This window comes from Pandoraea horticolens (genome assembly GCF_902459555.1).
Classification (GTDB): domain Bacteria; phylum Pseudomonadota; class Gammaproteobacteria; order Burkholderiales; family Burkholderiaceae; genus Pandoraea; species Pandoraea horticolens.
Genome location: NZ_CABPSM010000009.1, coordinates 57,672 through 173,014 on the forward strand (window position 1 = coordinate 57,672; position 115,343 = coordinate 173,014).

82 protein-coding genes and 1 pseudogene (2 of these 83 cut by a window edge) are annotated in these 115,343 nt (G+C 62.3%); 52 read left to right on the top strand and 31 right to left on the bottom strand.

Going from position 1 to position 115,343, the window contains the following annotated elements:
* Both PHO31112_RS15665 and PHO31112_RS15670 read right to left on the bottom strand, forming a co-directional pair.
* Positions 1-1,072: the 5' end (the start) of a glycoside hydrolase family 94 protein gene (locus tag PHO31112_RS15665; RefSeq protein WP_246178259.1), read on the bottom strand. It extends 7,580 nt beyond the left edge of the window; only the first 1,072 of its 8,652 coding nucleotides appear in the window; the start codon lies at positions 1,070-1,072; the stop codon falls past the left edge of the window.
* Between the two features lie 27 nt (positions 1,073-1,099).
* On the bottom strand, positions 1,100-1,432 hold the full coding sequence (locus PHO31112_RS15670) for a hypothetical protein (RefSeq protein ID WP_150621339.1): 333 nt from the start codon (positions 1,430-1,432) through the stop codon (positions 1,100-1,102).
* Between the two features lie 211 nt (positions 1,433-1,643).
* Between PHO31112_RS15670 and PHO31112_RS15675 the strand changes: the two genes are divergently transcribed.
* Entirely contained in the window at positions 1,644-2,465 is an 822-nt protein-coding gene (locus PHO31112_RS15675) for a PRC-barrel domain-containing protein (protein ID WP_150621340.1), read from the top strand.
* Positions 2,466-2,612: 147 nt separating this feature from the next.
* Complete coding sequence (locus tag PHO31112_RS15680; RefSeq protein ID WP_425495205.1) at positions 2,613-3,482, top strand: slipin family protein; 870 nt, start codon at positions 2,613-2,615, stop codon at positions 3,480-3,482.
* A gap of 325 nt (positions 3,483-3,807) precedes the next feature.
* Here PHO31112_RS15680 and PHO31112_RS27170 read toward each other — a convergent pair whose 3' ends face one another.
* Positions 3,808-3,978, bottom strand: coding sequence for a hypothetical protein (locus PHO31112_RS27170; RefSeq protein ID WP_174995729.1), 171 nt, complete (start codon positions 3,976-3,978; stop codon positions 3,808-3,810).
* A gap of 309 nt (positions 3,979-4,287) precedes the next feature.
* Here PHO31112_RS27170 and PHO31112_RS15685 point away from each other — a divergent pair, with 309 nt between their 5' ends.
* A complete protein-coding gene (locus PHO31112_RS15685; RefSeq protein ID WP_246178262.1) occupies positions 4,288-4,770 on the top strand; it encodes a Spy/CpxP family protein refolding chaperone in 483 nt (160 codons plus the stop codon).
* A gap of 17 nt (positions 4,771-4,787) precedes the next feature.
* Entirely contained in the window at positions 4,788-5,123 is a 336-nt protein-coding gene (locus tag PHO31112_RS15690) for a hypothetical protein (protein ID WP_150621341.1), read from the top strand.
* A gap of 102 nt (positions 5,124-5,225) precedes the next feature.
* Here the strand turns inward: PHO31112_RS15690 and pgm are convergent, their stop codons facing one another.
* The 3 genes from pgm to gnd form a co-directional block, all read right to left on the bottom strand.
* A complete protein-coding gene (gene pgm / locus PHO31112_RS15695) occupies positions 5,226-6,962 on the bottom strand; it encodes a phosphoglucomutase (alpha-D-glucose-1,6-bisphosphate-dependent) (protein ID WP_150621342.1) in 1,737 nt (578 codons plus the stop codon).
* The gene (gene tkt, locus PHO31112_RS15700; protein ID WP_150621343.1) at positions 6,959-9,067 is read right to left on the bottom strand and encodes a transketolase; all 2,109 of its coding nucleotides are present in this window, start codon (positions 9,065-9,067) and stop codon (positions 6,959-6,961) included. The genes pgm and tkt overlap by 4 nt, the downstream gene beginning before the upstream one ends.
* A 79-nt stretch (positions 9,068-9,146) precedes the next feature.
* The gene (gnd, locus tag PHO31112_RS15705) at positions 9,147-10,199 is read right to left on the bottom strand and encodes a phosphogluconate dehydrogenase (NAD(+)-dependent, decarboxylating) (RefSeq protein ID WP_150621344.1); all 1,053 of its coding nucleotides are present in this window, start codon (positions 10,197-10,199) and stop codon (positions 9,147-9,149) included.
* Positions 10,200-10,485: 286 nt separating this feature from the next.
* On the opposite strand from gnd, the gene PHO31112_RS15710 reads away from it, so the two are divergent.
* Both PHO31112_RS15710 and PHO31112_RS15715 read left to right on the top strand, forming a co-directional pair.
* On the top strand, positions 10,486-10,644 hold the full coding sequence (locus PHO31112_RS15710; RefSeq protein ID WP_150621345.1) for a DUF3309 domain-containing protein: 159 nt from the start codon (positions 10,486-10,488) through the stop codon (positions 10,642-10,644).
* Between the two features lie 126 nt (positions 10,645-10,770).
* Positions 10,771-10,941: a CsbD family protein gene (locus PHO31112_RS15715; RefSeq protein WP_150621346.1), complete on the top strand. Its 171-nt coding sequence runs from the start codon at positions 10,771-10,773 to the stop codon at positions 10,939-10,941.
* A gap of 53 nt (positions 10,942-10,994) precedes the next feature.
* Here PHO31112_RS15715 and tal read toward each other — a convergent pair whose 3' ends face one another.
* Positions 10,995-12,101, bottom strand: a complete 1,107-nt coding sequence (gene tal / locus PHO31112_RS15720) for a transaldolase (RefSeq protein ID WP_150621347.1) — start codon at positions 12,099-12,101, stop codon at positions 10,995-10,997.
* An 879-nt stretch (positions 12,102-12,980) separates the two neighbouring features.
* Here tal and PHO31112_RS15725 point away from each other — a divergent pair.
* Complete coding sequence (locus PHO31112_RS15725; RefSeq protein ID WP_150621348.1) at positions 12,981-13,856, top strand: polyadenylate binding domain-containing protein; 876 nt, start codon at positions 12,981-12,983, stop codon at positions 13,854-13,856.
* A 112-nt stretch (positions 13,857-13,968) separates the two neighbouring features.
* On the opposite strand, the gene PHO31112_RS15730 is transcribed toward PHO31112_RS15725, so the two are convergent.
* The 4 genes and pseudogenes from PHO31112_RS15730 to PHO31112_RS15745 form a co-directional block, all read right to left on the bottom strand.
* A complete protein-coding gene (locus PHO31112_RS15730; RefSeq protein ID WP_150621449.1) occupies positions 13,969-14,688 on the bottom strand; it encodes a Crp/Fnr family transcriptional regulator in 720 nt (239 codons plus the stop codon).
* A 329-nt stretch (positions 14,689-15,017) separates the two neighbouring features.
* Positions 15,018-16,387, bottom strand: a pseudogene (locus PHO31112_RS15735) (APC family permease).
* A 181-nt stretch (positions 16,388-16,568) separates the two neighbouring features.
* Positions 16,569-16,868: a DUF1488 family protein gene (locus tag PHO31112_RS15740; RefSeq protein WP_150621349.1), complete on the bottom strand. Its 300-nt coding sequence runs from the start codon at positions 16,866-16,868 to the stop codon at positions 16,569-16,571.
* A 1-nt stretch (position 16,869) separates the two neighbouring features.
* Complete coding sequence (locus PHO31112_RS15745; RefSeq protein ID WP_150621350.1) at positions 16,870-18,315, bottom strand: MBL fold metallo-hydrolase RNA specificity domain-containing protein; 1,446 nt, start codon at positions 18,313-18,315, stop codon at positions 16,870-16,872.
* A gap of 258 nt (positions 18,316-18,573) precedes the next feature.
* Here PHO31112_RS15745 and PHO31112_RS15750 point away from each other — a divergent pair, with 258 nt between their 5' ends.
* From PHO31112_RS15750 to PHO31112_RS15770, 5 genes are all read left to right on the top strand, one after another.
* On the top strand, positions 18,574-19,080 hold the full coding sequence (locus tag PHO31112_RS15750) for a universal stress protein (RefSeq protein ID WP_150621351.1): 507 nt from the start codon (positions 18,574-18,576) through the stop codon (positions 19,078-19,080).
* Positions 19,081-19,084: 4 nt separating this feature from the next.
* Positions 19,085-19,552 (top strand): universal stress protein, encoded by a 468-nt coding sequence (locus PHO31112_RS15755; protein ID WP_150621352.1) that lies wholly within the window; start codon positions 19,085-19,087, stop codon positions 19,550-19,552.
* A 152-nt stretch (positions 19,553-19,704) separates the two neighbouring features.
* Complete coding sequence (locus PHO31112_RS15760; RefSeq protein WP_150621353.1) at positions 19,705-20,349, top strand: response regulator; 645 nt, start codon at positions 19,705-19,707, stop codon at positions 20,347-20,349.
* A 138-nt stretch (positions 20,350-20,487) separates the two neighbouring features.
* Complete coding sequence (locus PHO31112_RS15765) at positions 20,488-21,276, top strand: cyclic nucleotide-binding domain-containing protein (RefSeq protein ID WP_150621354.1); 789 nt, start codon at positions 20,488-20,490, stop codon at positions 21,274-21,276.
* A gap of 26 nt (positions 21,277-21,302) precedes the next feature.
* Complete coding sequence (locus PHO31112_RS15770; RefSeq protein ID WP_150621355.1) at positions 21,303-22,295, top strand: zinc-dependent alcohol dehydrogenase family protein; 993 nt, start codon at positions 21,303-21,305, stop codon at positions 22,293-22,295.
* A 7-nt stretch (positions 22,296-22,302) separates the two neighbouring features.
* On the opposite strand, the gene PHO31112_RS15775 is transcribed toward PHO31112_RS15770, so the two are convergent.
* A complete protein-coding gene (locus PHO31112_RS15775; RefSeq protein WP_174995736.1) occupies positions 22,303-24,159 on the bottom strand; it encodes a PAS domain-containing sensor histidine kinase in 1,857 nt (618 codons plus the stop codon).
* Positions 24,160-24,506: 347 nt separating this feature from the next.
* On the opposite strand from PHO31112_RS15775, the gene PHO31112_RS15780 reads away from it, so the two are divergent.
* Together PHO31112_RS15780 and PHO31112_RS15785 are read left to right on the top strand one after the other, a co-directional pair.
* Complete coding sequence (locus PHO31112_RS15780) at positions 24,507-25,349, top strand: universal stress protein (protein ID WP_150621357.1); 843 nt, start codon at positions 24,507-24,509, stop codon at positions 25,347-25,349.
* 24 nt (positions 25,350-25,373) lie between these two features.
* Positions 25,374-26,411, top strand: a complete 1,038-nt coding sequence (locus tag PHO31112_RS15785) for a zinc-dependent alcohol dehydrogenase family protein (protein ID WP_150621358.1) — start codon at positions 25,374-25,376, stop codon at positions 26,409-26,411.
* 50 nt (positions 26,412-26,461) lie between these two features.
* Here PHO31112_RS15785 and PHO31112_RS15790 read toward each other — a convergent pair whose 3' ends face one another.
* Both PHO31112_RS15790 and PHO31112_RS15795 read right to left on the bottom strand, forming a co-directional pair.
* A complete protein-coding gene (locus tag PHO31112_RS15790) occupies positions 26,462-27,370 on the bottom strand; it encodes a ribose-phosphate diphosphokinase (protein ID WP_150621359.1) in 909 nt (302 codons plus the stop codon).
* A complete protein-coding gene (locus PHO31112_RS15795; protein WP_217427039.1) occupies positions 27,367-28,893 on the bottom strand; it encodes a thymidine phosphorylase family protein in 1,527 nt (508 codons plus the stop codon). Before PHO31112_RS15795 ends, PHO31112_RS15790 begins: the two co-directional genes overlap by 4 nt.
* Positions 28,894-29,368: 475 nt before the next feature.
* Here PHO31112_RS15795 and PHO31112_RS15800 point away from each other — a divergent pair, with 475 nt between their 5' ends.
* From PHO31112_RS15800 to PHO31112_RS15810, 3 genes are all read left to right on the top strand, one after another.
* Positions 29,369-30,025 (top strand): hypothetical protein, encoded by a 657-nt coding sequence (locus PHO31112_RS15800; protein ID WP_150621361.1) that lies wholly within the window; start codon positions 29,369-29,371, stop codon positions 30,023-30,025.
* A 125-nt stretch (positions 30,026-30,150) separates the two neighbouring features.
* Positions 30,151-31,302 carry an Acg family FMN-binding oxidoreductase gene (locus PHO31112_RS15805; protein ID WP_246178263.1) on the top strand — a complete coding sequence of 384 codons (1,152 nt, stop codon included), beginning with the start codon at positions 30,151-30,153 and terminating at the stop codon, positions 31,300-31,302.
* Between the two features lie 72 nt (positions 31,303-31,374).
* On the top strand, positions 31,375-32,682 hold the full coding sequence (locus PHO31112_RS15810) for an NRAMP family divalent metal transporter (protein ID WP_150621362.1): 1,308 nt from the start codon (positions 31,375-31,377) through the stop codon (positions 32,680-32,682).
* Positions 32,683-32,739: 57 nt separating this feature from the next.
* Here the strand turns inward: PHO31112_RS15810 and PHO31112_RS15815 are convergent, their stop codons facing one another.
* On the bottom strand, positions 32,740-33,540 hold the full coding sequence (locus PHO31112_RS15815; protein ID WP_174995737.1) for a universal stress protein: 801 nt from the start codon (positions 33,538-33,540) through the stop codon (positions 32,740-32,742).
* A gap of 401 nt (positions 33,541-33,941) precedes the next feature.
* Here PHO31112_RS15815 and PHO31112_RS15820 point away from each other — a divergent pair, with 401 nt between their 5' ends.
* The 3 genes from PHO31112_RS15820 to PHO31112_RS27175 are packed head-to-tail and all read left to right on the top strand — an operon-like array spanning position 33,942 to position 35,641.
* A complete protein-coding gene (locus PHO31112_RS15820) occupies positions 33,942-34,595 on the top strand; it encodes a BON domain-containing protein (protein WP_150621364.1) in 654 nt (217 codons plus the stop codon).
* A gap of 60 nt (positions 34,596-34,655) precedes the next feature.
* On the top strand, positions 34,656-35,123 hold the full coding sequence (locus PHO31112_RS15825) for a pyridoxamine 5'-phosphate oxidase family protein (RefSeq protein WP_150621365.1): 468 nt from the start codon (positions 34,656-34,658) through the stop codon (positions 35,121-35,123).
* 56 nt (positions 35,124-35,179) lie between these two features.
* Positions 35,180-35,641: a universal stress protein gene (locus PHO31112_RS27175; RefSeq protein ID WP_174995738.1), complete on the top strand. Its 462-nt coding sequence runs from the start codon at positions 35,180-35,182 to the stop codon at positions 35,639-35,641.
* Positions 35,642-35,667: 26 nt separating this feature from the next.
* Here PHO31112_RS27175 and PHO31112_RS15835 read toward each other — a convergent pair whose 3' ends face one another.
* On the bottom strand, positions 35,668-36,627 hold the full coding sequence (locus PHO31112_RS15835) for a universal stress protein (protein WP_150621367.1): 960 nt from the start codon (positions 36,625-36,627) through the stop codon (positions 35,668-35,670).
* 170 nt (positions 36,628-36,797) lie between these two features.
* Between PHO31112_RS15835 and PHO31112_RS15840 the strand changes: the two genes are divergently transcribed.
* From PHO31112_RS15840 to PHO31112_RS15875, 9 genes are all read left to right on the top strand, one after another.
* Positions 36,798-38,048, top strand: coding sequence for an MgtC/SapB family protein (locus PHO31112_RS15840; protein ID WP_174995739.1), 1,251 nt, complete (start codon positions 36,798-36,800; stop codon positions 38,046-38,048).
* A gap of 158 nt (positions 38,049-38,206) precedes the next feature.
* Positions 38,207-38,635, top strand: coding sequence for an Hsp20/alpha crystallin family protein (locus PHO31112_RS15845; protein ID WP_150621369.1), 429 nt, complete (start codon positions 38,207-38,209; stop codon positions 38,633-38,635).
* A 429-nt stretch (positions 38,636-39,064) separates the two neighbouring features.
* Positions 39,065-39,751: a response regulator gene (locus tag PHO31112_RS15850; protein WP_150621370.1), complete on the top strand. Its 687-nt coding sequence runs from the start codon at positions 39,065-39,067 to the stop codon at positions 39,749-39,751.
* 248 nt (positions 39,752-39,999) lie between these two features.
* Positions 40,000-40,374: an ElaB/YgaM/YqjD family protein gene (locus PHO31112_RS15855; protein WP_150621371.1), complete on the top strand. Its 375-nt coding sequence runs from the start codon at positions 40,000-40,002 to the stop codon at positions 40,372-40,374.
* Positions 40,375-40,388: 14 nt separating this feature from the next.
* Entirely contained in the window at positions 40,389-40,565 is a 177-nt protein-coding gene (locus tag PHO31112_RS27180) for a hypothetical protein (protein ID WP_174995730.1), read from the top strand.
* 38 nt (positions 40,566-40,603) lie between these two features.
* The gene (locus PHO31112_RS15860; protein WP_246178267.1) at positions 40,604-41,371 is read left to right on the top strand and encodes a polysaccharide deacetylase family protein; all 768 of its coding nucleotides are present in this window, start codon (positions 40,604-40,606) and stop codon (positions 41,369-41,371) included.
* A gap of 7 nt (positions 41,372-41,378) precedes the next feature.
* A complete protein-coding gene (locus PHO31112_RS15865; protein ID WP_150621451.1) occupies positions 41,379-42,632 on the top strand; it encodes a putative glycoside hydrolase in 1,254 nt (417 codons plus the stop codon).
* Positions 42,633-42,831: 199 nt separating this feature from the next.
* Positions 42,832-43,335: a BCAM0308 family protein gene (locus tag PHO31112_RS15870; RefSeq protein WP_150621372.1), complete on the top strand. Its 504-nt coding sequence runs from the start codon at positions 42,832-42,834 to the stop codon at positions 43,333-43,335.
* A 51-nt stretch (positions 43,336-43,386) separates the two neighbouring features.
* Positions 43,387-44,040, top strand: coding sequence for a nitroreductase family protein (locus PHO31112_RS15875; RefSeq protein ID WP_150621373.1), 654 nt, complete (start codon positions 43,387-43,389; stop codon positions 44,038-44,040).
* Between the two features lie 75 nt (positions 44,041-44,115).
* Here PHO31112_RS15875 and PHO31112_RS15880 read toward each other — a convergent pair whose 3' ends face one another.
* The 3 genes from PHO31112_RS15880 to PHO31112_RS15890 are packed head-to-tail and all read right to left on the bottom strand — an operon-like array spanning position 44,116 to position 45,330.
* The gene (locus PHO31112_RS15880; protein ID WP_150621374.1) at positions 44,116-44,280 is read right to left on the bottom strand and encodes a universal stress protein; all 165 of its coding nucleotides are present in this window, start codon (positions 44,278-44,280) and stop codon (positions 44,116-44,118) included.
* A gap of 57 nt (positions 44,281-44,337) precedes the next feature.
* Positions 44,338-44,967: a rhomboid family intramembrane serine protease gene (locus PHO31112_RS15885; RefSeq protein ID WP_150621375.1), complete on the bottom strand. Its 630-nt coding sequence runs from the start codon at positions 44,965-44,967 to the stop codon at positions 44,338-44,340.
* Between the two features lie 18 nt (positions 44,968-44,985).
* A complete protein-coding gene (locus tag PHO31112_RS15890) occupies positions 44,986-45,330 on the bottom strand; it encodes a hypothetical protein (RefSeq protein ID WP_150621376.1) in 345 nt (114 codons plus the stop codon).
* 317 nt (positions 45,331-45,647) lie between these two features.
* Here PHO31112_RS15890 and PHO31112_RS15895 point away from each other — a divergent pair, with 317 nt between their 5' ends.
* Together PHO31112_RS15895 and PHO31112_RS15900 are read left to right on the top strand one after the other, a co-directional pair.
* Positions 45,648-45,887: a CBS domain-containing protein gene (locus PHO31112_RS15895; RefSeq protein WP_150621377.1), complete on the top strand. Its 240-nt coding sequence runs from the start codon at positions 45,648-45,650 to the stop codon at positions 45,885-45,887.
* A gap of 148 nt (positions 45,888-46,035) precedes the next feature.
* Positions 46,036-46,665: a phosphoribosyltransferase gene (locus PHO31112_RS15900; protein WP_150621378.1), complete on the top strand. Its 630-nt coding sequence runs from the start codon at positions 46,036-46,038 to the stop codon at positions 46,663-46,665.
* A 12-nt stretch (positions 46,666-46,677) separates the two neighbouring features.
* Here PHO31112_RS15900 and PHO31112_RS27425 read toward each other — a convergent pair whose 3' ends face one another.
* The 3 genes from PHO31112_RS27425 to PHO31112_RS15915 form a co-directional block, all read right to left on the bottom strand.
* Entirely contained in the window at positions 46,678-48,087 is a 1,410-nt protein-coding gene (locus PHO31112_RS27425; protein WP_150621379.1) for an ATP-binding cassette domain-containing protein, read from the bottom strand.
* Between the two features lie 130 nt (positions 48,088-48,217).
* Positions 48,218-48,688, bottom strand: coding sequence for a carboxypeptidase-like regulatory domain-containing protein (locus tag PHO31112_RS15910; RefSeq protein WP_150621380.1), 471 nt, complete (start codon positions 48,686-48,688; stop codon positions 48,218-48,220).
* A 191-nt stretch (positions 48,689-48,879) separates the two neighbouring features.
* A complete protein-coding gene (locus tag PHO31112_RS15915; protein WP_174995740.1) occupies positions 48,880-49,842 on the bottom strand; it encodes a LysR family transcriptional regulator in 963 nt (320 codons plus the stop codon).
* A gap of 246 nt (positions 49,843-50,088) precedes the next feature.
* Here PHO31112_RS15915 and PHO31112_RS15920 point away from each other — a divergent pair, with 246 nt between their 5' ends.
* The 6 genes from PHO31112_RS15920 to PHO31112_RS15945 all read left to right on the top strand — a co-directional run bounded on the left by PHO31112_RS15920 (position 50,089) and on the right by PHO31112_RS15945 (position 59,357).
* Positions 50,089-51,168: a porin gene (locus PHO31112_RS15920; protein WP_150621382.1), complete on the top strand. Its 1,080-nt coding sequence runs from the start codon at positions 50,089-50,091 to the stop codon at positions 51,166-51,168.
* Positions 51,169-51,234: 66 nt separating this feature from the next.
* Entirely contained in the window at positions 51,235-52,458 is a 1,224-nt protein-coding gene (locus tag PHO31112_RS15925; RefSeq protein WP_150621383.1) for a M20 aminoacylase family protein, read from the top strand.
* On the top strand, positions 52,455-53,771 hold the full coding sequence (locus PHO31112_RS15930; protein WP_150621384.1) for an MFS transporter: 1,317 nt from the start codon (positions 52,455-52,457) through the stop codon (positions 53,769-53,771). Before PHO31112_RS15925 ends, PHO31112_RS15930 begins: the two co-directional genes overlap by 4 nt.
* 491 nt (positions 53,772-54,262) lie before the next feature.
* A protein-coding gene (locus PHO31112_RS15935; RefSeq protein ID WP_425495206.1) for an IS3 family transposase occupies positions 54,263-55,419 on the top strand; the annotation gives its coding sequence in 2 pieces (ribosomal slippage) (positions 54,263-54,511 and positions 54,514-55,419; 1,155 coding nt in all).
* Positions 55,420-55,782: 363 nt separating this feature from the next.
* Entirely contained in the window at positions 55,783-56,658 is an 876-nt protein-coding gene (locus PHO31112_RS15940) for a lipid A biosynthesis lauroyl acyltransferase (protein WP_150621386.1), read from the top strand.
* 767 nt (positions 56,659-57,425) lie between these two features.
* Positions 57,426-59,357 carry a TonB-dependent receptor gene (locus PHO31112_RS15945; RefSeq protein WP_246178270.1) on the top strand — a complete coding sequence of 644 codons (1,932 nt, stop codon included), beginning with the start codon at positions 57,426-57,428 and terminating at the stop codon, positions 59,355-59,357.
* 164 nt (positions 59,358-59,521) lie between these two features.
* On the opposite strand, the gene PHO31112_RS15950 is transcribed toward PHO31112_RS15945, so the two are convergent.
* Together PHO31112_RS15950 and PHO31112_RS15955 are read right to left on the bottom strand one after the other, a co-directional pair.
* Complete coding sequence (locus tag PHO31112_RS15950) at positions 59,522-60,613, bottom strand: AI-2E family transporter (protein WP_150621388.1); 1,092 nt, start codon at positions 60,611-60,613, stop codon at positions 59,522-59,524.
* 357 nt (positions 60,614-60,970) lie between these two features.
* Entirely contained in the window at positions 60,971-61,432 is a 462-nt protein-coding gene (locus PHO31112_RS15955; RefSeq protein ID WP_150621389.1) for a BON domain-containing protein, read from the bottom strand.
* Between the two features lie 297 nt (positions 61,433-61,729).
* Between PHO31112_RS15955 and PHO31112_RS15960 the strand changes: the two genes are divergently transcribed.
* A complete protein-coding gene (locus tag PHO31112_RS15960) occupies positions 61,730-62,317 on the top strand; it encodes a BPSL1445 family SYLF domain-containing lipoprotein (RefSeq protein WP_150621390.1) in 588 nt (195 codons plus the stop codon).
* A 313-nt stretch (positions 62,318-62,630) separates the two neighbouring features.
* Here PHO31112_RS15960 and PHO31112_RS15970 read toward each other — a convergent pair whose 3' ends face one another.
* From PHO31112_RS15970 to PHO31112_RS15995, 4 genes are all read right to left on the bottom strand, one after another.
* Positions 62,631-63,065, bottom strand: coding sequence for a PRC-barrel domain-containing protein (locus PHO31112_RS15970; protein WP_150621391.1), 435 nt, complete (start codon positions 63,063-63,065; stop codon positions 62,631-62,633).
* A 373-nt stretch (positions 63,066-63,438) separates the two neighbouring features.
* Positions 63,439-63,870: a carboxypeptidase-like regulatory domain-containing protein gene (locus tag PHO31112_RS15975; RefSeq protein ID WP_246178272.1), complete on the bottom strand. Its 432-nt coding sequence runs from the start codon at positions 63,868-63,870 to the stop codon at positions 63,439-63,441.
* An 861-nt stretch (positions 63,871-64,731) separates the two neighbouring features.
* Positions 64,732-66,012, bottom strand: a complete 1,281-nt coding sequence (locus tag PHO31112_RS15990) for an NRAMP family divalent metal transporter (RefSeq protein WP_150621393.1) — start codon at positions 66,010-66,012, stop codon at positions 64,732-64,734.
* A gap of 182 nt (positions 66,013-66,194) precedes the next feature.
* Complete coding sequence (locus tag PHO31112_RS15995) at positions 66,195-66,419, bottom strand: winged helix-turn-helix transcriptional regulator (protein ID WP_246178275.1); 225 nt, start codon at positions 66,417-66,419, stop codon at positions 66,195-66,197.
* A gap of 369 nt (positions 66,420-66,788) precedes the next feature.
* Between PHO31112_RS15995 and PHO31112_RS16000 the strand changes: the two genes are divergently transcribed.
* The 5 genes from PHO31112_RS16000 (at position 66,789) to PHO31112_RS16020 (ending at position 71,710) form a co-directional block, all read left to right on the top strand.
* Positions 66,789-67,178 carry a hypothetical protein gene (locus tag PHO31112_RS16000; RefSeq protein ID WP_150621394.1) on the top strand — a complete coding sequence of 130 codons (390 nt, stop codon included), beginning with the start codon at positions 66,789-66,791 and terminating at the stop codon, positions 67,176-67,178.
* A 1,119-nt stretch (positions 67,179-68,297) separates the two neighbouring features.
* Positions 68,298-68,576: a hypothetical protein gene (locus PHO31112_RS16005; RefSeq protein WP_150621395.1), complete on the top strand. Its 279-nt coding sequence runs from the start codon at positions 68,298-68,300 to the stop codon at positions 68,574-68,576.
* A gap of 107 nt (positions 68,577-68,683) precedes the next feature.
* Entirely contained in the window at positions 68,684-69,055 is a 372-nt protein-coding gene (locus PHO31112_RS16010) for a hypothetical protein (RefSeq protein WP_150621396.1), read from the top strand.
* Between the two features lie 59 nt (positions 69,056-69,114).
* Positions 69,115-70,011, top strand: a complete 897-nt coding sequence (locus PHO31112_RS16015; RefSeq protein WP_150621397.1) for a retropepsin-like aspartic protease — start codon at positions 69,115-69,117, stop codon at positions 70,009-70,011.
* Positions 70,012-70,972: 961 nt separating this feature from the next.
* A complete protein-coding gene (locus PHO31112_RS16020; protein WP_150621398.1) occupies positions 70,973-71,710 on the top strand; it encodes a hypothetical protein in 738 nt (245 codons plus the stop codon).
* A 291-nt stretch (positions 71,711-72,001) separates the two neighbouring features.
* Here PHO31112_RS16020 and PHO31112_RS16025 read toward each other — a convergent pair whose 3' ends face one another.
* Genes PHO31112_RS16025 through PHO31112_RS16035 form a run of 3 tightly spaced genes read right to left on the bottom strand, consistent with a single transcriptional unit; the run spans position 72,002 to position 76,724 of the window.
* Positions 72,002-73,405: an efflux transporter outer membrane subunit gene (locus PHO31112_RS16025; RefSeq protein WP_281355099.1), complete on the bottom strand. Its 1,404-nt coding sequence runs from the start codon at positions 73,403-73,405 to the stop codon at positions 72,002-72,004.
* Between the two features lie 47 nt (positions 73,406-73,452).
* The gene (locus PHO31112_RS16030) at positions 73,453-75,537 is read right to left on the bottom strand and encodes a MacB family efflux pump subunit (protein WP_150621400.1); all 2,085 of its coding nucleotides are present in this window, start codon (positions 75,535-75,537) and stop codon (positions 73,453-73,455) included.
* Positions 75,531-76,724: an efflux RND transporter periplasmic adaptor subunit gene (locus PHO31112_RS16035; protein WP_150621401.1), complete on the bottom strand. Its 1,194-nt coding sequence runs from the start codon at positions 76,722-76,724 to the stop codon at positions 75,531-75,533. The genes PHO31112_RS16030 and PHO31112_RS16035 overlap by 7 nt, the downstream gene beginning before the upstream one ends.
* A 375-nt stretch (positions 76,725-77,099) precedes the next feature.
* Here PHO31112_RS16035 and PHO31112_RS16040 point away from each other — a divergent pair, with 375 nt between their 5' ends.
* The 9 genes from PHO31112_RS16040 to PHO31112_RS16075 all read left to right on the top strand — a co-directional run.
* On the top strand, positions 77,100-77,339 hold the full coding sequence (locus tag PHO31112_RS16040; protein ID WP_150621402.1) for an MbtH family protein: 240 nt from the start codon (positions 77,100-77,102) through the stop codon (positions 77,337-77,339).
* 39 nt (positions 77,340-77,378) lie between these two features.
* A complete protein-coding gene (locus tag PHO31112_RS16045) occupies positions 77,379-78,140 on the top strand; it encodes a thioesterase II family protein (protein ID WP_150621403.1) in 762 nt (253 codons plus the stop codon).
* 13 nt (positions 78,141-78,153) lie between these two features.
* Positions 78,154-79,614 (top strand): cupin domain-containing protein, encoded by a 1,461-nt coding sequence (locus tag PHO31112_RS16050; RefSeq protein ID WP_150621404.1) that lies wholly within the window; start codon positions 78,154-78,156, stop codon positions 79,612-79,614.
* Positions 79,615-79,829: 215 nt separating this feature from the next.
* Positions 79,830-80,936: a YqcI/YcgG family protein gene (locus tag PHO31112_RS16055; RefSeq protein ID WP_150621405.1), complete on the top strand. Its 1,107-nt coding sequence runs from the start codon at positions 79,830-79,832 to the stop codon at positions 80,934-80,936.
* A gap of 122 nt (positions 80,937-81,058) precedes the next feature.
* Positions 81,059-109,330: a non-ribosomal peptide synthase/polyketide synthase gene (locus PHO31112_RS16060; protein ID WP_174995741.1), complete on the top strand. Its 28,272-nt coding sequence runs from the start codon at positions 81,059-81,061 to the stop codon at positions 109,328-109,330.
* Between the two features lie 31 nt (positions 109,331-109,361).
* Complete coding sequence (locus PHO31112_RS16065; protein ID WP_174995742.1) at positions 109,362-112,583, top strand: non-ribosomal peptide synthetase; 3,222 nt, start codon at positions 109,362-109,364, stop codon at positions 112,581-112,583.
* A gap of 62 nt (positions 112,584-112,645) precedes the next feature.
* A complete protein-coding gene (locus PHO31112_RS27930) occupies positions 112,646-112,771 on the top strand; it encodes a hypothetical protein (RefSeq protein WP_281355100.1) in 126 nt (41 codons plus the stop codon).
* Between the two features lie 107 nt (positions 112,772-112,878).
* A complete protein-coding gene (locus PHO31112_RS16070) occupies positions 112,879-115,047 on the top strand; it encodes a TonB-dependent siderophore receptor (protein ID WP_174995743.1) in 2,169 nt (722 codons plus the stop codon).
* A 95-nt stretch (positions 115,048-115,142) separates the two neighbouring features.
* Positions 115,143-115,343, top strand: the start of a protein-coding gene (locus PHO31112_RS16075; protein ID WP_150621409.1) for a non-ribosomal peptide synthetase. It continues 13,506 nt past the right edge of the window; 201 of the gene's 13,707 nt are visible here — the first part of the coding sequence; the start codon lies at positions 115,143-115,145; its stop codon lies off the right edge, out of view.

Consider the following 115,343-nt stretch of genomic DNA (forward strand, 5'->3'; position numbering starts at 1 on the left):
GGTTCAGCGCCCGCGTGACTTCAAGCTCGGACAACCGGGACCTTGCCGCCAGCTTCTCGATCTCGTGCCGGTAACGGTCGCGCGTGGCAAAGTCCATGTCCGCGTAACCCGTGTTGTGGCGCAGATGGGTGTCGACCAGACTGACTTCCTCGAACAGCGGCTGCCAATCGAACGCCCGCATGTCGCGCAAGCTGGTGATGACATTGCGTACCGTCATGTTCGCTGCGGCCTGACTGGCATGCTCGGCCTGTACGATGTCGTCGGCCGATTGTCCTTGCTGCGCCAGTTGATCGCTGAGCCATTGCAGCGACCTGTCCTGATAGCGTAGACGCTGAATCAACTGCACGGTAAAAGCCGGCTCAAACGGCTCGACGACGCCAGCGCGCGCCTCCGGTACGTCGCCAGTGACGGGCGACGCGGACGCCTTGCGCGAGAGCAGGTCGTCCGCATACCGGTCGGCGGCCTGTCGGTTGACCTGAGATTGGGTAACGTGAGCACACAGGCGACGGAGATTCTCGATCATCACCGCGCGCAGCGTGAGCGGCATCGCCCAGAGTTCCGCCATGGTCAGCGGGTCGACGCGCTGATAGGCGAGCAAAAAGCAACTGAGCAATGCAGGGTCGAAACGGCTGTCGGTGTGGGCCACGAAGGCCCAAAGCACACCATAGATGCGCGGGTGGCCGCGCAACGGGCCGTCAAGCAGACGCGGCAATGACCGGAAAGACCGCGTGTCCAGGCCATGCCGGACCTCTCGGAACTGGTCGGAGACGGTACGGAAGTTATCCAGCAACCACTCGGCGGCCGGCGTGATCGAGCGGCGCTGCAACGTTGCTTGCGCCGTTGCGTCATAGCACTTGCGCAATACGCGCTCGTTGTCTGCGGCGCGTGAAGTCAGTGATCGGGCGCGTGGCGGGTGCACCGCAACTTGCTGCGCACGCGCCAGACTGAGGGCATGCTGCTCCAGCCGGTCGCGGCTGAACAACTCCGCGCGAATCGGAGCTTCGGGAGGGCCGAAGTCGCTCGCCCCTCGGGAAGTTCCGACAAAAAAGGCCATGCCTGGCGGTGTCCACATGCCGATGTCTCCAGCGTTACATTGCGATCAGGAGAACATCGGGTGCTTATCGTCCAGCCCGACGACTTCATCATAGATGTGGCCGCGCGTGCGTCCATCGAAGTGCTGCCAGGTGCGAGCCAGCCAATATTTCATCTTGCGCCGGGAGACGTCGCCCGCACTCACCGGGATAGCCGGGAACTGGATGTTCTCCCCCACCAATTTTCCTTCCAGGTACTCATGGGCGTTGGCCCTGACGTACTCCTTCGCTTTCATCAGTTCCGTGGCGCTGGAGGAAAACGACAAATCCAGACATGTCAGCGTCCAGACGGCGTCCTGATGCTCCCCATAGACATGGAGCAGTATGCGTTCCTTTCTCATGATCGACTCCTTATGGCACATGCGTGGCATATGCATCGGATGATGGTCGCGGCTTTTGCTCGCCAAGTCGGTTCGATACCGAACGGACTCGGCTGCTGCTTTCCAGTACGGTTGTGGCAACTTCGGCATCTGAACCTCTGCGCAGCGCGACGTTGGCGCAGGCGCAGCGGGCAGACGCCGTCAACGACAGGCGATTCGCGGGAGGTTTGCCATGTTACGTACCCTGGACGAACTGGAGGGCTGCACCGTTCGCGCGACGGATGGTGATGTCGGTCTGGTGAAAGATCTGTACTTCGACGACAAAGCGTGGGTCGTCAGGTATCTCGTAGTGGAAACCGGGACGTGGCTCGCGAACCGGCAGGTGTTGATCTCGCCGATTTCGATTGGCCGGAGCGATTGGCTCGACGACATCATCCCGGTCACAATCACCAAGGATCAGGTAAAGCACAGCCCGGATATCGACACGCACAAACCCGTGTCGCGCCAGCACGAAACCGACTACCTGGCGTATTACGGGTACCCCGATTACTGGGGCGGTGCGGATGCCTGGGGAGAAGGTGCATTCCCGAGCAGTCTGGCCACCGGCAGCCGATCCGAGCAAGACGCCTTTCGCGTGGCTCGAGAGTCCGCGCATGCCCACGACGAGATGGCGAACCGGCCGCGTCGTGATCCTCATCTGCGCAGCGCCGACGCGGCCGCCGACTATCACGTCCATGCCAGCAACGGGGACATCGGACATGTCGAAGGCTTACTCGTGGATGTCCACACATGGGCGGTGCGCTACATCATCGTCAACACCAGCAACTGGTGGATGGGCCATCAGGTCGCCATTCCCGTGGGGTTGATCGAGCGGATGAACTGGCTGGACGCCACCGTCTCACTGGCCCTCACGCGCGAAGCGGTGAAAGCGGCCCCGCCGTATGACGCCAAGGCCAGGCTTGATCGCCGGCAGGAAATCTCCATCCACAGACACTATGACCGTCCCGGCTACTGGAACGACGCACCGACGCACGCGCGCGATGGCAGCGAATAGCGTATTTCCTCAGCGCCTGCCCGACGCCGCCAAGGGCGCTTGTAAAGCATAAAATGAATCGTGTAGGACGTGGCCCGTCAGGTCAGGCGGGTCCGGGTTGTCTCACGTGCAAACACTGCGCGTGTTCGGATGCAAGGGAGGCCTGCCGTGAATACCATCACTTCCTTTCTGGTACTGATGCTGCTTCTCGCCGGCGCGGCTGCCGGCATGTATATCAGTCCCTATCTGGTGCCGTGCTTCGCGCTCGCCGCCCTATTGGTGGCTTCAACGTTGAAGATGGCCAACGCATGGCAGAAGTTCGTGATTCTGCGCGCTGGAAAACTGCAAAGCGTGAAGGGCCCCGGTCTTTTCCTGATCCTGCCGGTGATCGACAGCGTCACGGCAGTGATCGACGAGCGCATTCAAACCACCGCCTTCAACGCTGAGCAGGCATTGACAAAGGACACCGTGCCCGTCAATGTCGACGCGATCATTTTCTGGCACGTCAACGATGCCGAGCGGGCCGCCTTGGCAATTACGGACTACCGGCAGGCGATCGACAGAGTGTCGCAGACGTCGTTGCGCGAGATGATAGGCGCATCGATGTTGTCGTCTCTGCTCTCCGACAGGAAAGCATCTGACGAGCAATTACGTGCCGAGATCGGCGCCAAGACCGCAGCATGGGGCATCGCAGTGATGTCGGTGGAGGTTCGCGACGTGGCCATTCCGGTCGCCTTGCAGGATGCCATGTCGAGACAGGCGCAAGCCGAACGCGAAAAGCAGGCCCGCATGATTCTCGGGTCTGCAGAAGCGCTGGTCGCGGCGAAGTTCGTGGAGGCCGCAGCAATTTATGAAGGGCATCCACAGGCTTTGCAACTGCGCGCAATGAATATCATCTACGAGACGACCAAGGAGCGCGGCGCCACCATACTGATGCCCTCTGCAATGGTCGACAGCATGAATCCCGTAGCGTTGTCGTCTGCGGTGGCAAGCACCGATCCCGCCAGTGCACCTCCCGGACTGAACGGCACGGCATGACAGCCGACTTGTCGAACGCGCGGCGTTCGGCGATCTATTCGCCCTCAAGCATGATGCGGGCTGATCCGTGGGGGCAGTCAGGTGACGGGGGCATCGCCCCTTGAGCGTTGCCTCGTGCCATCAAGCACAAAGCAAAATGAAGGTCATCGCGACGAAGAGGAGTACCGCGTAGCTCATTGTCATCACCTCACTTCCATTGGGAAATACTGCGTGATCGGGACACGCCCTGAAGCTTCGCGCGTCTTGCGCAGGCCGTGCGTATCGCGGTCTTCGTCATTCATCCCGCATTCTCCACTCGGTGCACCAGACCTTTCGGCGTGGCGGGCTATTCATCGGACAACTGCACCAGCGCTGCCGTCTCGCCGGCGGTAGCCACATTGACAAGCTTGTTTCTCGCGCCGCAGTCGGGGCAATCGAAGTAAAAGCCGAGATCGTTGACCTCCGGGCTCATCTCCGGAAAGTCGTTCACTTCGCCGCAGGTTCTGCATGTGAACATGAGCTACTCCTTATTGTTCTGACGACGCTGCGCTATCAGCCATTCCGGACTGACGAATAGGCCAGCTCAGGGCCGCAACCGCCGCTCGTACTCAGCCCGGCCGGCAGCATCGTCCAGAGGTTAGGGGACGGCTCCTGTCACGTCTGTCCGATAGCGAACATTCGTTGATATGGAAACGCGCAGGAGGGTCCGGCAGCGGACAGACGGGCCGGCGTTGCGGCGCCATAACTGAGTAGCCAATCGAACGTGATTGCTTTCATTCACGAGTTGAGCACGCAAATTGTCGCTGTCCCATCTTCGAGACACACCATGAAACTATCCAATACTTCGACGCAACTTCACGTCGTACGCATACTTGAAGTCCTGATCGTTGCCGGCCTCGCCGTCGTGTGTACGCCCTCTGGCGCGGCCCCGACCATGGATAGCCCTGCAGCCGCCCATGCCACGAGGACGGCCGCGCGCGTGCCTATCGAAACCCGCATCACCAGTCTGCACACGCGGTTACAAATCACTTCGACCCAAGAGTCCCTGTGGCAACCCGTCGCGCAAATCATGCGCGAGAACGCGAACACGATGCAGACGTTGCTGCGTGCACGCGAGGATGGCGCCAGCCACATGAGCGCCATTGACGACTTGCACGCTTACGCCCAAATTGCCGAGTCGCATGCCGACGGCATCAGGAAGCTGACGCTCGCGTTCGAGTCTCTGTACAACAGCATGTCCGACGTGCAGAAACGCAATGCCGACCAGATCTTCCGTAATGAAGGGCATCACATGGGCCGTAAGGGCTGAGAACACCGGAGTCAATGATGAAATCGTCAATTACACGAAGACATGGCACGACGCCCCTCGGGGTGACGCTCGGCCTTGCGCTGGTGATCCTTTGCACGCTTGCACCGTCCGTCGTGCGTGCGGAGCCTGGATATCAGGACAACCGGAACACTTACCAGACGGATAGACGTGACTTCCGGCACGATCCGCACCGGGAGGGCCACATGTATCGCCACGATCGGGCGCGTTACTACGACGGGTACCGTGACGGCTACGGGTACCGCGACGGCTACACCTACGGGGCACCGCCCGTGGTGTACGCACCGCAGACATCGCCGGGCATCACCCTTTTCCTGCCGTTCCAGGCGCGATAGCCCGTGCCTGACCTGACGCGCCAAATCCGGCCGCTATGCCTATGCCGCCCCCGACGTTGGTACGCCGGCACCGTGGGGCGCCGAGTGCGGGTTGCCCGTACATCACGAAGCACCTGCGTCAGGCGCGTTTTCAGGGGCACTTACGATGCGCGGAAGCGATTCGGCGTCGCCCAGCGCCGCATCGACGATGGATTGAGCTTCGCCCAGCAGTTGCTGCAGGTGGTGGTCTCCCTGAAAGCTCTCGCCGTATATCTTGTAAATCGGTTCGGTTCCTGACGGACGAGCCGCGAACCAGCCATGGTCGGTAACGACCTTCAAGCCGCCTATCGGCGCGTCGTTACCGGGCGCCTGCGTCAAAATCGCGTTGATCGGCTCTCCGGCGAGCCGCTTCGAGCGCACCTTATCTGCCGTCAATGCGGCGAGCACAGCCTGTTGTGCAGCGGTTGCACTTGCCTCACGACGTGCCTCGACCGGCGAGCCCAGGGCATGCGACAACGTCTGGTACAACGCGCCGGGGTCTCGCCCGGTGCGCGCCATCATCTCGCCTGCCAACAGTGCGGGTATGAGACCGTCTTTGTCGGTTGTCCAGACCGAGCCGTCGCGCCGCGCGAAGCCAGTGCCTGCGCTTTCTTCTCCGGCTACCGCCAATGAGCCGTCGAGTAGTCCGGCGGCAAACCATTTGAATCCGACGGGAACTTCATACACACGTCTCCCGAGTTTTGACGCGAGACGATCGATCAACTGGCTGCCGACGACCGTCTTGCCAATGGCCGCATCGGACCGCCATTCGGGACGGTGTTCGAACAAATACTCGACGACCACGGCGAAATAATGATTAGGTGGAAGCAGGCCAGCCTCTGGCGTGACGATGCCGTGGCGATCATGGTCGGTGTCGCAGGCAAATGCGATGTCGAAGGCATTCTTTTGCGCGATAAGCCCCCGCATGGCGAAAGCCGACGAGGGGTCCATGCGGATGCGACCGTCCCAATCGGCGGTCATGAAACCGAACGTCGGATCCACGGTCGTACGGGTTACCGTCAGATTCAGTCGATACCGCTCGGCAATGGCCGGCCAGTAATGCACACCGGCTCCCCCCAGGGGGTCGACCCCCAAGTGAATGCCCGAGTCGCGCAACAAGTCCATGTCGATGACGTTGTGCAGGTCGTCGACATAGGTATTCAGGAAGTCATAGGGGTGCGTCGTGGCCGCGCGCATCGCCTCCTCGACGCTCATGCGCGGCATCGACCGCAAGCCGCTGCGCAGCAGTTCGTTGGCTTGCGTTTCAATCCAGGTGGTCACTGCGGAGTCTGCGGGTCCACCATGCGGCGGGTTGTACTTGATGCCGCCGTTATCGGGCGGATTATGTGACGGCGTGATGACGATGCCGTCTGCGAACCCCGCCGACCGCCTGCGGTTGTAGGTGACGATGGCGTGAGACACCGCTGGTGTGGGCGTGTATTCGCCGCCCTCGGAAATCATCACGTCGATGCCGTTGCCTGCGAATACCTTCATGACGGTCGCGAAGGCTGGCTCCGACAAGGCGTGAGTATCGATGCCGACGAATGTCGGACCACTGATGCCATGCCGTTGACGGTAACGGCAGATGGCCTGACTGATGGCCAGGACGTGCGCCTCGTTGAATGTCGTGAGGAACGACGAACCGCGATGGCCCGAGGTACCGAACGCAACGCGCTGTGCTGCAACGTCGGGATCAGGGACATTGCAGTAGTACGCTGTGACCAGCCGCGAGACATTGACCCACTTGTCCGGCGATAAGGCTTGTCCGGCGTACGGACTGACCGGCGGGGCCCCCGGTGCGGGCGCTTGGGATTCGGTCATGACGTTTCCCCCCGGTGTTTGCTGCCGTGACGCATGAGTTGCGCCTTGGCTGTCGTGACGATATGCGCCACATCGAAACCGAAATGACGGGCCAGCGTCTCGCGCGGGGCAGACATGCCAAACGTGTGCAATCCGAGAATCGCCCCCTCATGCCCGGCATAGCGCTCCCAGCCGAAGGTCGACGCTTCTTCGACGGCAACGCGTGCGACGACCGAGGGGGGCAGGATATGGTCTCGGTAGGCCAACGACTGGCTCTCGAATATCTCCCATGACGGCAAGCTGACGACGCGCGCCAGAATGCCTTCGCGCTTCAACTCGTCATACGCGGCGGCGCACAGCGCAACTTCGCTGCCGGTGGCGAGCAACAAGACGTCCGGGGTATCGTCTTCGACATTCATTTCCTCGCAGGCATCGATCAGGACGTAGGCGCCCCGCGCAACGCCTGCGGCGTTGCCGTAACGGTTCCGGTCGAGCACGGCTACCGCCTGACGTGTCAGCACGAGGCAGACCGGCCCCCGCTTGAGCGCCATGATGACGCGCCAGGCCTCAACCACCTCACCGGCGTCGGCCGGACGCAGTACCGTCATGCCCGGCATGGCGCGTAGCGAGGCAAGTTGTTCGACGGGCTGATGCGTCGGTCCGTCTTCTCCCAGGCTGATCGAGTCATGCGTCCATATCGTAATCAACGGCAATTCCATCATCGCGCTCAAACGCAGCGCCGCCCGGCAATAGTCGGTGAAGATCAGGAAACTGGCAACGAACGGTCTCAGCGATGACAGACTCATGCCGCTCGCGATTGCACACATGGCATGTTCGCGCACGCCGAAATGTAAATTCCTGCCGCGATAGTCGCCCCCCGACTGCGGGTCGCGGCTCTGAAAGTCGCCCGCGAGATCGAACGTGAGACGAGTGAGCGTCGATGGCGCCAGATCGGCCGCGCCCCCCACCAACCAGGGCACCCGCGCGGCAATGGCATTGAGCACTTGCCCCGATGCAGCCCGGGTGGAAAGACCTGCCGCCGTTGGTGTGAATTCGGGCAGTCCCGTGTCCCATCCGGCGGGTAGCTCGCGCGCTTGCATCTGCTCCAGCGCCTCGGCCAGGTCGGGATACTGGGCCCGATAGTCCGCAAAGCGCTCCAGCCACCGGGTATGGGCATCGCGTCCCCGGCGGCCGAAGCCGTCGCGCCAATGGGCCTTGACGCCTTCGGGCACGTCGAACTGCCGGTCGGGATCGCTGCCGAAAAATTCCTTGGCCAGGCGGACTTCGTTCACGCCAAGCGGCTCGCCGTGCGCCTCTCGTGTATCTTGCCGATGGGGAGCACCGTAACCGATATGGCTTTGCACGATGATGAGGGTGGGGGTGTGTCTGGTATCGAGAAATCCTTGATAGGCCCGGGTCAACTGCGCGAGGTCGTTGGCATCGCTTACCCGTTCGACATGCCAGCCGTAAGAGGCAAAACGCGCACCGACGTCCTCCGTGAATGCCAGGTCGGTGGACCCTTCGATGGTGATGTGGTTGTCGTCATAGATCCAACACAGATTGGCCAGCTTCAGATGACCGGCCAGCGACGCCGCCTCCGCTCCCACCCCCTCCATCAGGTCGCCATCGCTGCAAAGCGCGTAGACGTTGTACTGAAACAGCGGGAATCCCGGTCTGTCGTAGGTTGCGCTCAGCCATTGTCCCGCGACAGCCATGCCGACGCTCGTGGCAAGCCCTTGCCCGAGCGGCCCGGTCGTGGTCTCCACACCGGTCGTCCATCCGTACTCGGGATGCCCGGTGCATCGGCTTCCGGCTTGGCGAAACGACTTCAGATCGTCGATGGTTACGGCTAGCTCGCCGGTAGTGTCATCACTTCTGACGCCGCAAACGTGCAGCAGGCTGTACAGCAACGCACAGGCATGCCCGTTGGACAGAACAAAACGATCCCGTCCGGCCCAGTGTGGGTGCTCGGGGTCGTATCTCAGGAACCGCTGCCACAGACAATAGGCCGTTGGCGCCGCATCCATCGGCGTGCCGGGATGCCCGGATTGCGCCTTTTGCACCGCGTCGATCGACAAGGTGCGCAGGGTGTTGATGCACAACTGATCAAGATCATCTGACTGCATGTTTGATAACTCCATCGATGTGAGCGACAGTTCGCCGCTATGCCGGTTGACGCACGAACACGGCATTACCCTGCGGCGCTCACGCGTCGCGAGGCGTCACCGGCACCGCAAGGTCTACGTGGCCGCCAAACGCATAGCGCATGGCCGACAAAAGCTGATCCGCGAAGACGGATTGTCCTCGGGAGCTGAAACGCGCATAGAGTGCCGCGCTCAGCACTGGCGCAGGTACGGCTTCGTCGATCGCTGCCTCGATCGACCAACGACCTTCTCCGGAATCTGAAACGTGACCGGCGAACTGTGCCAGCGTAGGATCTGTGCGCAATACTTCCGCCACTTTGCCGAGGAGCCACGAATCGATCACGCTTCCATGTCGCCAGACCTCGGCGATATCGGCCAGATTGAACGTGTACTGGTAGTACTCGGGATGATGTAATGGGGTGACTTCGGCGTCGGCTGCGCCTTGCTGTGCGCCGATATTCGCGCATTTGAGAATGTTCAGGCCTTCCGAATAGGCGGCCATCATGCCGTACTCGATGCCGTTGTGGATCATCTTCACGAAATGGCCGGCCCCGGAAAGCCCGCAATAGAGATACCCGGACGCTGCCGTGGGGGCGTCGAGACCCATCGTGCGGCCGATACCGTCGGGTTTTGGCTTTGCTACACCGTCTGTGGTGGAAGCCAATGCGGTAAAGAGCGGTGTGAGGTACACCACGACATCCTCTTCGCCGCCGATCATCAGACAGTAGCCGCGCGCCAGACCGGCGATCCCCCCGCTGGTGCCGACGTCGATGAAATGAACGCCTCTGGCACCCAGTTCGACACTGCGTCGCATATCGTCCCGGTAGTAGGAGTTGCCGCCGTCGATGACGATATCGCCGGGCGCCAGCCGGGGCCCGAGGTCGGCGAGCGCCGCTTCGACTGCGGCTGCGGGCACCATTAGCCACAGGATTCTGGGGCCCTCCAGAAGCGACATCATCTGGTCGAGCGAAGCGGCCCCCGTCGCGCCTTCCTGCTGCAGCGCAGCGATCGCCGACGGATGAACATCGTGGACGACACACTGGTGACCGTGGCGCATCAGGCGGCGCACCAGATCGGCCCCCATGCGTCCTAATCCAATCATGCCGAGTTGCATGGTTTGCTCCCTAGGAGTGTGAGTGAGGGTGATGTGGAACGCGGCACATCGCCCTCTCGACACTAGGGGCGTTCGCCGGGTAGTTCTGTCCACTACCGAACACAAAATGGTCGCTGCGATATGCGATATGCGACACGCGGTTGCGGCGCAAGTCCGGTGCTTCTGACACCGAACGACGTTTGTTCACTGTCCACGTACGGCACCGAACCGACATGTCCTCGTCTACCGGCTAAGTTGCGGGTGAGGGTGGAGAAATCCCCCCTCTCACCGACGTGGGGAGCAAATCATGTCTTTAGGAATTGTGGTGATGATTGTCTTGGCGCTTCTGTTGGTAGGAGCGTTTCCGGCCTGGTCGTATAACTCGGGTTGGGGATATGCGCCGAGTGGCGCGGTGGGGCTGATGCTCGCCGTTCTGATTGTTCTGCTCTTGATGGGGCGACTATGAGGCGCTCGACCCAAGGCATGCTCGACGCCGTCAATCGGCGCGCAGGGCAGGTCGCCACGAAGGTGAGCGACACGCGAGCCCCGGACAAGGGGCTCAATTTTTCATCCACCGAGAACGTCAAACATCATGAACAAAGATCAAGTGAAAGGCCGGGTCAAGGAAGCCGCAGGCAAAATCAAAGAGGTCACCGGTAAAGTGGTAGGCAACAAGCAGATGGAAGTCGACGGCAAGATCGAGAAGCACGCCGGCAAAGTCCAGTCAGTCGTGGGCGACGCGCGCCGCGATCTGAAGAAGTGAAAATTGTGGATAACCTGCCCCCGTCACAGGGGGCTCACTGGCCGTGCCCGTATTCAGGAGGTGCTTCCTTCGGCCGGAGCCAGGTGCCGTTCGGGCATGCGTTTTCCGGCAATGACCTGCATGAGTTCGGCCCAGGCCTGACGAAACGCCTCGACACCCTCGCGCTGCAGGCGTGCGGCCAGCGCGGTTACGTCAATGCCGGCATGAGTAAAATCGGCAAGCACCGGGTCGGCGTTACCGCCATCCTCGCGCATGACACTGATCAACTCGCCTCCCGCGGCAAAGGCCAGCAACGTCGCCTCCGGCACGGTGTCGATGGTATCTGGTGCGGCAAGGGCTTCTACGTAATAGCCGGGCGAGATTTCCCGGCTCTTCGCGCCGGTACTGGCCCACAACAGACGTTGAGGGCTCGCACCGGCGTCGGCCAATTCCCGCCACATCGGATGCGACATGCGATCACGGTAGGCACCGTAGGTTTGTTTTGCGATGGCAACACCGAGGCGATTGCGTAACCCGAATGGCACCTCGCCAGTGACGGCGGTGTCCCAACGGCTGACGAAGAGCGACGCCACAGAGGCGACGCGCAAGTCAAGCCCGGCGTCGCGCCGGCGCGCCAGACCTCGCCAGTAGGCGTTTGCAGCCTCGACGTATTGCTCGCGAGAGAAAAGGAGCGTGACGTTGACCGGCACACCGGCAAAGATCGCTTCCTCGATTGCGATCAAGCCGGCTGCCGTTCCGGGAATCTTGATGAAGAGATTGGGACAACGCGCGCTTGCATGAAGGCTTTTGGCCGCCGCCACTGTCCCGACGGCATCCTCGGTAAGCCATGGCGATACTTCGAGCGAGACCCATCCATCAACGCCTTGGGTGCGCTGATGCACCGGCAGGAACAGTTCGGCAGCCTCCGTCAGATCCTTGATCGCCAGTGAGAAGAATAGTGCTTCGTCCGTCAGAGGCGGATCGGCGGATTTGGCAATATCGATATCGTATGCCGCCGTATCGCGGATCGCCTTGAGATAAATACTTGGATTCGACGTCAAACCTGTGACGTTGTATTCGTCCCGATAGCGGGCCAATGTCCCGTCACCAAGCAAGTCTCGTGTGATGTTGTCGAGCCAGAGACTCTGACCGAGTGCCTGTAATTTCAGAGTGGCTTTCATGAAACCTCGCCGAGTGAGTTTTCGGAGATGGCTATTGATCTCCCAAGGGGCCGATTACGTATTCGGCGCTGTGCTCTGCGACCGATTCGCCATTGCATGTCGACTCGACGTGCTTTCCGCCACCGATCTCACGTTACATGGAGCACCAACGCCGATGCGGTACGTCAGCGTACCAATCCGGTCGGCGCTTTCATGCCTGGATGGCCCGCCGCGTCGCGGCACCGGGACGGTCCTGCCGTGGCCGCGATGCCTGTAATTTCTTTGCCGGCCTGTGCGATACCGGACCGACGCGCCGTCTCGCCGGCGAGCAGAGTGTTGTCGAAGGTTGGGTCGAGCAACGGGCACGCACGCCCACTTGAGTCTATGGAGAGGCTTATGACACCTAGTCAGGTCAGAGATCGAATCAGAGAGTTGGAACAGAAGTTCTCGCGCCTCAAGAACGAGTTCCGTCAAGTCGCGAGTGGACGAAAACGCGCTCCCCGAAAATGGGGGGAGGCAGCGGCGTCAGTCGAAGCAGGCGAAATCAGGGAGGATCTGACCGGGGACCGTTAGGAAAAGTCAGGCGACTGACGATTCACGTTGGCGAATGTACGCAAAGCGTGTATATCGACGGCCCCGGCGCTAACGTCGAATCCGGAGGAGAGAAGTCATGAAAGCTGTTCGAAAATTGATGTTGATGCTTGTGGTCGCCTCGCTAGGCGGCTGCTGGTGGGGGCCTGGCCCCGGTGACGATCACGGAGGGTATGGCCATGACCGTTACGACCATGGGGGTTTCGGCCATGACCGTTACGATCGCGATGGCGGCCCGGGGCCGGGGCGAGATCGGTAAGTGAAGGGCAAATGCCACTCACGTGAGTGATCGTGAGCAAGGAGGCAAACATGCGACATCTACTGATTACAGCGACCGTGCTGCTTTGCCCGGTGATATCGGCTCAGGCACAGGTTCAGGTCGGCGTGAGCATCACATCGCCCGGTGTCAGCATCGGCATCGATTTGCCCGCCTATCCGGCGCTGGTACAAGTGCCCGACTATCCGGTCTATTACGCGCCACAACTGGATTCCAATTACTTCTTCTACGAGGGCCAGTACTGGGTGTATCAAGGCGACAACTGGTACACCAGCGCCTGGTACAACGGGCCATGGCAGATGGTATTGCCTACGGCCGTGCCCGTGTTCATCTTGCGCATTCCAGTACGCTACTACCGACGCCCGCCCGACTATTTCAATGGTTGGGCAGGCGATGCGCCACCCCGCTGGAGACAGCGTTGGGGGCCGCAATGGGAAGCACAGCGCCGCGGGTGGGACCAGTGGAATCGTCGTGATGCGCCGCGCCCGGCGCCGTTGCCGATGTATCAGCAGCAATACTACGGCGCCCGATATCCGCACTCGGTTGCGCAGCAGAATGCGCTGCGTGCCCAAAACTACGGGGATCCGTCGCGCACGGGCCAGAGTCCCGGTCCCGGGGGGGCCCATAACGGCCGCGCCGCGCCTCAGGCACCGCGCGAGCCGAGAGCGAACGGGCAGCCGTCGGAGCATATGCAATGGGACCAACAGGATCCGCAGGGGCATCAACGGATGCCGCAACCCGAACCGCAGCGACAATCCCAGATGGGTTTGCAGGTACCGCGCGGCGCGCCCCCCCAAGGGCAACGCAGCCAATCGGCGCCGGAGCCGCGCGGCCGGGAGGACCGGGGAGGACAGCAAGGGGGAGCAGAGGAGGGACGAGACGTTGGGCGAGGCGATTCGCGACGTTGAATCTGCCGCCTCGGATGGCTGTCATTCCAAGCCGGCCTCGCGCAAATGAAATGTCGTTCGACATATTTGTGCGAGGCCCGTATTACCGTTGCCCCAGGCGGGCACGGAGGCGTCAAATGGCCTGGATATCGGGAAGCAATCGATCGAACTCCCGCTTCACCACCCCATAGCATTCACAAACGCGTTTTTCGAGGCCAGCTCTGTCCAGCACTTCGATATGCCCGTGGCTGTAGCGTATGAGTCCGGCGGTTTGAAGCTTCAACGCCGCTTCCGTAACGCCGGATCTGCGAACGCCCAACATGTTGGCAATGAGTTCCTGAGTCATCCGCAACTCGTTGGACGGCAGGCGATCAATGCTCAGCAGCAGCCATCGGCATAACTGCTGGTCGATCGAGTGGTGACGATTACATACTGCGGTTTGCGCCATTTGCGTGATCAATGCTTGTGTGTAGCGCAAAAGCAATCGCTGCGTCGGACCGGCGCGCTTGAACTCCTCTTTGAGCAGCCGGGCGCTCAGCCGATAGGCGTACCCGGCGCTTTGCACGATCGCTCGACTCGGCGTGGTTTCGCCGCCCATGAACAACGCAATGCCGACGACCCCTTCCTTGCCTACGATCGCAATCTCGGCAGAGGACCCATCTTCCATGACGTACAGCAGAGAGACGATGGCGGTCGTAGGGAAATACACGTGATCCAGACGGTCGCCGGATTCATAAATGACTTTGCCGAGCGGCATCTCGATCAAAACCAACTCCGGTGCGATTCGTCCCCACTCGGCATCCGGCAAGACGGACAGCAGATGGTTGGCGCTTTTGTTCGGTTGCGCAAGCATGTATTTCCCCTTCATGCCCTGAAACTGGACACGTGCGCGTCTGATTCGCTGCGCAATGAATACACTGAGTGAATCGATGGCGCGACCATCATTGAACGAGACTGCCGCGTGGCAGGGCTCCCCGGCGGGTTGCTCCGAGCCGTTGACGTGCATCGGCTTTCGTCTAGATTTTTGGTCGCCACCCTGGAATTGTCAATCATGTGTCGCCCGATGATAATCGGCAATTGGCTCACACGGGGAAGTATCACGAGATTCGTGGCGCTTGGCCGTCAAGACGATCGCCCGCCTTCTTTTTCCCAAACGCGAACTGCCGCTTGATATATGTCGCGCTATCCCGCTCGCATGGACCAGATACGTTTGCGGTTCAGTAGCAGCGGAATGGCGCCGATGACAATGCCGCCCATACCAACGATATTGGTGACCCAATCAAAGGTCGGGACGCTGTATAGCGCGATGAAGAAAAGGAAAATGCCGCTGACCGCCGGCCATATGACATGCGTCACGGCAAGCCACGCCCCCTGCGTCAGTACCTTGCGGTAGTACCAGCCGCAGGCGAGGCCGGTCAGTCCGAGATAGAAGCAGATCTGGAAGCCGATGGCGGTAATCGAATCCTGCAGGATGACGTTGATGGTCGGCAGATAGGACGACATCAGCAACAGCGCGAGTCCGGCGATCCAGATGAAAAGAATGGCGATGTGCGGCGTTCGCCAATGTGGATGCAGGCGCGCATAACGTTCGTGGAGGGCGCCGTCTCGGCTCTTGGCAAAAAGCGTTCTCGTGAACTGCAGCATCTGCGTCTCGACCGTCCCTACCGTGCTCAGCAACACCGCAATGATCGCCACGTACCCCCAGGTCGGCCCTAACAGCTTTTCTGCAATGGCGAAGATGACATTCGTGTTGTAGTGCTGGATCTCGGCATCCGACAGCCCAAGCAGCGTAATGACAATGAAGATGAGGAAAAACGCCATCAGGAACACCATCGACCAGAATGCAGCTCGACCGGGACGCGGTTGGAGTCCCGCGTTTCCTCGCTGAGGTTCAGCGTCACGTCCCAGCCGTAAAAGAAGAAGATCGCCACCAACGCCCCATTGGCGAACAGCTTCGGTGTGAAAGTAAAGGGCCAGAACCAGGCCCACGAGAACGGGTGTTGCGGCGCGCGCGGGAAGACGAAGAAACTCGCGACGACGATCACGAGCAGGATGACGCCTTCAATGATCGTCATCAGTACCTGAGCGTAGCTGGTGAGCTTGATCCCCTTGATGACCACCGCACTGACAACCGTGAGCCACGCCGCCGCGATCAGTGTCACGTAGTGCACGTTATTCATCATGGGACGATTAAAGATGAGCAACGTGGCATTCGCCGCCGGAATCATGGCCGATACCATGAATACACAGCACAGCACCAAAAGTGCCCAGCCGGCAAAGAAGCCGAGCGAGCGCCCGAACACCATGCTCACCCACGAATAAGAGGTGCCGGCACTCGCCAGCGCCCGGTTCATGTTGATGAACGCGTAAGCGATGCCAAACATGATGAGCCCGCACACCAGAATGCTCGCCGGCGACAGCGTCCCGGCCCTCCCGATAATGGTGGACGTCGTGGCCTCGACGCTATAGGCGGGCGCCGTGCCGGCGATGCCCATGATGACCGACTCGACGATGCCCAGCGAATCGGCATTGAGCTTGGCGGGTTGGTCCATGGGCGCGACTCGTGGTTGACGATCGATGGATCGACTTTTACTCCGTCACGGCGCGGGATTCAACAATTAGTTGGAGACGGCTGCCCAGGGCAAATATGGCAGTTGGCGGATGCTATTCCCCCTGCGTCCGGATGAGGCATCGGGGTGCCTGGGCAAACGCCGCATCGCGGTCGGCGTCCAACTAGTCGTCCCGACACGGTGGGTACTCCATTCCCCAGCGGAAATGTCCACTGCGCAGTAAAACCGGCGCCCCCTGGCAAAGCGCCAGATACCGCCCAGTCATCTTTTCGATGGCCGCCCGATTCGCTCTGAATGCCGTCATCAGATCGTCTGCATTGCACGATTTCGCACCGAAATGGTCTTCCAACGCTTCCGCTGAGATAGCACATACAATCCGCTTCTGATCGCAATCGACAGTGAACTCGATCGTCATGTCGTCGCCGTTATAGGCTGGCGCGATGTGTGGAAACTCGATCTTCATGTTACGGCTCCACGAATGTGTTACCCCAACGCGAGACGCCGCTTACCTCTTCAGACGCAACCGGACGCCTGCCTTCCCGACCCGCCTCGGTGTCCAGGCGAGCTTCCTCCATAAACTCCACGACGTGACATGGCCACCCGAACCGCTCGGCGATGCGCCTGCGCAAACTGTCGGCGGCGGCAGGCTCGCCATGATTGAGGAAGACATGGCGAACTGGCTTCTGGAACCTGGATAGCCACGCCAGTGTTTCGTCGTAATCGGTATGTGCCGACAACGTGTCGAGTTGAACAACTTCGGCATTGATGTGGACATATTCGCCGAAGATTTTCACTTCGCTGCCGCCATTGACCATGGTCGATCCGCGGGTGCCTAGGGCTTGAAAACCGGTAAACAGCACCGTATTGCGCCAATTGCCGGCCAACGCTCTGAGATGATGCAGGACACGGCCGCCGGTGGCCATGCCGCTACCGGCAATCACGATGAAAGGCATCGAGCGAGTGTCCAGCCATTTGGATTCCTCGACACTCGTGACGAACGTGGCCGCGCCGCACATCTCGGCGCATTCGGCACGGTTCAGACGGTGATCTTTGAGGTGCGCCGAATAGGCGTTCGTGACGTTGATCGCCATGGGACTGTCCAGATACACCGGAACGTCCGGAATGTCTCCTGCCGACTTCAGGCGTGCAATCCAGTAAAGGAGGCTTTGCACACGCCCCACGGCAAATGCGGGGACGATTACGGCACCGCCGCGCGTGAACGTGCGATTCAGAATCTCCGCCAACTGAGCGCCAGGGTCCGTCCTGTCATGCAGACGATCCCCATATGTCGACTCCAGCACCAGGAAATCGGGCGTTTCGGGTATCGCGGGTGGCAGCATGATTGGATCGTCCCGGCGCCCGAGGTCCCCGGAGAACAGAATTTTCACGCCGCAAACCACGAACTGCGCCATCGCGGCGCCGAGAATATGACCTGCGTGCAAGAACGTCACCTTTAGCTCGGGGGCGATGGCGAGCGGGGTGTCGAAAGGCTGCGGCTTCAGTAAGGCAATGGCGCGATGGGCATCCTCCGTCGTGAATAACGGAAGCGCGGGTCGATGCTTCGATTTTCCGTGGCGATTGAGATAATCCGCCTGTTCTTCTTCCAGCCGGGCACTGTCGAGCAACAGGATTTCGCACAGATCTCGGGTCGCCGACGTGCAGTAGACGGGGCCCTTGAATCCGTAGCGGACCAGCACGGGCAAGTAGCCGCTGTGATCGATATGGGCGTGCGTGAGAACAACGGCATCGAGCCGGCTAACGTCGAAGGCTGGCGGCGCCCAGTTTCGCGCCCGAAGGTTCTTGATCCCTTGATATGCACCACAATCGATCAATACCTGCCTGCCGTCTGCCGATAGCAGGGTCTTGGAGCCGGTGACCGTGCCGGCCGCCCCCAGAAAGCTCAATTGCATGGACGTACCTCGCGCGAATGTCGGGCGGTGACATGACCCCCCGGTATTGTCAGCATAGCTATCTCTCCCGGTATCGCGCGCCTGTGAAGTTCGGGACGTTGATGTGTGTCAAGGACCATGCTCGTGTCAACCCACGCCCGGCCGCGCTGCATATACCGTTGAGTTGCGGCGACAACCGTCGGATGACCGTCGCGCATTGGGAAGCCACCGGCCGATACGTCGTCATCCGATTCGCTAACTACATTGAGGACGACAAAAATGCCCCATCGAATCCTTCTTGCCATGGACGGCAGTGAGACGTCATGGCACGCATTGCGCGAAGCCATCCGCTTCGCCATGCCCGACGATGTTGTCAGGGCGATAAGCGTTATCGATGACCCATTCGCCCACTACCAGTCCGCGTTTGCGTCGCACATCGATCTCGAGGCGGTCAGGGAAGGCCTGATTGCCGAGACGCAGCTCACATTGGCCGATGCCTACAAAAAGCTTCATGATGAAGGCCTGCAGGCCGACACTCGCTCCATCGATTTGCGCGCCTGGGGCGGAACGATTGCGGATGCCATCGTCAGGGAGGCGGAACGGTGGCATGCCGATCTGTTGATTCTCGGCACGCATGGGCGTCGGGGCATCCGGCGTCTGATGATCGGTAGCGTCGCAGAACAGGTACTTCGGCAGGCGCATCGCCCGGTCATGCTGGTGACCTGCCCATCGGCCGCATCGTCACAAAGCGCCTCCGCGATGTCTGCGGAGAGCACAAAGGGGTGAAATCATGTTCGAGCGTATATTGGTCGCGATTGACGGTAGCCCCACGGCAGACGAGGCATTCGACTATGCGTTGGCACTTGCCGCCGCACGCAAAGCCCGGCTGCATGTCTTGTTCGTCGTCGATATTCCCGTCGCCTACGTGGCCGACGCCGACCCGTTCCCCTTCATTGAAGCGATGCGGCTGCAAGGAGAGAGCATTCGCAAACTGGCCGGCGAGCGCCTTAAAAGGGCCGGCGTCGAGGGCGACGTGGAGATTCGGGAACTCTTGCCGCTTGGGGGAGATGTTCCGCATCAGATCAACCTTGCCGCCGAAGAATGGCATGCCGACGTTATCGTGATCGGCACGCACGGGCGGCGGGGCATAAGACGTCTGGCATTGGGCAGCGTGGCGGAAAACTGTGTCAGACAGGCAACGCGCTCCGTGATCCTCATCCCGGGCGCAAAGACCCAAGCGAACGACGAGGTACTTTAGCGCGTCAACAACCGTGGCCTGGTGCAAGCCGGGTGATGGCATATCGTGCGCCCGTGCGTGTAGAATCGTCGGCGCGTTTGTGCGGCTTCAGGCAAACGCGTATTTCAGGAATGCAATACTCCAGAATAACGTTACGACACAAAGGCAGGCGCATGACTCGCATCATTGTTGCGGACGATCACACACTGGTTCGCGCCGGGTTGCAGCGTATCCTCGCCAGCAGTGACGATCTCGAGATCGTGGGCGAGGCCTCGAATGGGGCCGAAGCCATTGCGCTGCTTCAGGCGGCGCCGTGCGATGTGCTGCTGCTGGATTTGTCCATGCCGGGACGCAGCGGCGTCGACCTCATTGCCCAGATCAAGGCGCTGTTTCCTCGCTTGGCCATTCTCGTGCTCACCATGCACGGCGAAGAGCAGTATGCCGTGAGAGCGCTGAAGGCTGGCGCGGCCGGGTACCTGACCAAGGAAAGTGCGCCGGCAGAGCTGGTGAGCGCCGTCAGGAAGGTCGACAACGGTGGCGTCTACCTGAGCCCAACCATGGCTGAGCGGATTGCGAAAGACCTTGCGACAGCCGTGGCGGACGGCCCGAGTTTTCGACAGCTGTCGGACCGTGAATTCGACGTATTCATGATGCTCGCCCGAGGACTGACGCTGAACGATATCGCGAGCGATTTATGCGTGAGCGTCAAGACCGTCAGCACCTATAAGGCTCGCGTTCTCCAGAAGCTCCAACTCAAGACTCAAACCGAATTGGTGCATTACGCGATCCGGCATGATTTGTTGCGCGATAGTCTCTAGCCCGTGGATTTGTAGGCCGCGGCCTACACGCCGCCATATCGGCTGACAAAATATCGCGCAGGTCACTGATTTCCTTTTCGGCGTTCGTCTTCGATACTGGAGACGTCCAATCAAGACGCTGATCCGCCGGAGGTCACCATGTACATCCCACTTCGCGAATATCAAACTGGCCCTGTGTCGGATGCGCAGCCCATCCACGTGCATCGGGCTTTCGACGAACCCGCAGGCGCAATCCCCCGATGCAGCACCTGCCTACTGCGCCAGTTCTGTCTGGCCGAGGGACTGTCCGACGAATCGGCGCGCCGTCTGGATGGCGTTACCCGCGTGCGCCGGACCATCCGCCGGGGGGAGGTGCTGTTTCGTCCCGGCGATGTGCTGGAGCACATATACGCTGTGCGTGCAGGTTCCTTCAAAACGGTTATTACGCATCCGGACGGCAAGGAGCAGGTCACCGGATACATGTTGGGCGGCGAGATTCTGGGGCTGAGCGCGATTGCGAACGGCAAGTACGTTTCGGAAGCGGTCGCGCTTGAAGACAGTCAGGTTTGCGCAATCAGGTTCTCCGAGCTGGAAAGCGTCGCCGCACAGTTCCCTGTCGTGCTGCACCAGTTGCACCGCCTGATCGCCGCGGGCATCGTGCGGGAGCAGAACCAGTTGATGCGCTTGGGCATCGCACGCGGCGAAGCACGGCTGGCCGGCTTCCTGCTCGACGTGTCGGCGCGTCTGGCGGCGCGGGGTTATTCTCCAAACGCGTTCCTGCTGCGCATGACGCGAGAAGAGATCGGCAGTTTTCTGGGCCTGCAATTGGAAACGGTCAGCCGAATGCTCTCTCGTATGCAGGCGCAGAATACGCTGCGCGTCAAGCAACGCGAGATCACCCTGATCGACACCAAGCGCCTGAGCGATTTGGCGAGCGCGGCCCAGTAAACGCAACCGTTCCAGCGGAGATCCCCATGCGGGCAATGCAGTTTTCACGCGCCGACGGCAGACTCCGGCTCGTGGACATCCCCGTGCCCACTCCGGGGCCGACGCAAGTCCTCATACGGGTGAACGTCTGCGGTGTTTGCCGTACCGACTTGCATGTCGTCGACGGTGACCTTCCCGACGTTCCCGACGGCATCATCCCGGGCCATGAGATTGTCGGGACGGTCGAGGCGCTGGGGGCGGATGTCCGCGAACTCGCACTCGGCGATAGAGTCGGGGTGCCCTGGCTTGGCGCCACCTGCGGCTGCTGCCGGTTCTGCCTGAGCGAGCGCGAGAACCTATGTGCAGACGCGAAATTTACCGGCTATACGCTCAACGGAGGTTATGCCGAATATGTGGTGGCGCAGGCGCGCTTCACTTTCCGGCTGCCCGAGAACTATGATGATGCGACCGCAGCCCCGCTATTGTGCGCGGGTCTGATTGGGTATCGTTCGTTGAGCATGGCGGGCGATGCCCGCAGGCTTGGGATCTATGGCTTCGGCGCGGCGGCCCATCTTATTGCACAGATCGCCCAGGCTCAAATGCGCGAGGTTTATGCCTTCACTCGGCCCGGCGATGAAGAGGGCATGGCGTTTGCGTTATCGCATGGTGCCTGCTGGGCAGGTCCGAGCGATGCGCCTGCACCGCAACCACTCGACGCCGCGATCATTTTTGCGCCGGTCGGCGACCTGGTGCCGCAAGCGCTCGCCGGAGTCGATCGTGGCGGTGTCGTCGTATGCGCAGGTATTCATATGAGCGATATTCCGGCGTTCCCCTACCGGTTGATCTGGGGCGAACGTCAGATCAGGTCCGTCGCCAACCTCACGAGAGAAGACGGCCTGGCGTTTCTGTCGCTGGCCGAGAGAGTTCCGCTGCGCGTGGCGACCCACGCGTATCCTCTCGAGCGAGCCAATGCGGCACTCGACGACTTGCGCCGGGGCGCGTTCTCCGGTGCCGCCGTGCTGCGGATCAGGGCGTCCTGACCAGCAGCTAATCGGACGACTCCTCGGCGGGCGCCGACGTCGGCAACGGAATCACCGTGGTGATGATGGTTCCGCCGTCGGCCGGACTTCGAATGTCCAGCGATCCGCCGAACAAGCGAGCCCGTTCGCGCATACTGATAAGGCCCAGCGAATCGGACTTCGGACGCGTTGGCGGCAGCCCGCGGCCATTATCGGAAATACGCAGCCGGAAATCCCGATCGCAAGACAGTTCAATCGTAACGGACGTCGCTCTCGCATGTTTCGCCACGTTGTTCAACGCTTCCTGAACGATTCGGAATAACGCCGTCGCCAACGCCGCAGGGATGGGCGGCAGGCTGTGAGCCCCTGTCACGTCGATAGCCACGCCATAACGGCGCGCAAAGTCCTGGGCAAACCATTCGATAGCGGGGCCAAGGCCCAGATCGTCGAGCATCGTCGGGCGAAGGTCCGCAGCCATCTGGCGAACCGCCGTAATCATGCCGTCGATCGATTGCTCGATTCTGACGATGTCGGCGCTCGCGGGCGTTTTTCCACCCAATGCCATTTTGAGCATGGCAGCGTCCATCTTCAGCGCGGTCAGCCGCTGGCCAATGTCGTCGTGCAGCTCTCTTGCGATCCGGAGCTTCTCCTCTTCCCGAACGTCCTGAAGACGAGCCGTCAGTTTTTCAAGCTCACTTCGGGAGTTTTGCAGGGCGTTGGCGATTTTTCGTTGCTCGGTGACGTCACGCAATATGACCGTGTAAAACTTGCCTTCGGCATCGGCACTCTGAGAAATCGAGGCTTCCATCGGAAATTCCTCGCCGTCCGCGCGCACCCCCCACAGCGGCCTGCCACGTCCCATCAGGCGCTCGGAAACACCCGTTAATCCGAAGCGGGCGATGTGCTGATGGTGGGCGTCTCGAAACCGTTCCGGAATGAACCGTGAAAGCGGCTCGCCAATCACTTCCATGGCACTGCATCGGAAGATGCTCTCCGCAGTGGGATTGAAGATTTGAATGCGCTGACGCTCGTCGATAGTGATGATCGCCTCGCGCACGGACTCGATCACGCTGAACAGCCGGCTGTCCGATCGACGCTTGTCAAGCGTCTCTCGTTCGCCAAGCGCCCGTGCGCGGCGGCGAACGACCAGAGCGAGCGCCCAGGCGAATAGCGTCCCCAGGCTCATGAGAGCGCCGAACGCGAGTACCCAGTCTGCGACGCCCGCACCGCGCAAAGTCGCAAACTCGCGGGAGGCCGTAAATGTGAGGGACAACGCGGGCTTGCCCGCATACGGCACGCTAGCTTGTGTTCGGTAGTCGGCCGGCGGTCGCGGCTCGGCGGGCGCTCTCGGGGAAAGGCTGTCGAAGACGGGAACTGGTTGCCCGGCTCCCTCCAGAAATGCAATGGTCAGCGTGAGATCATGGATCAGAGGGCCGATGGCCGTATGCACGATCCGATCGACATCGGCAATGGCGTAGGCGCAGACCGCCGGTTGGCGAGTGTCGGACAAGAAAACCAGATAGGAGCGCCCGGTCGACGGATCGATGCGCGGGAAGACGCGATCCGACGTTTGGGGGCTGCCGGGCAACACGGTTGAGCCGTCCGGCCCGAGCGCAACCTCGTCTCCCAAGGAATAGGCAACGGTTCTCTTGATCCGGTTGCCCACGCGCTCACAGCCTGCGAGTGTCGTCAGACCGGGCAGCCGTTCCGCCAGCCTCATGCTCTGTACGTAGGCGCCCCATGTTTGGGCATCCATTGGGGGTGTCGCCGCGAGACGATCCGACGCGATGTGTACCGCGTCGCGATACGCCGTCATGGCGATCGCCAGTTTGTCCCTTGCCGCACTGGTACGCAGGTCGAACCGCGCGTCGACGTTGTTCTGCATCGTTGTACGCACTGCAAGCCAGTTAATCGCAGCGAGGGCAACCACGACCGCGCATAGCGCCACGAAAATGACACCGTCGGTTCGCTTCGAGAGAGATCGGAATAGGTCAGGTAGCGTTATTTTGGTCATTAGGTCGCCCGATACAGGTTCGCACGCCGCCAACGGTGCCGTTGTATCACCACTGGCGCCAACATCCTATCAGAGGCAATCCGTACTCCCCGGCATCAACGTGAAGCCGAGCGGACGGCCCATGTGGCGTGCGGTCCGATAAGAGCTTGATCCGTATCAACCGGCGCGGCGCGCATGAGAACTACAGTGCAAGGAGATCGCTTCTCTGGAGAGCCGCCATGACCTACCGGACTTTGCTCGTACACGTGGACAACAGTCGGCAATGCCGTGCACGCCTTGAACTTGCGGTGGACCTCGCTCGACGGTTACCCGCTCACCTCACCGGTATTTACTTACCGTTTCGCCCACCGGCGTTTCCCGATGTTACCCGTAGCGCAGGGGCAGGGCTGCCTCCGCCCCCGGAGCCGGAGAACGACGCCAAACGCCTGGCGCAGGCAGAACAGATGTTTAGAGACATTTGTCAGCGCCAAGGGGTGAGTCCGGAACGGCTGACACCCCAGTACGAAGAAAATAGTGAGATACGAACCCACGCACGCTATGCGGATCTGGTCATCGTCGGCCAACAAGACCGAAACGATCCCGAGACTTCTCCTGCCGTGGGATTCGTCGAGTCAGCCGTCTTGGGTGGCGGGCGTCCCGTCTTGATTCTGCCGTACGCCGGAAAACTACCCAAGGCGTTCGATAACATCCTGCTCGCCTGGGACGGTGGACGAGAAGCCGCGCGTGCAGCGGCGGACGCGATGCCGTTGCTGATGGGCGCGAAGACCGTGCACGTCATGCATGTTGGTCGCGGTGACCGGCCCGATGATCTGGGGCCCATCCCGGGACTCGATATCGGTATGTTCTTCGCACGTCACGGCGTCAACGTGGAAGTCACGCCTGAGCGCGGCACCACAGACATCAGCATCGCCGAAACACTGCTCTCGCGCGCAGCGGACATGAGCATCGACCTCATCGTGATGGGCGGCTACGGGCACTCGCGCATGCAGGAGTGGGTGCTTGGCGGCGTCACCCGCACGCTACTTGAAACCATGACAGTGCCCGTGCTGATGTCGCACTGACACTACCAAACACGGAGTCATTCCATGAAAGCCCTTGTGTTTCACGGTCCGCAGCAAATCGCGCTGGAAGACCGGCCCATCCCGCAGTTGCTGGCGCCAACCGACGCCATCGTCCGCGTTCGCAAGACCACCATATGCGGTACCGATCTGCACATCCTGAAGGGCGACGTGCCGACGGTAGAGCCGGGGCGAATTCTGGGCCACGAGGGCGTCGGGGAGGTCGTCCAGACCGGAGACGCCGTCACGGCTTTCAAACCCGGTGACCACGTTCTGATCTCCTGCATTTCGTCTTGCGGAAAATGCGACGCTTGCCGGCGCGGGATGTATTCCCACTGCGCCGCGGGTGGCTGGATTCTTGGCAACCGGATCGACGGCACACAAGCGGAATATGTCCGCACGCCGCATGCCGATACCAGCCTTTACCATGCGCCGGTCAACGTCGACGAGGACGCCCTGGTGATGCTGAGCGATATTCTGCCCACCGGGTTCGAGTGCGGCGTGCTCAATGGCAAAGTCCAACCCGGCAGCAGCGTGGCCATTGTGGGCGCTGGCCCGATCGGGCTGGCGGCGCTGCTGACCGCGCAGTTCTTCACCCCGGCCCAAGTGATCGTCATCGACCCCGACGTCACACGTCTTGAGGTGGCGGCGCGGCTCGGCGCCACGACCGTGGTGTCGCCTGCCAAGGAAGATGCCGTGGAGGCCATCCGGCGATTGACCGGCGGCCAGGGCGTCGATACGGCCATCGAAGCGGTGGGCGTGCCGGCGACATTCGAGCTTTGCGAGTCGATCGTTGCTGCGGGAGGCGTCATCGCCAACGTCGGCGTGCATGGCCGCAAAGTGGATTTGCACCTCGAATCGTTGTGGGACCGGAACATCAGCATCACGACCCGGCTGGTCGACACCGCCGCCACCCCCATGCTGCTGAAGACCGTGGCATCCGGGCGCCTAGCTCCCGGTGTGTTGATTACCCACCATTTCCCGCTTGCCCACATTCTCGACGCGTACCGGACGTTTGGCGACGCGTCCAGCACGCATGCGCTGAAAGTCATCATCTCGCCCTGAGGCGGCAAACAAGCGGGAAGGCGATTGTCCGCTACGCCTTCCCGCAGCCCTCAGAGAGGTTCCGGCAAGTTCTCCAGCAGATCGCGAACCGCGTCGGCCAAGGCCGGCGTGACGTCGATGGCGTTCGAGGCGTGCGGCACGGTATTGCAGGTCAGCACCCGGCTGGCCCCGGCAGAGACAAGGTCATCGACGCTCACGCCTTCGAACAGGCCATGCACGGCAATGCATACCGGATTGCCGAACCCGTGGTGAACGAGCGCGCCAATGGTGCCGAGCATGGTTTGCCCGCTCGACAGAATGTCGTCGACAATGACGGCTGTGCGTTTTGCATAGGCAGGGGGGACATGCAATTTGACGCTGACGCGCCGATCTGCCTCGCGGGTCTTGTGCGCCACGACGCACGGCGCACCGATACGTTCGGCGATCTGGGTGACCCACGCTTTGCTTTCGTCGTCCGGCCCTACGATCAGGGGATCTCGAACATTCTCTGAAATCCACTGGGCTGTGGCGACTACCCCATGAGGGGACCGCACGGGAACGGAATACGCGGCCGAGAGCGAGGGAAGGCGATGCAGGTGCGGCTCCATCGTCACCAGGCCGTCGATATGGGCGCTGAGCAATCGGCCGAAACAATAGGCGGACACCGATTCGCCGGGGCGGAATCGAGCGTCCTGGCGCAAGTAGCACAGGTAGGGCGCGACGAGTATCACGTTGCTCGCCCCAAGGTCGCGGGCGGTGTCCGCCGCAAAAACAAGCGGCAGAATTTTTGCGTCCGGCCGATGAAGCGAACAGACGAGGACGACCGACTTTGCGCTGAGCGGCCCTTCGAGCGAGACGAGTTGTTCGCCGTCTGGGAAGTGGTGCACGCTAAGCCGTTGCAAAGGACTATCAATCGCATCGGCCAGCGATCGCGCCAAGAGTTCGTTTCCCGGTAACGGGTAGACGGCAACATCGTTCATGATTCCCCCACAGCGACGATTGCGGGAAAACGACAGGCGTACTCGTACGCGTAGTCGAGTTCTCCCTGACTTTCGGCATAAATGGTGAATAGGGGTTGGCCGGAAACCACTGGCTTTCCGATCGATACCTCGTAGACGACACCGGCCCGCGCCGCGGCCGGAGCGCCAGCCAGCTTGGCAACCCGAGCCAGGTGCCGGTTGTCCACGGCCATGACGACGCCGCCGTGGCGGGCGGTCACCGGCTTGCTATGCCGACCGGCCAGTGGCTCGCGCATCCCGCCCTGAGCTTCGCAGATTCGCTGAAACTGCTGCCAGGCGAGTCCGCTGGACACAACGGCGCGCGCACAGGTCTCCCCGTCGCCCGGGGGCACTTTCCCTCCCATCTCAAGCAGTCTTCCGGCGATTTCCACGCTCTTGTTCAATAGGTCGGCAGGCGCGTAGCTACGATTCTGCAGGACTGACAGGACATCGCGGGCTTCAAGACTGGGGCCAATGCCTCGCCCGACAGGCTGGTCTCCCTGACAGACGTAGGTGGAAATGTCGAGTCCGAGTGTATGGCCAATCGTTTGCAGGCGCTTGGAGAACAGTGCGCTGGCATATCGGGAGCGAATCTTGGCCGTCACGCCGACTGGGACGTCGATCAGCACGTGCGTCGAGCCTGCAGCCAGCTTCTTCGACAGAATGGAGGCCATCATCTGGGCCTCGCTGTCCAGGTCGAGCGGGCGCTCGACCTGAATCAGAGTATCGTCGGCAGGACTCAGGCCAGCCGCGCCACCGAAGACGACGCAACCGCCGACGGCATTCACAACCCTGCGCATGTCCTCCAGGCCGAGATCGACCGGCGCCATGGTTTCCATGGTATCGGCGGTCCCCGCTGGCGATGTGATCGCGCGTGACGATGTTTTCGGCATCACCAATCCTTGCGACGTCACGATGGCGACGACGATTGGCGTGGTTCGATTTCCCGGCAGCCCGCCCACGCTGTGCTTATCGACAATGCACTCTGCCTGCCAGCGAAGCGTCTTGCCGGTGGCGACCATCGCACGCGTGAGCGAAATGATCTCGTCGTCGGAAAGCCGGTTGCCCGTGCAGGTCGTCAAAAATGCGGAAATCTGGATGGGGGAATATCGGCCTGCCGCGATATCGGCCACTACCTCGTCTAGCGCGGCAGGGGTAAAGGCTTCGCCGAACATGCGTCCCCGCACGTGACGAAACGACTCGACCGGTGGCATGTGGCGTACCCGAACCCATTCCCCCTCCGCCACATCGAGGGCGAGCAGGGCGGCTTCGCTCAATCCGATCTCGTCGAGTTCCAGCCAATCCCCGGTCACCGTCTGAAGCGTTGCGACGACGACCACATCGCCGTACTCGAGTTGAAGGCGCGTCTGTGCCGCGAACCCTTCGGAGCGGCAGATCTGGCTATCGCGTCGAAGATAGGCGACCGCTTCGCGCAGTGTGTCCACTTGCACCCTGTGCGCGCGCAATCGCCGCCCCGTTAGCGGAACCGGCGCGCTTTCTCCCATCGCCTGACCTGCGCGGCGCGGCACAGGCGAGCTTGCTGGACCCAAAGCCGCCGCTTGGGGTGATTTTTCGATGTCGTCCGACACTGTGCATCTCCTTTCGGGGGCGAGGAGGGCGTCTGTTGCGCGTGAGCGCCGAGGAAAATTCGAATATGCCCCCGCTTTAGAGCCTAATGCCGCTTCTTTCGCCGCGCGACGAGTGCCCTACGTGAGGTTGACGTGCATCAAACCGCACCTGCCGTCATGTCCTTTCGGTCGCGACACATTTTCGCGGCTTGAGGAATGTCAAGCCTGATCCTGTCGTGGCGCGCTATTGTTGAGACATTGTCGGCACTCACCTGCCGACGCTACGATCACCCGATGTTGCGCTTGTTCTGGCACTTGCGTCCGGAAACGGCCCCGTGAAGGATGTAAGCAAGTTGGGTTTTTTTGCCCGCTTTTGCGGGCATTCTTTTTGTGTCGCCCGCAGGTGGCAGCCGTGCGTGGCGATCTTGATGTGGGACAAACGGGGCGAGGCGGCTCCGGCTATGCTGGACTTTGTAGCGCCTCGATTTTGCTTTCGTGGCGTTTCCGACTTTCGGTCGGACTCGGCGGTCACGATCCGGTGATCGCCCGCCATTCTGGAGACGCGATCATGTCCAAAGACCCCAATCCCCCACTTGCCCTGTGTAAGGCGCAGTGGTTTGCGGTACTCGATGCCCACAGAAACTGGATGGAGAGTCTGCAATGCCTGCGCGAAATGCAATTGAAGACCGACGAAGGCCTGCTCCATGCCGACAAGGAGTTCGCCAGCGCGATTGATAGCGCATCGGATTTCAGTGAGATGCTCAATAGTCAACTCGCCTTTATCAACCGTCAGTTGGCGATGCAGAACCTCATATGGCAAGGACTGGTGCAGATGAGTGCGCGCATGCCGACGGCGTGGGCCGAACAGTACTACTCGGCAGAAAAGGCATGGCAACGCGTTTTCTCCGACAGCGCGGCTGCGACCAGCGATACAGAGTGTCCCGCCAACGGATGGGCCGCTTGGGCCGATATCGCAAGATCGGCCATGCAATCGTTCAACGCTATGTCGACTGAGGACGGTCAAAGCGCTAAGCGGCGACTCACCCGTATCGCGGGAGCCAAGGGGTAACGCGTCGCGCGGCGTGCCTGCGGTATTGGCAAGCGATGTAGGCCAACGCTGATCGGGCGCACCGAAAGCCGTCCGGCAATGGCAGGCGCTCGTGCTCCGATGGCCCGAGGCATTGACGTTCGTCAATGCGCATCGGCACGGTTGGCCCAAACTGGATAAGGTGCTCGCCGAGTCTTCCGTTTGACGCAATGCTGCACCGCCAAAATATCAGTCCCATCCATCGGCCGAAGGAGGTCATCGTGTCCCGATCCAATGAAAACCGGCTTCAGGCTTGGGCGGTCGACGAACACGCGTTCGCCAGGACGGCGACTGCCGTAGAAAAACTCAGATTCTGCCTGCGTTACGCGATACTCGCGCCGTCGACGCACAACACGCAACCGTGGCGCTTCGTCGTAAGCGACGACACGCTCCTGCTGTGTGCCGACCGATCGCGGGCGCTACCGGTGAGCGACACCTATGATCGCGAATTGACGATTAGCTGCGGAGCGGCGTTGTTCAATCTGCGCGTGGCCCTAAGTCACTTTGGCTGCCCGTATTTGATCCGCGTCATGCCTGCCGGCGCAGAGCCGGATGTGCTCGCGAGTCTGCAGATTTCGGACGAGGGATTCGTCGACACGGACATCGCGACGCTTTTCCCATCCATGGCGAAGCGCGTGACGAACCGCCGCATATTCGACGCGGCGCCGGTTCCCCAGTCCGCCATTGAATTGCTGCGCAAGGCGACAGAGGGGGAGGGGGCTCAGTTCTCCGCCATCGCCGACGAGAGCGAGCGTTCGCGCGTGGCAGACCTCATCGACCAGGCGGATCGGGTGCAATTGGGTGACCCTCGCTTTCGCCGGGAGCTTGCATCGTGGGTTAGTGCGACGCGTCGCGACGACGGCATGGCCAGCTACTCGGCGACCGCCGGAGGATTGCTCGACTTTGCTTCGCCGATCATCAGTTCCGTCGTTCGCACATTCGACATCGGCGGGGGCGTGGCGGCGAGTCATCGACGACTCGTCGAAGGCTCGCCTTTATTGATATGCCTTGCCACGTCGACCGACGACGCCGAGAGCTGGTTATTGGTGGGCCAGGCAATGCAGCGCGTGCTGCTGACCCTCACTGCTCATGGGTTGCACGCATCTTTTCTTAATCAACCTATCGAAGTCGAAGCATTGCGCTGCGCCGTGGGCTCCATGACTGGCACCGGCGACTTCCCTCAATTGCTGCTGCGCGTGGGCCATGGTCCGGAGCAGGCCCATACGCCCCGGCGCTCTGTCGAATCGGTGACGATGTGATACTTCGACGTTGCCTTGACATGCATCGGTGTGCAGGAGCACACGAAATCCAACTTGAGTTGCGAGGCGGGAATGGGGGTTGAACTGCGCGGCGAACGCTCGTTAACCGTACTCCAGGCACTGCGCAAGCGGATGCGCGAACACCCGCTTGCGCGGGTGGGGCCGGGGCTCATTACAGGCGTTGCCGACGACGATCCGAGCGGCGTCGTGACATACGCCCAAGCGGGCGCACAGTACGGCTTCAACATGCTCTGGACGATGCCGCTCGCGTTCCCGTTGATGGCTGCCATGCAATTGGTTTGTGCGCGTATCGGCCGAGTGACGGGCAAAGGACTTGCCGAGAACATCGGAACGGCATTTCCGCCCGTGGTTCTGCGGGCCGTGATCGTGTTGCTGCTCATTGCAAACACACTCAACATTGCGGCCGATCTGGCGGCCATGGGGGAAGTCGCCGAGTTGGTCAGCGGTGCGGATCGTCATTGGATGACCATCGCGTTTGCCCTCGGAACGTTACTCCTGCAAGTGTTTGTACCGTACCACCGGTACGTCGTGTTCCTGAAGTGGCTGACCCTATCCTTGCTCGCGTACGCCGCCGTTCTGCTTACGGTGCAGGTGCCGTGGCGTCTGGTAGCGTTGCGAACCGTGTGGCCCGAATTCAGTATCGACGCCTCCAGCGCTGCGGTGGTGGTCGGTGTGTTTGGCACGACCATCAGCCCGTACCTTTTCTTCTGGCAGACCTCGGAAGAGGTGGAAGAGATGGAAAGAACCCCTGGCGCGGTTCCGTTGATCAACGACCAGAGCGCCGCAGGGAGTGAGCTCAGGCGAATTGGCTGGGACACCTGGACGGGCATGTTCTATTCGGACATCACGGCTTACTTTGTCATGCTCTCGACCGCCGTCACCCTCCATGTGGCAGGGATTCACAGTATCGAGACGGCGGCCCAGGCGGCCGATACGTTGCGGCCGCTGGCGGGCGATCTGGCTTATGTGCTCTTCAGCATCGGCATCGTGAGCGTCGGATTGATCGGCGTCCCCGTGCTGGCAGGCTCCGGCGCGTATGCGCTCTCGGAGGCAATGCACTGGAACGAGGGGCTCGAGCGCACGCCCCGCAGCGCGCTAGGCTTTTACGGGATCATTACGTTGAGCATGCTGGCGGCGACCGCCATTCAGTATTCCCCCATCAACCCGATGAAAGCCTTGTTCTGGAGTGCCGTCATCAATGGAGTGGTGGCGGTTCCGCTCATGGCTGTGGTTCTGCTTTTGGCGACCCGCAAATCGGTGATGGGGCGGTTTACTGCGAGTTGGCCGATTCTCGCGTTGGGGTGGATCGCCACCGGCGTCATGTGCGCGGCGGCCGTCATCATGTTGTTTGCGAGCTAAGAGAACACTGCAGCCCCCGAAGCGGCTGCAGTGCGGATCGGATCGAATTGGACAGGGTTAATGTGAGAGCAGTACGGGGGTGGACATGTGCTTGAGCACCGTCCGGGTTGCGCCGCCGAAGACGCGTTCGCGCGTCGGCCCGTGTCCATAGGCGCCCATGACAAGCAAGTCGGCCTCGTGCTCCTCTGAAACCGCCAGCAACTGAACGCCGTCGCTCGCTTCGGTATCTTGCCTCACCGATACGGCCTTTGCGCGCAACCCGTGACCCTCCATTAGCCGCACGATGTCGGCGAGCGAAGGGTCATCGCCGGCCGGCGCGCGGTTGATGCCCACGACGAAAATATCCTGGGCACGCCCCAGCAGTTGCCAGGCGTCGCCGATGGCGCGGCGCGCCTCGCGCGAGCCGTTCCACGCGACCACGATACGTCGAATCTCACGCGGCAAGGTGACATTGTGGGGGAGTCCCAGTACCGGAACGCCCGCCGAAACAATGATGTCTCCGATACCGTCGACGCCCAGTGCGGCAACGCCGCCCGGTGAATCGGGCTGGCCGACAATGCAAAGGTCGGCGGCTTTGGCAAAGTTCGACAGAATGGTTGTCGGTGCACCGAACGGCGAGCGCCAGTCTCCGGTGACATCGTGTTCGGCACAGACTTCCTTGAAAAGATGTTCGGCCGCGTGCAAGGCTGCCTGAGAGCGCCCCTCCATCTGATAGCGAGTCCCGGACGATTCGGGTTGTCCGGCATGCACGGCGCCAGGCCGATGTGGCAGATAGATGCCGGCGAGGCTGGCATCATGCTGGCGAGCGAGCAGCCCGCTGAAGCGCAAACGCGCGGCACTCGTCGCAGTGTCATCCACGTGGACGCAAATTCTCCGTAGGCTCATTTTGTTCCTCCTCGCATAAGGCACGTAGCCGTTTGCCCGCGACAGCACAGATTCCTGTACGGGCGTGTTTTTGTTATACGTCTGTAATCACGTCACGGCGGGTGCGCTCACGACATCCCGTTGATGCGAATCAATGTCCGGCGAGTCGATGACCGGTGGCAGTTCTCGCAAGGGTGTTGTTCGCTGTCGTCGAGACTACGAATGCCGCATTGCGCGACAGGTGCTTCGCCGGGTCGAATTGACGCTGATCAAGCGACGGCGGGAGAACCCGGCAATACGCAGCGCATAAGGCTAAGGTGAAGTGGTATATCGCGGTATGGGCGTCGCCGACGTGTTGTATCGCGTGAATCGGCACCACGTCCCGGAGACACCCCATGAAGACGGATTCCCAATTGCAGCGTGATGTGATGGACGAGCTCGCGCGCGACACCAGCATTCATGCCAATGAGATTGGTGTGGAAGTTCAGGATGGCATCGTCACGCTATCAGGCAACGTGGCGAGTTTTCTTGAAAAGTGCGAGGCGGAGCGCGTCGCCGCCCGTGTTGCCGGCGCACGCGCGATCGTTGTGTCATTGGAGGTCCTGCCAACGTCGAAAGACCGGCACACGGACGCCGATATCGCGAAAGCGGCGCTCGCCGTCCTGAAGTGGCACGCCGGGCTGCCGGTCGACGGCATGCACGTCAAGGTGGAGAACGGCTGGGTCACGATCGAGGGCAATGTCGAATCCTATACGCAGCGCGTACTCGCTGAAAACGCCGTTCGCACGTTGCGCAGCGTGAGGGGCGTCATCAACGACATCAAGGTGCAAGATAGCCCCCGTCGCTCGGAAGTCGTCGGACATATTGCCGCGGCGCTGGCTCGACAGGCGCTGCGCGAGGCCCACCACATCGAAATCTCGCTGTTGGGTAACGGCGAAGTGCTTCTGACGGGCAAAGTCCATTCTCTGGCCGAGAAGGAGGCGATCCGAGGGGCTGCCATGACGACGCATGGCGTATGCGCGGTCGTGGATCGGATGACCGTCGAGTGAGCAAGCCGGGCGCTGGCGGCGCAATCGCTGTGAGCCGGAGCGACACATAGGAGGCCCCTGATGAACGCAACACTGGAAGCCGTCACGCTGGACATTCTCGACAGTTGCAGAGAGCTGTCGCTCGCCACGCTGATGGCAGACGGGAATACCCAGTCGGATGTCGTTTGTTTTGTTCATCATGGACTCGACATCTACTTCGCCACCGGACGCGACAGCCTCAAGATAGCGAATATCGAGCGCAATCCGCAGGTGTCCTTCTGTCTCTATAAGCCCTACACGGAATGGCCCGAAATCAAAGGGCTGTCAGGCCACGCGTTTGCGGAAATTCTGTCGGACGAATCCGCCGAGCGTTCACTCGCAATCCGGTTGCTCGACGCACGCTTTCCGGACGCATGGACACGAGTGCCGGAACATGGATCGAGCAGAACGACCATCGTGAAGCTGGAGTCGTGGGCTATCAAGGTGCTGGACTACAGTCGTGGGTTCGGTCATACCGACATCGTCACTATCCCGTCAAAGCGCCGCTAGGAATAGCGGCTGTGTCATTGGCCGGCTTATCTCGCAGCGAAGCGCACGGAGGCAATATGTATCGCAACATTATGGTGGCCTTTGATGACAGCGAGCCATCAAAGACGGCTTTGGTTCATGCGGCAAGGCTCGCCCGAGCGCTGGGGGCGAACCTGCGTGTCGCCTATGTCGAAGTGGACCCGGCGCTTTACTTCCCGTTGATGGCCGCAGCGCTGCCGTCGGTGGCCGAAGTTCGGAACGCGCAGAGCGCCGAGACGCTGGCCGTGCGGGAAGCGGCGCTGAACTTATTGGCCCGTGAGGGGATTGCTGCCGATTTCCTGGCGCTTCCGCTTGTGGATAGCCACATGCATATCGCGGATCGGTTGCTTTCCGAAGCGAAGCGTGTCGGGGCGGATCTCTTGGTCACTGGAACGCATGGCCGCCGGGGTCTCGCTCGCCTCACGCTCGGGAGCGAGGCCAACCGCGTGCTTCAACACGCAGATCTGCCGGTGCTCGTCGTCAAGTCGGCCTGCCCGTAGCGGGCCTGGCGACACCCGACACCCGGTCAGCCTGCCCCATTGACTATCAGCAACGGGCGATCGATCACGCGGGCGACGCGTTCGTTCTCATGCCCGTTGAACCACGAGGACAACCCTTCGCGATCCTGTGCGCCAATGACAACGAGATCGGCCTCCCATTCGCGCGTTTCCCGGACAATGGCTGCCGCCACATCCTCGGTCATGCCTGCGTGCGATAACCGACGTTCAATTGTCGCGTTTGGGGCTTGCTCCGACATGAGTGTTGTGGCTGACTCCAGTGCAAGCTCGCCTCTGGACATGCCGGACGACGGCGATCGCAGAAACTCCTTCGGATCAGACATGTCCACGCCCTGGTCTTTTACATAGACCGCCAACAACTGCGCGTGAGCAGGGGCGAGCTGCATGCCGGTGCGCACCGCACTCAATGAGGCGTCGCTGCCGTCCACCGCGAACAATATCCGGCGCGGCAGGTGCAATGACGATTCAATCGCGCGCTCCGGAATCACGAGAATTGCGCGATGTGTGTGCTCTGCGAGAACGCCGGAGACTCGGGTGGTCAACGTGGCAAAGAGCCCGTCGGCTGGTTCTGCGCCTACGACGACGAGGTCGGCATTCCATTCATTGGCGACCCTGGCGATACCCGCAGATATGTCCCGATTCCCCAGCGCGCGGCCAAGAAGGCGGGGATGGACCGATGCGCCACTGCGTTGCAATGCCACTTTCGCGCGCTCCATGGCCAGAAGCTCGTCTTCCCGCAGCTCATTGAACGCCTGATGCATATCCGCTGGCGTTCGCGAGTGCGGCTTGAGGTAGGCCGCAGGATCCTCGAAAAACCCCAAAACCAGCACCTGAGTTTCGTGTGTGCAAAGGCGCGTCGTGTAGGCAACCGCATTCTGCGACGCGCCGGCGGGATCTACGGCCACGAGGATTCGCCGGAAAGGCTTGGGAATGCCATGCGGCGACAACAATTGTGAGACAGGTTCCATGATTGATACCGCATCTCGGATGCGACCCTTGGCAACGAACAATTGACAGCATAAGCCTTTGTGGTGCGAACCCCTTGCGTTCGGTCAATATCCAGCCGTAGCTCAGCGCGGCGTCCGATCCCTGTCGCCTATGCTAGGCCTTATCCCCACTGGTAATGGACGGGCACACCATGGCTGAACCCATGCTCGACCTCCTGCCTTATGCAACCGCATTGGCTGTCGGCTTGCTGATTGGCGCTGAACGGGAGCGGCGCAAGGGCACCACGCGCGAACGTGCCGCTGCGGGCATCCGGACGTTTGCACTGACCTCGGTTCTCGGGGCGGTGGCCATGTCTTCCGGGGGCGTCTGGCTGCTGATCTCCGTCGTTCTCGCGCTTTGCGCACTATTGACGGCTGCGTATATGCGCCCTCATGACGATCCCGGGATTACCACGGAAATCGGGTTGGTCCTGACGCTGCTCCTCGGCGCGACGGCGCAGCGCAACCCTGCATTGAGCATTGCGATCGCCGTGGCGGTTGCATGCGTGATGCAGGTGCGTTTTCACTTGCATCACATTGTCACGCGTATGGTGACGGAAGCGGAACTGCAAGACATGCTCGTGCTTGCGGTGGCAGCGCTTGTGATTCTGCCGATACTTCCCGACCGGGCGATCGACTCCTTTTACTCGCTCAATCTTTACACGATCTGGCGATTCACAGTCGTGATGCTGTCGATAGCCGTCATCGGGCATTTTGCGCAACGAGCGCTTGGGCCCAGCGCGGGGCTTCCGGTCACGGGCTTCGTCTCGGGGTTTGCCTCGAGCATCGCAACGATCAGCGCGATGGGGTCGCACGTCAAGCGCAATCCCGAACTGCTACTCGCCGCCGCAGCGGGCGCCGTGCTCTCCACGATTGCCACGATGATTCAACTCGGCATCGTGATCGGAACGATCTTCCCGAGCGTTCTGATCGATCTGGCGCTGCCCCTTGGCGCGGGCGCAAGCATGGCGCTGGCGTACGCACTGTGGGCGCTATGGCGGGCGAGCCGGCAGGCAACACCGCAAACCGTTCACGTGGGCGGCGGCATCGACATGAAGTCGGCGTTGGTGCTGACGGTGAGTGTGTCGCTCGTCATGCTCGCGTCGGGCGTGCTTTCCCGTTGGTTCGGCAATGCCGGCTTGCTGGCGGTGGCAATGGCGGGCGGTCTCGCAGATGCCCACTCCGTCGCGGCGAGCATCACTTCGCTGGCGGAGCAGGGGCAGTTAAGCGCTGCCGACGCAGCCCTGCCGATACTCGCTGGGGCCTCGACGAACGCCGTTTCCAAGGGAATCGTGGCGCTGCTCTCCGGTGGCCCTCGCTTTGCGAAGATCGTGGTCCCAGGGCTTGTCCTCGTGATGGGCGCGATCTGGCTAGGTTATGTCTTCTCGCCCGCACACCGATGATCCGGAACGAAGTCCCCTCTTGACATCAGTCAATCCGCCGATCCATCCCGCTTATAGATTAGATAGCGTGCGAACCGGATCAGGACGAAAACGACCTGTCGCCAGGCACTGCCCTGGAGCCTGGAGCGCACTTAGGCGTTCAACCTACGGAGTCAGTCGTGGCAAACATTACCCGATTCGATCCATTGAGTTTCGATGAGCCCTTTGAGAATCTCATTCGCAATGCGTTCTGGCGTCCGCTGGCCCTGGAAAGCTCCAAGCGCATGCAAATCAAGCTGGATGTCGAAGAAGACGACAAGCAATTTACGGTGCACGCCGATATGCCTGGTGTCAGCAAGGAAAACATCAAGGTTGCCGTCGACGGAAACCAGGTTTCCATCAGCGCTCATGTGAGTAAGGCGACGGAAAAAAAAGATAATGGGAACTTCGTGCACCGCGAACGCTATGAAGGCGATATGTATCGCAGCTTTACGTTATCGCAGACTGTCGACAAGGAAAAAGCCCAGGCGAATTATCGCGATGGCGTTCTTGAACTGGTGCTCCCAAAGCGGACTGACGGCGGTCAACGGGAGTTGACCATTCAGTAAGTCCCTCTTGTGGGGCAAGCGTGTGTGGGGGGGAGGGGGCTAACACCCCCTCCCTCATGCATTCCAATGCCGCTCCGAGCCTGTGATTGTCGACTTTCATTCGACAATCCATCTTCCTCAAAAATCGCTTCAGCCCTCCGATTTTGCATGAATTGTCCGATATTTTATTTAAATCAGATCGCGCCATGCCATATGTCCTCTGATTGGAGGATTTTCTCTCATCTTTTCGGCTGATTTACGCGCTAATGCCAGACACGTTATAAGTCTAAGAAAATATGGCGTCGCCTCAGCACGCTGGGCAAGTGGACCGCCATTGCTTTGATAGTGCACGCCCAGGGCGATGGCTTGCGCACGACGACTGCCGAATCAGGAACCTCACCACACCGCTTCAACTGCCGTTGCAGTTGGCGATCGAGTTGGAGACAGGAAATGACACGCGTCATGATCGCTGACGATCACGCCGTTGTGCGCGACGGCATCAAGCACATCCTGGAAGGGGCCGGCACGTTTGACGTCGTCGGTGAGGTGGCGGACGGCGCTCAAATTCCTGCGCTAGTTCGCGATTGCTCCCCAAACGTGCTGTTGCTTGATTTGTCGATGCCGGGCAGGAACGGATTGGAATTGATCCAGATACTGCGGGATGCGCATCCGGGTTTGCGCGTATTGGTATTGACCATGCATTCCGAGGAGCAATACATCGTTCGGGCCTTCCAAGCGGGTGCGGCAGGATACCTGACCAAGGAGAGCGCGGCCGAAGAACTCGTAACAGCACTCGAGCATGTGGCACGCGGCGGCACGTATGTCAGCCATTCGATCGCGGGAAAGTTGGCGTCGAGCTTTCGCACCGATTGCGGCGACGCGCCTCATCGGCACCTCTCCAACCGCGAACTGGAGGTCTATCATCGCCTGGTCCGCGGAGAAACGCTCACCGTCATTGCCGATGCCTTGTGTGTGAGTCCCAAAACGGTTAGCACCTACAAGATGCGCATCATGGAGAAAATGCAGATGTCCGGTGACGTGCAACTTGTGCGCTATGCGCTTCGCAACCATATCTTCGAAGACGGCGAAGATCTGAGACAAGGCGCCGCCGCTATCAGGTTTTCAACGCGTACTTGATCTGCCATCTCACCGGCGAGTGAGAAATACCGGCTTCCGGCGCTTGGCGACGATGCCTTGTTCAACGCTTCCCATGACGAGACATTCTGGCGTGCTGCAATGCGCGCGGCCCGGCGGCGACGTGCGAACCTGAACGCAATTTGTTCCATGTCATGTCCCGCCTACGTCGTATGCCTATATTGGACTCACGCTCGCGCCCAGGCAGGGCGCGAGCGTGAGTCCAACGTTGGCCCCGACCGGAGCGAAAGATGAATGACACCCCTACGGAACGTATGAATCACCGGCAGACACTGATTCACGATGCAGACGCGCTGTTGGCGGACATGAAGGCGCTACTGAAAGACCTCGCGGACGAAGCCAATCTCGAGGCCAGCGAGGCCAAACCCGCGCTGAACGCCAGGCTTCAGCAACTCACTGCACGTCTGGACACACTGCGAAAGGCCGGTACGAAGAGCGTTTCGGCGTTGGCGCAGAACACCGATCACTACGTGCGTGCCCACCCTTGGCGGAGCATTCTCGCAGCCGCATCCGTCGCTGCTGCTGCGGCAACGGCGGGTGCCATTGTGGCGCCCATGATTGCCCGGCGCCGGCGTCAGGCCGAAGACACCGAATTGCGCCGGTGAGGGGGAGGGAGAGGATGGCCCCGCTCACAGCGCCGCGATCGACAACACTGATGAAGCTGCTCGACGAGGAGGCGCCGCGCGTGCGAACGCCGATGTCTGCTGCAGATTCACCCCTCGGCCAGTTCGCAACGCGGTGTGCGGCGTGCCTGCGTCGTCACGAGCGGTTGTTCCTGACGGGACGCGAAAAGTGAGTCTTCGCCGGTGCGATATGGGCCGGCGGGCACTCACCGTGCTGGTCATCACGCTGATGCTGTTGGCGCAACCGGCCGGCGTGTATGCCCAATCGTCTCCGCACGACGTTTTGATTCTTGTCTATCATCGCTTTTCGGCGCGCGAGACGGATTCCACTACGGTGCGCACGGAAACTTTCCTCGCGCAGATCAGTTTCTTCGAGGAGAACGGCTTTCGGATCGTGCCACTGTCCGATGTGCTCGCATGGCACGCTGGCGTGCAGGATAATCTGCCGCCACGGGCGCTCGTCCTGACGGTGGATGACGGCCATCGATCGGTGTATGAGGTGTTGTGGCCGATGCTGAAGGCGCACCCCGTGCCCATCACGCTGTTCATTTACCCATCCGTGATTTCCAACGCTTCATACGCGATGACATGGGACGAATTGTGCACTCTGGCGGGGACCGGGGCCTTCGACGTTCAGTCTCACACTTACTGGCACCCGAATTTCAAGACAGAGCGAAAACGTCTGACGCCAGAGGCATACTCTCGCTTCGCTCACGACCAATTGCACCGGTCCCGTCGGCGGCTCGGGTTGGAACTGAAACACCCCGTCCGCCTGTTGGCATGGCCATTCGGCATCTACGATCAGCAACTGGAGGATATCGCCCGCGACGAGGGGTACACCAACGGCTTCTCGCTCGATGCACAGCCAGTCGCCCGAGGGGCGAATCCGATGGCGCTGCCTCGGTATCTCATGACGCAGAGCTGCGCCACGGCGTGCCTGCGTGGCATGCTGCGCGACGCACAAAACCATCGTGATTAAACGATCGATATTCTGGGGGCCGTTGCTGTTGTGGCTTCCCCTCTTGACTTCGGTCTCGGCCGCCGACATTACCGCGACCGTCATTGACTCGTCGACCGGACAGCCGATCGCGGGTGCGACCATCGTCGGTGCAGATCACGTGTGGGTCAGCGCCCGCGACGGATCATTTCCACTGCCGGACTTAGCGCGAGATGGCGCCACGGCAATATCGGTGAAGGCGCCGGGATATGCGAGGGCGGAAGCGTCGATCGTCAGGGGCAAGTCTGTGACGGTCGCCATGGTCCCCAGCCGCCCCAAAGCGGTCTACCTTTCTGCCTACGGCATCGCCAGCCGCACGTTGCGCGATGCTGCGGTTGCCCTCTCTGGGCGCACTGCGATCAGTGCGCTCGTCATCGACATCAAAGGCGATCGCGGCATAGCACCCTATCGAAGCGCCGCACGCGAGCGCATTGGCGCGCAAGCCCATGTCAGCGCGCACCCCCCCAGGGTAGAGAACCTTCCGGCCTTGCTCAAATCGCTTCATGACCGGGGCCTATATCTTATTGCCCGAATCGTGGTGTTCAAGGACGACCCTTTGGCAGCGGCGCATCCCGAGTGGGCGGTGCGCGACAGCGATGGCAGTGTCTGGCGCGACCGGGAACACCTCAGGTGGATTGATCCAACGATTTCCGCTGCATGGTCGACCCATCTTGATATGGCAGAGGAAGCCGCGCGCATGGGGTTCGACGAGATTCAATTCGACTATCTTCGATTCCCCGACGCGCCGGGGCTGCAATTCCACGAGGCGAATACCGCCGAACATCGGGTCGGCGCTATTACCGGATTCCTTGCCGCCGCCCGCGAGCGGCTTGTCCGATACAACGTCTACGTCTCTGCCGACATCTTTGGCTATGTTTGCTGGAATCTGAACGACACGGACATTGGCCAGCAGTTGGAAACCCTCGGCGACCTCGTCGACTACATTTCTCCGATGTTGTACCCGTCGGGATTTAGCTGGGGACTTCCCGGGTGCAGACGGCCGACGGAACATCCGGGGGAAATCGTGTCTCGCTCATTGGAAGAGGCCATCCGGCGGTCTGGGTTGCCCGGGGTGCGATTCCGGCCCTGGTTACAGGCGTTTCGCGATTACGCTTTCGATCACCGGGCCTTCGGCGCCACTGAGATTCGAGCACAGATCGAGGCCGCGGAGTCGGCGCAGGCCGATGGCTGGATGCTGTGGAATCCGCGGAATCAGTACGATCCGGCCACGCTGCCACGGTAGTTCGGACGGCGCGCACAGGGGCGGCACGATGTCGAATGCTGCACGATTTGATCTACGCCAAATCGCGTTGAGCATCATCGCCTACTGTTGAACATGTAGCGAGTCAGCCCGGTAGGCGGCAGCGTCGTCGCCGTGCATGCCTCGCTCGCATGCCATGTATTCGACGCAAGTCTGCGCCAGCATATCCAGGAGTTACACCATGAAATTCAGAGCCCGGTCAGCCATGGTTCGGCCCGCGAGGTGGGACCACCTTCCCGATGAGCACGTTCCGGACAGCTACAAGCAGCCCGACGCGGCGCCCGCATTGGCGGCGTGTCCCGTTTGCCATGCGGTTTATCTGCGCGGGCACTGGCAATGGCGTGTGGTACCCCCAGACGCGGCCTCGCTCACATGTTCCGCATGCCATCGCACCGCCGACGGTGTACCGGCCGCCCGCATTGCTTTGGAAGGGGAGTTCGAGGCGGCGCATCGTGCGGAGATTCTGGGACTGGTTCGCCATCGGGCGCAGCGGTTGCACCGGGAGCACCCCATGGAGCGCGTGATGGCCATCACGTCTGATGAGACAGGGACTGCCATCACGACGACCGGCATGCATGTCGCACGGGACATCGCAACCGCGATTCATCATGCCTACGGGGGAAAGCTCAACTTCGATTACGGGCACGCAGAAGCGGAACTGCGCGTGCGCTGGCATCGGACCTGACCCGTGAACGCCCCGCGCCGGAGTCGGCGCGATCTAGCGAGGATGCAGACAATGAACGAAGCTCACCATCCCCCGTACGACATCGTACCGGGCACGCCAACGGCGCCTGCCGCGCCCGGATCACCGGCTGTCATCGATCTTCCGCCCCCGGACCTCAAGGGGAGCGCCCCGTTGATGATTGCGCTCGCACGGCGCAAAAGCCTGCGGGAATTCGCGCAGACGTCGCTGTCGCGCCAGCAACTCAGCGACATTCTATGGGCTGCGGACGGCATCAATCGCGCGGACACCGGTGGTCGCACCGCACCGTCGGCGCACGGCGTGAACGAAATCGACGTTTACGCCGCGCTGCCCGAGGGGGTGTACCGGTACGAGTCCATGTCGCACAAGTTGCGTCTCAAACATGCTGTCGACGCAAGAAACCTCACCGGCTATCAGGACTTTGTCGGCAAAGCGCCGCTCGATCTCGTGTATGTCGTGAATCATGCGCGCGCAGACCAACTCCCGCAGTCACAGCGCGACTCGTTCGCGGGCGTGGCTATCGGCGCCATTTCGCAAAACGTCTCGCTCTATTGCGCGGCGGCCGGGCTGGCATGTGTCGTGCGCGGCTGGTTGAATCATCGGTTGCTTGCCAACGCCATGTCGCTGAACGAGGACGAAATTCCGGTGCTTGCCCAAACGATCGGACACTCGGTCATCCCGACCTGAGTTGCGGCGCGTCGGGTCTTCAGACCTGATCCTCTTCGTCGCTTCGCACTAGCAGTATCGGCGTCGTGCTGGCAGTCACGACGCCCAGCGCCACGCTTTCCCCAACAAGGCGTCGCTATCGTCGACGATATAAATCGCCTTGATTTCGGCGTGACTCAATTGCGCAAGCTCAATCGCGTGCAATGTCGCCAGGCGCGACGCATGACTGCCGTCGACCGCCACCAGAATCTTGCGTAACACGGCCGCACCTCCGCTCAAGCGTCGGGGGCAGGAACGGGCACCTGCCTTCGCCCTATGTCACCACTCGGCTCGCTGCTCATGCTTGTGCCGCCGCCAATACAGCATGAGCGCGGCGCCCCCCAGCATTCCCCCCAAATGGGCGAAATGCGCCACGCCGTTCAGCGATCCGGAAACGCCCAGTGCCAGCTCGGCAACGCCGTAGAGCGTGGCGAACAGCCAGGCCTGTATGGGTATTGGTGGGATGAGGAGAACGACCGTTCGCCGTGGGAACAGCGCCGCAAACCCGAACAGCAATCCGAATACCCCGCCTGACGCGCCCACCGTCGGGTATGGCGAGGGAAATACGAACGACGTGACGATCAGTTGCGTGAGCCCCGCGCTAAAGACGCTGCCGGCATACAGCGTCAACAAGCGTGCAGAGCCGAGTTCGCTTTCGATGTCCCGACCGAAGAGATAGAGGCCCCACATGTTGAACGCGAGATGAACCCATCCGGAGTGAAGCAGGCTATAGGTCAACAATTGCCATACGTGGAATTGCGAGGGTGCGTAGGGCGAAATGGAGGAGGCTGATGAAACCGGTGAAATGGGAGGTAGCGGCCAGAGGGCCAGCGCGTTCACGGACGCATCTCCTGCCGCGAGTTGGAGCAAGAATGCAACGACATTCACTAGAACGATGAGCTGCGTCATGGCGGTTCTGCACGACGGTTAATGGAGGGTTTGGGGACAAGCAACGAGTGCCGTGGCCGCGAAGCCGCCATTGAATTGGGGAAGCGCCATCCCGTCGATGACGCGGCGTGCATAGCTGATGGCGCGCCGTAATGCGCGATACGGATCTGAATCCAGTCGATCGCTCAATGTGATCTGTATGACAACGGCGTCCTGCGACGGTGTTTCGCGCAAGCCGTCGTTACCCTTCACACTGACGCTACGCAGGATGGCGATGGGTATGTATCGCCGCTCTCCGCTTGGCACCGTATACCCGCCCAGTCCTGCGAGCTTGGCGTGGGCCTCGATAATGAATTCCTTATAGTGTTGCCGCAACGAAGACATGGAAACTCCCGTATCAGCTTGAGATATTGAGCACAGGTCCGACGCGACGACTCGCACTCTCGATATCTCACATTTATAGACCCGTACGCGGCTCACGCCATGACCCAAGTCAACTCGCACTGCCTCGACAGGAGTGAGACCGCACAAATCCCGCTTTCAGGCGTCTCTCCGTCACATCGGCGACCGGCATTCGCGCATGAACCATCCCATCGTTTTGGATGGCGCACATGAAGGGGCATTGACTTGCGACAAAACAATTTTGCGAATGAGTGCCAAGCTTGAACTGTCGATCAGACGGGCGATGCCGTGATTTCCGGATGACGCCGGGCCTGGTCTCGATTGGCACACAAGATAGCGTGAGCGACGCGCTGCAATCCATGCTCTCACATGGGGTCCGGCGTCTGGCAGTGCTCGATGGCGGCACCTTGGTTGGCGTTGTTTCGCTCGACGACATCCTGGGGGTACTGGCAGCAGACTGGAATATGCTCGCGGCACTGATTCGCAACGAACAAGCGCGCGAGCGTGCGGACCATGTGCCGCCTGGGTTGATCGTCTGACCCCATGCCGAAAATGCCGCATTATGTCTGCCAACCTCGTGCAACGCCGGGCGAAACGGCATATTGGCGACGACGGCTTGCCAGTGAGCTGACCTGCGGGCCCGGCGGCGGAACGTCGGGAGAACTCAGCAAGCCGAGGAGAAGGTCAATGCGTCAATTCTTCGATCGGGCTGACGCCGGGCGTCAGCTAGCCAAGGCGCTGAGTCATTACGCCGGGAAGCATCCATTGATCCTGGGGATTCCGCGCGGCGGCGTGCCCATTGCAGCCATCGTTGCAGAGGCATTGGGCGGTGAGCTGGATGTTGTTCTGGTTCGAAAACTAAGAGCGCCGGGGAATGCAGAACTCGCTATTGGCGCCGTGGACGAAACTGGGCGAACCTTTCTGACGCCGTACGCCCAGATGGGAAACGTGGAGAGCGCCTATATCCAGCACGAGCGGGCAGCGCAACTCGAAACGCTGAGGTGGCGACGGGCTTGTCTCACGCCGGGGCGCAGAAGCACCAGCGCCCGTGGCCGGGTGACCATTGTCGTCGATGACGGCGTCGCCACCGGGGCGTCCATGATCGCGGCGTTGCAGGCCGTGCGGCAGTGCGAGCCGGCGCGTCTGGTGTGCGCCGTGCCCGTCGCTCCCCAAGACACCCTACCTGAGCTTGCCTCGTACGCCGACGAAGTGGTGTGCCTGAACGCCCCCACCGAATTCAGCGCGGTGGGTGAATTTTATCGAACCTTTGCCCAGGTTGACGACGACGAGGTGCTCGCATGCCTGCATGTCGGCTGACGCGATGCGCTGTCAGGTGGCGAGGTTCGGATACAGGCGTGCGCCAACGATCAGCAACACGGCGAACACGGCGATCATGACCCCGAAGCTGGTGGTCAGCGGGTAGTGGCTCACGCCGCCGACGATCATGCCGCTTCGCAGGGTGTCGACCAGATAGGTCAGCGGATTCATCGCCGCAAGCACCCTCAGCCACGGGGGCATCAGATCCAGTGGATAAATGGCGTTCGATGCGAAAAACAGCGGCATCGTGAGTACTTGCCCGATTCCCATGAAGCGCTCGCGCGTTTTCACCAGACAGGCGATCACCAAGGAAAACGTGGAAAAAATGCACGCCCCGATACATACGCTGCAAATCACCATGATGATTGCCAATGGCTCAAGCCGAACCGCGACGTGCAACGCAGCGGCAATGAGATAGACAACCAGTGCCTGAACCAGCGCACGCAGCGTGGCGGCGAGCGCTTTGCCGAATACCACTAGCCACAACACGGGCTGAATCGCTCGCGAGAGCAGTTCGGTGGGATCACGCCGCAGCTTTCTCACTTCAGCGTCTGCCACGGCAAGACTTTCATACAGCGCGCTGAACATCGGCCACCCCAATCGTTGAATGGCGCCGCGACTTTCGCGGATGTTTCGATAGCTCCCGCCGTGTTCGATGACCACACCGCTGAAGTGCGCGAAGACGTCGTTCAGATCGGCGTTCGGCCCGAGCGCGGCCTTGAGTTCGCCGGGACGCCCGACCGCCGCCATTCGCCCCTCATGGAGAATCGCCAGGCGATCGCAAAGGACATCGGCTTCTTCCATGTCGTGCGCAGTGATCAGAACGGTGACCTGGTGGTCGGCGCGGAGTTGCTCGAGGCGCTCCCAGACGGTTTTACGTGCGACGGGGTCCAGACCGATCGTCGGCTCATCGAGGAACAGAACTTCCGGATGATGCAGCGTGGCCTGCGCAATCTCAAGGCGTCGAATCATGCCGCCGGAGTAGGTCCGCACGAGTTGATCGGCGGAATTGAGCAAGCCGGCAAACGCGAGCGCCTCATGCACCCGATCGACACGCAACTGCCCGAAAATGCCATGCAGGCGAGCCGACAGTGTCAGGTTCTCCCGGGCGGTGAGCGCACCGTCTGCGGACAGCAACTGCGGCACGTAGCCGATCCGGCGACGCACCTCGACGGGGGACGTCGTCACATCGAAGCCCGCGACTTCAGCGCCCCCGGAACTTGCGCGGAGCAGCGTTGTGAGGATCTTGATCGTTGTGCTTTTGCCTGCACCATTCGGACCGAGCAAACCGAATATCTGACCTTTGGCCACCGTAAGGGACAGGTCGTCAAGCGCGACGAGATCGCCAAATCGCCTGCAAAGCCGGCGCGTGACGATCGCAGGCGAGTCAGGCGGAGGATGCAGATCGTGAAGGTCATTCATGCGATATCGTCCCAAGCGGAGACAACTTCAGTGGCAGTCGCGCGAGCGCAGGCGCCCAACTATCGTCGGGATCATAAGTGCGCATCGACATCACCCACAGGGGCCTGCCTCCGGGGAAACACCGTCACGTTCAGGGGCGCGGTTTCGGGCAGCCCTTGCAGAGCTTCATCACTCCCGGATAGTCGGGGGCATCCCAGGAAAAATTCAGGTTCACGCCGCCACGTGCGGGCACTTGAACCTTCCGGTATTCCGACATTCGGGGTGTTTGTGCCGAAACCCGGTAAAGACCGGCGGGAAGGCGTACGAAGAGGAACGGCCCCTCGGTCCGGACGGCGAGGACCGACCGCCCACTGGCATCGGCGATCATGACATCCACGTCCGAAAGGTAGTTTCCCGCCTTCGACGCGAAGGTCATGCGGAGGTTGTATTTCGAGGCCGCAGCGCGAAACTCTTTGACCTCGTCTTCACCAATGCCTCCTGTGATGTATGAGATGCCGGGTTGCTTTTCCGGCTGAGATGCCGGTGCGGCTGCCGCCCCGCCGGCCATCCATAAGCTGGCGAGCAGGGGCAACATCAAGGAAAAGCGGGCGCACTTGAACATGGCAATCCTCCACATGAGGCTACCCCCGCTCGGGAGCGTGGCCGGAATTGGCGTGGCGGCGAACTGCGGAGTCGTTGCACAGGAGGTGCGTACGAGTCGCTCGGCCGCGCGGTTCGTCTTCACCTCCAGCATGGTCTCTTAGAGGCAGTTGGACGTTGACCGATGTCAAGGGCTTGCGCAGGGGCTCGCGATCAGATGCCCGCCGGTTCCACCATGCTGAAGATGCGGCGGGCCGGACCGTCGGAGGAGGCCGCCAATTCCCGTGCTACCCGCCAGAACGTCTCCAGAAACGCCAGCGCCGGGCCTTGCAGCGGCTCATAGCGGCGGGTGATCAGGCATGTCGTGCTTTCGTCGGTAATCGCATCGAAATCGAGTGCGACGAAGCGGTCGCGCATGTCCGGTGTCTCGATCAAGGGCCAGGGCACGGCTGTGAGCATGTCGGTCGAGCGCACGATGGCCAGCGCCGCGTTGACGGACCGTGCGAAGTGGCACCGCTGCACGGCCTCGTCGCGCTGATTTTCCACCAACGCCCGAATGGCTTGCGCCGTGCGTTCCATCGAGCGGCTGAGCAGCCAGTCGTAGCCGGCCAGATCGGCAATCGTGCGGGCGTTCGCCGCGGGATGCCCTGGGCGACAGACCACCGCGAACGAATACGTATAGATCGGCCGGATTTCCAGCGCACGCTCCTGACCCACGTCAGGGCTCGGGCCGAACGCGAAATCCAACTGGCCGTTGCGTACAGCCGGATAGTCGCCGCCGAGGTGCTCGGCGATGTCGAGCTGGACGTCCGGACGTTGTTCCCGGAACGCGCGCACGACGGCCGGAATCACCCCATGCATCAACCAGGGGGTGACAGACATGCGAATCGTGCCCCCGCGTTTGGCACCCCCGCGCACCACGTCTTCGCTCGCTCGGCTCAGTTGTCCGAGGATCAGCCGGGCGTGCGAAAGCAGGGAAGTGCCGGAAGGCGTGAGCGCCACACCATCCGCGCGGCGCTCCATCAGCACCACGTCCATCGATTGTTCCAGTTCCCGCAATGCCTTGCTGACAGCGGTCGGCGACCGTCCGAGCCGACTCGCGGCCGTACGCACGCTGCCGTGATCGGCCACGGCCACGAGGCATTCGAGTTGGTGCAGTTTTAGATCGGAGGACATGATTCTCAGGTGGGGAGCAAGGGCATCCAAGGGGCTGGGATCGGGTCGGAAGAGTCCGAGCCGTGACATTGAATCATCGACTGGCATGGCATGGGCGTCAACCTATGGTTGACACGAAAATTTGGCGTTGCCTATCCGCAGCAAATCGACATGGCTACCATGCGTCGAAATTTCATGAGCCGCACGTAACTGTTTTACAAACAAGGCCGCCCTCGACGGCCAATAAGGCACACGCATAGGAGCCCAATGAGCCAAACCCCCATCCGCGCCATCGCCCGCAGCGCCCATCGCCGCACCGACTGTGTCGGTTTGACCGGCATTGCCGCCGGCACGTTGCTGGCCATCGGCAGCACTGCCGCACAGGCTGACGTGCAACTGTATGGCGCCGTCGACAACTACGTCAGCTACGACTCGGGTGGCAAGGGCAGCTCGACGCAGGTCGGCAGCGGCGCGGGCTCGACCTCGCGGTTCGGTTTCACGGGCACGGAAGATCTGGGCGGAGGTCTCGCGTCGGGCTTCCGATTGGAATCGGGCTTTAACGCCAACAACGGCACGCTGCAATCGACCAATACCCTCTTCAACCGGGAAGCCAACGTTTGGCTGATCTCGCGCCAGTACGGCATGCTCAAGCTCGGCCGTCAGTTCCCGACAATCTTCCCGCTCTCGTCGCAGGTCGATCCGTATGCCCTGACCAAGTTGTCGCTGATGGCCAATCTGGCCTATGGCACGTCGGATCTGGGCGGTAACGCGGCGGCCATCGATTCGCGCGTGGCCAACGCCGTGAGCTACACCACGCCGGACATGAACGGCTTCTCCGGGCAGGCGCTGTATGGCTTCAGTACGGCCACCGCGAGCGGCGCACCGGCGCACTACACCGGTTACCTCGCACAGTACGAAGGCCGGCGCCTGTATGCCGGCCTGTCGTACAACGTGGTGCGCAACGAGCTGTCGCAGGCCACCAACCACTATGGCGCGGGCCTGTCGTACAAGATTGGCGGCGCCACGCTGTCGCTGGCCTACAACCGCATCGTGCCAAGCGTCGCATCGGGTCGCATCGCCACTACGTATCTGGTGGGCGCCACCGTGCCCGTCGGCCCGCACGTGTTCAAGCTGTCGGTGCTGGAGCGTTTGATCGCCGGGGGTGGCAACCATGCGTTCGGCGCCCTGGGCGGCTACGACTATCAATTGTCCAAGCGTACGGCCCTGTACGCGCGCGTGGCCTGGATCGACAACGGCGGCGCATCGGCGCTCACGCTCGATAACGCGCAGACCAGCGCCGGGCGAGACGTGTTCGTGACCGCGCTGGGCGTAACGCACCGCTTCTGATGTTCCGTTGTTCAAGGCGAGCGCGTCGCGCGTTCGCCTTCTTGTCATTTTTGAATTGGAGACACGATGCCCCACGACACCTCTGAGTACGCCTTTCCGGCGGTGATCGAGGCCGACATCCCGGCCGACATTCTCGAACACGACGCCAGCATGCGCGCGCTGCGTCATCAGATTCACGCCCATCCGGAACTCGCTTACGAAGAGTTTCAGACGAGCAATCTGGTGGCCGACAAGCTCACGGAATGGGGCTATACCGTCTCGCGCGGCATCGGGGGCACCGGTCTGGTCGGCACCCTCAAGGTGGGCGATAGCCCGCGCACCTTGGGCATTCGTGCAGACATGGACGCGCTGCCGATCCAGGAAGCGACCGGCAAGGCTTACGCCAGCCGGCATACTGGCAAGATGCACGCCTGCGGTCACGACGGCCATACGGCTACGCTGCTGGCCGCGGCCCGCCATCTGGCGAAGACGCGCGATTTCGACGGCACGCTGCATCTGATTTTCCAACCGGCGGAAGAGGGGCTGGCCGGTGCGAAGAAGATGATCGAAGATGGCTTGTTCGAACGCTTCCCGTGCGACGCCGTGTTCGCGTACCACAATATGCCGGGCTTTCCAGCCGGCAAGATCGGTTTTCGCGCCGGCCCGGCGATGGCATCCTCCGATACGGTAATCATTCGGGTGCACGGTCGCGGCGGTCACGGTTCGATGCCGAATGCCAGCGTCGATGCGGTGTTGGCGGCGTCGTACATCGTGGTGGCGCTCCAATCGATCGTGTCGCGCAACGTCGATCCGCGTCGCATGGCGGTGGTGACAGTCGGCGCAATTCACGGCGGCGACGCGCCCAACGTGATTCCGGACAGCGTAGAGCTGCGCCTGTCCGTGCGCGCGCACACGCCGCAGGTGCGGGAGCAGTTGCGCGAGCGCATCGTCGAGTTGGTGAATGCGCAGGCTGCCGTGTTCGGCGCGCGCGCCGAGATCGACTATCGCTGGCGCTATCCGGCGCTGATAAACGATGCTGAGATGACCGAGTTCGCGCGGCAGGTGGCACTGGACTGGCTGGGCCCGCAGGGTCTGATGGAGGACTTTGAACCGCTCACCGGCAGCGAGGACTTTTCATTCATGTTGGAGAAGTGCGCGGGCAGCTACCTCATCATCGGTAATGGAGAAGGCGAGGGCGGCTGCATGGTGCACAACCCGCATTACGATTTCAACGATGCGCTGCTGCCGATCGGCGCAACGTACTGGACGCGTCTGGTCGAGCGTTTCCTGAGCCTGGAGAACAAGGCATGACGACGCGCCTCGATACTACTGCGGCACCGGCCGCACCGGCCAAGGCGAGCGTGCGTCCGGCGTCGCTTACGAAGAAGATCGTTGCCATTACGGTTGGCAACGGCCTGGAGTTCTTCGATTTCGCCATCTACACGTACTTTGCGACCGTGCTTGGCAAGTTGTTTTTCCCCGCGGCCACGCCGTTCACGCAGTTGCTGCTGTCGCTGGCGACGTTCGGCGTGGGCTTCGTGGTGCGCCCGCTGGGCGGCATCGTGATCGGCAGCTATGCCGATCGTCATGGCCGCAAGGCTGCCATGACGCTGACGCTGTGGCTGATGGCCGCAGGCTCGGCGGTTTTCGTCGTGGTACCGACGTATGCGCAGATCGGCATGGCGGCACCGATGCTGCTGATTGCCGGCCGTCTGGTGCAGGGGTTCGCCGTGGGCGGGGAAGTGGGCGCATCGACGTCAATGCTGCTCGAATACGCCAATGCCAACAATCGGGGCCTGTTCGCGAGCTGGCAGTTGTTCAGCCAGGCGTTCTCCACGCTACTTGGTTCGCTGGTGGGACTGGTACTGAGCGCGTCGCTGTCGCACGAGCAGTTGCTCGCGTGGGGCTGGCGCGTGCCGTTTCTGATCGGTTTGGCGCTCATTCCGCTGGGCACCTATATCCGCAAGCATCTGGATGAGACGCATGAAGTCGAGCCGGCCAAGCACGGCGCGCGCAGCCCGGTGGCACAGGTGCTGGGTGAGCATCGCCGTGCGCTGGTGCTGGGCATTCTAATGACGGCCGGCGCGACCTCGTCGAACTACATCTCTCTGCACTACTTGACTAACTATGGCGTGGGCGTGCTCAAGCTGTCGTTGTCGAGCGGGCTGTGGGCATCGTTCGTGGCAGGCGGTTTGCAGATGGCCCTGGCTGCGGCAGCCGGTATTGCCAGCGACCGTTGGGGTCGCAAGCGCGTGGTGACGATTGCTCGTGTGGTTCTGCTGGCATCGATCGTGCCGGCATTCGTCTGGTTGACGGCGGCACCCGATACGGCGCGTCTGCTGATCGTGGCGGCAGTGCTGACAATCCCGACCGTGTTTATCTCGGTGACGACGGTGACGATGATTACCGAGGTATTCCCGCGCCACATTCGTGCGACGGGTCTGGCGATCGTCTACGGCGTGGGGGTGTCGGTGTTCGGCGGGTTTGCGCAGTTCATCGCGACGTGGCTGATTGCCGCGACCGGCTCCAAGCTGGCCCCGGCGGGCTATGTGATCGTCATCAGCCTGATTTCGCTGGTGGCGGCGCTCAAGAGCCGCGAGATGTCGCGCGTGGCGCTGGACTGATGCGCTCGACCGTTCGACGGCAAGCGCTGTAGGTCAAACGACAACGCCGGCCTTTCCTGGCTGGCGTTGTGCTATCTATGGCAGGAAGTCAGTGCTGGCCGTCCTCGCACATGGTGCCTTTGCAGCAATTTCGGACCGAATTGGCCGTCGGCCTATATACCTGTTTGGCGCCGTAGTTGTGTTCGTGACAGCATTTCCATTCCTCTTGTTGCTGCACACGCAAATTGTCCCCTCATATTGTCCTCTGTTATGTCATCGCCCAAGTGATGAGCGTAATGTTTCCGTACGCATACTAGCAATCCGAATAGTTGGCTATGACCCACGTATGTGGCCTCATGGTGATTCCGCGAGCACGCATCTCATGCTTGCAGCCCTTGGGTTCCAAACGCTTGTCAAGATAGCCATGACGACTGATCGGCTTTAGAAATCTTGGACCGATCTGAGCGCGAGTTTTGCGGCAAACTTCACCCTGAACCGGGAGGTGGTTTGTCATGAAACGGAAACGCTTTTCGATCGAACAGATTGTGGCAGTGCTGAGGCAAGCCGAGCTGGGGATGCCGGTGGCCGATGTGATCCGGCAGGTCGGTATCTCGGAACAGACGTTCTATCGGTGGAAGAAGCAATACGCCGGGATGCAGTCTGATCAAGTACGCGAACTTAAGCAGCTGCAGGAAGAGAACGCGCGGCTGAAGAAGCTGGTCGCCGACCAGGCACTCGATATCCAAGTCCTGAAGGAGATCGGCGCAAAAAATGTATGGTCCGCCCCGCGCTGAGACGAGACGTGGTGGATTACGTGGTAAGCCACTACGGATTGACGATGAGGCGGGCCTGTCGGCTCGTGAAGCAACCGCGCAGCGTCCAGTATTACCGGAGCGTCAAAGATCCCCGTCGGGAGCTGCGTGCACGCATGCGCGAGATTGCCCACACGCGTGTGCGCTACGGCTATCGGCGTGTTCACGTGCTGTTGCTCCGCGAGGGCTGGCAGTTGGGCAAGAACCAGGCGTATCGGCTGTATTGCGAAGAGCAATTGCAGTTACGTTCGAAGTTGCCGAAGCGACGAAAGATGGTTGTGACGCGAGTGGCGAAGATCGTGCCGGCCAAACCGAACGACGCGTGGAGTATGGATTTTGTGGCCGACCAGCTAGCTGATGGTTCGAAGTTCCGCACCTTGACGATCGTGGACGTCTTCACGAAAGAAGCATTGGACATCGAAGTCGGACAGCGTTTGAGAGGCGAACACGTGGTGTCAGCACTGAATCGTATCGCCGTCAGACGCGGAGCTCCGCGACACCTGTTCGTGGACAATGGCAGCGAATTTTCCGGGCGCCTGCTCGACATGTGGGCGTACCACTACCGAGCAAAAATCGACTTCAGCAGGCCCGGTAAGCCGACGGACAATTGCCACATTGAGACGTTTAACGGATCATTCCGCGATGAGTGCTTGAACCTACATTGGTTCGAAACGCTGGGCGAAGCCAAGGCGATTGTCGAGGCGATTGTCGAGGCGATTGTCGAGGCGTGGCGCCGGGATTACAACGAGAGCCGTCCTCACTCTGCTCTCAAAGAGTTGGCACCAGCCGAATTCGCCCGTCAACTGGTGCTTTCATCGGGTTCAACCGAACCCGAAACGCCGGAAAACTCGCTCTAGATCTGGTCCGGAAATTCCAAGCGGATCAATCGAGGCCGTTCTCCAAGACTGAAACGGTCCGAAGAAATCAGGCAGGTCAGCGTCGCTCAATAACGTTCGAATCATCTCCACCTATTCATGCAAAAGGCAAGATGGAAATACATTTCATCGAATGTCAACAGACTATAGGTCGCACTCAAACTACCTGTTACACTGTGCGAGTTCGCGAGTCGCCGCAGTTCGAGACATCACCACAACTTGTGTTGTGCGACACACGGTCAGTATCTCCGGCGAGAGCATTTCCACGAAGCGGTGACGAGCAAAACGGTCACCGGCCTGGCGTTTGAATTCGCTTCCCAACTCACCCCCCATAGGGAACACGCCTTGAAACGCATCAGCCTTGCGCTCATCGTGGCGGTGCTACGCGTATTTTCCGTACTTCCGTATCCATTTGTCGCCAGACTCGGGATGGTGGTCGGCACGGTCTTGTATGCGCTTCCTAGCCGCCGCAAGCATATCGTCCTCGTGAACCTGCGTCTTTGCTTCCCCGACAAGACCAGCCTCGAACATCAGAAACTTGCAAGAACCCACTTCCGACACGTTGTCCGCAGCTATCTCGAGCGGGGCATCCAGTGGTTTGGCAGCGCGCAGTCGATTCAGAATATCGTTCAGCTCGACAGCAAGATCGATCTCGGCGACCCGGCCGCTCCGCCCACCATCTTCATGGGCTTTCACTTTGTAGGCATTGAGGTCGGGTGCATGCTCTATTCGACGCATCTTCCCGTTGCGTCGCTTTACACACGTATGTCGAGCACGGGCCTATGCGATCTGGCGAAGCGGCAACGCGGCCGATTCGGCGCAGAAATGATCGAGCGTGCGACCAGTGCCAAGAAGATCGTGGGATTGCTGCGTTCCGGCAAACCGGTCATGATCGCGGCGGATATGGACCAAGGCGTCGACAACTCCGTTTTTGTCCCCTTCTTCGGGGTTCCCGCCTGCACGCTCACGGCCGTTTCGCGTCTAGCGAGACTTGGGCGCGCACGGGTTGTGCCGTTCGTCACGGAGGTGCTCCCGAATTATCAAGGGTACAAGCTGACGATTTTCGAGCCGCTCGCACACTTCCCGTCGGGAAACGATGTGGTTGACGCACGCCGCATGAATGCGTTCCTTGAGGAACAGATCGTCAAATTTCCCGAGCAGTACTACTGGGTGCACCGGCGCTTCAAGCACCGGCCATCGGGCATGGCATCGGTGTATTGACCGGTTCGCCTGATCGATACCAACGAACGTAGCGCGCTAATATTCATTAAAAAGCTACCTCGCGCTCGGTGTCGTCATCTTCCCCGCCAACTCGAACGTTCAACCTGACGTTGGCAAAACACAACAGTCACCGAGAAGTTACTAGGAGTGTTTACAGCTCGTTCAAAGCTGCCTACACTCCCATCAATTAATGCGAATCAATCTCATTATTAATAAAACCGAATCGCAGCCGGGTGCACGGGGCACTTGAGCCGCTGAATCTTTGCTGGAACACACGTATGTCTACCGCTTTCCAGGCGCGCCAGCGTCTGCTCGTCACCGCCTTCGCCCTGGTGGCCGCCGGCAGCATGCATCTTGCCCATTCGCCGTTTGCCTGAATTCGACCAAACGGTAACCCCTGCCTTTAGCTCTTCTTCCTTGCCGGACTGTGCGTTGCCAACACGAGCGGCGCTGTCCAGCAGACAACTATTCTTCTATTAACAGCGCGTGTCATGCCAGTAAAAACGAAGCACTACGATGCAAAACGGCGATATCACTTCCATGGAGGCGTCAAGGCACCCAAGCCCCACGTCCTTGTCTTGGTCCTGGCCACCGCGTTTTCTTCAGGGGTGCTCGCGCAAGGACCATCGGCGGCCGATGGCTCACCCAGTGACAGTCGACTGGCTGCGACGACGGTAAGCGCATCCGCGTTGAGTGATACGGCGCCAGCACCGGGCGGTCAGATCGCCAGGGGAGGGCGCGTGGGGATACTGGGCGACAAAAGCGCCATGGAGACGCCGTTTTCGGTGACCAGCTACACGTCTGAACGTATCGAAAACCAGCAAGCCGTCACACTTGCAGAGGTATTGAACTCGGACCCGTCAGTGCGATTTACCGGCCAAATCGGCGGCGTCACCGACTCCTTCTTTATTCGCGGCTTTCCGATCAACGAGGGAAATTTATCCGAGGTCGCGTTCGACGGTGTGTATGGGGTGTCGCCGAACTATCATCTCTTTACCGAGTACATCGATCGCGTCGAAATACTGCGCGGCCCTGCCGCCTTGCTGTATGGCATGTCGCCTAACGGTGGCGTGGGAGGGGTGGTCAACATCGTGCCCAAACGAGCGTTGGCGAGGGATCTGACGCGGGTCACCGTGGACTACGCCACCAAGAGTCAAGCTGGCGTTGCGCTCGACGTCAGCCGCCGGTTCGGTGACGATCGTCAGTGGGGCATTCGCTTTAATGGCTTGCACCGCCAAGGCAGCACCGCACTGGACAATCAGTCCTCGCGTGCCGAAGTCGGCGCGCTGTCGCTGGACTATCACGGCACACGCCTGCGGGCCTCGCTTGACGTGATCGAACAGTACCAATGGGTCGATGCGCCCACCCGGCCATTTCTCGTCGCCGCCGGGATTCAGGTACCGTCTGCGCCGGGCGGTGCGCGAAACGTGACGCAAAAATGGGGCTGGTGGAAGTCCAACGATATCTCGACACTGGCGCACGTTGAGTACGATCTGTCGGATAACGTGACGGTGTTCGCCGATGCAGGTACTGCAAAATCCGACGTGGCGCGCCTTTCGGAACCCACACCGACAATTCTGGACACGTTCGGCAACACTTCGGCGACTCCGCAGAACTGGAAGTTTCAAGTCAACCGCACGACGCTGGATACCGGTGTGCGGGGAACCTTCCATACCGGCGACGTCTCGCACGCCGTGACCGCGCAAGCCAACTATTACACCGACCGTGTCGCGTCGGGTGCCAACGCCGGCACGGCCTTGCTGTCGAATATCTACGCCCCGATGGATAGGCCGGAGCAGTTCATTGGCGCCCCTACGCGCGTGCCGTTGGGGTCGACCTCGACGCTATCGGGCGTTGCCCTGGCCGACACGATCGGGATGTTCGCCGACCGACTGCAATTGACGCTTGGTGTGCGCGGCCAACAGGTCCGCTCGAACAACTACAACGCTGTCTCCGGCGCCGTTTCGACGGCCTACGACAAGAGTGCCATCACGCCGCTGGCGGGCATTTTGTTCAAGGCAACAGAGGATGTTTCGCTTTACGCCAACTACATCGAGGGTTTGAGTAAAGGCGATGTGGCGCCAACCACGGCGAGCAACGCGGGCGAGGTGTTTGCCCCATACAAGACCAAGCAAAAGGAGGTGGGTGTCAAGGTCGCAATGGGCGGCGTGATCGCGACGCTCGCAGCATTCGAGATCACGAAGCCGAGCGGTTCGCTCAGCAACTCTGTGTTTAGCGTCAACAGCGAGCAACGCAATCGCGGCCTGGAACTCACGATGGCAGGCGAGCCGTACGCGGGGCTGCGCCTGATCGGTGGTCTCACCTGGCTGAATGCACAGTTGACCAAGACGCCGAATGCCGCAACGCAAGGCAACCGCCCGGTCGGCGTGCCTCAGCTCATGGCCAATGCGGGCGTGGAGTGGGACGTGAAGTGGGTACCCGGCATGACACTGACCGGTGCACTGACGTACACCGCCGACGAGTATGTCAACCAGACCAACACCCAATCGGTGCCCTCATGGACAACCGTCGACTTAGGGGTGCGATATAAGACGAAGCTTGTCGGCAAAAGCACGACGTTCCGCGTTGGCGTGAACAACCTGTTCGATCGTCATTACTGGTCCGGTGTGGCATCGTACGGGACAATTTCTCTGGGGGCCCCACGCACCCTCTACGCCTCGGCCGCCGTGGACTTCTGATCTGGCTCGTGACACTGAGTGCCGCCGAAGTCCGATTTCTCTGTCAGGGACAACCACGGCGCGGCCTTGGGGGACTGAGTTGGTACTGGTTGCTGTGCGCCGTACCCCCACTGGCCAAGCGGCCGATGCCGAAGAGACCGTACCGAACGCCGGGAGCCGTCAATCTATTCGCCTAGCAGCTCGGCCAAGGGCTGGAAATGCTCCACATGCTGCGAAACGACCTTCACGATGACGATGATCGGGATGCTCAGCAGCATGCCGGCAATTCCCCAGAGCCACCCCCAAAACAGCAGAGAAACGAAAATGGCGGCCGGGTTCATTCTGGCGATTCTTCCGGTAATCCACGTGGAGACAAACGTGCCGACGAGAACAGCAATGGCGAGCGATGCCCCTGAGACCAGAAGCGCCATCGAGAACGACTGGAACTGCAGATAAGCCGCCATACCGGTTGTCGCGGCCGTCACCCCCGGCCCCAGGTAGGGGACCACATGTAACAATCCCGCCGCCAGGGCCCATGCCCCCGCGCTATCCAGTCCGATCATGCGAAACGCGACCCACGTCAGCACGGCGACCAGCAGGTTAGTGACAAGCATCATCAGCATGTATCGCTGGATGGAGTCGTTGATGTCGTCGAGGATGCGCACGGTGATCTTCTTCTTGGCCAGCGATGGTCCCGCCAAATGCACGAGCTTTTGCTTGAACGTGCCGCCGCTAACCAGGAGAAAGAACGCCAGCAGGATCACCGTCAGCGCTTGGGCAATGAATCCCAATGCCCCCATCGATCCGCCCCACAAGAAGGCGCTGAGCTTGAAAGCGGGTTGATCCAGCACGACATGCGTGACAGGTTGCCTCGGCGTCGAGGACAGGTCCGAGGCTTGGTTTGCCGCCGTCTCTATCGCGCCCGCTGCCGCTTTCATCTTCTGAAGATTGCCGAAAGTGCCGCTGTGCAGGTCAGCGAGCACGATCGAGAACGTTCGCATGGCGGCCGGCAATTGTTCGACCACCCTGTCGATCTGATCGCGCAAAGGGTAGCTGCCGGACACGCACACGCCAATACCGGCGAGCATCACGATGACGGCGCCGACCGAACGATTGATTTTGATTCGTGCCAACCAAACGACAAGGGGATTCAAAGTGTAGGCCAGCAAAATTGCGAGCAGCACCGGCACGATAAACCGCTGTGCCCATTCCAGCGCGAACAGGATGGCGAGCGTGGCCAGAATGCCCAGTGCGAGACCGTGCGCGTCCACCGGCATACGCGGCGCAGAAGGCTCTGTGGAGGGCGCGGGGTTGCGTGTGGGCACAGTCAAGACAGCATCCGGTAGTTGGGCGATATTGTCGCCACGTCTTCCCCGACGTCCGAGAAGACGGGCAGCGCCCCGGCTGATCCATGCGAATGACCACACGGTGTGTCTCCTGATTCTTAGAGTGATGCCGGCAAATTCATGGGTGCCATCGGTTGAAGAGCAGGGGCACCCGGCCCCCTTGAGAGCAGCATTGGCTGCTATGAGAAAAGCAAAATGAACGCCGTCGCGACAAGCGGGAGTGCCGCGTCACTCGTCGCGATCACTTTCACTTCGCATTCATCGGGCGATGTTGCCGTTGGGTGCGAACTATCGCGTGCCGACGGTCAACCCCGAGCTATCTATACGCGTGACGCCCTTCACATGCCCCGCAATGCGTTTCGCATCGTTGACGGCATCGCGACTGTCGAGCATCCCGCTCAGCGTGACCACGCCGTGGGTGGTCTTGACTTTGACGCTTGTGCCATCACCGATGCTATTTGCGAGGAGCTCGGACTTCACTTTGGTGGTAATCCAACTGTCGGACACGACACGTTCCGAGTGATGCATGTCGGCCTTGACGTCAGAGGTCATGCTGCTGTCCGCAGCCTTTGCTGGTACGAGCAAGAGGCCAAGTGCCACCGCCAGACCGCCAGCAAGCGCGCCGCGCCAGGCGGAGCGATGCACGCGAACCATGGCCAGCAAGTGTTTCCTGGGCTTGAGCGTTGCCGGTAGCGCATCGACGGCGACCGATTCGGCAACAGCGGGAACAATGGGAATTTGGGCAGTCATGGTGATCTCCGTATGACCACGGTGGCCTGGAGCGAACGCCGATATGACGTACGCGAGGCGAACCGGACACGACCGCTCGCACACGCGGGGCCGCGCTCAACCACAGGGCTGAGAAATTCAGCATGCGCGTACGCTTACCCCATGTCAGTTCGCTACCGAACCGACGGATTGTGTTTCACACGCGGTCTTTCAACGGTTTGCTCGTTGACGAACCTCTCGGGCGCGTACGTTGACGTACCGCATCCCGAGGCGCGTGGGCGTAGCTTGGGCATGTTACTCACGACTCGGGAGAAGGTCATGCAAAGACGAAAATTCATTTGGGGCACCTCAGGTTCGATGATGGTGCTCGGACTGGCGCTCTCCGGCTGCACGACCACCAGCCCAACGAACGCCAGCGGGCAGCAGTTGGACAAGCGACATACGATTGACGCCGGCGTGGACTCGACTCTGACGCGGCTCTACGCCACGGCCAACGGCTCCCGCGAACTGGTACGTAAAGCGCATGGGGTATTGATCTTCCCATCGGTCATCGATGCGGGATTTGTGGTGGGGGGGCAGTACGGCGAAGGATCGCTGCGCGTTGCGGATCAAACCGTGGGCTACTACAGCACGGTGACGGGATCGATCGGCTGGCAGATCGGCGCGCAGTCCAGAGCGATTGTGCTGCTCTTCATGACGCAGGAATCGCTGAACCGGTTCCGCAATGCTGACGGATGGTCGGCCGGTGGAGACGCATCGGTTGCAGTGCTGAAGATCGGCGCCAATGGGAATGTCGATACCACGACGGCCAGCAGTCAGGTGAACGCATTTGTTCTGACCAACAATGGTCTGATGGCAGGTGCGTCGCTCGAGGGGACGAAGATCACAAGAATCAAATCGTTGTGAGACGCCACATAGCATCGAGCCCCCCAATGGGGGCCCGATCAGTTACGTATCCGGGAAGTTATTGTGAAGGGACGACCACCACTGTCCCCGGCGAATTCGTCCCTCTCGGTCCCATGTCACCCTGCATACCTGTCGCGCCGGTGTAGCCAGTATTGCCCGTGTTGCCCGTTGCCCCCTGCGGTCCGGCAGGTCCGGTACAGGCGCCGAAGGCGAGTACCGCCAGGACAGTGGTAATCAACTTTGCATATTGCATGATTCATCCTTCAATTTGATGTCGGGTGCCTATCCGCAGGGATAAGCAATGAAGATGGCACTACAGCGGGTCGGACGGACGGTAATACGCGTCGATCGCCTGGGCCCAGGCCTGATCTGCCATGTCGGGCCAATGGTCTGGGTCAAATCCCGGGGCATTTTTTAGCCGGTCCTTGTCGACATCGAGAACAAAGCACTTGTTCTCTGTATCGAGCTTCAGTGCCTGCCAGGGCACCGCAAACAGTTTTTTCCCCATTCCCAAAAAACCGCCAAACGACAGTACGGCGTAACCGACCCTGCCGGCGCGCACATCAAGCATGATTTCCTTGATGTCGCCCAAGGCTTCACCGTGCTCGTTGCACACACTATTGCCGACGAGCGTGTCTGCGCCCATCAGACTGGGGCCGGGCCCCTGCGCAGTGTTCGGGCCCGGTCCCGGGCTCGAAGCTCCGCGCGTTTTGTACATTCCGTACGTATCGCGATCTTCGTAGTTCATATTGCATTCTCCACTCAGTGCACCAGACCTCACGGCATGGCGGGTTACTCGTCGGAAAGCTGCACCGAGGCAGTCGTATTGCCAGCTTTTCAGACCGACGAACGCGCCCACTCAAGGGGCCGAAACTGTCGCTCGTAACCAGTCCATCGGCAGTCTCATTCAGAGGCTAGAGGAGGGCTCACGCCATGTCTGTCCGATAGCGAACAATCCGTTGATACGGGCGGGCGCAGCGGATGGTCCTGCGGCGAACAGACACATCCACGTTGAAGGGCGACTCGAGACACACCGTGAAACTACGCGACACTTCGACACAGCTTCACGTCGCGCGCGTTGACGGGGGGCGACACCGGTGATTATTGCTCGTGAGCGCTGATTATCGGGACCAGAGGAACGTTTGATGAGCATGGGCGCGACTCGAGACGTTGACGGCATGCTTTTCCATGACGCCCTCGTAACTCGCGGTAACCGTGTAGCGCCCATCCGGAAGCGACGCCAGCATGAAGGGCCCATCGGACTGCGTCGTCAGAATCATGTTCCCGCGACTATCTGAAATCGTTACGGGGATATCCGAGAGATATTCATTGCCGTTGTTTGCCGTTCTTCCGACAAAGGTCAGAACGAGCGGGTAATTGTGCATGGCATCCTTGATCGCCAGGGATTGCTCCAGTCCGATCCCCCCCGACAGGTACTTCACCGCTCCGGACTGCTGTATTGGCGGCAGGGTGACTTCCGCCGCCATGACCACGCCCAAGCTCAATGTCAGCCCGATGGCTGCGCAAAGTCGCAAGATGTATTGATGTTTCATATCGATCTCCAAAGGGGGCGATTACGCATTCGCCGCTATCGGTGACGCCTAATTCTCATTTGCATGCCGTTATGACGCCTGGAACGAAAAACTCACGACCCGTTGTCGTCGGGACGATCGTCCGCCTTCCTCCTCCCACACGCGAACTGCCGCCTGATACAGATCTCGCTCCTGTCTGATCAGAGACAGTCGCGTCTCGCGGATTGCCAAATGCAGCGCAATCATTCGCTTGCTTAAGTGTTTGTGGTCTCTCATGGTCATTGTCCACGCCTGTGATTTTCAGGCCTTGATATGAATGAATTCACGTCCTGAGTCTCCATCACGCTTTTCACGATAAGCAAAGCCGCGACGATGGTCGGTACGTGAGCGTACGAAGCGAGAGACTTGCAGGGCACCGGCCTCGTGTCTGATATCGAACAGACGCTGAAACCAGCGTTCACCATACTTTGATCGAAGAGCTTGGCAATCACGTCGCGCTCTTCAGCGTACAACTCCTAGTGGAGGTCATATGAAATACGCCCCCTACCGAGAGTGGGAGCTGTCTCCCCTCTACAAACTTACCGAACCTTTGAGAAACGCCGCCGTGATCGCCGAAATCCGGCGTGCCGAAGCTACGGGTGAACATGACACACGTCTTCCCGTCACGGTCGATGAGGGCCCGAACGCTATGGTGGTGCTCTCGGGCCCCACCCGTACGGTGAAACGTTGCTGATCGACAGGATTCAATGGCTTGGCCATTCACCGGTTCTCGTGGCAGAGTGCATCGCCATCGACAGCTATCGTGCGATTGGCGAGTATCCGGGGGAGCAAGATCCGACGACGCATCGCTTGATGGAGCATTCTTGCAGACTCGCCGCCGTCTCACCGTCCCCACGTGGCGAACATCACGACGACGGCGCTGGCCATTGTGCCCGTGGCCAGCCACCCCAGCGCCTTGAGACGCAAGCCTATCGTGAATTTCCCCATGACGTCGGGCCTTGCCGCGATCAGCATCACGATCACCATGATCGGGACGGCAATCACACCGTTGATCACGGCGCTCCAGAAAAGCGCTTTGATGGGGTCGATGGGGGTGAAATTCAGTGCGACGCCGAGCAGGATCGCGAGCGTCAATATGACGTAGAAGCCCCGTGCCTGCATGACTTCGCGCCCGAGGCCCATGCGCCACTGGAAGGCCTCGGCCACCGCGTAGGCAGACGCCCCCGCCAGCACAGGCACTGCCAACAAACCACATCCGATAATGCCAGCGGAAAACAGCAGGAAGGCAAATTCCCCAGCCAGAGGGCGAAGCGCGGCGGCCGCCTGTGTCGAGGTCTGGATATCTCTGACCCCATGCTGATATAGCGTGACTGCCGCCGTCAATATGATGAAGAAGGCGATCACGTTCGAGAACGCCATACCGATATAGGTGTCGAGCCTGATGCGCCGCAAAGTTCGCCAAGCCTGCGATGGCGCCTTGATAAGCGGCTCCTGCCCCTCTGTTGCGCGTTGAACTTCGACTTCCTGAGAGGCTTGCCAGAAGAACATGTAAGGGCTGATGGTCGTGCCGAATACCGCGACTATTGCCACGATGTAGCCAACATTGAATGACACATCAGGCACCACCGTCCGATACAGCACGGCCCCCCACGAAACTTTGACGCTGAAAGTGGTAGCGACATAAGCGAGCAGCGCCAGCGTCAGCGCCTTGAGAATCGGAGCGTAACGTGGAAACGGTATGAAGACCTGCAACGTGAGCGAAACCACGCCGAACGCAACCGCGTACCAGACCGCCGGGCCACCGATCAGCAGCTTCAATGCCGCGCCCATCGCACCGACATCCGCTGCGATGTTGATCGTATTGGCCACGAGCAGGAGTCCGACGAGGACATACAGGATCCAGGCGGGGTAGTGCTTGCGAACGTTTGCAGCGATACCGTCACCGGTAACGCGTCCGATTTGGGCGCTAACGATCTGAATCCCGATCATGAACGGATAGGTGAGCAAAGCCGTCCACAACAAGCCATACCCGAATGCAGCGCCCACCTGCGAGTAGGTGGCAACGCCGCTCGGGTCATCGTCTGCCGCGCCAGTAATCAGGCCGGGGCCCAGCTTCTCCCAAAGCGATTGATTCTTATGGAGTGCAATGCGATCTAGAGGCACGATACCCGCCGAGAGAGACTGACCCGTTGTCTGCGTCACGTTAAATAAGTTTGACGATCTCGTCGGTACGCTATCGGACAAGGGCAAAGACGGTCTTTGCCCGGTGTCGGGGGGGCGGGCGCTATTGGCGCTCGAATCATCGAACTCACTTACGTTTTGTATGGCAACGAACTGGCTTTGACCTAGTCAAGCTGAGGTTCGAGCGAACGCCCGAGACGTGAAATCTCGTAAGAGACTGCAACGAGGGCGGTGCTCACGACGGTGCGATTGATAAAGCCGTTGTATTCAAGGCGACGTAGGCACTGCGTTAGTGCTTTTTGCGTAACGCCGGGGTTTGCCCGACGTATGACTTTCGATGCATGGCTGGCGACACAAGGAAGACCGCTGTTCGAAAGCGCGCGAAACACCAAGAGTTCGTCGATTGCTCTGAGATAGCTCCCTTGGCGGCAGTGCGTCTTGATCTCGATATGGCGGATGAACAGCTCAGCCCCGTAAGGGCTTCAATTCCGCTCAGATCAAGGCGCCCAGTAAGCCAGTCACACGTTTCGTCAGCGGCTGAGTCGATACCGGATTGTTGCGATCGACATCCCTGCCGAGACGAAGTCGATCGTCCAGTAACAATTTGAAACCTTGATCCTGCGATCGTTACTCGAATTCCCTTGGCCCCTGCGGAACGGAGTTCATATAGTCTTGATAGCGACAACCGGCGTCTGGCCGGGGATGTCGCGTCCGCCCCCGTGGGGCATTCGATCATTCCCTTTGCACAAAGGTGTTCCATGGACGTTCAGCAACTGGTTTCCGAATTTCTCGCCTCCGAGCATGGCAACCAGGCAACGCAGGCCTTGGCGGCCCAAGGCATCAGCGGCGACGATGCACAACAAATGTTGAGTCAGGCGGCCGAAGCCGCTCACAGCAGCGCCGACGAACAAAGCGGCGGTTTGATGGGTGAACATTCGGGGAAGAGTTTTCTCGCGGGGTTTGCGGCTGGTCTGGTGCGCGGCGACGGCTTCTTCAAGTCACTGGAGGACGGTGGGGCAGGGATGCTGTCCGGCCGGGTCGCCGAAGCGTTGGCGAGCCGGATGGGCATTGATCCGTCGACGGCTTCGACCGTCGCAGCCGCCGCAACGCCCTATATCTTGGCGTTCATGAAGGAGAAATTCGCTTAAGCTCAGCACTGGATCGCGCAGCGAAACCGGAGCGTTCTTTTCTTGCGAGCGGGTGTTAACAGGGCTGTCTCAGACAGCCCTTTTTCGTTAGCGGCCGCCACACGGCTTACCCTCGCGGCATTGCGCGGATCATCTTCCGGTTCAGCATCAGCGGATTGACATCGATGGCAATGCCGAGAGATTTCAAACCCGCTCCGATTGTATACCGGCGTACTGCTTCTTCCACCGGTAGAACATCCACTCATCCACGACCGAACATAAGAAGAACATCAAAGTGGCCATACAGAATATTTTTGAAATAAATAATATTAAGTCCTCTTTGAGTGTGTGAATATGCGGAGCAGATATGCAGTTGAAAATCAATGGAGATCGTTTTTGGGAGCGCCTGATGCGCCTCGGAGACATCGGCGATAATTCATAAAGGGCGCGGATTATTCGATAGTCGTGTTCGCGGGGCACGGGGGATATGTCACGAGCAAAAGGACGACGATGCGGCAACAGCGAGCTAACGTCGCTGTGGGCGAGTGCATGTTGACGTTAGGCGCATCTCCTCCCACACGGTCATCATCGATGCGTGCCGGAAGCCGGTCAAGATCTGAACCTTCTACATCAGCGGGTTGACTCATCAGCGACGGAAGCCTTTTGGCACCAAATTGGGAAGGCTTATCCAAGGCAAACCCCTTATTTGAACCTCAACAACGCAGCAGTTAGTCCACCTCCACGTGACGTTGAGGCCGTGATTGTCAAGACCTATCGCTTCGTCAGTGAGAATCCGGACGTCAACATGTGGGAGCGACTTGACGCGTAAATTCCCGCGATGAAGGCGCAGCTATCCCCGCATGTCTACATCCAGAAGGAAGATCTAGACCTGTTCACCAATGCACTCTCGGCAGTGGTCCGGCGCGCTTAGATGACACGTCGGAGATCCATGAAAAAGCAGCAGAACTGGAGAAAAGGAGGAAACGAGGTGGGCTAGTTGGGAAGCCCAAGGCCGTCGCACCCGAGTATCGCTTCGCGGTCTACCAACGTCTGCGAGCAACAAAGACGTCTACCAGGACGCGGCGGGGTTCTCCGGTTCTGCAAGGCTATTTTGAGAACGGCAAGCGAAGGTAGGAAAAGATGGAAAAAAGACGCCTGACATCAGTATCGCCCTTGAGTGCTTTCGTACACGGAGCACTTGTTTCATTTTTGCTCGCATACCCGCTCGTCGCGTTGATGCGTTTCTTTCAGCATTTTGATGGACCTGTTGAGGGCCCTTGGTGGGCCATTTGGCTGCTGTTCCCTGCCGGCTTTGCCATCTTCGGGGCTGTGTGGGCGATGCTTGCCAGTTTGGCCTACAACTCTGTTGCACGCCTGCTCGGTGGGGTCGTATACACCAGCGCGGAAAAGCAGCCATGAGCGAATTCAGCCAAGCCGACGTTGGCGGGGCTTTGAGCGACTATCGAGAGCGTCTATCCGACGCAGTGGAGTTTGCCAACACATGGCACGACAAACTCCGATGAGGTATGTCGCCTTCTGCTGCGACAATCAGCGAGTTTGCGTATCGGGCCGACGAGATACGCGAGCAAATTGCCAAGGCGCTTAAGGTTCAACTTAAGGCCCAATTGCAAACCAGTGAGCTTCCCGCCGAAGTGAACGCATTGCTCGCCAAAGAGGATGGGGACCTTGCCACGCGCGATTTTCTGACGATGGCGATCAAGTCGGGGACGGGCGCGCTCAAATCCGATACCGGCACGACTTTGTTCAATCAATGGATGCGCTCATTCGAGCGGGCCGAAGCCAGTTGCAAGGCCGCCCCTCGCCGAGTACGCACCGTACCCTACACCAAAGCCACCGCGCGAACGTCACGCGACGGCAGTTTCGATCCAAAGAAATAGGAAAATCAGGAGATGTTTGAGCAGAATGACGTTTACTTGCATTGGAAAGAGAACCGGCCATGAAAATCGTTCGAATAGCTTTTGTGCTTGTTCTGCTTGCCTATCTCGCTCCGGCCCACGCTGCTGACGCTCAGGATAGGAATGACCTGTCCGGCTATCTGATAAGCCATGGCGCCATTGTCATGCCCTATACCCTGGATTCCAATAGACAGATGAATGCGGAGGCTGTGCTGTGCTCGTGCGAACAGAGATGTTCTGGGGTTTCATTACAATACGATTTGGGTGACCCGGATAACAACATCAACGATGAACTGAAAGAAAAGCTGTCGCTGACCGGAAATGAGAAAACCCTGAATAAATTATATTTAGGCCCACTTGCCCCGCTATCCAACCTGCCAATCTCCTTCAAAAATAGAAAGGGACAAGGAAGCTATATCGGCGCACGATGGATGGAGAAACTCGCCTTGTGGTTCAACTTCGGAGCACAGGAAGTGTACGGCAACGTCCCTTCCGGTGTCTTTGAGGGCTACATGAAGAAAAGCGAGCTCCACTACAGGACGATCCCTCTGAAGACCTTCGATGCGTACAGATATCTCACCGTCTCGATCAACGGAAAAAAGCCGGTCAGTTTCCTGATTGATACAGGTGCCCCCAGGAGCCTTATAGACAAAAATTACGCTGAGTCACTGGGTTTCGGTGTAAGTGAAAAACAATGCTTGGGTGTGAGCAGCCAAGCGGGAGAAACCCGATCGTGCGTTACCCACGACGTGATGTCCCTGAAGGCGGAAAACGAACCGTTGTCAGTCTATCTACCCGCAGGCTTTATAGAACTGGACCTCAATTTCGTCGTCCCGAGGCTACACATCAAGGGTATTCTGGGATTGGACTGGCTTGAACGCAATGCAGCGATCATGTCCCTTCCGGAGAACAGGCTGTATGTACCCAATATGTATTGACGATACCGAATTCAAAGGCTCATCGCTTCATCCGCGAATAGGCAAGCCCGCGCCAACAAGGCTAATATCACGCGCGATCTAAGTGTTTCGGATAACCGTTTACGCATTTTTTTGCGATGCCGATTTGCAAAATTGCGAAACTTCGCAAATCGGCATCGAGCCCTTCGCAGGGCGAGCACGGTCCCCCGTCGTCGCAGACCGATATTCGGCAATGTCATCTCATGACCTCGGCACACTAAAAATCTGACAGGCTCTTCCCCGGCCGAGCAATTCTATTCCCTGATCGCATAATCGCAGCCGCTTGGACACACTCAATTGTCCAGCACCGCTTGCCGCGACAGAACCCCTCCGGCCGAGTACGCCGCACACTGAGCGATTCATGCAAGTGCAGATGGCGAAACCATGCGACAGTCAATCGCAATCGCAGATATTTCCATCATGTGGAGCCATGGACCTAGTTTCCTGCACTGGAGCCACACGCTCCCAGCCCCCAATGACCCCGTCAACGTCGGCGCAGCCTCGACAGAACGTACAGCCGCCGACTGCGCTGGCGGCCAATGTGCGCGTGGTGCGTCAGGCCGATGGGCGACCCGGCATGCCGCCGAATTCGGCCCAACGACCGCCGCCGCCCGAAACCCCGCCAGTCATTCGGCAGGCGCTGCTGGGCAGGTGGGAGCCCGGTATGCCGTCGAGCTCAGCCCAACGACCGCCACCTCCCGAAACGCCGCCAGTCATTCGACAGGCGCTGCTGGGTAGGTGGGAGCCCGGCATGCCACTGAGTTCGGCCCAGCGACAACTTTCCCTCGCAACACTAGAAGTCACCTCGAACAGAGGAGCGGAAAAGCATTCAGCACAACAGGGCGCGAACAATAGAAGGGATGCTGTTTTCATGCCGCCCCCGGCCAAAATCCCTCGACAAAATACTGGCGCGTCGGGCAGGAGAGCAAAGATCACTGACGCCATGTTGCAGACGTGGAAGACCCTCGGGCACGCGGAAATTGGGGCCGCGGGTGGGCTCAGTGGTGTGGCCAGGCGGAACAATGTCCCGGTTACAGCACTGAGAAATTACCTTCGTGCAGACGGCAGGCTGAGCCAGCTCGGCGAAGACCGGCTCAACCCGGGCAGAAAAGCGAAGATCACCGACGCCATGTTGCGGACGTGGAAGGCCCTCGGTCAGGCGGAGATTGAGGCCGCAGGTGGGCTCGATGGCGTGGCCAGGCGGGACAATGTCTCGGTGATGGCACTGAAAAATTACCTTCGTGCCGACGGCAGCCTGACTCAGATCGGCGAAGACCGGCTCAACACGGTCGCGAAAGCGAAGATCACCGACGCCATGTTGCGGACGTGGAAGACCCTCGGCCAGGCGGGGGTTGAGGCTGCGGGTGGGCTCAATGGTGTGGCCAGGCGGGACAATGTCTCGGCTGCGGCACTGAAACATTACCTTCGTGCCGACGGCAGCCTGAGCCAGATCGGCGAAGATCGGCTCAACACGGTCGCGAAAGCGAAGATCACCGACGCCATGTTGCGGACGTGGAAGACTCTCGGCCAGGCGGGGGTTGAGGCTGCGGGTGGGCTCGACGGTGTGGCCAGGCGCGACAAGGTCCCGGCTGCGGCACTGAAAAACTACCTTCGTGCCGACGGCAGCCTGACCCAACTCGGGGAGAACCGGCTCCGCAAGACTGGCACGCGGCCAACGTGAACGGCAATGTCTCCAAGACCGTTGAAGGTTGGGACTGAACCGTCCCGCGTTGGGCTGAAGGCTCCAACTCTTGAGAGTGGACCGCTGTCGAAATTAAGACACTTTCCAGCCTCACGCCGAGGCACATTCCGAGGTAATTTTTGAATCACGCTATGTCAACCATTTCCACTGCTGGCTTGCAGAGCTTGCCGCCGTCGAAAATCGCGAGGCTGGACGTGCGGATTCGGAGCTGGCTGCGCGTATCAGCCGGCTAATTTTCCGTGCGCGACAGGTGGATATGGTTCGCGTGGGCTACGGATCCGTCGCGCTTTCCGGTGTCCGCCACCCACCGCCGACCGCCTTGTACAGTGCCACCGACGCTTGCAGCCGGGCGAGCCGCAACAGAACTTGCAGATCCAGTGTTGCAAACAGGGTGCGTTGCGCATCGAGCAGCGTCAGCATGGTATCGGCGCCTGCGCGGTACCGCGATTGCGCGAGCGAGAATGCCGTGCGTGCCTGTGTCAGTTCGCGCTGCTGCGCGTCCTGCTGGCGCGTAATGCCATCGATGGCGTTGAGCGATGCCTCCACGTCACCGAACGCCGCAACGATCGTCTTCCGATAATCCACCAGGGCCGCTTCGCGTTGCGCAATCCGCAGATCTCTCGCCCCGGCCAGCGCGCCTGCGTGGAAGATTGGTGCGCTCAGCGCGGCGGCGACGCTGTAGACTGGATTATCCAGCACCGCGTTCAAACGTCTCCCCGACAGCCCCACGCCGCCCGAGAGCGAGACGGACGGCAGCATGCGCGCGCGGGCTTCTATGACGTCCGCATCACTCGCCGCCAGCAACGCCTCGGCGCGAGCAATATCCGGCCGACGAGCGAGCAAGTCTCGGGGGAGGAATGCCACTGCGGCCGGCGCAATGAGCGAGTCGAGCATCGGCGTGTTCAGCGGCACGTCGCCCAGATGGTGTCCGCTCAGCACGGCCAGCGCATTTTCATTGTCGGTTACGTCCTGCGTGCGGGCGGCGACGTTGCGCAATTGCGCGTCGTACAGCCCTTCCTGCTGGGCGAGATCGAGCGCGCTCGCCTGACCTGCGCGTGCCTGCGATCGGACGAGCCGAAGCACCTCCGCCGCGATGTCACGCTGCTGCAAGGCGATGGACGCACGCTCGCGGGCCGCCGCCAACGCTAGCCAGAGATTGGCCGCTCCCGCCGTCACGGTCAGGCGAACGGTATCCCGGTCGAAGGTGCTGGCGCGCAACTGCGCGAGCGCACTGTCGCGGGCGGCGCGATTCGCCCCCCAGAAGTCCAGCTCGTAGGTCGCCGACAAGCCCAGTGCCAGCGTGGTGCCGGGCACGTCCGCGTTGCCGCCCATTCGCCCCTGACGCGATGCCGAGCCGTTGCCATCAAGCGCTGGCAACAACGGGGCACCTGCAATGCGCGAAAACGCTTGTGCCTGCCTGACCCTGGCATAGGCCGCTGCCACGTCGAAACTGTCTTTTTCGGCCAGCGCGACGACCTGATCGAGCGACTGACTCCCGAACGCACGCCACCATGCCCGATCGATGGGCGCGGTTTGTAATGACGCAGGCGCTGCCGCCGCGCTTTGGTAAGCGGATGGCGTCGCCACGTCGCGTGATGCGGGCGGCTCGTGCAGCGCACACCCGCTGGCAAGGAGCGTCGCGCAGGCGAGCGGTCTCAGAGGGAAGGGCCACACCGTCCTGGATCGTGTGATGACTGAATTGAGCTTGCGGCGCATGTCGGTCAATCGCTGGCAAGAGCGACGATAGGGTCGAGACGAGCGGCCTGACGTGCGGGCATGTAGCCGAACACGAGCCCGGTGGCCAGCGCGCATCCGAAGGCGGCGAGCATGGCCCTGACGGAGAAGACCAGATCCACGCCCAAAAAAATGAGCGCCAGGCCGAATGCCAGACCGACGAAGATGCCCAGCACGCCGCCGACCGTCGACACCATGACCGATTCCGTCAGGAACTGACGCAGGATGTCGGTCTGCCGGGCGCCCGTCGCCGTCCGGATGCCGATCTCGCGGGTGCGCTCACGTACTGTCATGAGCATGATGTTCATCACGCCAATCCCGCCGACGACGAGCGAAATCGCTGCGATCAGGCCGAGCGTGAGCGTCAGCGTCTGCTGCGCCTCGCTCTGCGCCTTGAGCGAGGCCGCCTGGTTGTAGACCTGGAAGTCCTTCACGTGATGGGCTTCCGTCAGCACTCGCGTAATATCTGCGGCCGTGTCGTCGACCTTGTCCAGGTCATGCGCGAGCACGGAGATCCACGACAGATTGGCGGTGCCGAATACCCGCCGGCTGCCCGTGCTTGACGGCACAAGCACCACGTCGTCATCGTTCGACTGCCCGGACGTCGCTCCCTTTTCCGCCAACACGCCAATGACCTGGAACGGCACATTGTTCACCAGCACGTATTGCCCCAGCGGGTCCGCCGGTCCGAACAACTTGGTGCTGATGCGCTTGCCCAGTACTGCGACGGTCGCCAGCGTACGCACGTCCTGACGGGTAAAGAACGTGCCGCGCGAAACGTTCCAGTTCAGCACATGCGGCGCCTCCTCGGTAACGGCCCACAGGCGCGTGCCTACGTCGACGTTGGCCGCACGCACGGTGGTCTTGCCAGCGAAGAAGGGCATCGCGATATCGACGTTGGGCACTTGGGCGACCAGCGCGGCGTCGGCTTCGGACAACGTGCCCCCGGGCCCGCGCTCGGTGTCGCCGCCCGGCGTCACGTACATCCGGTTGGTGCCGAAGCTCGCGATCTTGGCCATGACGGTGCGCTGCGTTCCGGTGCCGATGGCCAGCATCACGATGACCGACGCGACGCCGATGATGATACCCAGCAGCGTTAGCAGCGTCCGGAAGCGATTGACGAACAGCACCTGCCATGCGGCTTGCACGGCTTCATACATATCCGCCCATGGCGAGGCTGAGCGGGAAAGCCCTTGCGCCATGGTCGTGGCGAAATTCTGTGCGTTGAGGGTCCAGCCGGCGCCATCCGCGCGCGCCGACGGCGATGATGACGCTGCCGATGCTGAGAAAGCCGTCGAGGCGGGCGGCTCGGTCTTATCCTGCACTTCGCCGTTGTCCGAGACGATGAGCCCGTCGCGTATCTCGATGACGCGTCGCGCCTGCTCGGCGACACCCCGATCATGGGTGATGAGAATGACGGTGTGACCGGCGTCGGCGAGCTCACGCAGCAAGGCCATGACTTCGGCGCCACTGCGGGTATCGAGCGCACCGGTCGGCTCGTCCGCGAGGATGATGCGTCCGCCGTTCATCAAGGCTCGCGCGATGGAGACACGTTGCTGCTGACCGCCGGAGAGTTGATACGGCCGGTGCTGAATCCGCCCATCCAGGCCCAGACGCGTGAGCAACTCCTTGGCTCGGCTGTGGCGGTCTGCCCGTGACATCCCGGCATAAACGGCGGGGACTTCGACGTTGTGCAGCGCATCGAGCGTGCGAATCAGGTGGTAGTTCTGAAAGACGAACCCGAAGGCTTCCCGGCGCAGCCATGCCAGTTCATCCACACGGAACGACGCGATGTCCTGACCGGCAAAGCGATATTGCCCCGACGTTGGCCGATCCAGACAGCCGAGCAGGTTCATCAACGTGGACTTGCCGGAGCCCGAGGCCCCGACGATGGCGACAAACTCGCCCGCGTCAATGCGCATCGATACGCCACGCAGTACCTTCGTTGCCGGCGTGCCACCTGCGCCACCGAAGCTGCGGCAGATGTCGACGAGCTCGATCAGCGCAATGTCCTGCGAGGCAGGGGGGGGAGGCCTGCCGACGGCCTCGGCGGCGCGGGCTTCGGTTACCACTGAAACCTCCCGGCACCGGCGCGAATGGTGCCGACTGAGGTAATCAGAGCGTCGCCCTGTTTGAGGCCCTCAAGCACTTCACCGTCCAGGCGATCTCGCAAACCGATGCGCACCTTGCGCTCGACGCGTTTGCCATCGACGAGCACGTTTGCCGTGAAGACACCGGCTTGTGCGTTGACGGGAACGAGTGGCGTCATGGGCGAGAGCAAAACGTTTTTCGCCGAAGCGATGACGAAGAACACCTGGGCGGTCATCTCCGGCATGAGGACGCCGTCGGCATTGTCCACGTCAACCAGCACGGTATAGAGCACTACCTTGCCGGTACCACCGGTCGGACTTTGTTGCGATGAATCCGTACCGCTCTTGTCGAGCGGCGTGGGCGGGGCAGGGAGGACTTGTCGCACAGTGCCGTGCCAGCGTCGCGGGCCGCCGCCGGTCTGGCCACCGAGCGTGGTGAAGTAGACCGGCATGCCGGCCTTCACATGACCGATATCCGCCTCGGAAACCTGCGTCCACACGGTCATGTGCGACAGATCCGCAATGCGCATGATGAGCGGCGTCTGATAAGTGGCGTTCAGGGTCTGCCCCTCGCGCGCGTCGAGCGAGACGACCGTTCCCGTCATGGGCGCGTAGATACGCGTGTAGCCCAGTTGCGCCTCGTCACCCTTTAGCGTTGATGTTGCGCCGTTGATCTGGGCGTGCAGGTTGTCGATCCTGGCCAGCGCCACGTTCAGATTGGCGTGTGCCGTCTGGAGATCTTCAAGGCGTGTCGAACCGTCGGCCATCATCTGCTGCTGGCGCGCCGAGCGCTGACCCGCCAGCACGCGTTCGGCATGCGCCTGCGCAAGCTGCGCATGCAGGCTCGCGAGACTGGCGCGGTCGGCGTCGACCTTTGCCTGCTGGACGGCAGGGTCGATCTCGATGAGCAAGTCGCCTTTGTTCACATGAGTTCCCGGCTGTACATGCAGACGGCGAATCGCACCGGACGCCTGCGCGCCCACATCCACATAGCTGCGCGGGCGCAGATTGCCGAGTGCTGTGACTGTCAGTTCCAGGTTGCCCCGGTTGATCGTTGTGGTCTCCACATGCTCGACGTTGCGAAATATCGTGAACCACAGCACGAATGCCAGCAGGGCAACGACAAGGAGGAACAGGGTGTTGCGAATTCGCTTCGGTTTGAATGGCATCTGCTTCGATGGTGCGTACGGCCAAGGCCCGATGGGTGTCGAAAATGATTTGGATGACGAATCGGTGGTCGGCAGCAACCACCACTGGAGCGGCGTATAGTATAGAATGATTCTCATTTACGTGAAAATACTATCGCATCGCTAGTTCGATGGGCTGACGTGGAATTTCATAAAAATATTACGAAATAACGAATATTTGAATGTAAATGATCAAATTTAGATTGACAGGTGCAAGCTCTCTTTTGTAGATTTTGCATTGTTAATAGATAATGATTCTCATTAACATGAAGTAAATCTTAGTACTGATCCGCATGCGGTCGGGCAGAACTCGGACGTCGAAGTACTAAGGAATTCGAACATTTAGGGAGCATCGTAATGAGCTGGGACGACGAAAACGCGGAATTCGAAGTTGTCATTAACCACGAGGCGCAGTATTCGATCTGGCCGAGCTACAAGGCGATTCCGGGTGGCTGGAGTGCTGTCGGTATGAAAGGGAACAAGGCCCAGTGCCTCGCATACATCGAGGAGCATTGGACAGACATGCGCCCGCTGAGCCTTCAGAAGGCGATGAGCGAGCAGGCTGCTCAGCCGGCCACCGCGTCGTCGGTGCATTGATTGCACCAGCATCGCGTTTCGCTGCCTGAGACCGACGGAATGCCGGCCCCGCTCACCTTGTTCTGTCTACCCTATGCGGGGGGCAGTGCCGCGATCTTTCGCGAGTGGCCGCGTTCGCTGCCAGCGTGGGTGCGTCCTGTGATGTTGCATCCCGCAGGGCGGGGTGTGCGTCATGGCGACACGCCGGTGCACGGCTGGCCGGAATTCGTCGACGACATGGTCGGGCAAGCCCTGACGCACCTCATGGTGTCGGGCCAGGGCCCCTTGCCGTTCGCCATCTTCGGTCACAGCATGGGCGCGCTTGTCGGGCTGGAATTGGCCCACGCGCTGCGTACGCGGCTGGACGTCGGCCCTCGCTGGTTCGGCGCATCGGCCAGTCTTGCGCCAGCCCTGCGTGAGCGTGAAACGCATTGGTTGACGTGCGACGACGCCACGTTCAAAACCGAAGTTCGGCGTCTGGGCGGTATGCCGGACAGTCTGCTGGAGCACGACGAATTCATGGCGTTGATCACGCCGGCGCTGCGCGCCGACTTCCACCTGTGCGGCACCTACGATCCGCCCGCGCGCGCGCCGTTGGCGTGTCCGCTGCTGGCGATCAATGGTGACGACGACGCCCGCTGCGTCGTTCCCGCCAACGACCCGGCATGGGCAAGCGAGACGACGGGGCCATTCGCCTCGGCGCGCGTGCCTGCCGGGCATTTCTTCATCAATAGCCACCGGGATGCGCTGCTGGCGCAGGTGATTGCGCATCTGCGCGACGCCGTCGGTGTGAGCGAAGCGCCCGCGCGGGCGCTCGCCTGACGTGATTACGGAGATGGACATCGTGCAAGGCTTCCCCCCGTTGTTCGATTTCGCCCCCTATCTCGAAGTGCGTGACGAAACGTTGCCTCTGATTCGGGAATTCGCATCGCATATGGCGTTTCGTAGCGCCGTCGTCGAAGAGTTGGAACTGGACGAGGACTTTTACCGCCGGCCGTTGCGCCCGGAAGATCTCGAGTTCCTGCAATTCAAGAAGGCGGTACGTGCGGAGACGGTGAGCCGCCTGCCGATGCTCGCGTCGCAGCGTCTGCTCATGTGCATCAATGAGGTTGGCATCGCTCGCATGCCGCGCCCCGGCGACGCCGAAGGCTTTGCCAACGCAGACGCTTTCTATAGCGAGCGTAATCAGGTGCTGGGTGCCCGCATCCGGCCGTATCTCGAGAACTACGCTTACGCGTTTCTCGGCAACGAAGGCAAGGCAGACGCCACGCCCGAGTCGCTCACCGATACGCTCGATGCCATCGTGCGCATCGAACACGCGCGGTGGAGCGACATGTTCGCGCTACTGCAACGCAACGAATATCTGCCCGAGGGCCTGCGCTTCATCATGATCCAGTGCTGGAGCCTCGCGCCGTCGCGTCGCGCGGCGGTGGCGAGGGCGGTGGCGTCGGGATATTTCGACGCAGTATCGCCGGATGCCCGGCCGGTCATGGCCGACGCCGCGCAAGACGCGCTGCTCACCCGTGTGGCCGGTGCGCTGGACCTCACGCGCCGCGAGCATTCCTACTGGCAGTTCTATCTGCCGACGAGTCTCGCCAAGTGCAACTTGCTCTACGCGCTGGGCGCTCGCCCCGATCGCGCTTTCGCGCTGCTTGGCGCGGCGTTCGTCGCCGAAGCCGAAATGCTGGCGTTCTGTCAGGCGGCTGCCTCGGCGTGCCCGCACATGCTGCACGGACTGCCGATTCGGCAACCGTCGATGGACGTTGCGCTCGCCGATCTGCTGCGCCGCGCAGCAGCAGCCACGACACAGATCGGCGCGCAATACGGCGCACATGGCTTGAGTCGTATGAGTCAGGGACTCGGCGCGGCCGAACTGATGGCTGCCCGAGGACGCTGGGATCTTGGCGAACAGTTGCGCTGGCTGTCGGCGATCGAACACTATGTCGCCTTTGCGAAGCAGGTCGAAGAGCGCATCGAAGCCGAATGTCCGGGCATCGACCGGGAGACGTTCGTCGAGCCTCGCGAAATGTGTTCGACCACGCATGTACACAACGACCATCGTCTGGTGGTGATCGAGTCGGGCGACATGATTTTCTGGGGCAACCTCGGCATGCAGCTCAAGATGAAGCAAGGCGACAGCGTGCTGATTCCCGATGGCCGTCTGCATGGCTCGACGGTCGTCTCGCACGAATGCACGTATCACCAGCCGATCATCCCCGACGAGTGGATCGCCGCGCTGCACGCAGGCACCATGTCGGCAGCACCGGCGCCGAAGTCCTCTGCTGCGCTCGCCTGAGCCAGTGCATCTCGCGCCCATTCACGGCGACGCCGGCGCGCCCACGTAGCGCCGGCGATCAGATTGTCTCAAGGCTATCGATTCGAATAGCCGATTAGTACTACTAAATCCCAGGCACGTCCGTGCATCCTGCCGCCAGACACGTCTGGCGGCAGGATGCATGGCGCAATGACTGCCGGCTCGGGCCGGCGCGCGCAGTTTCGACGGAGAAGCTCATGCAGCTCGATCCCCCCGATACCCTTGGTTCCACCCGTTTTACCGATCCGATCGAATCTTCCCCTGCGCCCAAACGCGTCACCGCGAGCGACTGGCGCTCACGCGTCATTCTCGGCGACCAGGTTGGCGGTATCGAACTGCCCGACTGGCTGGAGACGTCCTACAAGACGCTCCGCACGCAGGTCATGCATCCGGAGTACCCGTGCTTCTTCGGCACGATTGCCGAGCGTCGTTGCGAAATGTTCTATTCGTTCGTGAACGGCAAGGACAACGCGACGCTGCCCGCCACGATGCTCACGTTCACGCGTCTCGCCTCGCAGCCGGAGTTCCGTCGCAACAACATCGCGATCTTTTATGAGCCCGATGCTACGCCGCTGACCCACACCGAATATCACGACCTGTTCTGGGGCACGTTGCAGCATCTGCATAACGTCGATCCCGATCCGGAGGCGGATCATCAGGTGCCGCCGTCGCATGAAGACTGGGAGTTCGGTTATGGCGGGCTGCAGATGTTCGTAGTCTGCGCGTGCCCGTCGTTCTCGCAGCGGCACAGCCGCAATCTCGGGCCGGGCATGGTGCTGCTGTTCCAGCCACGTGCCGTCTTCGTCGACACGATTACGAACAAGGTGATCGGCCGTCAGGCGCGTGAACAGGTGCGTGAGCGGCTGCGCAAGTGGGACGCCGTCGGTCCGCACCCGGACCTCGGCTTCTACGGCGATCCGGGCAACCTCGAATGGAAACAGTATTTCCTTGAGGACGCGAACATTGCCGCCGCCGACCAGTGTCCGTTCCTCAAGCGGATGCGCCGCGTCACGGAAGACGCGACAGCGCTATCGGTACCAGCCGATACGCAGCCGCCGACCCCGATGCTCGGAAAGATTCCCGTTCACCTGAAACCGCATCCGACGGAAGGGCCGTCGATCTCCCACGTGGCCCATGTCGGGCACGCGGGGCATCTGTCGCGCCAGATGCACGCCGAGGCAGGCCATGGACGCCTGATCGAGCAGGGCGACGCTAGCCCCCGTGAGATGCCGTCGGGCCACAGCCAGCATTCGGGCTCGCATGCTCCCGCGCCGTCGCGCAACGACGGCGAACACCTCGAATAGCCGGGGCTTCCGGCCGGCATTCAGGCGAGGCGCGACCTGCGGGGCGCGCCACTCGTCACGGATGTCATGCAGGCAATGAATGCAACGAATCGCAAAGAATGCAACGAACTTCAGGCATACCGATGTCCAAGACTCCCAAGCACATGGTTGAGCGACTGCAATCGCTCGCAATCGAACGCCCGAACGACACCGCGCTGATCTGTGTGCAAAGCGGTGGCGAGACATCGCATGGCTACGCCGAGCTCGACCAACGTGCGAACGCGCTGGCGCATCGGCTCGGCAGCGGCGCGCTCAAGGGCGAGCGGGCGATTCTGCTCATGGACAGCGGCCTGTCGTATTTCACGGCATTCTTCGGCTGTCTGTACGCGGGCGTGCTCGCCGTGCCTGCGTTCGCGCCGGGGCGCACGCGCGACGCCTACGCGGAGCGCCTGCGCGTCATGCTCGCCGACGCTCAGGCCCGCTGGGTGCTCGTCACTCCGGAACACGAGCAGATTGCGCGCTCCCTGCTGGACCTTTACGGTGAGACGGCGGAGCTGATCGTCATCGACGACTCGGTCGCCCCGGTGGCGGCCGAGCGCATCGTCATCGACCTGACGGCGGACGACATCGCGTTCCTGCAGTACACGTCGGGATCGACCTCGACGCCCAAGGGCGTGATAGTCACGCACGGCAATCTGATCGCCAACGAGGTAGCCATTCAGGAACGGCTGGGCGTCACGGCGTCCGACGTCTTCGTGAGCTGGCTGCCGCTGCCGCACGACATGGGCATGATAGGCACGATGCTCCAGCCGGTCTACACCGGCATTCCGCTCGTGCTGATGTCGCCGAACCATTTCCTCGAGCAGCCGATCCGGTGGCTCGAAGCGATTTCGCATCACGGCGGAACGATCTCCGGCGGGCCCGATTTTTCGTATCGGCTGCTGACCGAACGCGTGCGCGATGCGCAGATGGAGGGCCTTGATCTGTCCGGCTGGCGAGTGGCGTTCTCGGGCTCCGAGCCGGTGCGTCACGACACGCTGTGCGAATTCGTCGAACGATTCAGCGCCTGGGGTTTCGATCCGGGCGCGGTATATCCGTGCTACGGGCTGGCCGAGGCAACGTTGCTCGTGACCGGCGTCACGCGCTCGCATGGCATGTCGTCGCTGGGCGTGGACGGTACCGATGGCGACCCGAAGCAACTCGTGAGTTGCGGCAAGGCCCCGCAGGGGCACGAGGTGCGGATTATCGATCCGACCAGTGGGAAAACGCTTGGCGACGGCGAGATCGGTGAAATCCGTTTCAACGGCCCGAGCGTAACGGCGGGCTACTGGCGCAATCCGGCGGCGAGCGCCGCGACGTTCGTCGAAGACGACGGGCGTCGCTGGCTACGCACCGGCGATCTGGGCATGACGCACGGCGAGCATCTGTACGTGACCGGCCGCGTGAAGGACCTGATCATCGTGCGGGGCCAGAACGTCTATCCGCAGGACGTCGAGCAAGCGGTCGAAGCGGAACTCGACATCGTGCGCGCGGGCCGCGTGTCGGCGTTTCCGGTGGAGATCAACGGCCGGGAAAGCATCGGCCTGGCGGCGGAAGTGTCGCGCCGCACGCAGAAGTTGCTGACACCCGCACAGATCGTCGACGAACTCGACGCAGTCGTCGCGCCTCGCTTCGGCGAGGCGCTGGGCGTTGTGGTGCTGCTCCATCCTGGCGGACTGCCGAAGACGTCGAGCGGCAAGCTGCAACGCTCGGCGGCAGCACGCGGCTGGCGCGAGCGCACGCTCGACGCCTGGGCCGTGTACACCGACGGCACATTTGACGAAGCCTACGGTTCGTCACCCACCGGTGAACCGCTCGCGGCCCCGGCAACGGGGCAGGCCCCTTCGCAAGCCGACGCCGCCGATGAGGTTTCGTCGCGTCTTGCCGAGATTTGGGCAGACGTTCTGGGCCGTCAGGTCGATCCGGCGAATGCGCCGAATGCCCACTTCTTCCGTCTCGGCGGCAACTCGATTCAGGCCGTGCAACTGGCCGCACATGTGCAAGCGGCATTCAACGTGCCGTTCGATGTGCGCGACGTCTTCGAGCAAGCCAGGCTGCGCGATGCCGCGCTGACCGTCGCGCAACGTCAGGGGGCAGCCGCTCAGACGAACGCGTTGGCCGTCGTCGCGCCGATGGCCCGCAATGCGGCATACGACGAGGTAGCGCCTCTCACACACTCGCAGCATCGTCTCTGGTTCCTGTGGAACCTCGATGCCTCGGACACGGCGTATCACGTGGGCGGCATGCTGACGTTCGGCGCTCAGCCCGATGCTTCGGCATTGCAGGCCGCACTGCGCGCCGCCATCGCCCGTCACGCGGCGTTGCGCACGACTTTCGGTACCGACGCGCAGGGCGAGCCGGTGCAGCGCGTGGCCGATGCCAGCGTTGCGTCCCGTTTTGAACTGACTCAGACAGCGCTCGACGACGCCCATGCCATCGACACCGCCGCACAGGCATGGATCGACGCGCCGTTCGATCTTCTGCGCGGACCGCTGATGCGCGCCGCGTTGTTCACCGCGCCGGATGATCGGGCGCATCTTGTCGTGGCCCTCCATCACATCGTGTGCGATGCATGGTCGATGCAAGGTTTCGTCGACACGCTGGCCGACGACTACCGTGCCTGTCTGGCTGGCGACGCGCCTTCGATGCAGACCGAAAGCCATCTCAAATACACCGACTTCGCCGTCTGGCAGCGAGCCCAGCGTGATCACGAATCGCGCACGCGGGCGCTGGCGTACTGGTGCGCGCGCCTGGGTGACGAGCCGGCCGCGGCCATTCTCGGTGATCGCACGCGCACGGGCAATGCCCAGCGCCGCGCGGCTACGCACGCGTTCGACTTCCCGCCCGCAGTGCAGTCGGCGCTAGCCGATGCGGCAGCAACGCACGGCGTGACGCCGTCCATGCTGATCCTCGCGGCGCTGGGGCTCGTGCTGCGCCGTCACACGGCAAGTGACGACGTGCGCATCGGCATGGCGGTGGCCAATCGGCAGCATGACGGCACCGCACCGCTCATGGGCCTGTTCGTCAACACGGTGGTCATGAAGCTCGACGTTCAGCCCTCGGGCACGTTGTCGGGCCTGCTCTCACAGGTGCGCGAGACGGCGCTCGAAGCGCAGCGGCATCAGGATCTGCCGTTCGATGTGCTGCTCGACGCGCTCGCGCCGCATCGCAGCCTCGGCCAGACGCCGCTGTTTCAGGTGATGTACAACCATGTCCAGCAAGACGAGCGTTCGCTCGCGCGCTGGCCGGAAATGGCTGCCACGCGCCACACCGTCGATGCAAGTGCGGCACAGTTCGACCTCACGCTTGACGTGCAGGCATTTGCCGATGGTCGTCTCACGCCCAGAATCCGTTATGACGCGAATATCTTCGACGCATCGACCGTCGCTCGTCTCGCGTCCCATCTGTGCAATGCCTTGCAAGCGCTGACTCAGCACTCGGGAAAGACCGTGCGAGAACTCGCCCTGATCGACCAGGACGAGCAGGACCTGCTCATGCAGTGGAACGAGAACCGGCCGGTATCACCGGGTCTGCCGTTGCATCGACGTATCGAATCGCACGCCGCGCAAACGCCGGATGCCGTGGCGGTGACGTTCGAAGACACCCGTATGACCTACAGCGAACTGAATGCTCGTGCGAACGAGCTGGCGCACACGCTGATGGCGCATGGTGTCGGGCTGGAGGCACGCGTCGGTATCGCGCTGGAGCGCTCGCCGGAGACGGTCGTTGCGATTCTGGCGGTGCTCAAGGCCGGTGGCGCGTACGTGCCGCTCGATCCGCAGTACCCGGCCGAGCGTCTGAGTTTCCTGATGTCGGACAGCGGCATGGCGGTGCTGCTGACCCGCGAGCATCTGCGTGATGCGCTGCCCGTGCCGGACGGCGTCGAGACGCTGCTGCTCGACGAATACGCGACCGAAGCCAACGGGGCGAACGGTGCGACGCTGCACAACCCGGACGTCCCTGTGCTCCCGTCGCATCTGGCGTACATCATCTATACGTCGGGTTCGACCGGCAAACCGAAGGGCGCGCTGGTCACGCATGCGAACGTCGGGCGTCTGCTGGACGCCACGGATGGGGGCTTCACCTTCGGCACGCAGGACGTGTGGACGCTGTTCCACTCGTACGCGTTCGACTTCTCGGTGTGGGAAATCTTCGGTGCGCTGTGTTACGGCGGGCGGTTGGTCGTCGTGCCGTACCTCGTCAGCCGCGCAGCGGACGACTTTTTGACGCTGTTGCGCCGTGAACGCGTGACGGTGCTCAACCAGACCCCGTCGGCATTCCGGCAACTGCTGCAAGTCCCGGCGCTGGCGGAGGCTGACGATCTGGCGTTGCGCGTCGTCGTGTTCGGCGGCGAAGCGCTGGAGCCGCAGACGCTGCGGCCGTGGTTCGATCGCTTCGGCGATGCGCATCCGCGCATGATCAACATGTACGGCATCACGGAGACGACCGTTCACGTGACGTTTCGCCAGATCACGCAGCACGATCTGACCGTGACGCGCAGCCCCGTGGGGCGCGCCATCGTCGACCTTGGCCTGTACGTGCTCGACAGCGAAGGCGAACTGGCGCCGATCGGCGTTCCCGGCGAGTTGCACGTGAGCGGTGCGGGTCTCGCGCGTGGCTATTGGCATCGCGCAGCCCTGAGCGCACAACGTTTCATCCCGAACGGCTTTGCCGGAGACGGCGGCCGACTGTATCGGACGGGCGATCTCGCCCGCTGGCGTGCCGACGGCGAGCTCGATTATCTCGGTCGCATCGACCATCAGGTCAAGATTCGTGGTTTTCGCATCGAACTAGGCGAGATCGAGGCGCAACTGCTCGCCCAGCCGGGCGTTCACGGCGCGGTGGCGAGCGTGCAGGAAGGACCGGGCGGCGCCCGTCTGATCGCCCACGTCGCGGGCGAGGCGCACGTACCGGCGCTACGCGCAGCGCTGGGCGCCGTGCTGCCCGACTACATGGTGCCCAAAGCCATCGTCGTCATGCCGGTGTTCCCGCTGACGGCCAACGGCAAGGTGGACCGCCGTGCGTTACCCGCGCCCGAACTCGGACACGGTGCCGACGCAACCCCTCGCGAGGGAACCGAAGCCGCGCTGGCGCAAGTCTGGCAGGAGGTGTTGGGCGTGCCGTCGGTGGGGCGTCACGACAATTTCTTCGCCATCGGCGGCGACTCGCTGCTGACGCTGAAGGTTGTCAATCGTGCAACGCTCGCAGGCCTTACCCTCTCTGCGCGCCATCTGTTTGAACATCAGAGCCTGGCGGAACTGGCGGAGGCTCTCGATAGCGCAGAGGGTGCCACGGGCGAGGCGAATGAGGTTGCCCGGCCCGCACTCGTACCGCTGGCGCGAGCCGACGGAGGCGCGTTGCCGCTGTCATACGCCCAGCGACGCCTGTGGTTCCTGTGGCATCTGCAACCGGACAGCTCGGCGTACCACATCGCGGGCGGGTTGTGCCTGCGAGGCGCGCTCGATGGCAGCGCCAAGCGGGCCATGCAGCTTGCCTTCGATATGCTCGTCGCGCGCCATGAATCGCTGCGTGTCACGTTTGCTCAGGGAGAAATCGAAGGCGAGGGCGAGCCGAACGGTCCCGTTGCCGCGCGCCAGATCGTACATGATGCGATGCCGGTGGCCATACGCCATCACGATGTGTCGCAGACGGACACCCCCGAAGCCGAGGCTGCCGCGCTGGCAGAGTCGTTCGCACGCGAGACGTTCGATCTCTCGCAAGGACCGCTGCTGCGCGTAGCCATCGTGAAGCTGGGTGCCGACGCGCACCATCTGCTCGTATCGATGCACCACATCATCTCGGACGGCTGGTCCATCGACCGCATGCTCGACGAGTTCGTGACTTGCTACCGGGCGAATCTGGACAGCACGACCGCCGCGCTGCCGGTATTGCCGGTTCAGTACGCGGACTATGCCGTATGGCAACGCCGCTGGCTCGATGCGGGGGAACGCGAGCGTCAACTGTCCTGGTGGCGTGCCGTGCTGGGGGAACAGCATCCGGTGCTGGCGTTGCCGGCGGATCGCGAACGTCAGGCACTGGCCGACTACACGGCCGCGCGGCATACGTTCGTGCTGCCCGCCGCGCTGACCGCGCAACTGCGCGCGATCGCCCAACGTCACGACAGCACGCTCTTCGTCGCCTTGCTCACCGCCTACATGGCCACGCTGTACCGGCACTCCGGCCAGCGCGACATTCGCGTCGGGGTGCCCGTTGCGGGCCGTGATCGCGCGGAAGTAAGCAACGTGCTGGGCTGCTTCGTGAACACGCAGGTCATGCAGGCGCAGGTCGGGCGGAGCCAGTCGCTTGGCTCGCTGCTGCATACGGTGCGGGCTCACGCGGCCGGCGCGCAGGCGCATCAGGACTTGCCGTTCGACGTGCTTGTCGATGCCCTGCAACCGGAGCGAAACCTTCAGCATACCCCCATCTTCCAGGTGGTGCTGAACCACCGCCAGCCCGACCATCGGGTGTTCGACGCGCTCGACGGCCTGAAGGTCTCGCGTATCGATATCGCGGGCCGCAATGCCCAATTCGAACTGACGCTGGACACAGAGGAGGCCGCCGACGGTTCGGTGAGCGCCGCGATGACCTATGCGCGCGAGATCTTCGATGAAACGACCGTCGCACGTTGGGCGGCTCACTTCGTGAACTTCTGCGAGGCGTTGGCAGGTGATCCATCCGTCGCCGTGGGGCATGTGACGCTTCGCAATGCCGATGGCAGCATCATGCCGCCGATGGCCGACGCGTTTGCCAGCTTGTCGCTTCATCGCGGCAACGATGACACCGGCGAAGGGAATTATCCGGTGACGAGCCGGTCGGGCCGCATCGCGTTCGAAGCGCCGGTTTCCCCCGCCGAGCAGGCTGTCGCGGCGGCATGGCAATCGGTGCTGCAGATCGAGCACATCGGCCGCCACGACAATTTCTTCGAAATCGGCGGCGACTCGATCCTCAGCTTGCAGATCGTGTCCGCCCTGGCGCGTCAGGGCTGGAAGATCACCGCACGCCAGTTATTCGAAGCGCAAACTGTCGCCACGCTCGCCACGCTGGCGCAACCCATCGAGGCCACGACCCGGCCGGTAGGCGAGGTCACGCCGCCATTCGCAACATCCGCAACGTCGGCAACGTCGCACGCCCCCGGCGACGCCAACATCGAAGCAACGTATCCGGCAACGCCGTTGCAAAGCGGGCTTCTGTTCCACAGCCTCATGCAGTCGGGGCGCGGGGTCTATGTCAACCAGAAACGTCTGACGTTGCGCGGCACGCTCGATCACGAGCGCATGCGCGACGCCTGGACGCAGGTGATGGCACGTCACGCCATCCTGCGCACGCACTTTAGCTGGGCGCACGGCGGCGACGCCATGCAAGTCGTTTCGCGCCACGTGGTGCTTCCGTACACGCGTCACGACTGGTCAGCCGGTCCGCAAGCGACTTACGACGCGCGTCTGCATGCCTGGCTGGCAGACGACCTCGCACAAGGATTCGATCTTGCCGTAGCGCCGCTGCTACGTGTGAATCTGTTTGCTCGGCCCGACGGCCTGACCGATCTCGTCTGGACGGACCACCATGTGTTGCTCGACGGCTGGAGCGCCGCGCAGTTGCTTGCCGAGGTGCTGGCGATCTATCGCGGTGAACCGTTGTCCGACGCTGGCGCTACGCCGCAGTACGGCGAGTATGTTCGCTGGCTCGACACGCAGACCGATCACGCCGATTACTGGCATACGCGCATGCAGTCGCTGGACGAGCCGGCAACGCTCGTGGCGAGCCTGCCCGCCGGCCCGGTGGGGTACGACGCAGCATCGGGCACGTTGCTGCAAGTCGACGACGTGCTCGACAGCGCACTGGATCAACGTCTTCGCGACGCGGCACGTCGTTATCGCGTCACGCTCAACACGATGGTCCAGGCTGCGTGGGCGATGCTGACCTCGCGCTATGGCAACCGGACGCAGGCCGCCTTCGGCGTCACCGTGTCGGGCCGGGAAAACGATCTGCCCGGCATCGACCGCACGCTGGGCCTCTTCATCAACAGTTTGCCGATGTGGGTCGACGTGCCGGCCGCCTCGACCGTCGCGGACTGGCTTCAGGACGTGCAGCAGCGGGGCACGGCATTGCGCGCTGTCGAGACCACGCCATTGCGTCAGGTGCAGCAGTGGACCGGCCGTGCCGCCGAGGCGCTGTTCGACACCCTCGTCGTGTTCGAGAACTACCCGATCGATGCGGCCGTGCGTGCCGACGACGCGTCGCTTTCGCTCGCGGCCTTCGCCACGACGGAGCAGACCCATTACCCGCTGGTGCTCGCGGTCCTGCCCGGCGATACGCTGACGCTGCGCTGGAAAGCGAAGGCGTCGCGCCTCGATCCGCGCACACTTCGCCAGTTGCAGGACGACCTGCGGGCGATTCTCGATCAACTGTCCCGTCCGGCGCAGACTGCGTTGCAGCACGTCGGCGCGATCACGCTGGCGGTCCAGATCGCACCGACGCCGCTCACCCGGCACGAATTCGAACCGGTGATGCATCGCATCGCTGCGCAGGCATGGGCCACGCCGCAACGCCCGTCGATCCATTGCGAAGGCGTGCGGTGGTCGTATAGGGAGCTGGACGCCGCCTCCAACGGCATTGCCGTGGCGCTTGCCGCCGCCGGCGTTCGCGCCGACGAACGCGTCGGCCTGTGTGTCGAACGTTCCCCGTGGATGACGGCAGCACTGCTGGGTGTGCTGCGTGCAGGCGGTGCCTTCGTGCCGCTGGACCCGTCGTACCCCGCAGATCGTCTGGCGTTCATGATGGAAGACGCAGGCGTGCGTCTTGTGCTGGCCGACGCCGCCACCGCACGGGCGGTGGCCAACGTACTCGCTGGACACGAAGTCATCGTGGTCGACACGCTGGACCTGGTCGGGACCGACGTGATTTGTCATGACGTCCATCCCGAACAACTCGCTTACGTCATCTACACGTCGGGCTCGACGGGGCGGCCGAAGGGCGTGGCGATCTCGCATGGTGCATTGAGCCAGCACGTCGACGACTTCGTCGGCACTTACGCGATCTCCGAAGACGACAAGCAGTTGCAATCGTCGACGATCAACTTCGATGTGGCGCTGCACGAGATGCTGCCGGCGCTATGCAAGGGCGGGCAAATCGAGATGCGCGGCCCGCAGGCGTGGGATCTGCAAACCATGAGCCGCCACCTGAGCGAGGAGCGCGTGACGTTCTCGCGCATTCCGACCGCCTATTGGCAGCAGTGGCTGCGCAATCCGCCGTCGCGTGAGGCACTGGCCGCGCTGCGTCAGATCACCGTTGGCGGCGAAGGCCTGCCGGGCGACGCGTTGCGTCAGTGGCAAGACGGCCCGCTCTCGGGCATTCAGTTGGACAACCTGTACGGTCCGACCGAAACCACCGTGGCCTGTATGTTCCGGCGCACGTGCGAAGACGACACGCAGCACGCGATCGTTTCCATCGGGGTGCCGTATCCGTCGCGCCGTGTCTACGTGATCGACCCGCACGGGAACGAGGCGCCTGTCGACGCACTGGGTGAGCTTTGCATCGCCGGTCACACGCTGGCGCGCGGTTACCTGGGCCGCGCCGCGTTGAGCGCCGAGAAGTTCGTGCCGGACCCGTTCATCGGCAATGGTGCGCGGATGTACCGCACCGGGGATCTTTGCCGTCGCCGCGCCGATGGGCGCATCGATTTTCTCGGTCGTCTGGATGCGCAGGTCAAGCTGCGCGGGCTGCGCATCGAACTCGGCGAGATCGACGCCGTGCTGCGTCAGGTGCCCGGCGTGCGTGATGCCGTCGTGGCGCTGGTGGGGGCGGGCGAGGGCGCCCGGCTTGCGGGCTATGTCGTCGGCGACGTGGCGGACGTGGTGCTGCGCCGTTCCCTGGAGCGCAAGTTGCCGGGGCACATGGTGCCGTCGGTGTTCGTTCACCTCGACGCGCTGCCCGTCATGCCGAACGGCAAGACAGACCGCGCCGCATTGCCGGTCCCGCAGGAGATGGCGTCGCGTGAGCGGCAGGCCCCGGTCGGTGCGGTACAGACCGCGCTGCGCGACATCTGGCGCGAGGTGCTCGGCCGCGACGACGTGGGCGTGACCGACAACTTCTTCGAGATCGGCGGCGATTCGATTCTGAGCCTGCGCGTGATTGCTCAGGCCGCTCTGGCAGGGCTGAAGCTCACCCCGCGACAGATCTTCGACGCGCCGGACATCGAACGGCTCGCCTTGCTGGCGGAGCCGATGCAGGCCCGGCAGAAGCGGATCGAGTCTCGCGAACCGCTGCCGTTGACGCCGATTCAGGCCACATTCTTCGAACGTCACCCGCATGGCGAGGCGCACTGGAATCAGGCCGTATTGCTGCACAGCGCAACGATGCCGGACGCCGCTGCATTGCGCCGCGCACTCGACGCGGTGGTACAGGCGCACGACGCGCTGCGTCTTCGTTTCACACGCTCGCCGTCAGGCTGGCAGCAGCAAGTCGTTGCCGTCGACGCGCACAACCTGCTCGAAACGCTGGACCTTCGTGGCGAGACGGACTGGCGCGCGGCCATCGAACGCGAGGGCACGCGTGTCCACCGTTCGCTCGACATCGGGCAGGGGCCGCTGCTCAAGGCCAGCCTCATGCAGGTGCCGGAGGGTGCCTATCTGCTCGTGACGATCCATCATCTGGCCGTCGACGGCGTGTCGTGGCGCGTGCTGCTCGACGAACTGGAGCGCGGCTACCACGCGGCGCATGCGTCGCGCGCCATCGAATTGCCGGATAGCACGCCGTGGAGCGTGTGGGTGCAGGCAGCCGCGGCCCACGCCGAATCGGCAGAGGTCATCGACGAGTTGCCGTGGTGGCGTGATGCACTGACCGGGGCGAGCCGGCTGTTCGACGCTGCGTCGAAGGGCAAGCCCCGTCGGACACGCCATTGGTCGCTCGGCGCGCAATCAACACGGCAACTGGTCGCCCAAACGCGCAGCAGCCTCGGCCTGCAAGTGGACGAGGCGTTGCTGGGCGTGCTCGCCCGTTCGCTGGGCGATGCTTTCGGCTGCGCGGACGTGATCATCGCTGTCGAGGGGCACGGTCGCGAGGCCCTGGGCCACGGAGAAGACGCCAATCTCGATCTGAGTTCCACGATCGGCTGGTTCACGACCCGCTATCCGGTGCGTCTGCCGTCCACCGGCTCGTTCGACGACCAGCTCATCGCTACGAAAGACAAACTGCGTGATGTGCCGAACAAGGGGCTGCACTGGGGCCTTCTGGCGTGGCACGCCCGCGATGCAGTGCGCAATGCGGTTGCCACCTTGCCCGTCGCACAGGTCGGCTTCAACTACCTCGGCAACCTCGATCAGGCGGTGGCCAATGGCAGCCTGTTTGCCCTGTCGACGCTACCGTGCGGAGAGATGGCGGCGCCCGCTCCGGCACCGTTTGCGCTGGACCTGAACGCGCGCATTCAGGACGGCGCGCTGTCGATCACGTGGGACTACGATCCCGACAGGCTCGACGCCACGCAGGTGGAGCAGTGCATTGCGCACTTTGATGCGCAGGTGCAAGCCGTCGTCGAGGTAACCCGCGATCGTGCGCGCATCTTCTCCCGCAGCGACTTCCCGCGCGCGGCGCTCAATGCCGAGCAATGGCGGCGGCTGGCACTCGACGCGTCCGGTGTGGAGGACATCTATCCGGCCACGGCGGTGCAGCAGGGCTTGCTGTATCACGACCTCTCGCTGCCCGGCGAAGGCATGTACATCACACAGAAGCGTGTGACGCTGATCGGCGAGCTGGACGTCGACGCGCTGCGTACTGCGTGGGAATATGCCGTCGCACGCCACGCCGCATTGCGTACGCGCTTTGCCTGGCGTCACGGCGGACCGATCCTGCAGATCGTGCAGTCGCGCGCCGACTTGCCGTTCACGGTTCATCCAATGCCGACGGGCGGCGCCGATCCGCTGGCGAACGCAGCCGATCATGAAGCCAGTTTCGCGCAATGGCTTGCGAGCGATCTGCGTGCCGGCTTCGATGTCGAGCGCGCGCCGCTACTTCGCGTCAACGTTTTTCTGCGTCCCGACAACGCGGCGGATCTCGTGTGGACGGCCCATCACGCCATCACCGACGGATGGAGCAGTGCGTTGCTGATGGCCGAAGTCGTGGGTACCTACCGGCGCGAGCGCGATGGCGATGATCACCGGCGCGCGAGCGTGACGCCAGCTGTCCCGTACAGCCGATACGTCGACTGGATTGCACGCCAGCCGTCTTCGCGCGACTGGTGGGTCGGGCAGGCCGGGGACATTGCCGCACGCGGACAGTTGCTCGCCTATGCGCCTTCCGCGTCGTCCGACGCCCCCGACGCTGCGGCACAAGCCCTGACGTTCGAAGACGTCCTCCCCGGCGAACTCGGCGCGAAGCTCGTCGAAGCAGCGCAGCGCCATCAAGTCACGATCAACACCGTGATGCAGGGCGCTTGGGCGATGTTGATCTCGCAGCATAGCTTCCGTCAGGAAGTGACGTTCGGCGTGACGGTGTCCGGCCGTCCGGCCTCGCTGCCCGGCGCGCAGGAGATGCTGGGCCTGTGCATCAATTCGCTGCCACTGTTCGTGGCGGTGCAGCCGTCGCATGACCTCGGCGAATGGCTGCGCGCGCTGCAGGCACAGAACGTCTCGCTGCGCGAACACGAGCACACGCCGCTCGCCTCTGTCCAGCAATGGCTCGGGATGAACGGCATCGCACCGTTCGACAGCCTGATGGTGTTCGAGAATTACCCGGTGGCTGCCGGGCTGCTCGACGGCGATGCCACGCTGCGCGTCGGACAGGTGCAGGGCTGGGAACGCACCAACTATCCCGTCACCCTAACCGTCGCCACGCGCGGCAGGCCAACGCTGGGCTGGCGCTTCGACGCCAGCCGCTGCTCGGCTGGGTACGCCGCGCAATTGCGTCGCGAATACCTGAGCCTGTTGAGCGCATTGGCTGACGCCCCCGCGAGCGGTTCACTGGTGGCCGACTCGCTGGCCCCGGAGGCTGACGCGACCGATGCGCTCATCGCCTCGGGCCTGGCGCAAGCGACGAACTTCGTCACTGACACGGTGCCGGTCCGCATCGCCCGTCAGGCAAAGCTGACGCCCGACGGCACCGCACTCGTGCTCGACGACCAGACACTCACGTTCGCCGCCCTCGACGCCGCCGCCAATGGGCTGGCGCATCGTCTGGCGGGCTTGGGCGTGACGCCTGAAGCACTCGTCGGCGTCGCGATGCATCGGTCCCTGGACATGGTGGTGGCGCTACTCGCCGTGATGAAGGCAGGCGGGGCTTACGTGCCGCTCGATCCGGCCTATCCGGCGGTCCGCATCGCACACATGATCGACGACAGCGGTGTGTCCGTGGTGTTGTCGCAGGTGGAAGTGTCGCTGTCATTGGCCGATGGGCTGCAACGCGTCAATGTCGACGGCGCTGCGCTCACACAAGGGAGTTTGGCACCGCCGGACGTCGTATTGCACGGCGACAACCTCGCGTATGTCATCCATACGTCGGGCTCGACGGGCGTACCGAAGGGCGTAGCCATCTCGCACGGCGCGCTTACGCGCCACGTCGACGCCACGATTGCCTACGCTAAACTGAGCGCCGCTGACCGGGTGCTGCAATTCTCGACGGTCAACTTCGACGGGTTCGTCGAACAGCTTTTCCCGAGTCTCTGCGTGGGGGCGACTGTCGTGTTGCGTGGGCCGGAGGTCTGGTCGAGCGATGAATTCGTGGCGCGCGTACGCCGTCATGACGTGACGGTGGCGCACTTGCCGACGGCCTATTGGCACGCGCTGACGCAGGATCTCGCACGAAGCTCGGAAAGCCTTGCTCCGTTGCGCGAATTCCACGCCGGGGGCGAGGCCATGTCTGCGCAGGCGCTGCGTCGCACCCGCGAGAGTGCCGCACTGGCGCCGGTTACGCTCATCAACACTTACGGTCCCACCGAAGCCACGATCACGGCGACGGTCTTCGATACCGGCGAAATCGGTGTCGACGCATTGCCGGCCCTCCCGGCGTTCGTGCCGATCGGGCACGCCTTGCCGGGCCGCCGACTGTATGTCGCCTCGCCGGATCTGACGCTGGTCCCGCGCGGTGCGCCGGGCGAACTGCTGATCGGCGGTGAATTGCTCGCCCGCGGCTATCTGAACCGCCCGGCACTGAGCGCCGAACGTTTCGTGCCGGATATCTTCGCTGGCGACGGTTCACGTCTGTATCGCACCGGCGATCTGGTGCGCTGGCGCGAGGACGGCACACTCGATTACCTCGGCCGGATCGATCATCAGATCAAGCTGCGCGGCTACCGGATCGAGCCGGGTGAGATCGAGGCGGCTCTGACGGCGCAGGCTGGCGTGCGCGAAGCCGCCGTCATCGTTCGTACCGAAGGCGCACGCGCTCGCCTGATCGCGTACGTCGGACACGAGCTGTCGCAGCCCGTGGACGGCGCGCGTCTTCGCGAAGCCTTGGCGAAGGTACTGCCCGACTACATGGTGCCGGAGACCATCGTGGTGCTCGACGCATTGCCGCTGACGCCGGGCGGCAAGGTCGACCGCGTGGCGCTGCCGGACCCCGGCTCGGCGAGCGCGCCGTTCGAAGCCCCGCAAGGCGAGACAGAACACGTGCTGGCCGAGCTTTGGCAAACGGTGCTCACGGTGCCGCAGGTGGGGCGTCACGACAACTTCTTCGCCCTCGGCGGCGACTCGATCCTGAGTCTGCAAGTCGTGGCGCGCGCCCGTCAGGCAGGCCTGTCGGTGTCGCCGAAACAACTCTTCACGGCACCGACGCTCGCCGCACTTGCCGCCGTGGCGACGCAGGCCCAGGCCGCAGGCGCGGTGCATGTGACGACCGACGACGCCCCCGGCCAGGTACCGCTACTGCCGATCCAGCAGGCGTTCTTCGCCTCGGGCATGCATCACGTCCATCACTGGCATCAGGCCTTGCTGTTGACGCCCGCCGAGCCGCTGGAAGCCGGTGCTTTGCGTCAGGCACTGGCGAGCGTCGTGGCGATTCACGCGTCGCTGCGCATGCGGTTCGCGCCGGATGCCGCTGCGGCGAGTGGATGGCGTCAGTCGTATGCGGCGTTCGACCGCGAGGCTGCGGAAGCCCTGTTGTGGACGCGCAATGCTTCGAGCGCCGATGACATCGCAGTCATGGGTAACGAGGCCCACGCCAGTATTCATCTGACGGAAGGCCCGGTGCTGCGCGCCGTGCTGATCACAATGCCCGACGCCAGCCAGCGTCTGCTGCTGAGCGCCCATCACCTCGTGGTCGACGGCGTCTCCTGGCGCATTCTGCTGGGCGATCTGCGCACGGCGTACGACGCATGGCGTGCGGGACGCGCGCCCGCACTGACCTCTGCGGGGACGAGCTACCGTACGTGGGCCGAGCGCCTGACAAACGGCGCATCCCGCGACGAACAACGCGCCGAACTGCCGTACTGGTCGGGGATTCGCGGCGCGACGCACCTGCCGCTCGCCGACGCAGACGTGATCGCGATAGCCGCCGATCTGACCCGTGTCGAACGACGCTTCGACCACGGCGTCACACGACAGCTTCTGCAAGATTCCGGTGTTGCCTACCGCACGCAGACCGGCGAACTGCTGCTCGTCGCCGTCGCCCGTGCCTTGCAATCGTGGGCCGACGCGCCGGACTACGTCATCGCGCTGGAAGGCCATGGCCGCGAGCCGTGGAGCGACGACATCGATCTATCGCGCACAGTCGGCTGGCATACGAGCCTTTACCCGTTCGCCGTTCAGGCGCACGGCGATATCCGTGATGCGATTCTGCGCACGAAGTCGTCGCTGCGCGCCGTGCCGCAACGCGGGCTCGGCTTTGGCGTCATGCGCTGGCTGGGCGACGACGAGACCCGCAAGATGCTCGCCGACGTGCCCGTGCCGAGCGTCGTCTTCAACTATCTGGGACGCTTCGACGGGGCACTTGGGCAGGACTGGCAGCAAGCCGGGGAATCCCTCGGCCAGACCGTCGCCGGGGACACGCCGCTGACGCACGACCTCAGCATCGATGCCAAGGTCGTCGGTGGCGAGTTGAGTGTGGCGTTGTCGTTCAGTTCACGACGTCTTTCACAGCAGAACGTGGAGACATTGGCCGCTGCCATCGACGCCGAGCTGTCGGCCATCCTCAGGCATTGCCTCGACGAGAACGCCGCTGGCGTGACGTCCGGCGACTTCCCGCTCGCGGCGTTGGACGATGCAACGCTCGCGAGCCTGCCGCTGGCATGGCGCGACGTCGACGACCTGTATCCGCTGGCCCCGATGCAGGCCGGCTTGCTGTTTCACGCCATGGTCGACGGGCAGGGCGGGGCGTATCTGAACCAGATGCGCGTCGATATCGACGGGTTCGACCCGGCGCGCTTCGAGGCGTCGTGGCAGACCGTGTGTGGGCGTCATGCGATGCTGCGCACCGGCTTCGTCGCGACCGGCAGCACGTTACTGCAATGGGTGGCTCGCAAGGCGCTCGTGCCGTTCCTGCATCAGGACTGGAGCGATCGTGGCGCTTCACATCGCGGCACTTCGCAGGGCGATGCGACGGACGCGCTCGATGCGCTTGCATTGGCGCAGCGCGAGCAACCGTTCGATCTCGCAACACCGCCGTTGCAACGTGTCGCCCTCGTGAAAACAGGGGCGTCGAAGTACCACCTGATCTGGACCTGTCACCACCTGTTGCTCGACGGCTGGAGCACGTCGCGACTCATCGGCGAGGTCATGCGCCACTATCACGGCGAACCGGTGGCGGCACCCACGGCGACGTTCCGCGACTATGTCGAATGGTTGGAAGCGCAGAACCACGGCGCATCCGGCAGCGCGACCGCATTCTGGCGGGAGACGCTCGGCGTGATGGAAAGCCCGACCCGTCTGGCGCCGCGTGAGTTGCCCGGCACGCAGACACGCGAGGATTTCGCGACGGAAGTCACGGCACTCGACGCCGCTACCGTCAGTCAGTTGAACGCCTTCGCCGCGCGTGAGCGCGTCACTGTCAACACGCTCGCACAGGGCGCCTGGGCGCTAACGCTGCATCAGACCACGGGCCATGCTCACGTGGCCTTCGGCACGACCGTCGCCGGTCGGCCGGCGGCGCTGCCCGGTATCGAGACCGTCGTCGGTCTGTTCATCAACACGGTACCGGTCGTCAGTCACCGTCCGCAGCGTGATGCCTGCGGCGACTGGCTGCGCGACTTACAGGCGCGTCGCGCACAGGCGGGAGATTTCGAACACACGCCGCTGCATGACATTCAGCGCGCAGCACCCGTAACGGGCTCACTGTTCGACACGTTATTCGTCTTCGAGAACTTCCCGGTGGACAGCGCGCTGGCGCAGGCGTCGTCGCATGGCCTGACGCTCTCGGGCGCGAGTACCGACGAATCCACCCACTACCCGCTGGCCGTCACGGTCGTGCCGGGCGAGGAGTGGCGCATTCGCTGGAGCTACCGCTTGCAGGCGTTCTCCCGGACGGAAGTCGCAGCGCTTGCGACTCGCTTCGCTCAGACCCTGCGCACGCTGTCGAGTGAAGGCGCAACGGCTGCCGCTGACGCGTTGCGCATGACCGCAGACGCCGCAGCGCAAATCGCTACCCTTGGCGCCCCGCGATCGCTTGCGTCGCCTGAGTTGATACAAAATGCGCTCTGCCTGCACGAGCGGATCGCCGCGCATGCGCGTCGTGCGCCAAATGCTCCGGCGTTGCGTGACGGCGAGACCGTCGTCACCTACGGCGAGCTAGACGCCCAGGCAAATCGTCTCGCCCAACGTCTGCTGGCGCTGGGTGTCGGACACGAAGCGCGCATCGGCATCGGTATGACGCGTTCGCCGCAGATGATCGTGGCGATGCTCGCTACGATCAAGGCCGGCGCGGCCTATGTGCCGATCGATCCTGCCTATCCGTCCGAGCGGTTGTCGTACCTGATGGCGGACTCGGGCATACGCTGCCTGCTGACACGCTCGGTCGATCGCGACCTGCTGCCGGTGCCCGAAGGGTTGCCGGTCATCGACATCGCCGAGGACGCCTCGCACGAGCACGAATGGCCGTCCGACGCACCGGCGGTCACGGTCGACCCGCGTCAGCTCGCATATGTCATCTACACGTCGGGCTCGACGGGCGAGCCGAAGGGCGCTCAGCTCACGCATGCCAACGTCATGCGCTTGCTCGACCAGACGCAGGATCGCTTCGGGTTTGGCGAGCAAGACGTGTGGACGCTGTTCCACTCATTCGCGTTCGACTTTTCGGTGTGGGAAATCTTTGGGGCGCTCTGCTACGGCGGCACGCTGGTGATCGTGCCGCACGCGGTGTCGCGTGCGCCCGCCGAGTTTGCGGTCTTGCTGCGCGACGCAGGCGTGACGGTGTTGAACCAGACGCCGTCGGCGTTCCGCCAACTGCTGCAGGTGCCGTCGATGTATGAGGACGGGTTGCGCCTGCGCGCGGTCATCTTCGGTGGCGAGGCACTGGAAGTGCGCGCGCTCGCGCCGTGGTTCGCCCATTACGGCGATCGTGGGCCGGCGATGGTCAACATGTACGGCATCACCGAAACGACCGTCCACGTCACCGCCCGCGAACTGACGTCTCAGGACGTTGGCGCCGATCGCAGCCCGGTGGGGCGTCCGATCAGCGACCTCGGCCTGTACGTGCTCGACGCGTGGGGCGAGCTCGCACCGGTGGGCGTGCAGGGTGAGCTGCATGTGAGCGGTGCCGGACTGGCGCGCGGCTATCTGGGGCGCGCGGCGCTCACGGCCGAACGCTTCGTGCCGAATCCGTTCGCGCAGGACGGCGGACGTCTGTACCGCACGGGCGACCTGGCAAGCTGGACTGACGCGGGCGAACTCGTCTATCTCGGCCGCATCGACCAGCAGGTCAAGATTCGCGGATATCGCATCGAACTGGGTGAAATCGAAGCACAGCTTCTGCGCGTGCCGGGCGTCAGGGACGCCGCAGTCATTGCCGTCGGTCAGGTCTCAAGCGCTCGTCTTCTCGCGTATGTCTGCGGTAGCGGCACGCTTGATGCCGTCTCGGTACGCTCTGCGTTGGCGCAGCATTTGCCTGATTACATGGTGCCCGCCAGCGTGAGCGTGCTCGCCGCGCTGCCGCTGACCACCAACGGCAAGCTCGATCGTGCCGCGCTGCCCGCCCCCGAAGCCCAGCACGCAGGTGGTCCCGAGCCGGAAGGCGAGACGCAACTGGCCCTGGCAACCATTTGGTCGGATCTGCTCGGCGTGGCGAAGATCGGCCGCGACGACAACTTCTTCGACCTCGGCGGCGATTCGATTCTTGTTCTCAAGGTCGCGGCACGCGCCGCTCAGACAGGCATCTCGCTCACGGCAAGGCAGTGCTTCGAAGCGACGACGCTGGCCGCACTGGCTGCGGCGGCCGACGCGTCACGCGAATTGCCGGTCGAGACGGCCGTTGCCCCGATTCTTCGTCTGGACGATCGTACGCATCTGCCGCTGTCGCACGCGCAGCAACGCCTGTGGTTCCTGTGGCAGTTGCAGCCGCAAAGCACGGCCTATCACGTTGGTGGCGCCTTGCTCATGCGCGGCGCCTTCGATGTGGATGCCGCACGCAAGGCTTTCGGCTGGCTCGTTCAGCGGCACGAGGCATTGCGCACGACGTTCGCGATGTCTGAACGCGGTGAGGCCACCCAGATCGTGCATGACACGCTCGCGTGCGCCTTCGAGCATCGCGCAGGCGACGAATCCAGCGCCCGCGAGTTCGCAGCCCAATGGATGTCGGCGCCATTCGATCTGGTGAACGGCCCGTTGCTTCGCGTGGGCGTGGTGAGCATGGTCGACGATGCGCATGTGCTTGTCGTGGGCATGCATCACATCGTGTCCGACGGATGGTCGATGGACATTCTGCTGGGTGAGTTCGTCGACGCCTATCGCGCAGCCCTCACGGGGGCAGCCCCAGACTGGATGCCGTTGCCGGTGCAATACGCCGACTATGCCGTTTGGCAGCGTGACTGGCTCGACGGTGGCGCGCGCGATGCGCAACTGGCCTGGTGGCGCGATGCGCTCGACAGCGCACCGGGCGATGTGCAACCGGTGCTCGATTTGCCCACGGACCGTACACGCCAGACGCTCGGCGGCTATCACGCGGCGCGTGTGTCGTTCGATATGCCGGCATCGGTATCGTCGGACGTGCGTTCGTTGGCCCGGCGCTTCGGCACGACGCCTTACGTGGTGCTGCTCGCCGCGTTCCAGGCGCTGCTGCATCGTCATACGGGACAGGACGACATCCGCGTCGGTGTGCCCGTCGCCAATCGCGAGCGTGCGGAGATGTCCGGTGTGATCGGGCTGTTCGTCAATACACAGGTGCTGCGCGCGCAACTGGATTCGCGTGTGACGGCCGCCGCGTTGATCGCGCAGATCGACGAACGCGCCCGGCAAGCCCGTCTGCATCAGGATCTGCCGTTCGACGTGCTGGTCGATGCCCTTCAACTGGAACGCAGCCTGTCGCATACACCGCTGTTCCAGGTGATGTTCAGCCATGAACGCGACGACCCGCGGGCGCTGGCGCAATTGCCCGGTGTGCGTGTGGAGCCGTTCGCGCTCGGTATGGGCGAAGCGCAGTTCGAACTGTCGCTGACGACCAGCGAATCGCCAGAGGGTGCGATTCGCGCTGATCTCGACTATGTGCGTGAACTGTTCGACGCGCAGAGTGCGGAGCAACTGGCAGCGCAGTACGTGCGCCTGCTGTCCGGCTTCGCCGCGACTCCGGATCGCGCCGTCGGTGATATCGCCCTGCACGATGCGCAAGGGTTGAACACGTTGCTCGCCTGGGGACGCAACGACGATGGACAGACACAGGCCTCGCCGGTGCATGAGACGATTGCCCGACAGGCCGCGGCCACGCCGGACGCCATCGCCGTGATTCTGGACAACGCGCGTCTGACCTACGGCGAACTGGATACACAGGCCAACCGGCTTGCGCAACATCTGCTCAGCGCTTGTTCGAGCCACGAGGAAATTCGCGTGGGCATCGCGATGCGACGCTCGCTCGATCTCGTCGTCGCGGTGCTCGCCGTGTTCAAGTCGGGGGCGGCTTACGTGCCGCTCGACCCGGACTATCCGGCGTCGCGACTCGCGGACATCGTCACCGACAGCCATCTGGCCGCGATTCTCGCGCACACCGATGTGCTCGACCGGTTGCCGGCGAACGTCGCGTTGCCGGTGCTCTGCGTCGACACGCTGGAACTGAATCCGCACGACGGCGTGACGGTATCCGCACCGGACGTGCGCGTCCATCCGGAACAACTGGCCTACGTGATCCACACATCGGGGTCTACGGGTAAGCCCAAGGGCGTCGCGATTTCGCATGGCGTGCTGGCGCGTCATGTCGACGTCTCGGCTCGCTTTGCCGGCATCACCGCGGCCGATCGCGTGCTTCAGTTCTCGACCATCAACTTCGATCCGTTCGTCGAGCAACTGCTGCCGTCGCTCTGTCTGGGCGGCACGGTCGTGATGCGCGGCCCGTCGGTGTGGAGTGCGGCGGAATTCCGCTCGCAGGTTGAGCAGCACGGGATCACCGTGGCCGATCTGCCGACAGCGTACTGGCAGATGGTCACGCGCGAACTGGGCGACGGCGCGGCTTTCGCCGGACTTCGCGAAGTGCATGCGATGGGCGAGGCCATGCCGCTGGAGACGTTGCGGCAATGGCGCGCCAGCCGCGCTTTCGCAGGCGTGCGGTTGCTGAACACCTATGGCCCGACGGAAGCTGCGGTGACGGCGACGCTGTTCGATGCCTCCGCCCCCGATGTCGACACGCTGCCGGCACTGGTGCCGATTGGTGTGCCGCTGGGGCAGCGCTCGTTGTACGTGGTCGACGCGGACTTCCAGTTGGTGCCGGCCGGCGCTATCGGGGAACTGCTGATCGGAGGCGACTTGCTGGCGCGCGGATATCTGAATCGTCCGGATCTGACGGCCGATCGCTTCGTACCCGATCCGTTCGGCGCAAGCGGCGCACGCCTGTATCGCACGGGCGACCGGGTACGCTGGCGCGCCGGCGGCCAGTTGGAATACCTCGGCCGTACCGATCACCAGATCAAGATTCGCGGCTTCCGTATCGAACCGGGCGAGATCGAAGCGGCGTTGCTCGCACAACCGGGCGTCGGTCAGGCGGTGGTTCTAGCGCGCGACGTCGACGGGGTGACGCGGATTGTCGGCTATGTCGCACGCGCCGCAGGCCACGACGGTGACGCGCCCGATGCGGCGTCGTTGCGCCTCGCCCTGAGCGCAGTGCTGCCGGATTACATGGTGCCGTCTGCACTGGTGGTGCTCGATGCGATGCCACAGTTGCCGAACGGCAAGCTCGACCGCCATTCGCTGCCGACGCCGACATTCGAGAAAAGCGCCTTCGAAGCGCCGCAAACGGCGCTCGAGCAATCGCTGGCCGACCTTTGGCAGGAAGTGCTTTCGGAGGGACGCCGCGATGCTGCAGGCGTTGCACGCGTAGGCCGTCACGATAACTTCTTCTCCATCGGTGGCGATTCGATCCAGATCCTGAAGATCGTAGCGCGGGCGGCCGGGCGCGGGATCGCGCTTTCTCCGCGACAGATGTTCGAGTCACAGACGGTTGCAGCACTGGCCGTCTCGATCGTGGCGACGCAGGGCAACGCGCGCGACGGTCTGCCGCCAGCGAAACCGCTCGTGCCGCTCACGGATCGCTCGCATTTGCCAGTTTCGCACGCGCAACGCCGCATGTGGATACTCTGGCACCTCGATCCGCAGAGCAGCGCGTATCACATCGCCGACAGCGTGCGAATCCATGGCGCGCTCGACGTCGATGCGCTCCAGACCACATTCAACGCCATCGTGGCGCGGCATGAAAGCCTGCGAACGACGTTCGCGCAGAATGCCAATGGCGACGTTCGCCAGAACGTGCATGCTGCGACACCTGTCGCTATCGAGCGCATGACGCAGACGCCCGAGCAAGCCCGGGCATGGGCGGCGGCGTTCATGGCGCAGCCGTTCGATCTCACGTGGGGGCCGCTGATGCGCGTCGGCCTGGTCTCGCTCGGCGCGAACGATCACTTGCTGGTCGTGGCGATGCATCACATCGTCTCGGACGGCTGGTCGGTCGACGTGATTCTCGACGAATTCGCCACGGGCTATGCTGCGGCGCTCGTGGGCGGCGCACCCGAGTGGCAGGCATTGCCGGTGCAGTACGCTGATTATGCGTCGTGGCAGCGCGATGTGTTGGACGCCGCCGAGAAGGCGCGTCAGTTGGCTTACTGGCGCGAAGCGCTCGACGACAACGCGCAAATCCTGACGTTGCCGACCGACCGCCCGCGACAGTCGCTCGGACGCTATCGCGCCGCGCGCCTGCCGATGGCACTGCCGCCGGCATTGGCGGCGCAGATCGGCGCATTGGCTCGCAAACACGAAACGACCGTGTTCACGGTCCTGCTCGCGGCCTTCCAGGTGGTGCTGCATCGTCATACCGGCCAACAGGCGATTCGCGTCGGCGTGCCGGTCGCGAACCGCGAACGTGTGGAATTGCAGGGATTGATCGGCCTGTTTATCAACACGCAGGTGCTCGGTGTGCGGATCGATCCTCGCATGACGCTCGACGCGCTGCTGGTTCAGGCGCGTGAGCGTGTGACCGGCGCGCACAAGCATCGAGACCTGCCGTTCGACGTGCTTGTGGAAGCGCTGCAACCCGAGCGCAGCCTCGTGCATTCGCCGCTCTTCCAGGTGGTGTTCAATTTCGAACAGGAACACCGCCGCGTGCAGCAAGCCTTGCCGGGCCTGACGATCGAGCGTTTCGACGCCGTCGAGCAGGCGGCCCAGTTCGATCTCACGCTGAACCTGCGCGGCACACCGGACGGCGCCATCGACGGCAGTTTCCAGTACGCCCGGGAATTGTTCGACGAGGCGACGGTGACCCGCTTCATGACGCATTACCTCGCGGTGCTGACGGCGTTTGCGACGTCGGCCAGGATTGCCGTGGGCGATATCACGCTCGCCGACCATACCGAAGCCGAACGTCTGCGCACATGGGGGAAGGGCGAAAGCACCGCGACGGGTATGTTCAGTCAGAGCGCTGTACACGTCGCGATTGCCACTCAGGCGGCACGCACGCCGTCGGCCGTCGCACTTGTGCTCGACGACGACAGTCTGACCTACGCAGAACTGAACGCCCAGGCGAACCGGCTCGCGCACCGTCTATGCAACGCGGGCGTGACGTCCGACATGTGTGTCGGCATCGCCATGACGCGCTCGCTCGACATGGTGGTCGCGATGCTGGCGATCCTCAAGGCCGGCGCCGCGTATGTGCCGCTCGATCCGGACTATCCGCTGGCCCGTCTGACGTACATGATCGAAGACAGTGGCATCCATGTACTCGTGACCGATGCGGCCGTCGCCGGCAAGTTGCCGGAACTGACGCAACTGGCCGGCGTTGCCGCGCTAAATGTCGATACGACGGACCTGCCATCCGACGCCGCACTGAGGAGCACGGTATCGGCACCGGTCATCCCGGTGTTGCCGCAACGACTGGCGTATGTGATCTACACGTCCGGATCGACAGGGCGGCCCAAGGGTGTGGGTATCGCGCACGAGGCGCTCTCCGGCCATATCGACGCGACGATCCGCTACGCACGCCTGACGCCGTCCGACCGGGTGCTGCAATTCTCGACCGTCAACTTCGACGGCTTTGTCGAGCAGCTTTTCCCGCCGCTATGTCTAGGCGCGACGGTGGTCATGCGTGGTCCCGACTTGTGGACGACCGACGAGTTCGTGGCCCGCGTGGCGCGTCACGGCCTGACGGTCGCTCACTTGCCGACGGCCTACTGGCACGTGCTCACGCAGGATCTGGCACACAGAGGGACGTCGCTCGCCCCACTGCGCGAATTCCACGCAGGTGGCGAGGCCATGTCCGCACAGGGCTGGCGCCGCACGCAGGCGAGCCCGGCGCTCGCGCCGGTCACGCTGATCAATACTTACGGCCCGACCGAGGCGGCGATCACCGCCACCGTCTATGACACCACTTCGGTGACCGAGGACACCGCCGCGACGTTCCCCGGCACCGTGCCGATCGGGCGTCCGTTGCCGGGACGCAGCGTTCGCGTGGTGGGCCCGGATATGACGTCCGTGCCGCAAGGCGCCGTCGGCGAACTGGTCATTGGCGGCGATCTATTGGCACGCGGTTATATCGGCCGCCCGGCATTGACGGCGGAACGGTTTGTGCCGGACCCCGAGCGCACCGACGGCGGCCGTTGCTACCGCACAGGCGACCTCGTGCGCTGGCGCGCCGATGGTCAACTCGACTATCTGGGACGTATCGATCAGCAGGTCAAGATTCGTGGCCTGCGCATCGAGTTGGGTGAGGTGGAAGCCGCGTTGCTGGCGCTGCCTGGCGTTCGCGAGGCGGCGGCGTCTGCCGTAGACACGTCGTCGGGCGAAGACAAGCGACTCGTGGCGTGGGTGACGGCAGAGGCCGGGGCGACGTTGGAAGCGTCAGCATTGCGTTCGGCACTCGCCGAAACGCTGCCGGCGTATATGGTCCCCGAGCACATCATGGTGCTCGACGTCTTGCCCATGACGCCGGGCGGCAAGGTCGATCGCTGCGCACTGACGCTGCCGCAGACCGATGTGCCGCAAGCATCAAAGGCCGGGGCGCCCGTCGGAGACGCACAAACCGCACTGGCTGCGCTGTGGCAGACGCTGCTCGACGTGCCATTCGTGGGGCGCGACGACAACTTCTTCGCACTCGGCGGTCACTCGCTGACGGCGCTGCAACTCGTCTCCCGGGTGAAGTCGGTGCTGGGCCGTCAGATCGCGCTGCGCGACGTCTTCGCAGCGCCGACGCTCAGCGCACTGGCTCTGCAGCTAGAACAAGCGCCCCGGGTTGCGGTCGACGCACCGGCGCTGGTCCATGTGCCGCGAGTGCAACGCATGCCGCTCTCGCCAGCGCAATATCGTTTGTGGCTGGCCGACAAGCTGGCCAGCCCGGACGACGCCACGTCTTACACGCTCGCGACCGCCATGCGCGTGAGGGGCGATTTCGATGTCGACACCGCACGCAAGGCGATGACGGCGCTCGTCGCCCGGCACGAGGTGTTGCGCACGAGCTATCCGGACGACGACGGCATGCCGTATGCCCGCATCGCGTCGGACGCTCTGGCGGACATCGACGTTGTGGATCTCACCGGAAGTACTGCGCTGGCACGGGCAAGGGCCATTGCCGACGCCATCGCCGAGCAGTCGCAGCATCGCTTCGCGCTCGCCTCGGGGCCGCTGGCGCGGATTCGTGTTCTGCGCTTGTCGCCGGACGACCACGCCGTGCTGTTCGCCGTGCATCACATCATCGCGGACGGTTGGGCGATGAGTGTGCTCGTCGGCGAATTCGCGACGGCCTACGCGGCCATTCGCGAGGGTGCGGCACCGGTCTTGACGCCGATGCCGGTGCAATACGTGGACTACGCCGACTGGCAACGCAAGGCGCTCGACGGTGCGGCCGGCGAGGCACTGCGCAGCTATTGGCGCGAGGCCCTGCAAGGGGCACCCGCCGCGTTGCAACTGGACACGGATCATGCGCGTCCGGTGACGACGTCGACGGCCGGCGCTGGCGTGCCGTTCACGTTGCCGGCGCATCTGAACGCACCGCTGCGGGCGTTTGCCCAACGTCAAGGAACGACGACCTCGACCGTGTTGTTGGCGAGCTATCAAGCGTTCCTGCATCGCCTGACCGGCATGGACGATCTCGTGGTGGGCGTGGATTCGGCCGGACGTAACGATGCCGCGCTCGAACCCATGCTGGGCTTCTTCGTCAACGTGCTGCCGGTGCGCTCGCGCCTCGAGGCAAACGCCGGGTCGTTCGCTGCGCTCACTGGCCGGACCCACGACGCCATGCTCGGGGCCATCGCTCACGAGGCATTGCCGTTCGATCGCATCGTGGAAGCGTCCGGCCTGGCACGCGAGTCCGGACGCAACCCGCTCGTCCAAACCCTCTTCGTCATGCAGAACACGCCGCGCGGCGCGCTCGCCATTGACGGTCTGCGTATCGACCCGATTGGGCAGGCCACCGCGTCTTCGAAATTCGACATGGCGCTGTTCATGCATGAAACCCCGCTCGGCTTTGCCGGCGAATGGGTGTTCGCGACCGATTTGTTCGTACAAGCCAGCATCGAACGCTTTGTCGCCACCTGGCTCAAGCTTCTGGAGACGTATCTCATGGAACCCGACAATCCGACCAAAGCGACAAACCCGGCACAGAATACCGCGCGCACCCGCGACGCCGCACGCGCCACGAAGCTCGAGAAACTCGACAAGCTGAGCGCGCTCGGCAGCGCACGCAAGCCAGTTCGCTCGGCATCGGGCGCTTCCGGTTCGTCCACTTCGTCTGCTCTGTCCGGCGCCCCGAACGCGCCGGACTATCAGGTCCGCCTCACGCCGCTGCAGGCGGGCACGGGCTTCCCGGTGCTGATCGAACCGTTGCACGTGGACCTCGATCCGTTCGTGTGGGCTGCACGGCACCGGCAGCAGATCGAGACGTGGCTCTCGCGGCATGGCTGTCTGTTGCTGCGCGGCTTCGCTATCGAAGGTCCGCGTCAGTTCGAGCGCTTCGTCGAGGCCATCGCCCATGAGCTTTACGGCGAATACGGCGACCTGCCGAAGAAGGAGGAGGGGAAGCGGACTTACCGGTCGACGCCGTATCCCGAGAAGGAAATGATCCTCTTCCATAACGAAAGCTCGCATATGGACCAATGGCCGCGGCAGCAGTGGTTCTTCTGCGAGTTGCCGTCGCAGGTAGGCGGCGCGACGCCTATCGTCGATGGCCGCGAGATGCTGCGCCGGTTGCCGCCGGACGTTGTGGATCGCTTCGCCCGCCTCGGCCTATGCTATGTGCGCACGTTCATCGAAGGGTTGGATGTGCCATGGCGTCAGTTCTTCCGTACCGGCAGCCGCGAGGAAGTCGAAGCGCGTTGCCGGGCGGCCGGCACGGAAGTGCGCTGGTTAGGCGACACGTTGCAGACCGTCTCGCGCGGGCCCGCAGTCATCCGGCATCCGGCCACGGGTGAGCTGGCGTTCTTCAATCAGGTGCAGCTGCATCACCCTTACTTCCTTGCCCCGGATGTGCGTCAACACCTGCTCGACATCGCCGGGGAAGATCGTTTGCCGCGCAATGTGCTGTACGGCGACGGCACGCCCATCGACGACGAGACGATGGCATTGGTGGGCAAGGCGTATGAGGCGTGCGCGTTCCGCTTCGACTGGCAGCGCGGCGACGTGGTCATGCTCGACAACCTGCTCGTCGCCCACGCGCGTGACCCGTATCAGGAGCCGCGCAAGATCGTGGTGGCGATGGCGAAGATGATGTCGCGCGACAGCATGCCCCTGACGCAAGCAGCGCCGCATGCCGACACCCCGATGACCGAGAACGGCGACTATGCCTGAAGCGTCGCCACACAAGACAGAGTCTCAAGCCATGACTGATACAGGATTTGCACTGACGCCGGAACAACGCACGCGCGTGGCGCTTAGCATGGAGACGGCTTACGTAGCCGTCGTCATTGCGCCTGACGCGACGCTCTCGCCGGAAGCGTTCCGCGCCGCGTGGGCCACACTGGCGCAAAAGCACGAGCTACTGACGATGGCCACCGGACAGGTCGAAGGCTTCCGTGGCATACGCCACTTGCCGCAGGCGCCGGCCAAAGGCCTGCCGTGGATTCAGGTCCGCGCGGCTGGCCCGTCGGCAGATGCCGCTGCGCTGGCATTGGCCGCCGGGCCGATGCCGGAGGAAGCCACGTCCCGGCAGGCCAATGCCTGTGCCATCTGGCTCAACTGCGAGGCGTCTGTCGATGCAACGGGCAGCGGTCCTCGTCTGATCCTGATGGCGCGCGCCTGGTTGTTCGACGAGGCCAGCCTTATGGCACTCGCGCAAGAACTGGTGGCACATGCGCAAGGGGAGGAGGTATCGGATGACGATGCGCCTTTGCGCTACCAAGACTTCGCTTCGTGGCGAGACGGCCTTGTCGAAGGTGAGGACGGACTCGACGGTCAGGCGTACTGGCGTCGGTATCTGGACGAGGCCGGCTCGCCGCGCACGGGCGTCCGTCTTCCCGCGCACCATCGCCTGGCGAGCTCCGACGCCTCCACGCGAGACATTGCTTCGCACGCTGCGCGACGCGCCGTGCCGGCAGCGGTCGGCACGGCGCTGGTCGCCATGGCGCAGGCACGCGGCACCGCGACCGACCTGCTGCTGCAAGCCGCGTGGTGGGCACTGCTCGCACGTATCGGCGGGCAGACGTCGGTGGACGGCGTGGTCTGTCACGACTGCCGCTCGGACTACGGCCCGCTCGCCGGCTCGCTCGGCGTTTTCGAACGACGCATGCCGGTGCGCGTGCGCCTCGACGACACGCTCTCGCTCGTCGACGTGGCCTGTCGTCTGAACGAAACCATCGACGAACACAGGAATTGGCAGGAGACGGTGCCCACCAGCCTCGCCAATCATGCGCTCGCCGCGTTCCGCCTCCTCGTGTGGGACACCCCCGCCACGCTGGCGCGTCTGGTGGGCTTGATCTCGCCGCTCGGCACGGCGGAATGCCATCTGGATCTGGTAACGGATGCCCGGGGCGCGCTTACACAATTCACTTTGGCGAGCGACATCGGGGCCTATCCGCCGGACGCGGTCGAAGTGCTGGCGGACCAGTACCTGACGATGCTCTCTTCACTGGCGGCGCAAGCCAGTCGCGCGGACTCGCCGTGGCAGCACATCGATGTCACTCCGGCGCTCGAGAAGGCGCGATATCTGAGCTGGGCCGGACCGGAACTGAAGGTGCCCGACGAGACGGTCATTCACGCGATGCTGCGTCACGCGCAAGAGACGCCCGATGGCATGGCCATCGAAGGAGACGGCAAGCGTCTCACATGGTCCGAACTGGCGGGCGAGGTGCTGACCGTCTCAGCCAATCTGCAAAAGAAGGGCGTGCGCACGGGCGACACGGTCGCACTCGCTATGCCGCGCAGCGTGGATATGGTGATTGCCTTGCTGGCAACGATGCGAGCCGGGGGCGCGTATGTCCCGCTCGATCCGTCATGGCCCGCGGCACGGATACACGCCGTGCTCTCGCAGGCCAAGCCCGTACTCGCTGTCGTCGCACCGCCGTTCGGCGCCACGCAGGAGGCTTCGCTTGCACCCCTCGTGTCGTTTGCCGGACTGGCGCAGCCGACGGCCGGCGACGCCACACTCGCGGCACCGCGCGGGACGGATCGCGCGTACGTCATCTTCACGTCCGGCTCGACCGGTGTGCCCAAAGGGGTTCCGATCGGGCATCGCCAGTTGGCGAACTATGCGCATGCGATTGCAGGCGCGCTGACGCTCTCGCCAGACCATCGTGTTGCGCTGACCTCGACGGTCGCCGCGGATCTCGGCAATACGGCGCTGTTCGGCGCCATTGCAGCGGGCGCTTGCCTCGTCGTCGCCAACGAGGCCGACATGGCGGACGGCGCTGCGTTTGCACGATTCGTCGGCAGCACGGGAGTCGATGTCGTCAAGATCACGCCGTCCCACCTCGACGCGCTGGTGCAGATCGCATCTCCCGTCCTGCCGAGCACTGTAGTGCTCGGCGGTGAAGCGACCCAGCCGTCGCTGGTCGGTACGTTGCGTCGCATTCGCCCGGATGTGCGCATCGTCAACCATTACGGTCCGACGGAAACCACGGTGGGTGTTCTCATCCATGTCTGCGGCGACGAAACTTCAACTGGCCCAGACATCGGCGCACTGCCTCTGACACAACCACTGGCGAATTGCTACGCACGCGTGTTGGACGACGATCTGTCCATCACACCGGTCGGTGCTCGCGGCATGCTCTACGTCGGCGGCGAACAGTTGACGGCCGGATATCTCGGGCGAGACGCAAGAGAAGGGTTTGTGGACGATCCGTTCACCCCGGGGGCGCGGCTCTATCGCACAGGAGACGTTGCGCGATGGCTGCCGCAGGGAGGGATTCAGTGGCTCGGCCGTGCGGACGAGCAGGTCAAGATCCGCGGTCACCGTGTGGAGCCGGCGGAGATCGAAGCCGCGTGCCGCGACATTCCGGGCGTGACACAGGTGGCGGTGCGCGCCTGGGGCAGCGGCACACAGACAGAACTCGCCGCCTATGTGATTGCCCCCGAGATGACCGACGCGCCGAAGCGCGTGCGCGACACGCTGACAAATCGTCTGCCCGCCGCATGGGTACCGGCGTTTGTCGTGACGTTGGCGTCGATACCGCGTCTGGCCAATGGAAAGGTAGACCGCCAGGCATTGGCAAACCCGAGATGCAACGCCATGGCGGGCGGGGGCGCCGCCATAGACGTTGCGCCGCAGACGCCGCTGGAAACCTGGCTGGCCAAACGGCTCGAGGATTTGCTCGGGCGCACCCCGATTGGCGTGACGCGCAGCCTGTTCGAGCTGGGCGGCGACTCGCTGACCGTCATTCGCTTCGTGGCCCGTATCGGCGAAGGACTACATATCGAGGTGCTGCCCGGGCAGGTCTTCGCGACCCCCACGGTTCGCGCACTGGCCAACGCGCTGCACGCACGCGCGGACGGCGGCGAGACGTTGGTGCTGCGGGCTCAGGCGCGCCTGACTTTCGATGCGCTGCCGCCCGAAGCTCAGGCGGCGTTGCTGGAACGCGCACGTCAGACGAGCAACGCGGCGTCCTGAACGGATAACGGGCGAAATTCCCACGATATCTCCCGGGATTTCGCTGAGAACATTTCGTTGTCATGAGCGATTCTGCCGCTATTTCCGTGGATATTATTGCGAATGAAAATGAGAACAGTTATCATTTGAATGATTTTTTCACGCCGGAACGGATCTCTGAATTCCGACGCGGCATGCGCCGCCGATAGCGCGCTACCACACGTCAAGGGGAAGGTTGCACATGAAGTCGATTCACGGGCATTATCGATCAACAAGGAGGGGCGCGCTCACACCGAGTCATACGAGTCTGGCGGTCATGATGTTGCTTCTGGGGCAGGCCGCTGCGGCGCAAGCTCAGTCGCAGGTCGTACAGAACAACGGCAACAGTGAAACCGCGTCATCCTCCACAGCCGGTGCCCCGGCTGCGGCATTGCCCGCGACGAATGTCGAAGACCGCCGTGATGCGGTGGCCGAAGCGCTCAACCCACCCACCACGGTCGGCTCCAAGATTCCGATGACGGCGCGCGAAATTCCGCAGACCGTGTCGGTGATCACACAGGAGCAAATCAAGGAACAGAACTTCCAGACGCTAAAGGACGCGATGCAGTACGCGCCGGGCGTTACCACGCTGCAGAGCGATTCGGACCGTGTGCAGTATTACGCGCGCGGTTTCCCGATCACGTCGTTCCTCGTGGATGGCACGCCGTCCTACGTGAACAGCAGCATGTCCGTGACGGCGGATACGTTCCAGCCCAGCCTGGCAATCTACGACCGGGTCGAAGTGCTGACCGGGCCGTCCGGCCTGCTCAACGGCTTCGGCGCGCCGGGTGGCGCGGTGAACCTCGTGCGCAAACATGCGCAGAAGGAATTCGAGGCGAGCGCAACGCTCTCCGGCGGCACACGCGGCAACAGCGGAGCGACGATCGACGTGGGCGGCCCGCTCAATCCGGCAGGCTCGCTGCGTGGCCGCGCGGTTGTGTCGTACACCGGCGCCAACGGCATCCAGGACACCACGAACACGCGTAACAAGGTGCTTTACGGCACGTTGGAAGCCGATCTGACGTCCACGACGCTGCTGCGTGTAGGCGCGAGTTACAACGAATACACCTCTAACGAGCCCTGGATCTGGGGCATCTACACCGACGGAACCTACGGCAATCTGCCGCGTGGTCACTACTACGGCGCCGGCTGGAACCGCGACACGTTCCGCACCACGGACCTCTTCGCCGAACTGCATCAGAAGCTGGGCGGCGGCTGGACAGCCAAGGCAGTCCTCGATTACGTCTATTCGCGCTCGACCACGCTGCAGGCCAGTCAGTTCAACGCCTGGGACCCGGCAACCCGCACTGGCGACATCAGTGCAACGAACAACGCAGTGAGTGAAGGCAAGACCAACATCGACGTGTCCGCCACGGGCCCGTTCACGTTGTTCGGCCGCACGCACCAGGCCACCATCGGCGCGAACTACATGCGCATGATCGAGCATCAGTCGCAGTATTACGGCGACCCCAAGAATCTGTTCGGCGTGACGAACGTCAACTTGCTGAACATTCTGTATCCGATACCGGTGTTCCCGGGCACGCCGGATACGACGAGTCGGAACAACACCTATGCCAAACAATACGGCATTTATGGTCAGACGCGTCTCTCGCTGCTCGATCCACTGACCCTGATTCTCGGCGGACGCGTGAGCTGGTATCAGTCGAAGTTCGCGGTCGATCCGACGTACAACGTCTTCGGCATGACCGGGAATTCGCTGGGCAATGCGGGCAAGTTCACGGGCTATGCCGGGCTGGTGTACGACCTGAACAAGACGTGGTCCGTCTACGCGAGCTACACGAGCATCTTCCAGCCGCAGGACAACCTGATGACGACCTCCGGCACGCTCATCAAGCCGATCACGGGCGATCAGTACGAAGCGGGGATCAAGGGCGAGTTCATGGACGGCCGTTTCACGACTGCGCTCGCGGTGTATCAGATTAACCAGAAGGACCGCGCGATGGTCGATCCGAACGATCCGACCCAATCGCACTACATCGGGCTGGGCAAGGCACGTACGCGTGGCTTTGAACTGTCGGGCACGGGCGAACTGACGTCCGGCTGGAAGTTGTTCGGTAGCTACACGTACAACAACAGCCAGTTGGAAGATTCGAACAGCCTCGACACGATCGCGTCGCCGTTCTCGTCGATCTCGCCGCACAACATCTTCAAGCTCTGGACCAGCTATCGCCTGCCGGGTGCCATGCACGGGCTCACGCTGGGCGCCGGTGTGACCGCCGTGAGCGAGACCTCGACCTCGCGTAACGGCTTCACCGCGACGCAGGGCTTCTACGCAGTGATCGACGCGTCGGTCAGCTATGCCTTTACGAAGAAGACCTCGCTGTCGCTCAACGCGAACAACCTTTTCGATCGCGATTACTTCGCCGCCGCGTACGCACGGGGTCGGCCGCGCACCGTGATGCTGACCCTGCGCACGGCCTATTGATCGTATCGATCTGCTTGGGTGCATGACCTCTGGCGTGCGCCAGATTGCTTTTCCGGCCCGTGCAAGTGCGCGGGCCGTCATCGGAGGATGCTGGCATGGCCATGGAAGATATCGACCGCGCGCTGCTGGAACTGTTGATGCTCGACACACGGGCGCTGCCGGAAACCGGTTCCGATATCGAAGGCGAGGGCGCTGCGCCGTTCCTCTCCGAACCGGCAACACCACCGCATGCCGTGCCGCTGTCGTTTGCGCAACGCCGTCTCTGGATGGCGCAGCAATTCGCCCCGGACGACGAC

What these genes read in the sequence shown, in the direction of transcription:
- PHO31112_RS15910 (WP_150621380.1), bottom strand. Translation starts at nt 48,688, where the DNA reads ATGTTCAAGTGCGCCCGCTTTTCCTTGATGTTGCCCCTGCTCGCCAGC.
- PHO31112_RS15890 (WP_150621376.1), bottom strand. Translation starts at nt 45,330, where the DNA reads ATGTCTTCGTTGCGGCAACACTATAAGGAATTCATTATCGAGGCCCAC.
- PHO31112_RS15765 (WP_150621354.1), top strand. Translation starts at nt 20,488, where the DNA reads ATGTACATCCCACTTCGCGAATATCAAACTGGCCCTGTGTCGGATGCG.
- PHO31112_RS15755 (WP_150621352.1), top strand. Translation starts at nt 19,085, where the DNA reads ATGTTCGAGCGTATATTGGTCGCGATTGACGGTAGCCCCACGGCAGAC.
- PHO31112_RS16050 (WP_150621404.1), top strand. Translation starts at nt 78,154, where the DNA reads ATGGACATCGTGCAAGGCTTCCCCCCGTTGTTCGATTTCGCCCCCTAT.
- PHO31112_RS15885 (WP_150621375.1), bottom strand. Translation starts at nt 44,967, where the DNA reads ATGACGCAGCTCATCGTTCTAGTGAATGTCGTTGCATTCTTGCTCCAA.
- PHO31112_RS27170 (WP_174995729.1), bottom strand. Translation starts at nt 3,978, where the DNA reads ATGTTCACATGCAGAACCTGCGGCGAAGTGAACGACTTTCCGGAGATG.
- pgm (WP_150621342.1), bottom strand. Translation starts at nt 6,962, where the DNA reads ATGACCGAATCCCAAGCGCCCGCACCGGGGGCCCCGCCGGTCAGTCCG.
- PHO31112_RS15795 (WP_217427039.1), bottom strand. Translation starts at nt 28,893, where the DNA reads ATGGGAGAAAGCGCGCCGGTTCCGCTAACGGGGCGGCGATTGCGCGCG.
- PHO31112_RS15825 (WP_150621365.1), top strand. Translation starts at nt 34,656, where the DNA reads ATGAACGCAACACTGGAAGCCGTCACGCTGGACATTCTCGACAGTTGC.
- PHO31112_RS15945 (WP_246178270.1), top strand. Translation starts at nt 57,426, where the DNA reads ATGGAGACGCCGTTTTCGGTGACCAGCTACACGTCTGAACGTATCGAA.
- PHO31112_RS16010 (WP_150621396.1), top strand. Translation starts at nt 68,684, where the DNA reads ATGTCGCCTTCTGCTGCGACAATCAGCGAGTTTGCGTATCGGGCCGAC.
- PHO31112_RS15805 (WP_246178263.1), top strand. Translation starts at nt 30,151, where the DNA reads ATGCGCATCGGCACGGTTGGCCCAAACTGGATAAGGTGCTCGCCGAGT.
- PHO31112_RS27425 (WP_150621379.1), bottom strand. Translation starts at nt 48,087, where the DNA reads ATGAATGACCTTCACGATCTGCATCCTCCGCCTGACTCGCCTGCGATC.
- PHO31112_RS16055 (WP_150621405.1), top strand. Translation starts at nt 79,830, where the DNA reads ATGCAGCTCGATCCCCCCGATACCCTTGGTTCCACCCGTTTTACCGAT.
- PHO31112_RS15900 (WP_150621378.1), top strand. Translation starts at nt 46,036, where the DNA reads ATGCGTCAATTCTTCGATCGGGCTGACGCCGGGCGTCAGCTAGCCAAG.
- PHO31112_RS15750 (WP_150621351.1), top strand. Translation starts at nt 18,574, where the DNA reads ATGCCCCATCGAATCCTTCTTGCCATGGACGGCAGTGAGACGTCATGG.
- PHO31112_RS15670 (WP_150621339.1), bottom strand. Translation starts at nt 1,432, where the DNA reads ATGAGAAAGGAACGCATACTGCTCCATGTCTATGGGGAGCATCAGGAC.
- PHO31112_RS15955 (WP_150621389.1), bottom strand. Translation starts at nt 61,432, where the DNA reads ATGACTGCCCAAATTCCCATTGTTCCCGCTGTTGCCGAATCGGTCGCC.
- PHO31112_RS15950 (WP_150621388.1), bottom strand. Translation starts at nt 60,613, where the DNA reads ATGCCGGTGGACGCGCACGGTCTCGCACTGGGCATTCTGGCCACGCTC.
- PHO31112_RS15675 (WP_150621340.1), top strand. Translation starts at nt 1,644, where the DNA reads ATGTTACGTACCCTGGACGAACTGGAGGGCTGCACCGTTCGCGCGACG.
- PHO31112_RS15835 (WP_150621367.1), bottom strand. Translation starts at nt 36,627, where the DNA reads ATGGAACCTGTCTCACAATTGTTGTCGCCGCATGGCATTCCCAAGCCT.
- PHO31112_RS15725 (WP_150621348.1), top strand. Translation starts at nt 12,981, where the DNA reads ATGCGACATCTACTGATTACAGCGACCGTGCTGCTTTGCCCGGTGATA.
- PHO31112_RS15925 (WP_150621383.1), top strand. Translation starts at nt 51,235, where the DNA reads ATGCCCCACGACACCTCTGAGTACGCCTTTCCGGCGGTGATCGAGGCC.
- tal (WP_150621347.1), bottom strand. Translation starts at nt 12,101, where the DNA reads ATGAAAGCCACTCTGAAATTACAGGCACTCGGTCAGAGTCTCTGGCTC.
- PHO31112_RS15820 (WP_150621364.1), top strand. Translation starts at nt 33,942, where the DNA reads ATGAAGACGGATTCCCAATTGCAGCGTGATGTGATGGACGAGCTCGCG.
- PHO31112_RS15870 (WP_150621372.1), top strand. Translation starts at nt 42,832, where the DNA reads ATGAAATTCAGAGCCCGGTCAGCCATGGTTCGGCCCGCGAGGTGGGAC.
- gnd (WP_150621344.1), bottom strand. Translation starts at nt 10,199, where the DNA reads ATGCAACTCGGCATGATTGGATTAGGACGCATGGGGGCCGATCTGGTG.
- PHO31112_RS15740 (WP_150621349.1), bottom strand. Translation starts at nt 16,868, where the DNA reads ATGAAGATCGAGTTTCCACACATCGCGCCAGCCTATAACGGCGACGAC.
- PHO31112_RS16060 (WP_174995741.1), top strand. Translation starts at nt 81,059, where the DNA reads ATGTCCAAGACTCCCAAGCACATGGTTGAGCGACTGCAATCGCTCGCA.
- PHO31112_RS15930 (WP_150621384.1), top strand. Translation starts at nt 52,455, where the DNA reads ATGACGACGCGCCTCGATACTACTGCGGCACCGGCCGCACCGGCCAAG.
- PHO31112_RS15685 (WP_246178262.1), top strand. Translation starts at nt 4,288, where the DNA reads ATGAAACTATCCAATACTTCGACGCAACTTCACGTCGTACGCATACTT.
- PHO31112_RS27180 (WP_174995730.1), top strand. Translation starts at nt 40,389, where the DNA reads ATGGCCCCGCTCACAGCGCCGCGATCGACAACACTGATGAAGCTGCTC.
- PHO31112_RS16015 (WP_150621397.1), top strand. Translation starts at nt 69,115, where the DNA reads ATGAAAATCGTTCGAATAGCTTTTGTGCTTGTTCTGCTTGCCTATCTC.
- PHO31112_RS15970 (WP_150621391.1), bottom strand. Translation starts at nt 63,065, where the DNA reads ATGAACTACGAAGATCGCGATACGTACGGAATGTACAAAACGCGCGGA.
- PHO31112_RS15810 (WP_150621362.1), top strand. Translation starts at nt 31,375, where the DNA reads ATGGGGGTTGAACTGCGCGGCGAACGCTCGTTAACCGTACTCCAGGCA.
- PHO31112_RS15780 (WP_150621357.1), top strand. Translation starts at nt 24,507, where the DNA reads ATGACCTACCGGACTTTGCTCGTACACGTGGACAACAGTCGGCAATGC.
- PHO31112_RS16000 (WP_150621394.1), top strand. Translation starts at nt 66,789, where the DNA reads ATGGACGTTCAGCAACTGGTTTCCGAATTTCTCGCCTCCGAGCATGGC.
- PHO31112_RS15745 (WP_150621350.1), bottom strand. Translation starts at nt 18,315, where the DNA reads ATGCAATTGAGCTTTCTGGGGGCGGCCGGCACGGTCACCGGCTCCAAG.
- tkt (WP_150621343.1), bottom strand. Translation starts at nt 9,067, where the DNA reads ATGCAGTCAGATGATCTTGATCAGTTGTGCATCAACACCCTGCGCACC.
- PHO31112_RS15710 (WP_150621345.1), top strand. Translation starts at nt 10,486, where the DNA reads ATGTCTTTAGGAATTGTGGTGATGATTGTCTTGGCGCTTCTGTTGGTA.
- PHO31112_RS15840 (WP_174995739.1), top strand. Translation starts at nt 36,798, where the DNA reads ATGGCTGAACCCATGCTCGACCTCCTGCCTTATGCAACCGCATTGGCT.
- PHO31112_RS15715 (WP_150621346.1), top strand. Translation starts at nt 10,771, where the DNA reads ATGAACAAAGATCAAGTGAAAGGCCGGGTCAAGGAAGCCGCAGGCAAA.
- PHO31112_RS15850 (WP_150621370.1), top strand. Translation starts at nt 39,065, where the DNA reads ATGACACGCGTCATGATCGCTGACGATCACGCCGTTGTGCGCGACGGC.
- PHO31112_RS15775 (WP_174995736.1), bottom strand. Translation starts at nt 24,159, where the DNA reads ATGCAGAACAACGTCGACGCGCGGTTCGACCTGCGTACCAGTGCGGCA.
- PHO31112_RS16045 (WP_150621403.1), top strand. Translation starts at nt 77,379, where the DNA reads ATGCCGGCCCCGCTCACCTTGTTCTGTCTACCCTATGCGGGGGGCAGT.
- PHO31112_RS15875 (WP_150621373.1), top strand. Translation starts at nt 43,387, where the DNA reads ATGAACGAAGCTCACCATCCCCCGTACGACATCGTACCGGGCACGCCA.
- PHO31112_RS15770 (WP_150621355.1), top strand. Translation starts at nt 21,303, where the DNA reads ATGCGGGCAATGCAGTTTTCACGCGCCGACGGCAGACTCCGGCTCGTG.
- PHO31112_RS15760 (WP_150621353.1), top strand. Translation starts at nt 19,705, where the DNA reads ATGACTCGCATCATTGTTGCGGACGATCACACACTGGTTCGCGCCGGG.
- PHO31112_RS15915 (WP_174995740.1), bottom strand. Translation starts at nt 49,842, where the DNA reads ATGTCCTCCGATCTAAAACTGCACCAACTCGAATGCCTCGTGGCCGTG.
- PHO31112_RS16035 (WP_150621401.1), bottom strand. Translation starts at nt 76,724, where the DNA reads ATGCCATTCAAACCGAAGCGAATTCGCAACACCCTGTTCCTCCTTGTC.
- PHO31112_RS27175 (WP_174995738.1), top strand. Translation starts at nt 35,180, where the DNA reads ATGTATCGCAACATTATGGTGGCCTTTGATGACAGCGAGCCATCAAAG.
- PHO31112_RS15960 (WP_150621390.1), top strand. Translation starts at nt 61,730, where the DNA reads ATGCAAAGACGAAAATTCATTTGGGGCACCTCAGGTTCGATGATGGTG.
- PHO31112_RS27930 (WP_281355100.1), top strand. Translation starts at nt 112,646, where the DNA reads ATGAGCGATTCTGCCGCTATTTCCGTGGATATTATTGCGAATGAAAAT.
- PHO31112_RS15690 (WP_150621341.1), top strand. Translation starts at nt 4,788, where the DNA reads ATGAAATCGTCAATTACACGAAGACATGGCACGACGCCCCTCGGGGTG.
- PHO31112_RS16005 (WP_150621395.1), top strand. Translation starts at nt 68,298, where the DNA reads ATGGAAAAAAGACGCCTGACATCAGTATCGCCCTTGAGTGCTTTCGTA.
- PHO31112_RS15785 (WP_150621358.1), top strand. Translation starts at nt 25,374, where the DNA reads ATGAAAGCCCTTGTGTTTCACGGTCCGCAGCAAATCGCGCTGGAAGAC.
- PHO31112_RS15730 (WP_150621449.1), bottom strand. Translation starts at nt 14,688, where the DNA reads ATGCTTGCGCAACCGAACAAAAGCGCCAACCATCTGCTGTCCGTCTTG.
- PHO31112_RS16020 (WP_150621398.1), top strand. Translation starts at nt 70,973, where the DNA reads ATGTTGCAGACGTGGAAGACCCTCGGGCACGCGGAAATTGGGGCCGCG.
- PHO31112_RS15975 (WP_246178272.1), bottom strand. Translation starts at nt 63,870, where the DNA reads ATGAAACATCAATACATCTTGCGACTTTGCGCAGCCATCGGGCTGACA.
- PHO31112_RS16040 (WP_150621402.1), top strand. Translation starts at nt 77,100, where the DNA reads ATGAGCTGGGACGACGAAAACGCGGAATTCGAAGTTGTCATTAACCAC.
- PHO31112_RS15790 (WP_150621359.1), bottom strand. Translation starts at nt 27,370, where the DNA reads ATGAACGATGTTGCCGTCTACCCGTTACCGGGAAACGAACTCTTGGCG.
- PHO31112_RS15855 (WP_150621371.1), top strand. Translation starts at nt 40,000, where the DNA reads ATGAATGACACCCCTACGGAACGTATGAATCACCGGCAGACACTGATT.
- PHO31112_RS15920 (WP_150621382.1), top strand. Translation starts at nt 50,089, where the DNA reads ATGAGCCAAACCCCCATCCGCGCCATCGCCCGCAGCGCCCATCGCCGC.
- PHO31112_RS16065 (WP_174995742.1), top strand. Translation starts at nt 109,362, where the DNA reads ATGACTGATACAGGATTTGCACTGACGCCGGAACAACGCACGCGCGTG.
- PHO31112_RS15895 (WP_150621377.1), top strand. Translation starts at nt 45,648, where the DNA reads ATGACGCCGGGCCTGGTCTCGATTGGCACACAAGATAGCGTGAGCGAC.
- PHO31112_RS16070 (WP_174995743.1), top strand. Translation starts at nt 112,879, where the DNA reads ATGATGTTGCTTCTGGGGCAGGCCGCTGCGGCGCAAGCTCAGTCGCAG.